Annotated in this window: 76 protein-coding genes and 1 riboswitch; of the genes, 35 read left to right on the top strand and 41 right to left on the bottom strand. The window is 46.2% G+C overall.

The window, feature by feature from the left end:
* Positions 1 to 128: 128 nt before the first annotated feature.
* The 4 genes from QUB77_RS22460 to QUB77_RS22475 all read left to right on the top strand — a co-directional run bounded on the left by QUB77_RS22460 (position 129) and on the right by QUB77_RS22475 (position 3,031).
* Positions 129 to 581 (top strand): hypothetical protein, encoded by a 453-nt coding sequence (locus QUB77_RS22460; RefSeq protein WP_333177609.1) that lies wholly within the window; start codon positions 129 to 131, stop codon positions 579 to 581.
* 168 nt (positions 582 to 749) lie between these two features.
* Positions 750 to 1,241: a KGK domain-containing protein gene (locus tag QUB77_RS22465; protein WP_333296083.1), complete on the top strand. Its 492-nt coding sequence runs from the start codon at positions 750 to 752 to the stop codon at positions 1,239 to 1,241.
* A gap of 119 nt (positions 1,242 to 1,360) precedes the next feature.
* Positions 1,361 to 1,537 (top strand): DUF4089 domain-containing protein, encoded by a 177-nt coding sequence (locus tag QUB77_RS22470; protein ID WP_015176516.1) that lies wholly within the window; start codon positions 1,361 to 1,363, stop codon positions 1,535 to 1,537.
* A 24-nt stretch (positions 1,538 to 1,561) separates the two neighbouring features.
* Positions 1,562 to 3,031, top strand: coding sequence for an AtzE family amidohydrolase (locus tag QUB77_RS22475; RefSeq protein ID WP_333177605.1), 1,470 nt, complete (start codon positions 1,562 to 1,564; stop codon positions 3,029 to 3,031).
* A gap of 2 nt (positions 3,032 to 3,033) precedes the next feature.
* Here QUB77_RS22475 and rpsU read toward each other — a convergent pair whose 3' ends face one another.
* The 4 genes from rpsU to QUB77_RS22495 form a co-directional block, all read right to left on the bottom strand.
* Positions 3,034 to 3,228, bottom strand: a complete 195-nt coding sequence (gene rpsU, locus QUB77_RS22480) for a 30S ribosomal protein S21 (RefSeq protein ID WP_006632476.1) — start codon at positions 3,226 to 3,228, stop codon at positions 3,034 to 3,036.
* A gap of 173 nt (positions 3,229 to 3,401) precedes the next feature.
* A protein-coding gene (prfB, locus tag QUB77_RS22485) for a peptide chain release factor 2 (protein WP_333177603.1) occupies positions 3,402 to 4,536 on the bottom strand; the annotation gives its coding sequence in 2 pieces (ribosomal slippage) (positions 3,402 to 4,463 and positions 4,465 to 4,536; 1,134 coding nt in all).
* A 107-nt stretch (positions 4,537 to 4,643) separates the two neighbouring features.
* On the bottom strand, positions 4,644 to 6,230 hold the full coding sequence (locus QUB77_RS22490) for a tetratricopeptide repeat protein (RefSeq protein ID WP_333177601.1): 1,587 nt from the start codon (positions 6,228 to 6,230) through the stop codon (positions 4,644 to 4,646).
* Between the two features lie 243 nt (positions 6,231 to 6,473).
* Positions 6,474 to 7,202 carry a Bax inhibitor-1 family protein gene (locus QUB77_RS22495; protein ID WP_333177599.1) on the bottom strand — a complete coding sequence of 243 codons (729 nt, stop codon included), beginning with the start codon at positions 7,200 to 7,202 and terminating at the stop codon, positions 6,474 to 6,476.
* A gap of 559 nt (positions 7,203 to 7,761) precedes the next feature.
* Between QUB77_RS22495 and QUB77_RS22500 the strand changes: the two genes are divergently transcribed.
* Positions 7,762 to 8,091, top strand: a complete 330-nt coding sequence (locus QUB77_RS22500; protein ID WP_333177596.1) for a PEP-CTERM sorting domain-containing protein — start codon at positions 7,762 to 7,764, stop codon at positions 8,089 to 8,091.
* Positions 8,092 to 8,173: 82 nt separating this feature from the next.
* Here the strand turns inward: QUB77_RS22500 and bchD are convergent, their stop codons facing one another.
* Together bchD and QUB77_RS22510 are read right to left on the bottom strand one after the other, a co-directional pair.
* On the bottom strand, positions 8,174 to 10,291 hold the full coding sequence (gene bchD / locus QUB77_RS22505) for a magnesium chelatase ATPase subunit D (protein WP_333177593.1): 2,118 nt from the start codon (positions 10,289 to 10,291) through the stop codon (positions 8,174 to 8,176).
* A 34-nt stretch (positions 10,292 to 10,325) separates the two neighbouring features.
* Positions 10,326 to 11,609 carry a HAMP domain-containing sensor histidine kinase gene (locus QUB77_RS22510; protein ID WP_333177590.1) on the bottom strand — a complete coding sequence of 428 codons (1,284 nt, stop codon included), beginning with the start codon at positions 11,607 to 11,609 and terminating at the stop codon, positions 10,326 to 10,328.
* Between the two features lie 206 nt (positions 11,610 to 11,815).
* Between QUB77_RS22510 and QUB77_RS22515 the strand changes: the two genes are divergently transcribed.
* The gene (locus QUB77_RS22515) at positions 11,816 to 13,153 is read left to right on the top strand and encodes an ArsB/NhaD family transporter (RefSeq protein ID WP_333177588.1); all 1,338 of its coding nucleotides are present in this window, start codon (positions 11,816 to 11,818) and stop codon (positions 13,151 to 13,153) included.
* A 65-nt stretch (positions 13,154 to 13,218) separates the two neighbouring features.
* On the opposite strand, the gene QUB77_RS22520 is transcribed toward QUB77_RS22515, so the two are convergent.
* Positions 13,219 to 14,415 (bottom strand): sensor histidine kinase, encoded by a 1,197-nt coding sequence (locus QUB77_RS22520; RefSeq protein ID WP_333177586.1) that lies wholly within the window; start codon positions 14,413 to 14,415, stop codon positions 13,219 to 13,221.
* A 170-nt stretch (positions 14,416 to 14,585) separates the two neighbouring features.
* Positions 14,586 to 14,798: riboswitch (cyclic di-AMP (ydaO/yuaA leader) on the top strand.
* Positions 14,799 to 14,897: 99 nt separating this feature from the next.
* On the opposite strand from QUB77_RS22520, the gene ntrB reads away from it, so the two are divergent.
* The 4 genes from ntrB to QUB77_RS22540 all read left to right on the top strand — a co-directional run bounded on the left by ntrB (position 14,898) and on the right by QUB77_RS22540 (position 19,185).
* Entirely contained in the window at positions 14,898 to 15,746 is an 849-nt protein-coding gene (gene ntrB / locus QUB77_RS22525; protein ID WP_333177582.1) for a nitrate ABC transporter permease, read from the top strand.
* A gap of 166 nt (positions 15,747 to 15,912) precedes the next feature.
* Positions 15,913 to 17,343, top strand: coding sequence for an ABC transporter substrate-binding protein (locus QUB77_RS22530; protein WP_333177579.1), 1,431 nt, complete (start codon positions 15,913 to 15,915; stop codon positions 17,341 to 17,343).
* A 170-nt stretch (positions 17,344 to 17,513) separates the two neighbouring features.
* Positions 17,514 to 18,353, top strand: coding sequence for an ABC transporter ATP-binding protein (locus QUB77_RS22535; RefSeq protein WP_333177576.1), 840 nt, complete (start codon positions 17,514 to 17,516; stop codon positions 18,351 to 18,353).
* A 46-nt stretch (positions 18,354 to 18,399) separates the two neighbouring features.
* Complete coding sequence (locus QUB77_RS22540) at positions 18,400 to 19,185, top strand: universal stress protein (protein ID WP_333296085.1); 786 nt, start codon at positions 18,400 to 18,402, stop codon at positions 19,183 to 19,185.
* A 247-nt stretch (positions 19,186 to 19,432) separates the two neighbouring features.
* Here QUB77_RS22540 and QUB77_RS22545 read toward each other — a convergent pair whose 3' ends face one another.
* Positions 19,433 to 19,651: a hypothetical protein gene (locus QUB77_RS22545; protein ID WP_333177570.1), complete on the bottom strand. Its 219-nt coding sequence runs from the start codon at positions 19,649 to 19,651 to the stop codon at positions 19,433 to 19,435.
* A gap of 214 nt (positions 19,652 to 19,865) precedes the next feature.
* Complete coding sequence (locus QUB77_RS22550; RefSeq protein WP_333177567.1) at positions 19,866 to 21,827, bottom strand: S9 family peptidase; 1,962 nt, start codon at positions 21,825 to 21,827, stop codon at positions 19,866 to 19,868.
* A gap of 78 nt (positions 21,828 to 21,905) precedes the next feature.
* On the opposite strand from QUB77_RS22550, the gene QUB77_RS22555 reads away from it, so the two are divergent.
* Entirely contained in the window at positions 21,906 to 22,829 is a 924-nt protein-coding gene (locus tag QUB77_RS22555) for a nucleoside hydrolase (RefSeq protein WP_333177564.1), read from the top strand.
* 159 nt (positions 22,830 to 22,988) lie between these two features.
* Entirely contained in the window at positions 22,989 to 24,335 is a 1,347-nt protein-coding gene (locus QUB77_RS22560) for a DUF3370 domain-containing protein (RefSeq protein WP_333177561.1), read from the top strand.
* Between the two features lie 72 nt (positions 24,336 to 24,407).
* On the opposite strand, the gene QUB77_RS22565 is transcribed toward QUB77_RS22560, so the two are convergent.
* Together QUB77_RS22565 and QUB77_RS22570 are read right to left on the bottom strand one after the other, a co-directional pair.
* Entirely contained in the window at positions 24,408 to 26,000 is a 1,593-nt protein-coding gene (locus QUB77_RS22565) for a DUF4335 domain-containing protein (RefSeq protein WP_333323523.1), read from the bottom strand.
* Between the two features lie 87 nt (positions 26,001 to 26,087).
* Complete coding sequence (locus QUB77_RS22570) at positions 26,088 to 26,693, bottom strand: DUF3038 domain-containing protein (RefSeq protein WP_333323525.1); 606 nt, start codon at positions 26,691 to 26,693, stop codon at positions 26,088 to 26,090.
* A 386-nt stretch (positions 26,694 to 27,079) separates the two neighbouring features.
* On the opposite strand from QUB77_RS22570, the gene QUB77_RS22575 reads away from it, so the two are divergent.
* On the top strand, positions 27,080 to 27,292 hold the full coding sequence (locus QUB77_RS22575; RefSeq protein ID WP_333323527.1) for a helix-turn-helix transcriptional regulator: 213 nt from the start codon (positions 27,080 to 27,082) through the stop codon (positions 27,290 to 27,292).
* Positions 27,282 to 27,833 (top strand): hypothetical protein, encoded by a 552-nt coding sequence (locus QUB77_RS22580; protein WP_333323529.1) that lies wholly within the window; start codon positions 27,282 to 27,284, stop codon positions 27,831 to 27,833. Before QUB77_RS22575 ends, QUB77_RS22580 begins: the two co-directional genes overlap by 11 nt.
* Here the strand turns inward: QUB77_RS22580 and QUB77_RS22585 are convergent.
* Entirely contained in the window at positions 27,796 to 28,737 is a 942-nt protein-coding gene (locus QUB77_RS22585; RefSeq protein ID WP_333323531.1) for a site-specific DNA-methyltransferase, read from the bottom strand. The genes QUB77_RS22580 and QUB77_RS22585 overlap by 38 nt on opposite strands.
* A gap of 201 nt (positions 28,738 to 28,938) precedes the next feature.
* Between QUB77_RS22585 and QUB77_RS22590 the strand changes: the two genes are divergently transcribed.
* The gene (locus QUB77_RS22590) at positions 28,939 to 29,226 is read left to right on the top strand and encodes a transposase (RefSeq protein WP_333323538.1); all 288 of its coding nucleotides are present in this window, start codon (positions 28,939 to 28,941) and stop codon (positions 29,224 to 29,226) included.
* A 6-nt stretch (positions 29,227 to 29,232) separates the two neighbouring features.
* Here the strand turns inward: QUB77_RS22590 and QUB77_RS22595 are convergent, their stop codons facing one another.
* From QUB77_RS22595 to QUB77_RS22605, 3 genes are all read right to left on the bottom strand, one after another.
* Positions 29,233 to 30,036, bottom strand: coding sequence for a hypothetical protein (locus tag QUB77_RS22595; protein WP_333066932.1), 804 nt, complete (start codon positions 30,034 to 30,036; stop codon positions 29,233 to 29,235).
* A 39-nt stretch (positions 30,037 to 30,075) separates the two neighbouring features.
* Positions 30,076 to 30,321, bottom strand: coding sequence for a hypothetical protein (locus QUB77_RS22600; RefSeq protein ID WP_333323533.1), 246 nt, complete (start codon positions 30,319 to 30,321; stop codon positions 30,076 to 30,078).
* 265 nt (positions 30,322 to 30,586) lie between these two features.
* Complete coding sequence (locus tag QUB77_RS22605) at positions 30,587 to 33,280, bottom strand: endonuclease MutS2 (protein WP_333323540.1); 2,694 nt, start codon at positions 33,278 to 33,280, stop codon at positions 30,587 to 30,589.
* Positions 33,281 to 33,746: 466 nt separating this feature from the next.
* On the opposite strand from QUB77_RS22605, the gene QUB77_RS22610 reads away from it, so the two are divergent.
* Positions 33,747 to 34,994, top strand: coding sequence for a response regulator (locus tag QUB77_RS22610; RefSeq protein ID WP_333177548.1), 1,248 nt, complete (start codon positions 33,747 to 33,749; stop codon positions 34,992 to 34,994).
* A 282-nt stretch (positions 34,995 to 35,276) separates the two neighbouring features.
* Here the strand turns inward: QUB77_RS22610 and thrB are convergent, their stop codons facing one another.
* The 4 genes from thrB to QUB77_RS22630 form a co-directional block, all read right to left on the bottom strand.
* Positions 35,277 to 36,209: a homoserine kinase gene (gene thrB / locus QUB77_RS22615; protein ID WP_333177546.1), complete on the bottom strand. Its 933-nt coding sequence runs from the start codon at positions 36,207 to 36,209 to the stop codon at positions 35,277 to 35,279.
* 90 nt (positions 36,210 to 36,299) lie between these two features.
* Complete coding sequence (locus tag QUB77_RS22620; RefSeq protein ID WP_333177543.1) at positions 36,300 to 36,776, bottom strand: tetratricopeptide repeat protein; 477 nt, start codon at positions 36,774 to 36,776, stop codon at positions 36,300 to 36,302.
* Between the two features lie 4 nt (positions 36,777 to 36,780).
* Positions 36,781 to 37,347, bottom strand: a complete 567-nt coding sequence (locus QUB77_RS22625) for a Uma2 family endonuclease (RefSeq protein WP_333177540.1) — start codon at positions 37,345 to 37,347, stop codon at positions 36,781 to 36,783.
* A gap of 203 nt (positions 37,348 to 37,550) precedes the next feature.
* Entirely contained in the window at positions 37,551 to 38,786 is a 1,236-nt protein-coding gene (locus tag QUB77_RS22630) for a VWA domain-containing protein (RefSeq protein ID WP_333323535.1), read from the bottom strand.
* A 72-nt stretch (positions 38,787 to 38,858) separates the two neighbouring features.
* Between QUB77_RS22630 and QUB77_RS22635 the strand changes: the two genes are divergently transcribed.
* The 3 genes from QUB77_RS22635 (at position 38,859) to QUB77_RS22645 (ending at position 41,099) form a co-directional block, all read left to right on the top strand.
* Positions 38,859 to 39,518 (top strand): ATP-dependent Clp protease proteolytic subunit, encoded by a 660-nt coding sequence (locus QUB77_RS22635; RefSeq protein WP_190741967.1) that lies wholly within the window; start codon positions 38,859 to 38,861, stop codon positions 39,516 to 39,518.
* 230 nt (positions 39,519 to 39,748) lie between these two features.
* Positions 39,749 to 40,342 carry an ATP-dependent Clp protease proteolytic subunit gene (locus QUB77_RS22640; protein WP_190657906.1) on the top strand — a complete coding sequence of 198 codons (594 nt, stop codon included), beginning with the start codon at positions 39,749 to 39,751 and terminating at the stop codon, positions 40,340 to 40,342.
* Between the two features lie 130 nt (positions 40,343 to 40,472).
* On the top strand, positions 40,473 to 41,099 hold the full coding sequence (locus tag QUB77_RS22645; RefSeq protein ID WP_333177534.1) for a J domain-containing protein: 627 nt from the start codon (positions 40,473 to 40,475) through the stop codon (positions 41,097 to 41,099).
* On the opposite strand, the gene QUB77_RS22650 is transcribed toward QUB77_RS22645, so the two are convergent.
* Complete coding sequence (locus QUB77_RS22650; RefSeq protein ID WP_333177531.1) at positions 41,093 to 42,031, bottom strand: serine/threonine-protein kinase; 939 nt, start codon at positions 42,029 to 42,031, stop codon at positions 41,093 to 41,095. The genes QUB77_RS22645 and QUB77_RS22650 overlap by 7 nt on opposite strands.
* A 525-nt stretch (positions 42,032 to 42,556) precedes the next feature.
* Positions 42,557 to 43,288, bottom strand: coding sequence for a DUF7873 family protein (locus QUB77_RS22655; RefSeq protein ID WP_190732936.1), 732 nt, complete (start codon positions 43,286 to 43,288; stop codon positions 42,557 to 42,559).
* Between the two features lie 475 nt (positions 43,289 to 43,763).
* Here QUB77_RS22655 and QUB77_RS22660 point away from each other — a divergent pair, with 475 nt between their 5' ends.
* Positions 43,764 to 44,018 carry a hypothetical protein gene (locus tag QUB77_RS22660; RefSeq protein WP_333177529.1) on the top strand — a complete coding sequence of 85 codons (255 nt, stop codon included), beginning with the start codon at positions 43,764 to 43,766 and terminating at the stop codon, positions 44,016 to 44,018.
* A gap of 3 nt (positions 44,019 to 44,021) precedes the next feature.
* On the opposite strand, the gene QUB77_RS22665 is transcribed toward QUB77_RS22660, so the two are convergent.
* Positions 44,022 to 44,915, bottom strand: coding sequence for an EI24 domain-containing protein (locus tag QUB77_RS22665; RefSeq protein WP_333177527.1), 894 nt, complete (start codon positions 44,913 to 44,915; stop codon positions 44,022 to 44,024).
* 90 nt (positions 44,916 to 45,005) lie between these two features.
* Here QUB77_RS22665 and QUB77_RS22670 point away from each other — a divergent pair, with 90 nt between their 5' ends.
* Positions 45,006 to 45,797 carry a 2-phosphosulfolactate phosphatase family protein gene (locus tag QUB77_RS22670; protein WP_333177524.1) on the top strand — a complete coding sequence of 264 codons (792 nt, stop codon included), beginning with the start codon at positions 45,006 to 45,008 and terminating at the stop codon, positions 45,795 to 45,797.
* Positions 45,798 to 45,992: 195 nt separating this feature from the next.
* Here QUB77_RS22670 and QUB77_RS22675 read toward each other — a convergent pair whose 3' ends face one another.
* The 4 genes from QUB77_RS22675 to QUB77_RS22690 form a co-directional block, all read right to left on the bottom strand.
* The gene (locus QUB77_RS22675) at positions 45,993 to 47,408 is read right to left on the bottom strand and encodes a lipid-A-disaccharide synthase-related protein (RefSeq protein WP_333177522.1); all 1,416 of its coding nucleotides are present in this window, start codon (positions 47,406 to 47,408) and stop codon (positions 45,993 to 45,995) included.
* A gap of 360 nt (positions 47,409 to 47,768) precedes the next feature.
* Positions 47,769 to 52,964 carry a PAS domain S-box protein gene (locus QUB77_RS22680; RefSeq protein WP_333177520.1) on the bottom strand — a complete coding sequence of 1,732 codons (5,196 nt, stop codon included), beginning with the start codon at positions 52,962 to 52,964 and terminating at the stop codon, positions 47,769 to 47,771.
* A 409-nt stretch (positions 52,965 to 53,373) separates the two neighbouring features.
* Entirely contained in the window at positions 53,374 to 54,666 is a 1,293-nt protein-coding gene (locus QUB77_RS22685; RefSeq protein ID WP_333177517.1) for an ATP-binding protein, read from the bottom strand.
* 184 nt (positions 54,667 to 54,850) lie between these two features.
* On the bottom strand, positions 54,851 to 57,169 hold the full coding sequence (locus tag QUB77_RS22690) for a tetratricopeptide repeat protein (RefSeq protein ID WP_333177515.1): 2,319 nt from the start codon (positions 57,167 to 57,169) through the stop codon (positions 54,851 to 54,853).
* A gap of 160 nt (positions 57,170 to 57,329) precedes the next feature.
* On the opposite strand from QUB77_RS22690, the gene QUB77_RS22695 reads away from it, so the two are divergent.
* The 3 genes from QUB77_RS22695 to QUB77_RS22705 all read left to right on the top strand — a co-directional run bounded on the left by QUB77_RS22695 (position 57,330) and on the right by QUB77_RS22705 (position 64,958).
* Positions 57,330 to 59,897, top strand: coding sequence for a glycosyltransferase (locus QUB77_RS22695; protein ID WP_333177513.1), 2,568 nt, complete (start codon positions 57,330 to 57,332; stop codon positions 59,895 to 59,897).
* 151 nt (positions 59,898 to 60,048) lie between these two features.
* On the top strand, positions 60,049 to 63,558 hold the full coding sequence (locus tag QUB77_RS22700) for a glycosyltransferase (protein WP_445251897.1): 3,510 nt from the start codon (positions 60,049 to 60,051) through the stop codon (positions 63,556 to 63,558).
* A gap of 71 nt (positions 63,559 to 63,629) precedes the next feature.
* Positions 63,630 to 64,958, top strand: coding sequence for a GH39 family glycosyl hydrolase (locus QUB77_RS22705; RefSeq protein ID WP_333177507.1), 1,329 nt, complete (start codon positions 63,630 to 63,632; stop codon positions 64,956 to 64,958).
* 117 nt (positions 64,959 to 65,075) lie between these two features.
* On the opposite strand, the gene QUB77_RS22710 is transcribed toward QUB77_RS22705, so the two are convergent.
* Positions 65,076 to 65,375: a contact-dependent growth inhibition system immunity protein gene (locus tag QUB77_RS22710; protein ID WP_333177504.1), complete on the bottom strand. Its 300-nt coding sequence runs from the start codon at positions 65,373 to 65,375 to the stop codon at positions 65,076 to 65,078.
* Positions 65,372 to 65,911, bottom strand: a complete 540-nt coding sequence (locus QUB77_RS22715; RefSeq protein WP_333177501.1) for an RNase A-like domain-containing protein — start codon at positions 65,909 to 65,911, stop codon at positions 65,372 to 65,374. Before QUB77_RS22715 ends, QUB77_RS22710 begins: the two co-directional genes overlap by 4 nt.
* A 318-nt stretch (positions 65,912 to 66,229) precedes the next feature.
* Between QUB77_RS22715 and rfbF the strand changes: the two genes are divergently transcribed.
* The 5 genes from rfbF to QUB77_RS22740 all read left to right on the top strand — a co-directional run bounded on the left by rfbF (position 66,230) and on the right by QUB77_RS22740 (position 71,097).
* Positions 66,230 to 67,006, top strand: a complete 777-nt coding sequence (rfbF, locus tag QUB77_RS22720; protein WP_333177498.1) for a glucose-1-phosphate cytidylyltransferase — start codon at positions 66,230 to 66,232, stop codon at positions 67,004 to 67,006.
* Between the two features lie 185 nt (positions 67,007 to 67,191).
* Complete coding sequence (locus QUB77_RS22725) at positions 67,192 to 68,256, top strand: acyl-CoA dehydrogenase family protein (RefSeq protein WP_333177495.1); 1,065 nt, start codon at positions 67,192 to 67,194, stop codon at positions 68,254 to 68,256.
* Positions 68,257 to 68,340: 84 nt separating this feature from the next.
* Positions 68,341 to 69,072 carry a cyclase family protein gene (locus QUB77_RS22730; RefSeq protein WP_333177494.1) on the top strand — a complete coding sequence of 244 codons (732 nt, stop codon included), beginning with the start codon at positions 68,341 to 68,343 and terminating at the stop codon, positions 69,070 to 69,072.
* A 178-nt stretch (positions 69,073 to 69,250) separates the two neighbouring features.
* Positions 69,251 to 69,997: a DUF1995 family protein gene (locus QUB77_RS22735; RefSeq protein ID WP_333177491.1), complete on the top strand. Its 747-nt coding sequence runs from the start codon at positions 69,251 to 69,253 to the stop codon at positions 69,995 to 69,997.
* A 329-nt stretch (positions 69,998 to 70,326) separates the two neighbouring features.
* Positions 70,327 to 71,097: a metallophosphoesterase family protein gene (locus QUB77_RS22740; protein ID WP_333177488.1), complete on the top strand. Its 771-nt coding sequence runs from the start codon at positions 70,327 to 70,329 to the stop codon at positions 71,095 to 71,097.
* A gap of 269 nt (positions 71,098 to 71,366) precedes the next feature.
* Here QUB77_RS22740 and QUB77_RS22745 read toward each other — a convergent pair whose 3' ends face one another.
* Positions 71,367 to 72,218: a M48 family metallopeptidase gene (locus tag QUB77_RS22745; RefSeq protein WP_333177485.1), complete on the bottom strand. Its 852-nt coding sequence runs from the start codon at positions 72,216 to 72,218 to the stop codon at positions 71,367 to 71,369.
* Positions 72,219 to 72,590: 372 nt separating this feature from the next.
* Here QUB77_RS22745 and QUB77_RS22750 point away from each other — a divergent pair, with 372 nt between their 5' ends.
* A complete protein-coding gene (locus QUB77_RS22750) occupies positions 72,591 to 73,115 on the top strand; it encodes a DUF4330 domain-containing protein (protein WP_333177483.1) in 525 nt (174 codons plus the stop codon).
* A 116-nt stretch (positions 73,116 to 73,231) separates the two neighbouring features.
* Here the strand turns inward: QUB77_RS22750 and QUB77_RS22755 are convergent, their stop codons facing one another.
* Both QUB77_RS22755 and QUB77_RS22760 read right to left on the bottom strand, forming a co-directional pair.
* Positions 73,232 to 73,636 carry an IS4 family transposase gene (locus QUB77_RS22755; RefSeq protein ID WP_333177481.1) on the bottom strand — a complete coding sequence of 135 codons (405 nt, stop codon included), beginning with the start codon at positions 73,634 to 73,636 and terminating at the stop codon, positions 73,232 to 73,234.
* Positions 73,637 to 73,685: 49 nt separating this feature from the next.
* Positions 73,686 to 74,657, bottom strand: coding sequence for a stage II sporulation protein M (locus QUB77_RS22760; protein WP_333177478.1), 972 nt, complete (start codon positions 74,655 to 74,657; stop codon positions 73,686 to 73,688).
* 80 nt (positions 74,658 to 74,737) lie between these two features.
* On the opposite strand from QUB77_RS22760, the gene QUB77_RS22765 reads away from it, so the two are divergent.
* Both QUB77_RS22765 and QUB77_RS22770 read left to right on the top strand, forming a co-directional pair.
* Positions 74,738 to 75,601 (top strand): glycerophosphoryl diester phosphodiesterase membrane domain-containing protein, encoded by an 864-nt coding sequence (locus tag QUB77_RS22765; RefSeq protein WP_333177475.1) that lies wholly within the window; start codon positions 74,738 to 74,740, stop codon positions 75,599 to 75,601.
* Positions 75,602 to 75,825: 224 nt separating this feature from the next.
* Positions 75,826 to 76,614: an RDD family protein gene (locus QUB77_RS22770; protein ID WP_333177472.1), complete on the top strand. Its 789-nt coding sequence runs from the start codon at positions 75,826 to 75,828 to the stop codon at positions 76,612 to 76,614.
* A 72-nt stretch (positions 76,615 to 76,686) separates the two neighbouring features.
* On the opposite strand, the gene QUB77_RS22775 is transcribed toward QUB77_RS22770, so the two are convergent.
* The gene (locus QUB77_RS22775) at positions 76,687 to 78,795 is read right to left on the bottom strand and encodes a GAF domain-containing protein (protein ID WP_333177469.1); all 2,109 of its coding nucleotides are present in this window, start codon (positions 78,793 to 78,795) and stop codon (positions 76,687 to 76,689) included.
* Between the two features lie 315 nt (positions 78,796 to 79,110).
* Here QUB77_RS22775 and QUB77_RS22780 point away from each other — a divergent pair, with 315 nt between their 5' ends.
* Complete coding sequence (locus QUB77_RS22780) at positions 79,111 to 80,013, top strand: pantothenate kinase (protein ID WP_333177466.1); 903 nt, start codon at positions 79,111 to 79,113, stop codon at positions 80,011 to 80,013.
* 102 nt (positions 80,014 to 80,115) lie between these two features.
* Here QUB77_RS22780 and QUB77_RS22785 read toward each other — a convergent pair whose 3' ends face one another.
* The 3 genes from QUB77_RS22785 to bcp all read right to left on the bottom strand — a co-directional run bounded on the left by QUB77_RS22785 (position 80,116) and on the right by bcp (position 82,088).
* The gene (locus QUB77_RS22785) at positions 80,116 to 80,922 is read right to left on the bottom strand and encodes an alpha/beta hydrolase (protein WP_333177464.1); all 807 of its coding nucleotides are present in this window, start codon (positions 80,920 to 80,922) and stop codon (positions 80,116 to 80,118) included.
* Positions 80,923 to 81,081: 159 nt separating this feature from the next.
* A complete protein-coding gene (locus QUB77_RS22790; RefSeq protein ID WP_333150782.1) occupies positions 81,082 to 81,537 on the bottom strand; it encodes an NUDIX hydrolase in 456 nt (151 codons plus the stop codon).
* Between the two features lie 62 nt (positions 81,538 to 81,599).
* Positions 81,600 to 82,088 (bottom strand): thioredoxin-dependent thiol peroxidase, encoded by a 489-nt coding sequence (bcp, locus tag QUB77_RS22795; RefSeq protein ID WP_333177461.1) that lies wholly within the window; start codon positions 82,086 to 82,088, stop codon positions 81,600 to 81,602.
* Positions 82,089 to 82,553: 465 nt separating this feature from the next.
* Between bcp and QUB77_RS22800 the strand changes: the two genes are divergently transcribed.
* Complete coding sequence (locus QUB77_RS22800; RefSeq protein ID WP_006632360.1) at positions 82,554 to 82,742, top strand: hypothetical protein; 189 nt, start codon at positions 82,554 to 82,556, stop codon at positions 82,740 to 82,742.
* A 100-nt stretch (positions 82,743 to 82,842) separates the two neighbouring features.
* On the opposite strand, the gene argH is transcribed toward QUB77_RS22800, so the two are convergent.
* The 6 genes from argH to QUB77_RS22830 form a co-directional block, all read right to left on the bottom strand.
* Positions 82,843 to 84,228, bottom strand: coding sequence for an argininosuccinate lyase (argH, locus tag QUB77_RS22805; RefSeq protein WP_333177458.1), 1,386 nt, complete (start codon positions 84,226 to 84,228; stop codon positions 82,843 to 82,845).
* A gap of 287 nt (positions 84,229 to 84,515) precedes the next feature.
* Positions 84,516 to 84,755, bottom strand: coding sequence for a hypothetical protein (locus QUB77_RS22810; protein WP_333177455.1), 240 nt, complete (start codon positions 84,753 to 84,755; stop codon positions 84,516 to 84,518).
* Entirely contained in the window at positions 84,745 to 86,232 is a 1,488-nt protein-coding gene (locus QUB77_RS22815; RefSeq protein WP_333177453.1) for a PP2C family protein-serine/threonine phosphatase, read from the bottom strand. Before QUB77_RS22815 ends, QUB77_RS22810 begins: the two co-directional genes overlap by 11 nt.
* Positions 86,233 to 86,809: 577 nt before the next feature.
* Positions 86,810 to 88,567 (bottom strand): signal recognition particle-docking protein FtsY, encoded by a 1,758-nt coding sequence (gene ftsY / locus QUB77_RS22820; protein WP_333177450.1) that lies wholly within the window; start codon positions 88,565 to 88,567, stop codon positions 86,810 to 86,812.
* Positions 88,568 to 88,721: 154 nt separating this feature from the next.
* Positions 88,722 to 89,354, bottom strand: a complete 633-nt coding sequence (nusB, locus tag QUB77_RS22825; RefSeq protein WP_333177448.1) for a transcription antitermination factor NusB — start codon at positions 89,352 to 89,354, stop codon at positions 88,722 to 88,724.
* Between the two features lie 407 nt (positions 89,355 to 89,761).
* The gene (locus QUB77_RS22830) at positions 89,762 to 90,487 is read right to left on the bottom strand and encodes a DUF502 domain-containing protein (RefSeq protein WP_333135998.1); all 726 of its coding nucleotides are present in this window, start codon (positions 90,485 to 90,487) and stop codon (positions 89,762 to 89,764) included.
* A gap of 1,135 nt (positions 90,488 to 91,622) precedes the next feature.
* Between QUB77_RS22830 and QUB77_RS22835 the strand changes: the two genes are divergently transcribed.
* On the top strand, positions 91,623 to 94,451 hold the full coding sequence (locus QUB77_RS22835; RefSeq protein WP_333177446.1) for a PAS domain S-box protein: 2,829 nt from the start codon (positions 91,623 to 91,625) through the stop codon (positions 94,449 to 94,451).
* Positions 94,452 to 94,635: the final 184 nt, after the last annotated feature.

Here is a 94,635-nt window from a genome sequence, read left to right on the forward strand (position 1 = left end):
ATTTTTAAAATACGAGCCATAAAACGCACCATCAACGCTACCTCTCTATTATATGCAACTTCACATAAAATTGGTATCAAGCGACAGTATCCCAAAACAGCCCCTAAAAATCTGTAGGTAATCTAGTTATGAAAATTCGTTGTATTGCTAATACGGGTGAATCTCTGCCTGAAACATATATAGATCCGCCACGCGGTTATACTAGAAAAGTTGAGTTGCCACTAACTATAGGCAAGGAATATGTTGTTTATGCTATCCGAGAATGGAAAGGCACTATTTGGTACTACATCTGCAATGATAATTACAGCTATTATCCTATCCATAATCCGGCACCGCTGTTTGAAGTGGTTGACAGTAGGGTTTCTAAGTATTGGCGGTTTGAACTTTCGCCCAATGGTTTGTTAATGATAGCGTTTGAGCAGTGGTTTACTGACCCTTATTTTTATGATAAGCTGACGGATCAGGAAGAGGCGGAGGTTGAGATTTTTGAGAAGGTTAAGGAATTGATGGATGCTGAGAATTTTGCTTTGCCTCCGCTGGATGTTGCAGTTGAGAAGTTGCGGGAAACAGTCAGTGTTTGAGTTGGGAACAAACATCGAACCGGGCTGAGTGTATGAAATCTGCTAAACAAGCAGACATAAAAAAGGTTAAGATAGTTGTATTCCTAGGGTGGACACTCCCACGGGAACATGGGTAACTCCTGCTTCTACACGTATGATATTTAAAGATACATGACAGAATCAAATTTTATGAATGATAAATTTCAACCAATAGAGCGCGATGATGATGTTTTGTTGTTCGACAACAATAATACATTTACAGTTGGCAAGTTTAAGGAGTTAATGAGTAAACAATTTCAGGAAAATTTTTTAATAAGTTATCAAAAGAGACCAGCTTATCGTGGTGATAGTCATGAAGAACGTACTGATATCAAATCAGATTTAAGCACTATTCCATTTGATTCAGGAAGTTTTATATGCAGTGAGATTCAATGGAAATGTATAAAAGCAGTAAATTGTAAACTTCTCAAAGTGGGTTCTGGAGGATGGCAGGAAGGAAAATTGAGAGTGCAGGCAAAAGTGGTAAATTCATATTATGATAATGATGATTATAAAAAATATAACAAAGCGGTTATTGATATATGTATAGAATTCAGTCCTGATCTACCAAATGAACCTATATCACCTCTCGATGATATCAGACAATCCGAGGAATACAAAAAACTGAGCAATAATAACTGACAGCCCGATCGCGATTACAATACAATAATCATCGCACTTATATGGGAAGCTTGAATTTTCAACCGCAGACGGGGACGGATGTACGCGGATGAACGCTGATGTTTTTTTGGGAGGGACTCATGGTAAATGTAGAAGAATATGTCGATCGCACTGCTGAATTGATAAACTTACCCTTAGACCCCGAACATCGGCCCGGTGTTGTGGTAAACTTCGAGAGGATAGCTGCGATCGCCCGACTCGTTACTGAGTTTCCTTTACCCCCAGAAGTAGAAGTCGCGCCGGTGTTTGAACCTTAGATTTTTAACCGCAGATGAGGGCCGATGAACGCAGATGAACGCAGATGTTTTTTAGAGAAGGCTGATGCGGTTGCTACGGCAGCGGCGGTTAAATCGGGTAAGGTTACGGCTACAGTGGCGGTAAATGCTGCTTTGGAACGGATTGCTGTTAAGGATAAAGCTTTTAATTGCTTTACTGCAATCACTGCATCAAGCGCACTCGCAGCAGCCAAAAAAATAGATAATTCCATCGCAAATAACGAAAATCCAGGCCCTTTAGCAGGCGTTCCCTTCGCTGTCAAAAACCTGTTCGACATCGGCGGAATTACCACCCTAGCAGGGTCAAAAATCAACGCTGACAATCCTCCGGCTACCCAGGACGCGGCTGTGGTCGCTAGACTAAAACAAGCTGGGGCTGTCCTCGTAGGTACTCTCAACATGGACGAGTACGCCTACGGTTTCGTCACCGAAAACAGTCACTACGGGCCAACGCACAATCCCCGCGATACTACGCGCATCGCCGGCGGTTCCAGCGGCGGTTCCGCAGCAGCAGTCGCCGCCGGTTTTGTACCCTTCACTCTCGGTTCTGATACTAACGGTTCCATCCGCGTACCGGCTGCTTTGTGCGGTGTCTTTGGGTTTAAGCCTACTTACGGCCGTTTGTCGAGGGCTGGCGCTTATTTATTTTCGAGTAGTTTGGATTGTGTGGGGCCGTTTGGCCGATCGATCAGAGATATGGCGCTGCTGTACGATGTCCTGCAAGGCCCTGATTCTCGTGACCCAGTTTGCACTCAACGCCCGCCAGAACTTTGTTCGCCGCAGTTAAATCAAGGTATCGAAGGATTGCGAATTGCTGTTGCTGACGGCTATTTCGCCACAGGGGCCACACCGGAAGCAATGGATGCTGTAGAAATAGTTGCTAAGGTCTTGACAAATGTCTTGGATTGTGGTAATGACACAGAAAAAACAACAAACCCCCCAAAAATAGGGGGGCTTGCAACTGTCAGCATACCGGAATCCGATCGCGCCCGGGCTGCGGCATTTATCATTACCGCTTGCGAGGGGGGAAACTTGCATTTGGACAATTTGCGATCGCGCCCTCAAGACTTCGATCCTGCCACGCGCGATCGCTTTTTAGCGGGAACCCTGATCCCTGCGACTTGGTACTTGCAAGCCCAGAGATTCAGACAGTGGTACCGCGATCGAATTCGCGAAATATTCCAACACGCAGACATCATCCTCGCCCCCGCAACCCCGATAGCTGCCCCTGAAATTGGCGTCGAGAAAATGGTAATAGCCGGACAAGAAATCTTAGTGCGTCCCAATCTCGGACTGTTCACCCAACCCCTATCATTTATTGGGTTGCCCGTTCTTTGCGTGCCCGTACAGCGGCCCGGCGCTTTGCCCTTGGGGGTACAAATTATTGGTGCTCCCTACAGCGAAGCGGTGATTCTCCGAGTCGCTGCGGTACTTGAATCCCAAGGCCTTGTATCTGCCGAATCAATTGACCCCTAATTCTAGGGTTTGTTGTTGCGGTGAAAGCGTCTCTTAGTCCTTCTGGCAATAGCTTTGCGCTTCTGCTTTTCCAAGGGGGTTTCAAAGTGGCGGTGTTTTCTCATGTCGGGGAAAATACCCGCTTTGGAAACTTGCCGCTTAAACCGTCGCAGGGCTGACTCAATCCCTTCATTTTCGCCTATTACAACTTGGGTCATTATTTCTCCTTAGTGTTTGTCAGATCAAGTTTTATCATATCAAGGTTTTTGGCCGCGCGACCTGTTGAAAGTCGGGCGATCGGCCAAAACCCCAAAATTATACCAAATCCGCTGCCATCACTGCTCTTGATTCTTTAGTTTGCACAGCCCGACTTTGTATGTCAAGGAGCGAATTAGATTCGCGCGGTTGAATCAGTTTGGGCTATCAACTGATTTTCCTGCCGCAGGTAAGCTTGAATAAACGGGTCTAATTCGCCGTTCATTACATCTGCGATGGCGGTTGTTTCCACCCCAGTACGCAAATCCTTCACCATTTGGTATGGGTGAAAAACATAATTGCGAATTTGGTTGCCCCAAGCCGCCTCCACCATATCGCCGCGAATCTCGGCAATTTCCGAAGCCCGCTGTTCCTTAGCAATCACCAACAGCCTAGCCTTGAGTAATGCCAAAGCTTTTTCCTTGTTTTGCAACTGACTGCGTTCTTCAGTGCAACGGACGGCCAAACCGGTAGGAAGGTGAACGATGCGGACTGCGGTTTCTACCTTGTTAACATTTTGCCCGCCCTTGCCACCAGCGCGGGAAGTAGTGACTTCCAAATCTTTTTCGGGAATGTCCAACTGTACGGATCGATCGAGAATTGGCATCACTTCAACGCCTGCAAAACTGGTTTGACGCTTATCGTTAGCGTTAAAAGGCGAAATTCTGACCAAACGGTGAGTGCCTTTTTCTGATCGCATATAACCGTAAGCGTAGCGGCCGACAATTTCCAAAGAAGCCGATTTAACACCTGCTTCCTCTCCCTCGGAAATTTCCATTAAATGTACTTTGTAACCTTGACTTTCCCCCCAGCGGGTGTACATCCGCAGCAGCATTTCGGCCCAATCTTGAGCATCTGTGCCGCCGGCCCCGGCGTTAATTGTCAAAACAGCGCCGCCTTCATCGTAGGGCCCAGATAGTAATTGTTGCAGTTCCCACTGGTCGAGTTCGCGGGTTAACTGAGAAAGACTTGATGAGGCTTCTTGGAACAGGGACTCGTCGGCTTCTAACTCCAGCAGTTCTAAAATAGCTTTAGCATCTTCCAAGCTCGTTTGCCAGCCGCGATATTGGTCTAAATGAGATTTTAAGTCATTCAGTTCTTGGAGAGTTTCTTGAGCTCGATCTTGGTCGTCCCAAAATGCTGGTTGGGCGCAGATTTGCTCTAAGTCTTGAATTTTGGCTGTAAGTGCGGGGATGTCAAAGATAGTCCTGGGTTGTACCCAGTCGATCGGACAATGTTTCGATATTGTGTTTGATGTCTAGAACTTCCACTGTTACTTTTCCTAGTTGTGGGGTGTATTGTTGATTTTAGCTGAAATTTCGACATTTCAGCAATTAATCCGTGTATCCGTGTCTAAATTCGTGTCGTGCCTTCCTTCTTATATATACTGCGAACCTGTTGAATTGAAAGTTTTACCGCATTCGTGAGCGCATACGTCCAACCTTTTAGAACAGGAAAAACTTTTTGTGAGGTCTTCGCGAAACCAATCTCTGGCGATCGCATCTTTCACAGATTGAGTTCTGAGACAATTAAACCCCTTGCCGTACTTTTCAATTAAAGCCAGCATTTGCGGTCTGTAAGTGTGGTTATAAACAGCGTATTTAGTATGACTTACCCAACAACAAGGCCAGAGTTCCGCTTCAAAACTGATAAAAATGTCTTTGCTAGCTTGAGTTTGACAACTAATTTCTACATTTCGGTAGTAATTGTTTAGGCTACCAAATTTTTCTACAGCTTGGATAAATTGGTCTCCCTGGGGATTTTTATATTGTTCCAACGATGGGGGTTGCAGTTCTTCGCTGGCTGGCTTTGATGGGATAGGCTGAGTTTGAGCCGGTGCTTCTTGAGAGGTTTCGATAGCTATAGCTTGATACCAAGCATAATTTGCTTTTTCTGGCTGCCCCAACTGCGTCAACACTTTAGCTAAATTGCGATAAGCTCCGGCAAAATTGGGTTTAAGCTCGATCGCCTTTTGGTAATAAGCACTAGCTGGCTGCCACTGTTGCTGTTGAGCATAAAGACTGCCGACATTAGCATAAACTTCTGGAAAATTAGGCTGAATTTTGAGTGCCTTGGCGTAACAATCTGCTGCTGCTTGCATCTTCCCTAAACCTTGAACAGCATTGCCTAAAGTTTTCCAGGCTGCGGCAAAATTAGGTTGAATTTTTAGGGCTTGTTGGCTGGCTGCGATCGCCTCTGAGAGTTGCCCTTGTTTCAAACATTCCTCAGCTTGTCGGTGGAACTTAAGCGCGGCCTGTTCTTGGTTATGAGGGGCTGATACATTAGTTGTTGCTGGTTGGTTGGGGCGATCGCTCTTAGCGTCTACCTGAGAGTTTTCTGCCTTCTGAGGCTGTTGATTGGCTGCCTCTTTGTCATAAATTTCTTTCGCCACAAAACGAGAGGTAGCTTTCGGTACAAACTCGACAAATCCTAGTTGTTGGGCTAAATCCCGCGCTGCTTCTACTTGGTGCTGGTTGTGTTCAAATATCAAGTAATGCCATACAGCTTTTCCGCCCGCTTGGATAAAGGCATTAACCGACTGCATTATCCTGTCCCAGTTGGTATTTTGGCGGTAGATGCTGTTAGTATCAGCCAAGCCGTCGATACTAAAAGTTACGCTGTCGTTTTCTCCTGTCATCGCCTTGGCCAGGGCTTGCCACCAGTCGGGATTGCGTCCGCTACCATTAGTGTAAAGCCCGATTTGAGGAACTCCCATGCGGTGCCAATATTCGATCGCAGGAATTGTGGTATTGCTAGTCATAGCATCGCCGTAGTTGCCGCACATATACACCAACTCCAACTGAGAGCAAAACTCTTGTGGGAAAATTCTCTCAATATCCTCCATCTTTAATTCTGCCCCCGGCAAAATCGGGTTGCCGGTGCGGGGACACTGGGGACAAGCCGCATTGCACCGGGAGGTAATTTCTACGCTGACTCTCCTGATATCTTCATATTTTAAGTACATGAGTTTTCCTCCCTTAATTTGTGATTAATATTGAAATCGCGATCGACAAAATTAGATAACAAGAGCTTTGATTGACTGATTAAAAAGTAAGATTATACCTTATGCCGGTCGGCTGTGAACATAATATAAGTTTTTTGTATGAGGGACAGAGGAGACGATGACGACTATCTTGGTGGTAAATCTTAATCAAAAACCGCGGCTCGATGTCGATCGAGCCGCGGTTTTTTTAAGCTAAAGTTTCAATTAATCGCGGCCGTTGAGAGCAATCAGCAGGCGCAGAATGAAAATGAACAAGTTGATGTAGGTCAAGTACATTGACAGAGCGGCGGGCAAATACTGATCGTCGCGGTAGCTGCGGGGTAATATGTAAAAATCGACGATCGCAGCGCCGGCAAATATAAACACGCCGATGCCAGAAATGCCAATTTCCAACCAGGTTGGGGTGTAGACGCCAAATAGAGAGAGCAGAAACTGACCGCCAACCACTACCAACAAAGCAATCACACCTAAACTGATAGTTTTGGTGAGGGCCATGCCGTCTTGTTCAGAAAGGTTGGAGCCAATTTGGCGGGCGGCGATAAAGGTAATGCCACATCCGAGGGCTGCAAAAGCGATGCCGGAGATGCCGACGCCTTGGGTTCTGAGGGCTGTAAATACCAATCCGCTGAGGGTGTAGCCGGAAAGCAGGCTGTAGGTTGCCAACAGGGGCAAAGCGGTGTTTTTGTTGCCTTGTTCGGCGGCACCGCGAGCGATGAAGAAGAGAATTAATTCTACGACGATCGCGGCAATGAATGTGGGAAAGAAGATCCCAGGATAGTTGCGGATCACTCCCAGGCCCCCGTAGGTGCCGACAGCAGTTAAGACAAGTCCGCCGCCCACGAAGGGGAGAGCGTTGGAGATGACGTTGGGGCCTACTAGCGCGTGGTTTTTGGCCTCGCGCACGGCTTCGCGGAAATTGCTAGTGTTACTCACGAGGATTTACCTAATTTTGGCTGAGAATTGCTATCTATCATTTTGACAGCTTTACACTTTGTTTGCAAAACCTGAAAGAGTTTAAAGATTTGGTAAAGAACGGGGGTGAAATCACTCCAAAGCAGGGATCGATTGTTTATAATCGACAGCGTACAGGTCTGTGCCGTGTCGCTGTCTCGCACCGTTGCGCGTCGTGGCCAAGCTATAATTGAGTTTAAAGAGCCGATGCTATCTGCGACCAAGGGCTAGCTTAAAGTCGATCAAATCACAGATAGCTGAAGTCAATCAATTTTGGAGGGGGGATTTACGATTGGGGATCATAGAGTATATGCTAGAGGCAGGGGCCACAGTTGATTTTAGGTTTTTGATTTGCGACTTAGTTGAAACTAGGGACCAAAAACTTCAATAAATCTAAATAAAATATAAATATAAATAAAATCTCAAATCTCAAATCTCAAATCGGTTCCGTTAATTACTAAGGTAGCTCAGACAGAGGATACCGAGAAAATTAATGAATAGATCGAGTTCGATCGACAAACTGCTAAATAGGTAATGTCCCATGCCCACCTTTTTTGAGCGAAAATTATTGCCCCCTACAGCCGGGCTTTTATTGGCTGCCGCCGCCGTTATTTCCGGCGGTCAAGCTGCCCTTGCAGCTAATGTCCAAGCCGTTTCTACCGCTGCTTTAGGGCAGGGTTCAGAATATTGGCTGCTCGCGGATAATAGCGGTCAACTCCCCCAAGGTACAACTTCTTCAACCCCCAACCGAGGGACGGAAAACCGCGTACCTCTGCCCGTAAGAATTCCTGAGCCTTCGACGGTGGTAGGGTTGGGTTTAGTTGCGGGTTCGCTGGCGCTGAGTCGCCGGAGAGTGAGAGTTAAAAATTAGACTTTTGGCCAAAAGTCTAATTTTTGGATTTTTAACCGCAGATAAACGCGAGTAAACGCAGATAAATGTGGCTATCAGGATTTTAGCCGATCGCGTCGCGCAGAGCATTTTTAGTCATAGCTGCGATCGACTGTTCGGTAGCTTTCGGCAAGTGATAGTATTTCCCTCCAGAAGTCTTGGCCAATTCCTTCGCAAAGCCAGTCGAAATAAACTTGCTCTCGGTATCAATCACCAGCAACTGCATTCCCAACCCACGAATTTTGGCAGCAATTTCTAACAATTCCTTTTTAATATCAGGCTTTTCTCCATCTACAATCGGTTCGCCCAAAGAACGAGCCAAAGGAATATTGCCGCGTCCGTCGGTAATGGCGACAATCGCAACTTGACCGATATCTCCAGACTGCCGCGCGTTGACTCCCACCCGCACTGCTTGAGTCAAACCGTGGGCTAGGGGAGAACCGCCACCGCAGGGCAACCGTTCCAAACGCTTGCGGGCCAAAGCTATCGAGCGAGTCGGCGGTAGCAGCACTTCTGCTTGTTCTCCGCGAAAGGGAATCAGAGCAACTTGGTCGCGGCTTTGATAAGCTTCTGTGAGTAGCTGCATGACTGCACCTTTGGCCGACTGCATTCGGTTGAGGGCCATCGAACCGGAGGCATCGACGACAAATACGACTAAAGCTCCAGCTTTTCTGGCCAAGCGCTTCGCTCGAATGTCTCCCTGTTCCACAAATACACGGCGCTGAACCCCCCCTTGGCCCCCATTGTTAAGGGGGGGTTGGGGGGGGTTAGAATTCCTATCGCGGCGGGCTTTTTGGTAGGGTGCGGCGGATCTGAGGGTGGCGTCAACGGCGATGCGGCGGACGGGGCCTTTGGGCAATACTGGCTTGACGTAACGGCCTCTATCTTCCGAGAAAATGGTGCTGCGGCTGCCCGATTTGCCTTGGCGGCTGGCAGCTTGGGCGAAGAAAAGCACGCTGGGGTCGAGAATTACGCCTTCGGGGTCGAAGAGAAATTCTTCGGGAATGGTATCTTTTTCTGGTTCTTCTTCGGGTTCCGGGTTGTCTTCATCCTCTTGGTCTTCTTCGTCTTCTTGCTCGTTTTCTGGTTCGTCTTGTTCTTGTTCAGACTGCTTTTGGGGAGGCGGTGGGGGGGGAGGAGGAGGAGAGTTTTCGTCGTCTGGGGGAGTTTGGATGATGGTGGCGCGGGGTACGATGACTAATTCTACGGCGCGGCGCAGGTCTTCGGCGTTAACTTCTGTGCGTCCTTCGATGGCGGCGGCGGCTTTGGCGACGCGGACTGCGAATATTTCGGCGCGGTGTCCTTGAACGCCGCCCCGGATGGCTTCTTCTACTAGGTAGGCAATTTGTTCGCGTTTAATGCTGACATCTTTGAGCCATTCTCTGGCTAGGATGATTTGGGTTTTGAGGTTGTCGGTGTCTTCGGCGTATTGATTGAGAAATTCTTGGGGGGAGCTGGAGTAGGATAAAGCTTGTTCTACTGCATAGACTCTTTCTTCTATTTCGAGTGCTGCGTCGGCTGAAAGTACGATCGCGATGCGATCGAGCAAATGTTCTCTCAGCGGCCCTTCTTCGGGGTTGTAGGTGGCGATAAATAAAGGTTTGCAGGGGTGTTGAAAGCTGATGCCTTCGCGTTCTATTTGGTTGCGCCCTTCGGTTAATACTGTTAGCAATTGGTTGGAAATATTGTCATCGAGGAGGTTGATTTCGTCTACATAAAGTACCCCTCGATTTGCTTGAGCTAAGAGTCCGGGTTGAAATACGGTTTGGCCGAATTTTACTGATTGTTCGACATCGACTGAACCTAAGAGTCTGTCTTCTGTGACACCCAAAGGAATTTGAATGAATGGTGTGGGAATTATTTCAGTAGTTAAGGAATTAGTATCGGTGGTGTGGGCATCTTGCCCGCCATTTTCTGGTAACAAGCCTGATGCTTGTTCTGCAAGAATTTCATTAGGTTCGGCGTTGCAAAAAGAATCTTTAACAATTTCAATGGGTGGCAGTAAGGAGTGCAAGGCGCGGGCCATTACTGATTTTGCTGTACCGCGGCGGCCTGCGATCGCAACTCCTCCCAATCCGGGATCGACTGCTGCTAACAGCAGGGCTAATTTGATTGCTTCTTGCCCGACTACGGCGGTGAGGGGAAAGGCTGTGATGGAAGGGCTAAGGTTGGCTGCGGGCATAGGATTTTCGGATGTAAAAATTTGAACTTAATGTTTAGCTTACTTCTTGGAGTATTTTAACTTCTTGGGGCAGAATCACGGTAAAAGTTGAGCCTACTCCTATTTCTGATACTAACTCGATTTTGCCTTGCAGCAGCGTGACGAGCCGCGATACTATTGCTAATCCCAGGCCAGTGCTTTCGGTGGGAAAGAGCTGTTTGCCGACTTCTCCTGCTTGAAAGAAGGGGTCAAAGATGCGCTTTGTATCTTCGGGGGCAATGCCAATGCCGGTATCTGTAATTGCGATCGCCCACTTTCCTTCTCCAGCAGGGTGGCAACTTAATTCGATGCTACCAGATTCTGTATAGCGAATGGCATTGCTCAGCAGGTTGGTCAGAATTTGTTGCAGCCGCTGTGCGTCAGCGATTACTTGTCTTGGGGCGCAGTCGCTGGTAACAGTGAGCTGTAATCCTTTAGCATCAGCAATTGGCTGCATCATTTCTACTACGGTGTTAATTACTGATTGTACATTAGTTCGCTGCAGGTTAAGTTTAATTTTGCCGGCATCGGCGCGAGAAAGTTCTAGTGTGTCATTAATCATGCGAAGCAAGTGTCTGCCGTTGCGCAATACTCGCTCAATGTGTTCGATGCCGGGGAGGGTATCTTTGACTTGAGATTGCCATTTTTCTTTTCGCAGAAATAGTTCGGAATAACCAATAATTGAGTTGAGAGGAGTTTTGAGTTCGTGAGCCAAATGGTAGACGTTTTCTTGATGGACGCTGACCAGGCGAGAGAGTTCTTGATTGGTGAGTTGTAACTGAGTTTGGATTTGTTGAAGTTCCTGCAGCCTCTGAGCGACGTAGCTGTTGAAACACTGGGCAATTGCTTCGTCTAGTACGGCATCTATCAGCCTAAAAGCTCTGAATACGTCGGCGGTGGTTCCTGCTAGCAATTCTGATTCTAATTGCGAGAATATTACTTGACGCAATAAGTGGTATTCCTGGGCTACTTCTGCAGCATCGTAGCCTTGTTCTGCTCTGAGAAAGCCGTGATCTAAACTGGCTTCAATTAATAGTTTTATTTCGCTGTTTTGATATTGGGAAAGCACTGTGGCCATCGCCGCCAGCAGGTGAGGTATGTGATTTTCGATTGCTGAGTGCGGTAAGGCGTCAGCGCTTTCAATTTTCCGATCCTGACGAACTGCTTCAATCCAGTTCTGGACGATAATATCGGTTTTTTCGGCGAGCACTTGGCTGTAGTCCATAATGTCTGCGTGGGGGTTGAGTTTGGCAGAGATTGCCCATGCTTCATTGTAGTTGAGCGATCGCCCGATCGTCATACCAAACTTCTGGCGATCGCGACCCTGCCAAAAGAAGTAGTTTTGATGTAATTTTTTCCCCGTGCCGGATCTCTCTCTAGGCGTCGATCCCAGCTTATTGCTACAATCATCAGCCGTTCAACCTATTGACAGAAGAGCCATAAAGTAGTACATTGCCTCACACTAATAGTTTTTAATTTTAATTTTTAATTTTTTCAGGGGACTAAATGGAAAACGTGCAAGCTGCGATCGCTGCAACAACATTTATATGTGTAATTTTCTTAATAATTACAGAATGGATACACCTGACAGTTGCGGCATTTCTGGGAGCAGTGATTCTGGTTTTTACCCACGTGATGACATTAAACAACGCGATCGAATATATCGGTCGAAGTCACGCCACGCTGGGCTTATTTTTCGGAGTCATGGTAATGGTGAGAGCCTTTGAGCCTACCAAAGTATTTGAATACTTGGCAACTCAAATTGTGCTTTTGGCTAAAGGCAAAGGCAAAAATCTATTGCTGGGTATTGTCGCGATTACTACCCCCATTTGTGCTGTTTTGCCCAATGCCACGACAGTCATGCTGCTAGCACCATTACTTCCGCCAATGGCAGAAGAAGTGGGTGTAGATTTTGTGCCGTTACTGATTTTAATGGTATTTGTAGCTAACAGTTCGGGACTGCTGACCATCGTGGGCGATCCGGCGACATTCATTGTCGGCGATGCTATTAACATGAGCTTTGCAGATTACCTGGTAAAGTTAAGTTTGGGCGGGGCAATTGCCGTAGGAGTGATAGTAGTTATGTTGCCTTGGCTGTTCCGCGAAATTTGGAACAAAAAATTAGACGATTTGGAACATTTGCCGCACCCAAAAATCAATCACCCACGAGTCTTAGCAGTGGGCGGTGTAATTATAGCTTTTGTGCTGACATTTTTTGTAATAGGAGAGTCTCTGCCCGTCCCTATTTCACCGGCAGCGGTTGCTTTGTTGGGGGCTGCTTTGGCAATGCTTTTAGCTCACCATTCCCAAATTGATTCTGTTAATAATATTTTGCGGGATTTAGATTGGAGCACGCTGCTATTTTTTATGTCTATCTTTGTGCTGATTGGCGGTTTGGAAAAAACCGGAGTTATCGGCAGTATATCTGGCATATTAGCAGTGATTTTAGGTAAAAATATTTTTCTGGGTTCTTTAGTTTTGTTATTTTTTGTGGGTTTGATGTCGAGCGTGGTGCCAAATATTCCGTTGGTAGTGGCGATGGTGCCACTGCTAAAACAGTATGTTGTCAATATCGGGCTCGCACCGACAGAGGTGCTGGCTCCCGATTTTGCAGGGCAGTTTCCACCTGTTGTGCTGCCACTGTTTTATGCGATGATGTACGGAGCAACTTTAGGCGGAAATGGCACTTTGGTAGGAGCTTCTTCTAATATAGTGGCCGCGGGAATTTCTGAACTGCACGGGCGCCGGATTTCTTTTCAAACTTTTCTGCGTTACGGGCTGCCTGTGATGGCGGTTCAATTGGTGGCTGCGGCTCTTTATGTAACTATTCGGTTTCTGATTTGAAGAAGTAATTAGTCATTAGTTGGCAGTCAACAGTCAACAGTCAACAGTCAACAGTCAACAGTAATCTAAACTTCATCCAATTCTAAGGGGAAAATTACAGTGAAGGAGGAGCCAACTCCTACTTCAGAAACTAATTCGATTTTACCTTGCAATAGCTTGACTAATCGAGCGACAATTGCTAGCCCTAAGCCGGTACTGTCAGGAATGCCAGAGCTTAGGGAGTTGTCGGCTCGAAAATAGGGTTGAAAAATCCGCTCGCAGTCTTCGGGAGCAATGCCAATTCCTGTATCTGAGACAGTTACTGTCCAATATTTATCTGGCAAAAGTTCGCTTTTTATTGTAACAGTACCGGCTGTGGTGTAGCGAATGGCGTTGCTGGTTAAGTTTGTGATAATTTGCTGCAAGCGCAAGCAATCTGTCACCACTTGATCGTCTGAGAGATGGCACTCAACAGCTATCTCTAAACCTTTGGCTTTCGCTAAAGGCTCGATTATTTCAACAACCGTGGCGAGTACATCTGGCAGTCTGATTGGAGCTAGCTGTAACTTTATTTGTCCGGCTTCGTACCGCGAAATTTCCAGAGTATCGTTAATCAATCTCAGCAACAGTCTGCCGCTGTTGAGGACTCTATCAATATGTCCTATATTGGGAACAGAACCTTTAATTTCGGAATAATTTTGTTGCTGTCGCAAAAACAAATCTGAGTAGCCGATAATAGAGGTGAGGGGAGTTTTTAATTCGTGAGCTAAGTGAGATAAATTTTCTTGATTTGCGCGAACTAAGCGAGTCAGTTCTTGATTTGTAAGTTGCAATTGGTTTTGCAAATCCTTTAGTTCTTGGAATCTTTCCTGGGTAAAGGTTTGGAAACATTTAGCAATTACTTCGTCGAGGGCCGTGTCAATTAAGCGGTAAGCTCGGTTCACTTCAGCGGCTGAGCCTTTTAGCAATTCTGGCTCTAAAGCCTCGAAAATTACCCTCCGCAGCAAGCGGTATTCCCGCGCAATTTCTTCGGCGTCGTAGCCTTGTTTTGCCCTGAGAGTTCCGTGTTCTAAACTTTTTTCTACGAGTGTGTGAATGTCGCTCTCTTGAGATTGAGAAAGCATGGTTACGATCGCTTGCAGTACCATTGGAACGCTGTCGCGCACGCCATTGTAGGTGAGTTCTTTAGCGCTTTCGAGTTGGTCGTCGGAGCGTACAGCTTCGATCCAGTTTTGTATAATTGTGTCGATTCGATCTTGCAGCGCGAGGCTAAAGTCTCTCATGGCTCAAGTAGAGAAATAAGTGGGCGATCGCATTTTATCTCTCTAGGTGAGTTTAATAATTAACTTTTTGAATTTTCTCTCAACTTTTGATCTTCGCCGATCGCCAATAGCTACTCCTAAAGACCTATTGACAAACTTAAATGCTGGTGCTACCTTATGTTAAATTGGCTTAAAAAGTCAAGCCTAATCCAGCACTGCGCGATCAAACCAAGCGTGTGGCTGGAGCGGAGGAACCAATTTTCGGGGCGAATCTCTACAGAATTAAAAATCAAAGTTAAAAATTGCCAAATTTGAGTGTAATTTTTGATTTTGAAATCTAAGGAGAAGGACATCTCTCAGTCCTAGCCCGTCAGCTAACTTCGCAGGCATTGAGAAGAGACTGAAAAGCCAACTTTCTGAACAAGATAGTTTGGCTTCGTCAGTGTCTCAGGTTGGTATTGTTCAAGATTCTTGTACCTGCCCTGACTCTGAAGGAGATTGAAATGTTCATACAGCTTAATTTATCTGCGCTCGCAGTTGCAGGAGTTGCAACGTGGAAGCGTGTAAAACCCGTTGTCATCCGAGATGCTGTTTTGTTACCTGCTGCGGGTTTTTTGGGAATTCTTGGTGTGTGGTGGATTGTTGCCAGCTTCAACAGCGATTTGATTCCCACTCCCTATCAGGCGTTAATCGCTAATTTAGATTACATATTCCATCCATTTTATCAGCGCGGGCCTGGAGATTTAGGCATTGGCTGGCTGCTGCTAGCGAGTTTGCGACGGGTGTTGGTGGGATTTTTCCTGGGTGCAGCAGTTGCGATTCCCGTGGGATTTACGATCGGGATGTCGAAACCGGCAATGATGGCGCTCAATCCGCTGATTCAAATCTTCAAACCGGTGTCGCCGCTAGCTTGGCTGCCGATAGCTTTATCGATTTTTAATTTAGCAGAGCCCTCGGCAATTTTTGTCATATTCATCACGTCTTTGTGGCCGACAATTATCAACACAGCTTTGGGAGTTTCTAGCGTTTCCCAGGATTATCTGGATGTGGCGCAAGTGTTGGAAATGCCGCGCTGGAGGCGGATTACCAAGATAATTTGGCCGGCGAGTTTGCCATACATTTTTACAGGTTTGCGGATTAGTTTAGGGATTGCTTGGCTGGTGATTGTGGCGGTGGAAATGCTGACAGGCGGTGTGGGAATTGGCTTTTTTGTCTGGGATGAGTGGAGCCGTTTGAATCTGAGCTCAGTATTTTTAGCGGTGTTTGTAATTGGCATAACTGGATTGTTGCTCGACGCAGCAGTTGACAAAATTCAGGAATTAGTAACGCATCGATCGATCAAGAGTCATTAATCATCAGTCATCAGTCATCAGTCATCCTCATCTCTTGACATGATCGGCGTTTATCTGTGTTTATCTGCCTTAAATCTGCGGTTGCTCTATCGAGGGAAGATTTATGCAATTTCTCGTCTATTAGTCATTGCCAATCTAAAATCTAAAATCTAAAATCTAAAATGGTATGAGTGACAAGTTTTCCAATGAATGGAAGCGCCGAGAGTTTTTGCAAGGAATGGGCTCGGTGGCGGCGGGAATGGCTTTATCGGGTTGTGGAATTAGCGCGGATCGATCGGCAAAAGGACTCACAGAAGAAGCCTCAGCCGTAAAGCCGGTTGTCGATTCCCGAACCTTAGAAAAACCAAATTTAACCGTAGGATACGTGCCGGTTAACGATTGTGCACCATTTGCGATCGCATGGAAAAAAGGCTTTTTCCGCAAATACGGTTTAAACGTCCAACTCAACCGCGAAGCAAGCTGGGCAACCTCCCGCGACGGCGTAATCTTCGGCCGCCTCGACGCCTCCCCAGTCGTATCCGGCGCCGTCACAAACGCCCGAATTGGCGCCGAAGGAGCGCGCCACGCACCCCTGTGCGCGGCAATGACAATTCACCGCCACGGCAACGCCATGACGATGAACAAAGCTATGTGGGATTCCGGTTTACGCCCGTGGCACGAATACAACGGCAATTTAGAAGAATTTGGCAAACAATTTCGAGCCTTTTTTGACAGTCAGCCAGCGGAAAAAAGGGTTTGGGCAGTGGTTCTAAGTTCTGCAATTTACGAATACTTTGTCCGCTACATATCGGCGGCTGCCGGTGTCGATCCGTTCAAAGAATTTCGGGTAATTATTGTGCCGCCGCCGCAGATGGTAACTAATATCAGGATTGGCGCGATGCAGGCTTACATGGTGGCCGAACCTTGGAATACGCGGGCAATTCAAGGCAATTTGGGAGTGGGTTTTACCTTCGTGCAAGGGAAGGAAGTTTGGCTGGGACATCCCGATCGCCTTTTGGGAGTAATGCAATCATTCATTGATGAAAATCCGAAGACTTATTACTCGCTGGTTAAGGCAATGGTGGAAGCTTGTCAGTATTGCAGCAAGCCGGAAAATCGCAGTGAAATATCGGCGCTGCTGACTGAGCGATCGTTTACGGGGGCGAGACCGAAAAAAGGGGCGATCGACAAATTTACGCGACCGGCCATAGTTGGCGACTACAACTATGGAGGGTTTGACGAAAAAGAGCGCACCATACAATCCGAAGATGCAACTATTTTCTATGACATTCCTAAGAATTTGCCTCAAATACCCGGAAATCATTCAACATTTATGTGGCAGTCTCAGAGTATTTGGTTGATGACTCAAGCCGCTCGCTGGGGACAGATTAAAGAAGTGCCAAAAAATGCTGAGGAATTAGCTAGAAAAGCTTGGAGAACCGACCTTTACCGCAAGATTGTTGCCGAAATGGGAATCGATTGTCCCCCGGAAGATTACCAAGTGGAACCTGCGGAACTTTTCATTGATAAAAAGGCATTCGATCCTAGCGATCCGGTGGGTTATTTGAATAGTTTTGAAATTCGAGCCAACCGCCCTAAGTCTTTTTTTCAGTCTTAATTTCTACAGTCCTGGGCGCAGAAGCTAAGGGAGCATCCCAAGTAGGGTGCGCAGTGCGCACCGGTGCGCACTGCGCACCCTACATATAGAGGTTATGCGTCCAGCACCTTACCGCTTGCGCAACCGCAAGAAAATCAAATTAACACTTTACTAAGTTTTAGGAGAATACCGTGACTCAATACTTTTCTACTTCAACTCAAACCAACGACCGAGTTAACAGCCAATCTCACTTTCTGGAAATAGAGAATTTGTTCAAGTCTTACAAAAATGGTGACGGTACAGAATTTAGCGTCTTGGAAAATATCAATTTAAGTATTGGAGAAAACGAATTTATTTCGGTAATCGGTCACTCTGGCTGTGGCAAATCAACGCTGCTAAAAATAGTGGCTGGTTTGGAAAGACAGAGCGGGGGAATGGTGACACTGGAAGGAAAAGAAATTCGCAAACCAGGAGCCGATCGCATGATGGTATTCCAGCACTACGGATTGCTGCCTTGGCTGACGGTGCGGGAAAATATTCGGCTGGCAGTTGATGAAGTTTTGCAAAGTCTTAGCCGTGCCGAGAAGATTAGTCTTGTCAACGAACACCTCGCAATGGTAAACTTAACATCGGCAGCCGATAAATATCCAGACGAAATTTCAGGGGGCATGAAACAGCGGGTTGGGATTGCGCGAGCTTTGGCGATTCGACCGAAAATGTTATTAATGGACGAACCGTTTGGAGCGCTGGATGCTCTGACCCGCGGCAAGTTGCAGAAACAGGTGCTGGATATCTGGGAAAATCACAGACAAGCTGCAATGATGATTACTCACGATGTGGATGAAGCTATCTATATGTCCGATCGCATTGTGCTGATGACAAACGGCCCGGCTGCGACGATAGGAGAAATTTTGTCAGTGCCGTTTGCGCGCCCGCGCGATCGCCACGAGTTGCGGGAATCCCAGGAGTATTACGAACTCCGCAACTATGCTTTGAATTTTCTCGATCGCTACTTTACCCAAGACGAATAACGCCCGACGGACAGACCAAACAATTCACTTAAGAGAGGTCAAGCCTGTGAAGCTCAAAACAATGTTAGCGCGTTTTGAAAGTGCCTTGGGATACCAAAATTTAGCAGAAGAAATGGTGTTGCTGCCGGAGCCAAAAGTACCGATTTCTAAGAAATCCCAATCTCCAAAACAGGCAAAAACAATCAATTTTATTGTCGGTTACAACAGTTCTCCCCAAAGTCAAATAGCTCTGGATATTACCCTTTGGATGGCGCATCAAACTCGTTTCGTAACAACTAAAGAAGTCACGGTTCAAGTAGTCTACGTGATCGACGAATCGTCAAAAAGTTACCGCGAAGATACTTGCCAAGTTGCTGTAGCAAATGCCTTGGCTGCACAGCAGGAAGTATCTGATTTAGAGGAAACATTCGCCCTTAATTGTGCAGCACCTGCGCTCGCTTTACCAACCGAAATCCCATCAATCTCCCAGCACAAAAATTGGATAGAGCCTCATTATTTACAAGCAATTTATGGTCAAAATAATGAGTACGAGGTAGCAGATAAATTGCTGTGGCAAGCGCGCTGTTTGGCCCAGGAGTGGCGCGGTTTATTCAAAGCTCATTTACGCATCGGGCGGGTTGCTACAGAACTGAGAAATGTGGTTGAATTAGAATCAGCAAATTTACTGTTTTTGGGCTGTGGTTCTGGCAACCATCGGCTGGTGAGGGAACTAGGCAATAATTTTCCGTGCTGCGTACTCGGGATTCCTTCGGCACTCAGCTATCAGATGGATTTTCAGCCTGAAGAAAGTTTGAGCAAGTTACAGTTGGCGACAACGATACCTGCACGTTAAACTTGTTCAGCACTTACGCAAAACTTCTATATGTAAGGTGCGCACTGCGCACCCTACCGCTATAGTAAGGTGCGCACTGCGCACCCTACGGCTATAATTCGCGCCCCAAACCTTTTTTTTGCCTTAGTCCTATCTCGATGAAAAATTAAAAATAGTTTCCTCGATAGAAGTCCCAATTCCGAGACAATTGGGACTTTTTTTGATTATTGAGATGTTTAAAATTACTTTTAAGGAAAAATGTCGTCACTTACCTGATCATAGACAGTTCGTTGACTAATTTTATCCTTCCCCGGCACACAGAGCGCAACAGCCGATCGATCGAGCGTTTGTCTTCCTCCGTCAAATTTTCGTCAAAAATAGCAGCCATCAAACCGTACCTATCGGCTAGGGTAATGTAGCCATTGTGATTCACTTCGGCAAACAGCTCGCCCAAAGCAGATGGAATCAGGTGGACAGGAGTTTGCATAGCGATTAAGTCTGAATTCGACGATTGCGCGATCGAGTGTTCCTGCAACAACAAAAGGCGATCGCACTATAAAAATTTATAGCTGTATTGCCTTTAAAGATGTGATAGTAAACAGCAAAATTTGTGAAGGAAATCACATTGAAAATTGGCCAATTATGATAAAGCTTGCAGGTGCGTTTTAGGGAAGACCGAGCAACTGCAAACTTAATGTTTTCTAAAGATTGAAAATCACCACTTCCTCCACAGGTTCAGCTAACTCAAACTTAAACACCCGCGAATAGAAATAGAATTCGCCGTCAAGAGTTCTTTTGATATTTTCAGCGCGGCGAAAACCGTGCTGTTCCCCTTCGTAAGCGACATAAGCAACCGGCAAACCTTTAGCTTTCAATATCTCTACCATCATTTCTGCTTGATTGGGCGGAACCACTTTATCTTCTAATCCTTGAAAAAAGATAACCGGACAAGATAAACGTTCGGCGGAATGAATCGGGGAACGAGCTACATACAAATCTTTTCTTTCAGGATAAGGCCCAATTAATCCATCCAGATAGCGCGCTTCAAATTTGTGAGTCTCGGTTGTCAAAGCTTCTAAATCGCTAACTCCATAATAGCTTGCACCGGCCTTAAACACATCGCGGAAAGTAAGAGCACACAGAGTAGTGTACCCCCCTGCACTGCCTCCGGCGATCGCCATTCTTTCGCCATCCACTAAACCTTTTTGAGCTAAATATTTAGCACCGTTAGCGCAGTCATCAACATCGACAATTCCCCAACTATCTTGCAGTCTTTTTCTGTATTCTCTGCCGTAACCAGTGCTGCCGCCGTAATTAACATCGAGCACGGCAAAACCGCGACTCGTCCAATATTGAATTTTCAAATTCATGCTGCTAGAAGTAGCAGCAGTGGGGCCGCCGTGACTTTTGACAACAAGCGGCGGTTTTTCACCCGCAGGCGCTGCGAAATCTTGATTTTTCGGAGGATAGAAGAAACCGAAAGCAGTCAAATTGTTTTCCGTGGGGAATTCAATTGGTTCCGGTACAGAAAGATAACCCGGATTGATACTTAAATCGCTCGATTGGCGCAAGATTGACCGTTGACTTGTTGCTAAATTTAGTTGTACAATAGCAGTAGATTCAGTCGGCGAACCTGCCAGAAAAACCACCGTTTCTCCCCGCGCTTTGACCGACGAAATATCAGTGTAAGGCGTCTCAATAGTTGTCAACTGCTTAGTCGTTAAATCGAGACTCGCTAAATACCACTGGCCTTGCTGAGTGTAGGTGCAAATAATTTTGCTTTCCGAGACAACGGCATAAGTAGACATTCCAAAAACCCACTGAGGAAGTCCGAATTCAGCCGCCATTTCGCACAAGCTGGTTTCTATCTCTGCTTCCCCCCTTACCAAGGAGGGATTGAGGGGGGTTCGAGATTGCCAGCGGTAGAAATTCCACCAGTTAGACTTGTCAGAAACAAAATACAAAACTCCATCGGGCGACCATTCCGGTTGAAAAATCGACTCATCAACCCCGCCAGCAACTAAGTATTTTTCCCCTAAAGAACCGTCAGCCTTAATTTCTGCTACCCACAATTCTGTGCCATCCCACGGCATATTTGGATGGTTCCAACAAATCCAGGAAAGTAGAGAACCGTCAGGACTCAAACGAGGGGAAGCATAGAAATCATTGCCCTGAGTTAAGATTTGAATATCTTCGCCGCGATCTAAATTAATGCTAACAATAGTATTGACAGGTTCCCCTTCACCTGCATGGTCTTCGCGCACGCAAATCAGGCGATTTCTTTGCTTGTCAACTATCGCATCTGTATAGCGACAATTAGCAGCAGGAGTCAGAGGTTCTGGGTAAGAATTTAATGTTTGAACGTAAATACGTTGGTCGGCAAAATGAGAAAAATAGACAACACCGCCAGCAACTGCAAAAGCAGCGCCGCCGTATTCGTTAACGCGAGTGCGAACATTAAAAGGATGCGGTGTTACGTCGTTGATTGTACCGTCAGGAGTGCGCCGCACGAGGACGCTTCTCCCAGCTTCCGAAGGTCTTCCCTCAAGCCAATAAATATCATCGCCGTCAATAGCAATTTGTCCGAGTCCGACTGTTCCAGAAACAATTAAATCTGCAGAAATAGGTGATTTCCAAGAGCCGTAAGGTGATACTGTATTCATATAGTTGAGGCAGTTGTGTTTTACGCACAAAAAAATTAATATTTGTAGTTTACAGTAATTCAGTCACCGGGAAGCAAAATGTCCAAAAAACTCGTACTAATGGATCACGATGGTGCAGTTGACGACTATCTCTCTGTCGTGTTGCTGATGACAATGGAGGAAGTCGAAACTCTGGGAGTAATTGTAACTCCTGCGGACTGCTACATTCAACCGGCGGTGAGTGCAACGCGCAAAATCCTTGATTTGATGGGGCGTTCAGAAGTTCCGGTGGCGGCGAGTACGGTGCGGGGGCTCAACCCATTTCCGGTGTTATTTCGGCGAGATTCCTTTGCAGTCGATCGACTTCCCATTCTAAATGAAAAAGGAACCATTGACACGCCGTTAATATCAGAACCAGGACAAAACTTTATGGTGCGAGTTTTGCAAGATGCAGCCGCACCAGTCACATTAATGGTAACGGGACCGTTAACAACAGTAGCACAAGCTTTAGATATCGCGCCAGAAATTGAAAGCAAAATTCAAGAAATTGTCTGGATGGGAGGCGCGCTAAATGTTATCGGCAATGTTAGCAAAGATATGGAACCCGGACAAGATATGTCGGCGGAATGGAATGCTTACTGGGACCCGATAGCAATCGATAGAATTTGGCAAACCAAAATTCCCGTTGTCATGTGTCCTTTAGATATCACGAATAATGTACCGCTGACAGTAGAATTTTCCAATCTCTTAGCAAGACAGCGCAAATATCCAATTTCCGACTTAGCAGGACAGTGTTATGCCCTAGCAATATCTCAAGATTACTATTTTTGGGACATTTTGGCAACTGCTTATTTAGCACATCCAGAATTTTACCAACTGCGAGAATGGGAAACAGAAATTATTACCGAAGGCATCAGTCAAGGACGCACAAAAGTTAAAATAGGAGGGCGAAAAATTCAAGCAATGGATCAAGTAGACACAGCCAAATTTTACTATTACATATTACAACAGTGGGCGAGGTAAAAATCACCATATCTGCTAGGGACAAGCGAGCAAAATCTCCGTACAAAACCCGCCATGACACGAAGATTTACCTTCTCTTCTCTTCCCTCTCTTCCTCTGCGCCCTCTGCGCCCTCTGCGGTTAAAAAAATCTCATCTCCAAAATGCAAAACATCAAAAAATGCTGCCAATTCTATCAATTATCCCCTTAGCCCAAACCCCTCCCGAACCTCAAGAAATAGTTCAAATCCAAGAAGTGCGACCTCTCCCCGGACAATTAGACAACATACCAGTATTTAACAGCAACAGTCCCGAATTAGTGCTGCAAGAAGGAATTTTGCTTTCGACATTTCCCCCGGATGATAAAAGATTTCCGGCGGCACATTTAAACTTTCCGTTTCAAGGACGTTTCGACATATTTGCCCACCACATAGCCCGCGCACCTTCCCCGGAAGATTTGCGAACATTGTATCAAGGAGTAATTGTTTATAATCCGGGCAATAAACCTGTAACATTAGATATATTGCAAGCTGCGAGTTATCTCAGTCAACCCGATGCACCTTTTATTGAATTGCCGCCGCAAGTCGATAATTCAAACAGTAATATTTACGCCGGGCCGGGAAGCCGCGCTGTGAATGATATTCTCAGAGGAAGGAGACAGTCTGATTTTCCTGGGCAGTTAATTATTCCCCCTGGAAAAAGCCAGCTTTTGATGAATCATCCGATACCGGTGCGAGAATTGAAACCGCCGCTTAATGGTCGATCGACCTTGATGCGGTTACGCAGCGATGGTATAGTCTATGTTGCCAGTCTGGCGATGTTTGCCCGACTTGAGGCAGAGGGAAACGAGCGATCGCCCAACTTAGCAGAATGGCAAAACTTATTAGACAATGGTAATATAGCCGGGCCGCGCGATCGAGTTCCCACACCGCCCGAAATCACCGAAGGTCAAATAATTTACGGCCGAGTTGCCGGTGTAGCATTAGGTTCACAATGGCGAGCACTTCTCTCAGACAACCCCGCCACCTCAAACCTAGCAATTCCCCAACCCCGAACAGCCTTTTCCTATCCATTAAGCAGCCTCCCGCGCGGAATGCTGGGAACAAATCAAGTGCAAAGTGCGAGAATGCTAGTCCGCTACCCAGATACAGCATACCGCGCCCACGGCAATTACGGAATTCAATACAGTCTCAGCTTGCCGCTGTACAATTCTACCAGCAAAAATCAAACTGTAACTGTCGCAATTCAAACTCCAATTAAGACAGACAAATTAACTTCAGGAGGACTTAATTTTTTAGAACCTCCGGCACCTCAAACTTTTTTTAGGGGGACGGTTCGAGTGCGCTATACTGATGACAATAAAATGCCTCAAACTCGCTACGTGCATTTAGTCCAGCGGCGGGGACAGCAGGGGGAACCTTTGGTAAAACTAGAGATGAAATCGGGAGAAAAGCGACTTGTACAAGTAGATTTTATTTATCCGCCCGATGCGTCGCCTCCGCAAGTTTTGACAGTGAAAACAAATTAAATTTGATTTGAACTTGTTTAAGATTAGCAATTAACCGGGATTTCCCCATCTCGACAATGTGTTTGAGAGCGTTTAATCGCTCTCTTCCAAAAAGGTTTGTACTCGACCGTTTGGTCGCAAAACAACTCGAATTTTCGGGTTTTTGCCATTAGAAACAGCAGAAACAAACGGCTCGCCAGCTAAGGGCATATTAGCTTTCTCGATATAATCTGCTGCTGCTTTTCCCATCGGCACAATACTTTCAACTGACCCATTTTCATCGATCAGCACGCTGTATTCCAAAGTTTGCTCCATTCCTTCTGGAGGCTTCCAGCGTTCCTCAAAGTAAGTTCTAGCTTCGGAAACTTGAGGAATTGTATCAAATAAAGTGCGGTTTTTTTTGCTCGCCGCCACCTGGTTGTTGTCGTCGGACTCCGCAGTTGGTTGAGCGTCCTCAAGGGGTGGGAGTTCGGTACTGGCTGGGGGGACAATCGGCTCGATGGGGCTGGGGAAGGTTTGCGGCGGGGGAACAGGAAATCGGGAAGCCGACAGGGAGGGCGGCAGGGGGGGAGGTACGGCGGGAGCTAGTCTCGGCGGTAGGGGGGGCAGCACGTAGGGTACTGGTGCGGGTGCTTGGGGGGCGGAAATGGGCGGTTCTTCGGGGGCGGGAATAGTGATTGTTTGCCCTTGAGGGAAAGCTGGGGCGCTCTGTGGGGCGCTGGGTGCGCTGCCGTTGGGGGGAAATAGCAGGGGTGGCTGCTGGATGGGGCTGGGTCTGTTGCTGGGGGAAGCTGGGGTGAGGGCGATGGGAGGTAAGCTGGGGCTGGGGGAGGCGGCGGTGTTGATGGGCGGGGGCGGCAGGGGCGGTAAACCGGGTGTGGCTGCGGGTTTTGGTGCTGGGGGTGTCGGTAGGGCGGGAACTGGACTGGGGGAGACGCCGGCAGCTAACTGAGGGTTTCCTGGATCGGTGCTCAATGGTGGATTGGCGGGGGCTGTGGCGGTTTGCGGGGAGGTGGCGGCTCGATCGAGCATTTTGATAATTCCTGTCGTCAGGCCCGCGCTGGCGACCAGCATTGCTGCCACCTTGAGCCAGGGTGAGGACAACGGCCGTCGGGACTCGCGGTTGAGGTTGGGAAGCGCCATCACTTCGGCGGCGCAGTCATCGAGTGCTGTGGCCAAGTCAAACAGTTGCAGGGTGCTCAAGGGAACTACTGGCCCGGATTCTACGGCGCTCAAAGAGCCTAAAAACAAGTTGTGAGCGAGCAAGCCGCGGGGTTCTAAGCGGGGGGGAACCGGAAGGTAGGAGGTTGGGAGAGAGTAGGGGTTTGAGGTTGCTAGTTCGGAAGTGTTGAGGGGTCGATCGAATATGACGGCGTTACGCGCTGCTTCGGGCGAGTCTGAACCCGCAGGAATACGGCCTGTTTGAGAGTTAAGGTTGCTTTCCCAATCGCGGGATTCGCCCAGCAAGTTTTGGACGTAGTTGCTAACAGCTTCGTGGAGGGTTTCGAGTTGAATTCGATCGCCCCTGAGAGTAACGTGTTGGGTATCTGGCAGCCTGGGGTCGTCGAGTCGCAGCTCGAAACTTAAAGATTTAAACACCGGTTGGCCCGCCCAGCGAGATAGAGGCGAACTTTTGGCTGTAATTTCCAGCGTGCAAGTGGGGGGCGTGTACCGTTTGAGAACCATAGCAAAAAGTCTGTTGACTGTTGACCGTTGACTGTTGACTGTTGACTGTTGACTGTTGACTGTTGACCGTTGACTGTTGACCGTTGTTTAATTCTTAGCGCGGTCTAGAAGAGCCAGCCACAGGCGGCGGTGGCCGCCGGGACTGCTGTAAAACAGCAAGTCGATCAGGAGTTTGAGAGCCAAATCAGTCAACTCTCGGGCCGATAAATTTTCTGCATCTTCCATGCGCGAGCCATAAGTGTTGCTGAACCTGTCAATATAATCTCCCAGCAAAGCGATGGTGTGAGGTTCGCGGTTTTGCTCAGCCATTTGTTCGAGCAAAGCAACAGCGCGGCGGATTAAAGCTTGGTGCTGTTTTGCCAAATGACAGCTTATCAAAACGAGCGATCGAGCTTCCTCCACATCGAGTTTTTTGCGCCCTCCGTGGCCTTTCCGCAGCGGGTTAGATTGGCGCAGCCGCCACAAAGCTACCCGATCGGCTACCATTGGCTCTAAATTCAGTTCGGCTGCTACCTGGAGCATCGCCTCTGAGCCAATTTCTGCCAGTGCTTCTAAGGCTAACAGCACTAAATCCAGTTGGGCTTTAATGTTGTCCAACTGGGTAGGTTCTGGTGCTTTTTGGGTCAATTCTTCCCAGTTGGGAGATGGGCCCGTTTCGTTTGTGGGAGCGGAGGGCTTTACGGTCGAGCGCATGGCTTCAGCACGGGAAATTTAAGACAGGTTGAGGCAGGATATCAAACAGTATGCAGTGATTAAAGCTTTGCTGCCTGTGGGCAACAGCACATCTGTTAATTTGTCTCCATAGCTCGTTGCTTTGATTCCGGCAATCCTAACTGCTGGACGGATTTGCGGGTGAAAAGTTGCGGTTTCAAGTTCGATCGATCGCAATCCGCAAAACCCATAGATTTTTACTTCTAACCATCCTACGCCACAGAGTGACCGAAATCAAATCAGTGCTTTAGAAACTATTGGGGCTTATATCAATGCAAACATCCTAGCGCTATCGAATGCTACTTATAGTCTGTCGCTACTTATAGTCTGTCAGATTATAGTTGTCATTGCTTCATCTGGCGCCATCTATGGATATTACCGAGCAATTTGGTAAAAAAGTTAGACATTTCAGAAAGCTCAGAAATCTTTCCCAAGATCAGCTTGCAGAACTATCTGAATTACATCGCACCTATATTGGTTCAGTTGAACGAGGTGAAAGGAATATAACGCTAGTTAATGCCAGCAAAATAGCCAAGGCATTATCCGTTAGTCTAGCTGATCTGGTAACTGATGATGACTGAAAGAAGACTAGAGCAAATTTTAGCAAGATACCAAAACTCATTTACCGAAAAAATTTATGCAGAAGAGAATGAAGAACACGATGTTTTAATGGATGTGTTTGGTCTTTCTCCAATAATAAAAAAAGAAAATAGGCAATATTGGGGACGTGAGTTAGGTATGTGTTGGCAATTGTTAGTTACTGAAACTTGTAAAACATATTGCAGTAGTTTTCAGCCAGCATTTAAAGTTGGAAGCGATGAGCCGTGCGATCTGATTGTTGATGGGTACGCAATAGATACAAAATATCGTATTGGCTCAGGAGACTCTGGAACACTGAAAAAGTTCAAATCTTATGGCCCACTACTTCGTACTTATAATTACGAACCCGTATTCTTAATTCTTAGACCAGATAATTTGCCCGCAGCTATTACAGCGTGCCAAGTAGGGACTTGGAAAGTTTACACTGGGGACGCTTCCTTTGAGTTCATAAAAACAATAAGCGGGTTTGATTTAAAGTCATTTCTTATTGAAAAAGTGGGAGAATTCCCTGTATACCGCTGAAACTATCAAGGCGCTTGTTGATAATCTCTATGTAGTCAGGTACTATTTCAATACCAACATACCTAATGCCAAATTCTTTCGCCGCCAGCAATGTAGTTCCCGATCCTGCGAAAGGATCGATTAGAATAGAATTTTCCAAACGCGGTACAAATATTTCGACCAACTTTCTCATTAGAGCGATTGGTTTAACTGTGCAATGGACGTTAAACTCCTCGGTTTTCTCACGCTGTATACCTTCTAAAATATTGGACTGAAAACCACCGAACTGATCTCTAGTATAAAATAGACCAGTACCATACTCCTGTAGAGTTTCCAAGTAATTATTGACCAGTGGTTTTTGAAGTACGCAGATTGCTTCCCATTCGTTCCTCAGACAACTGTGCCAACCATCCCATTTTTCAGGATTTTCATATCCTTTCTTCTCTAACTGTTGTTTGATATTGACACCTTTAGGGATACCGCTGGATCTTTTATAAACAAGAATATCTCTCGCATAGAAACCAGCAGTTTCAAGTGCAACTTGTACGTGAGCAACAGTCCGCGTGCTGTTGAAAACTAAAACTGTCGCACCCGGTTTGCAGATCCGAAAAAGCTGCTCGCCCCACTCAAAGCACCACTTTTCATAATCCAGAGTGTTGTTGCGATTCCTTTGATACCATTTTTCGTTTCTGACTCCACCTGCTAAACCACTGCCATAGGGAATGTTTTTAACAAGGGTTTTATTTCCCTTGCCATTGACTCTTTCCATACGCCTTTGAATTTCTGAGTCATCCCATTTATGACCAATAAATTCATAATTATAAGGTGGGTCAGTGATACACGCTGAAATATAATTTTCTGGCAATGTCTTCATCACTTCACGACAGTCGCCAACCAAAACTTCATTTGAGGGAGTTTTTTTCATTAGTCAGGCAGTTACTAAAGTGGTAAATCAACTCTTAATTATGCCACATTTGCAGTATAGTACCCATTCCAGTTGCATCAGTACGATGATGCGGTCTATCTCCTAGGCCTCTTTGTCACCCCTCCAGTATTTTTGGATGAAACTGGTATTCTACGCTCGTTTGAGTAGAACTTATGCCCGCTCCCAGCACGGGACAATAGTATACAAAAAAAAGCATTCTATCGGGGAGCCAAAGTCACAGCAATTGGCGCAATTAGTATGAATAAAGTGTTGGCATTGATGACGATGAATGATTCAATGGATGGACAGGCATTTGCTATATTTATTCAGCATTTTTTATGTCCTCAATTATGGGAAGGAGCGGTAGTAGTAATGGATAATTTACCCGCCCATAAATTAGCATTAATCAAAGGGGGAACTTCCGCTGAGATCCTCAGCGGTTGTGCTGCCTTTTTAACTGCTGCTGACATCCTTGAATCTTCCTTTTAGTGGAGATTATCGAACAGCTTGAAGTGTTCTTTTCCCTCCCGGAATATCGCTGTTAACAACATAAAAATCTTGCGGATAAATCCAGTGGGTGCCCAGGGGACCGTGAATTTGAATGCCGGTCATAACGGCATAGGTAAAAATAGATCGATCCAGGGTCTCTAAAAGATGTTCGACATCCTCAGAAATAATTCGAGATGCCAATTTTGTAATTTCTATTAAATCGGGTTTATCTCCATAGGTAATGGTTGAAAGAATTTTTTGCCGAATAATTGTTTGTTCAATATCCTGCATATCCATTTCTAGCTTTAGGTGCCCCGCTGCCAACTCTTCAACAATCGCTTCTAATGCTCCACAGGCATGGGAAGCTTTTTGAATACCATCTCGATAAACCATGCCAATATCGCCATGTCTAGAAATAGCGATGTGGGGCATGGCATAAAAGGTAAAACGACGAATTCCATCAACTATAGGGGTATGGTCGGTCGCAGAAGCTAACCCTGTTTTGCCCATCATCACAAATCCAGCTAAGCTGCAACAATTAAAGGTTTTCCCCCAGTATCGAATTACTTCGGCGAATAGGGGTTCGGCGATTTCATCCCGACAAATTGCTATCATTCCCATCGTATTTTCATCACAAAAACCGTAGGTACTCAAGCTTTGGAACGTCTTTCTCATGTACTTGCTCATGGGTAATGCCCCTGGAAAGTGAGTAGTGAGCATTTGATGAAAAGCTGGAAACACATTAGGATCATAACCATTTAGTGTTTGGGGGATAGTTTCGCTAAGCTGATTGATAGGATTCTGGGTCATCTTTTCGCTGCTCTTAATTAACTGGTGATATCCTTCACTTTAAACTGTTAACGGTTGCACCAATTCCTTGACAGGTGCTTCACGGTCATCTGGCTGCTGCACCCGAATCAGCCACCCTTCGGCTTGGGAGTAGTTATCTTTTTCCACTTGTTTAATAGCTTGTTTGAAGTTAAACTGTACGCCCCAAACATCGCTCGTGAAGCGCTTTTCTTGCTTCATTTTGTCGAAGAACCCGACGGCTTCGGGGTGAGATAAACCACCTTCGGTTTTAGCAATAGAGAGCATTACGTCATTAGTCAGGCAGTTACTAAAGTGGTAAATCAACTCTTAATTATGCCACATTTGCAGTATAATCCATTCCGGTTGCATCAGTATGATATGTTCGTTGCGACTTGTGTTGCTGCATACAACTATATATAGCAATCCTAAATGACTCGTAAATTTTTAACCCCACCCCAACCCTCCCCTTACTAAGGGGAGGGAGTAAGAAATTTACAAATGATTTAGGATTGCTATAATTATGAGTCAACCGGAAATGCGTAAATTTTGATTATTTCAAATAAACCACTGTCACACCTGCACCTCCTTCTTTTTGACTGGCGAGCTCAAAGCGGGAAACCTGCGGGTGATTCGCGAGGAACTCGTGAACGCCGCGCCGCAACTGTCCCGTACCTTTGCCGTGAATTATCCACAGGACTCCGTATTCCACGGCTTTGGAAAGAGCTCTGTCTATTTCGATTTCTGCATCTGAGACTCTCGCACCCCGTAGGTCGATCGAATTATTAGCAGTGCGGATGGCAATTTCGGGATTGGGTTTTGCAGGTTCCGACGCTGCTTGCTTAGCTTTAGCCGTAGCGAGTGCTTGTGCTTGGGCGGCCGCCTTGGCTAATTGAGCTTTAGTTTCGGGTTTTTGACCGTCGAGGGATTCAATTTCTCCGAGTTTGACAGTCATTTTCATAATCCCGAACCGAACGCTCAACTCTTCGTTAGCATCGGGACCGCTGAGGACTTCGGCGGTTTGGCCCAAGCTGGGAATGCGGATGCGATCGCCCACTTTCGGCATAAAACTCGGTTTGGGTTTAGCCGGTTGTTGGCGAGAGGGCAGGTGTTTTTGGGAAATTTGATTTAAGGTTTCTGTCGCTTGTTGGGCATTTTGAGCCGTCTGGTTGCCCGACTGCAAGCGACGAATGATTTGAGCAATTTCTGATTTTGCCGACCCTATCGCCTCATTTACTGCCACTTCCTGAGCTATTTTTAGTTCTCGCTCCCGCTCTTGCAAAGCGGCTGCTTTTTGAGAAACTTCTCTGTGCAGTTTTTCGGTTTGGTGTAGCAGTTGAGTTGCTTCTCTGGCCTTGGTTTCCTGTTTCCGGCGCTGTGCTTCGAGTCCAGCAATCACTTGATTAACATCTTGAGACGCTCCCCCCACATAGGTTTGAGCTTCTTCGACTATGGATGCTAGCAAACCGAGTCTTTGGGCAATGGTGAGGGCGTTGGAACGTCCGGGAATTCCCCACAGCAAGCGATAGGTTGGCTGCATGGAATTGTCGTCAAATTCTACTGAGGCATTTTCAAAGCGGGAGTCTTGATATTTGAGGGCTTTGAGTTCGCCAAAGTGGGTAGTTGCAACTGTTAATAGGGAATGTTGGGCGAGGTATTGCAACAGGGCGATCGCCAATGCACTGCCTTCTGAGGGGTCTGTTCCCGCTCCTACTTCGTCTAACAAAACTAAAGATTTGGGAATTGGTAATTGGGATTTGGTAATTGGGATTTGGGCTTGGGGAATTTGTAATTTAGGTTTGAGAATTGGGAGAGCAGAAACAGTGCTCTGTGTATCTGTGGCTTCTTGGTCTTGCTGTTGGGAATTAGTAATTGGAAGGTTTGAATTTTTTTCCCCTTCCGCCTGCGATTTATTGTGTAAAACTTCTAAAATGCGGCTGATGCGGCGGATATGGCCGGAGAAAGTAGACAAACTTTGCTGCAAAGATTGTTCGTCACCAATATCGGCCAAAATATTGTCGAACCAAGGCAATTCTACGGGTTCGCGGGCTGCCACAAACATTCCGGCTTTCGCCATTAAAGCTGCCAATCCCAAGGTTTTGAGGGTGACAGTTTTGCCGCCTGTGTTTGGGCCTGTGATGGCGACGACGCGGATGTGCGGCGCGATCGTTAAATCGACCGGCACGACTGGAAAGCCTTGCTCGTGCTGTTGCTGCCAAACTAATAAAGGATGGCGCAACTGGCGCAGGGTAATTTGCGATCGCAGGTTGCGAATTAATAATTGACTGTTTTCTGAGTTTTCCTCATCTTCTTTTTCCTCATCTTCTTTTTCGGGATTTTTTGGTGCTAATTCTGGCTCTCCCAATTCGATAAATTTCGGCGGATTTGCTTGCAACCAAAAACTATAACGCGCTTTAGCGGCCGCTAAATCTAAAGTTGTAACTACAACCACCAATCTGTCTAAATCGGGTTTTACTGCTGCGACTTGCTCCGTGAGGGCGCGGCGGACTGCTTCTTCTTCGGCTTGTTCTTGCCTGAGCAACTGCCGCATTTGGTTGTTAAGATTGACTGTGCTGTGGGGTTCTACGTACAGTGTCGCGCCACTGGCCGAGGAGTCGTGAACGATGCCCGGTATGGCATCTTTTTGGGGAGCTTTGACGGGAATGACAAAGCGTCCGCTTCTTTGGGTAATTAGCTGTTCTTGTACGGCGTTGGATTGGCGCTGCAAAATCCCCTGCAATATTTGATAAATGCGATCGCGCAACTGTCGCATTTGAACTCTAATTCCTGCTAATTTAGGAGTGGCTCTGTCTGCTACTTGAGCGCGATCGTCTATACAGCGATGGATTTCTTGCTCTAGTTCGGGATAAGTCCGCAATTGGGCTGCCAGTTCTTTGAGCGTCGGCACATCTGCCTGAGAGTCAATTATCCGGCGCAATTGCCTTGCTCCGGCGAGGGTAGTAGCAATGGCCAGCAATTCTTCGCCGCTGAGCAAACCTTGCAGTTCGGCTCGCTGCAGCGAAGTGCCGATGTCTTGGATTCCCTCAAAACTCAAAGCACCGCCAGCGCGGCTCTCTAACTGATAAGCTTCCTGAGTTTGAGCTAGGAGTTCTGCTGTTTGAGCTTGAGTGGCCGGGATTTCGATGTCGAGGGCGGCGGCAACGCCGAGTTTGGTGGCCGCGAAGGTAGCCAAGTGCTGACACAGGCGCGGCCATTCTAATAGTTCTAGTGTTTCGGCTTGAATCAAAGTTGAGGTGGTGTTGGTAATTGGCATTCTCAGGCGCTGACCGAGAAGGTGAATTTAACGATACTATTAATTGATTTTAAAGTTTTTTATTGTTTCCTGGCGCAATTTGAGAAACTATCTGCGATCGCCCTCAGCAGTCTTTCGGCAGAAAGCTCTGATGTAACATTAATTACGAAGGAGAAAATTTGCATTTTTGCATTGCCCGTCTAAAATTATACCTTCTAGTGATACCAGTCCCCAAAAAATATGCAACTGTAGGCAAGCTCCCAACTATTATTATACAGTAAGTCATTCCCAATTTTTTTCTCTAAAACATAAAATCTAAAATGGTATGGGCTATTTGGGGTTTTGAGGGATCGGGCATCGGCTGTTTTTAGATGGAATTGAACTATTTTGGAATTTTAAATCTGTCAGCGCAATTCTGGCGGTTGTATCCTAAAAAGTAATTTGTGGAGTTGGTAGAAGTATGGCAAAGATTCTGGCGATCATCGGGGATACTGTGACTTTTCAAGTTGTCCAAGAGTTACTCAGCCAAGAGGGACATCAGGTGAGAGTCGTTCCCGACGATAAGGAGGGTTTAGAATTGGCGAGGGAATTGTCCCCCGATGCGATAATTTGCGACGGGACTTCGCCTCAAATCAACTTTTTGGAGGTGTGCCGGCTGGTGAAAGCCGATGGAGAATTGGCGACAGCCTATTTTATTCTGCTGACTACACCGGAGCAATTTGATGAAGTTCAAGAATCGGATGCCCCCTTTGACGATTTTCTGTTTAAACCGATTGTTAAGCAGGAATTATTGGCGCGGGTGCGCGCTTCTAAGAAAGCGCATGAGTTGAGGGCGCGGTTGGAGTTTACCCAGCAAGAATTGCAACTGTCGCGCGAGCGAATTCTGCAAAGTGAAAAAATGTCTAGTTTGGGCGAATTGGTGTCTGGGATAGCCCACGAAATTAATAACCCAATTACTTTTATTTACAGCAATCTAACTCACGTCCAAAGCTACGCTACCGATTTAATTGAACTGCTGCGATTGTATCAAAAGGAGCTAGTCAATCCCGGATCGGAAATTCTGCAAAAACAACAAGATATGGATGTAGAATTCGTACTCGACGATTTATTAAAAATTGTGAGTTCCATGCGTACCGGGAGCGATCGCATCCGCCAAATAATCTTGTCGCTACAGGATTTTTCCCGCAGCGATCGATCGGGCTGGCAGTTATTCGATGTTTCCGACGGTTTAGAAAATACTCTGTTGTTGTTACAGCACCGCTTGCCGGCTCGCGAGGGAAGGCGAGACATCAAGGTGATGAAACAATTCGGCAATTTGCCACAAATTGAGTGTTATGCAGGTCTGCTCAATCAAGCTTTTCTGAATATCATCAATCACGCGATCGATGCTTTGGAAGAGTCGGCTCAAGAGTTAGAGGAGTTGGAATCCATCAAATTTAAGCCTGTGATTTTGATTACCACTCAGGTGGTCGATTCTCAGCGAATTTCGATTGAGATTGCTGATAACGACATCGCACATAGCAAAGATACCACAGCCGAAATTTCCGATCCATTTTTGGGAGCAAAACCTGCGGAACCACCCATATCATCGGGACTTGCTCTCAGCTATCGGATAATTGTAGAGCAGCACAAAGGAGAGTTCAAGTGTTTTTCCGAACCGGGGAAAGGCACTAAAATTCAGATAGAGATTCCGCTGCGTCACACTTGATTAACAGTATTTATCGTTGGTGGGGCGGGTTTTTAAATTTGTTGGTTTTAGCCGGAAATTGTTGTGAATCCGCCCCTACAATGACTGGATTTTTTGATAGGTAAAATTTTGTAGAGGGAATGGCAGAAGTTATCGAAAAGAGACTTGAGTTGATATTCAAGAGATTTGAAGGAGAGAGGAAAAGAATAGAAATATGAATAATTCCATCGAGAGGGGCAACCACGGGAGATTGCCCCTACAAAACACGGTTATGTAGATGTTGTGTGTCTAGCAGTGGAATAACTAAAGGGAGACTTGCGCGCCTTTAGTATCGAGCCCGATCGCCCTTACATCTGCCTTTACCCCAAATTCCCCCCAAGCAGCCGCCATTTCCCTCACAACGGCATCAGCATTAGTAGCATCCGTTAAAGCCAAAAGCGTTGGCCCGGCACCGCTAATTACCATTCCACAAGCCCCTGCATTCACGGCGGCTTGTTGCAGCGCTTCATATCCCTGAATCAGAGATTGCCGGTAAGGCTGGTGAATTTTGTCTTGGAGGGCGCAGCGCAGCCAGTTTTCATTCCCAGTTTCCAAAGCCCGCACTAGCAAACCGAGGTGTGCAGCATTAAAAATCGCATCAGCCTTACTGTAATCTGCGGGCAAAACTCGGCGGGCTTCGGCTGTAGACAGTTCAAAATCGGGGATGGCTACCACGGGCACAATATTTGGATGCCAGGGAATGTCGCAAATCTCCCAGGAAGCGCCCGCTGTTTGGGTAGCAGCGAGGCGACACCCTCCGAGTAAAGCGGGGACAACGTTGTCGGGATGTCCTTCAAGTTCGATCGCCAATTGCATCACTTCCACTTGACTCAAAGGCGCACCGGCTAACTCATTTGCACCGACTAACCCACCGACAATAGCTGTGGCGGAACTTCCCAAGCCTCTAGCCAGCGGAACTTGCATATCTATATGTATCGCTACAGGGGGCGGCGATTGGTTGAGGCGATCGTATAACTTGAGAAAAGCTTGATAAGCGAGATTGCTGTCATCTGTCTTGACTTTGGCGGCTTCTTGGCCCGTAACAGTAATTTTTAGTTTCTCGGTTGCTGAGGGTTCGAGTCGGGAGAATTGGAAGCGGTTGTAGAGGCTTAAAGCGGCGCCGATGCAGTCGAATCCGGGGCCCAGGTTGGCGGTAGTGGCGGGTACGGTGACGGTGACGGTGGAAGTTTCGGGCATTTTTTGAATGGTGGATTTGGAATGTTTAACCGCAGATGAATGCGGATGAACGCCGATCGCAGGATATTATACTACGTTTTCAAAAGCCATTTATTCTTGCAGCATTTCAAGATGCTTGATGGCATCTTGATAATCGTTGGTATTGCCGTCTTTTTGATAGAGCTCTGCTGCTTTATGATAATCGGCGATCGCCCCCGGTTTGTCTTCTAAGAACTCGCGGACTCTGGCGCGGTTGTAGTAGGCGTCGCCATAGTTGGGGTTAATTTCAATTGCGCGATCGAAATCTGCTTTAGCTGCTTGATAGTCTTTGAGATTGCGGCCGTGGATGATGCCGCGTTTGTTGTAGGCTTTGGCGTAGTTGGGGTTGAGGCGAATAGCTTCGGTGTAATCGGCCATCGCCCCTTGAATGTCTCCCGCTTCGGATTTGGCTAAAGCGCTATTAAATAAGTCTTCAGCAGGATTTTGAACGATGAGTATTGGCGCTGACTCTGCTGTAATGGCAGGGGATATGCCACCCAAAACGGTAACAAATCCCCAAAGGGCGATCGTCCGGTAAAAGTGTTTCATAAATCTAAGCAAAAATTCGAGCGACAGAGCAACTAAAACCAGGTAACAAAGGCGAGGTCAATTCATCAGCGCTCAACAGCGTAGCAATGAGCCTTAAACTTGCTTGTTCCCTGCGATAAACTTCTATTTGCTGCAACCGCCAATTCACAATCCAGTATTCCTGTACTCCTCGTACCGAATAGAGTCGGAGTTTCAAATCTCTATCCCGTCTTTCATTGTCTGCACCGAGGGACAATACTTCAACAACTAACTCAGGTGCGGCAGTTAAATGACCGGCTTCGTCTAGCAAGATAGCCAAGCGTTCATTGCTGGCCCAAACTACATCAGGAATAACGTTATCGGCATCTGTGAAAATAAGACCAGGATTGATTGCAGCTCGTCCTAAACCGGCAGACATCGACCAAGTATCGAGCACAGAAAAAACTCTGCCACAAGTCTGTTGATGACCCCAATGCGGTGCTCTAGTCACAAATAACTCTCCATCAATAATTTCATAACGATCGCCGTTATCGGGCAATAGTTCTAAATCGGCGGTAGTCCAGCGTACTTTATCAGATATTGTCTGGTTCATACAAGCACTGTTGATAGGTGATACAAACATTCTAAACGATCGACCATCTAAAGCATCCACAAATTTTAACCGGTGAGTGAAACTAACACAAAAACAAAACCCGCGCTGGCGGGTTTCTATATTCTTAGTCCGCGAAGGCGGACTTTGTTTGTGTAGTCGCGATTTCCAATCGCCGGATTTCCTTAGAATTACAAACCATGAGATTACTTCAAAATAGTTTTAGAAGCAATCCGAGTTTTCTTGCGATCGGCTTCACTCAATTGTTCACCAGATTGCAAACGAGTAGCAGAGGTTTGTAGCACAGTTGCGGCACTTTTATCGCCCATTTGCAGAGCAGTTTTAGCAGCCGTTTGCAGCATCGTTGCTGCGCCGGCGCGATCGCCCTGTTGTAATCTAGTTTCGGCTAATTGAGTTTGGCGGTATTTAGCCAAAGCTAAAATGTGCTGCTGTACCATCGGGTTGAGTGCTGGCTGATAAACTTTCAGGACATTAGCGGAAAGTGCAACAGGATCGGAAAGCAAACCTTGACCGACACTCGGATCGTCGTAGCGAATTTGCAATTGCCCGATCGCCTGTGTACCTTCGGGCAACTGTCCAATATAAATATTAGCCAAAACTACTCGCTCTATATCCTTCATTAAATCTCCCAAGCGCACCATAAAACGATCGCCCTCTTGCTGTACCGGTAATTCGATCGTATCCGGGGAAACTTGGGCGATCGGTTTGAGTTCGGCTAACCGCACTTTTGGCATCAGTGAAAATAGCAAATAAGCATTAGTCAAGCCTACACCTTGGATGTGGCTAAACAGTTTACCAAACTCGTCAACCGCATCTTCGGGACGCTGAATGTGTGCCAGAGCACCGCCACCAGCGTCAGCAATCTTTTCCAAAATATCCTGGTTCCAGTTATCGCCAAATCCCAGAGAATTTAAAGTCATGTTGTAGTCGGCAGCCAATTTAGCCAACTTTAAACAGCGGCTGTCGTCGCCGTGTTCGTTTTCGCCGTCAGTCAGCAGAAATGCCTGAGATATAGCTTCTTTTTTGCCTTTGCCCAACTCTTCAATACCTAACTTAATGCCCTCATCAATTGCTGTGCCACCGGCCGAGCGCAATTGCTCAATTTGCCGTTTAATACTGCTGGGATCTCCTACAATTTGATTGGGGACGAGGACTTTGGCTTTATGGTCGAAAGCCACCGCGCAAAAGCGATCCCCAGGCTTCAACCTGTCTAGCAACCGTCCGGCGGCTTGTTTGACGGTTTCCAAGGGGCGTCCGCCCATCGAACCGCTGTGGTCGAGAATCAGGCACAGGTTTAAGGGTACGCTGGAGTCGATCGAGCTTGCCGTCGCAGACACCGAAATCGCTAGCTGGCGCTGGGTCGAGGGCGCGGTAGCCTCAAGGTTAGGGTCGTTTAAAACAGGGAGCAAACTAACTTTCATGCGGGATACCTAAAGATTGCGTTAGTATTTCTTTAAGAATAGCTCCATCAGTTCAGGCAACATTTCGGTTATATGAACACACCAATTAAAGCTGTGCAATCGCCATACTACGGGGAAGGGAACTCTCGGACGCCACCTCCCGATTTGCCATCCCTGTTGCTGAAGGAGCGGATCGTTTATCTGGGGATGCCTCTGGTGCCTGCGGTAACAGAACTAATTATCGCTGAACTGTTGTTCTTGCAGTACGAAGACCCGGATAAGCCGATCAAAATCTACATCAACTCGACCGGCACTTCTGGTTACAGTGGCGAACCCGTCGGCTTTGAAACAGAAGCCTTCGCTATCTGCGACACGATCAGATACATTAAGCCGCCCGTGCACACTATTTGCCTCGGTTCGGCAATGGGGATGTCTGCGATGCTTTTAGCGGCTGGTACAAAAGGCTTTCGGGCGAGTTTGCCACACGCTTCTATTGTGTTGCACCAACCCAAGGCTTACACGCGGGGTCAAGCAAGCGACATTCAAATTCGGGCTAAGGAAGTGCTGGCAAATAAAGCGACGATGCTTGAGATTTTTGCAAGCTGTACAGGCCAACCGATCGAAAAGATTACTAAAGATATGGATCGGTTGCTGTACCTGACGCCTCATGAAGCTAAAGAATACGGTTTGATCGATCGCGTTCTTGAAAGTTCGGAAGAATTGCCGAAGCCGCTGCCGGCTGGAGTCATCTAACTGGGAATGGGGAATGGGGAATGGGGAATGGGGAATGGGTAATGTGGGATGAGTAAGAATTAAGGGTTAATGGCTAATAGTTTCTACCCTGATTAGTTATTCAATAGTCTTTTTCTGACTAACAATGCCCAATTCCCGATGCCCGATGCCCAATTCCCGATGCCCAATGCCCTGTTTGCCCGATGCCCAATTCCCGATCACCAATTACCAAATAAACGGAGTTCCGAATTATGCCTATAGGTGTGCCAAAAGTTCCCTACAAAATGCCGGGTGGTTATGATACTCAGTGGATTAATATCTACGATCGCCTCTACCGGGAGCGAATTATTTTCTTGGGCAGGGACGTTGACGATGAAATTGCCAATCAAATCATCGCTGTGATGCTCTATCTCGATTCGGAAGATTCAGGTAAGGATATTATTTTGTACATCAATTCCCCAGGCGGAATGGTGTCGGCAGGCATGGCTATTTTTGATACCATGCAGCACATTAAATCGGACGTGGTGACGATTTGTGTGGGCTTGGCTGCTTCGATGGGTTCTTTCCTGTTAGCTGCCGGTGCGAAGGGGAAACGGTTAGCTTTGCCTCACTCGCGAATCATGATTCACCAGCCTTCTGGGGGCACGCGGGGACAAGCAACGGATATTCAGATTGAGGCGAAAGAGATTCTGCGGCTGCGCCACGAACTCAATAATATCTATGCTAAGAATACTGGCAAGCCGATCGAGAAAATCGAGAAGGACATGGATCGCGACTATTTCATGTCCGCTGAGGAAGCCAAGGAATACGGCTTGATTGACAGAGTGATCGAAGATCGTCCCTAAGTTATTTTTGTGCGATGGTAGTGCGGGCAACTCTCCCACTACAAGCTAGTTCGCAGTAAATTATGGCAGAATCTTTACATTTAAGGATTCTGCCATATTTAATGGTATTATAAACGCTCATTCATGCTAAATGGATATTGCAGATTATTACCGACAGTTAGGACTGAGGTCTGGCGCGAGTTTATCGCAAGTTAAGGCCTCTTATCGGCAGTTAGCCAGACAGTATCACCCCGATGTGAATCCGGGAAACGAACAGGCTAAGAATAAGTTTATTGCTATTACTGAGGCTTATAAGTTCCTGGTGAAGGTTGCCCCCCCCGATGTTGCGGATTCGAAAGTTGCCAATTCAACTGTGTCGCCTACTTGGACATCGCCGGATCTGGGGGTGAAAGCTCAACCGCAGGCAGTTAAGGTGACTCGAAAAGAGGCTGCGGTTCAATCTAATGCGGATCTGTCGGCGGTGGAACAAAAGTTAAAGCAAGATGCTTATTTTGAATTGCAGCAGTTGCTGAAATATCAGAGGTTCCCACGGGCGATCGCCTTGATTGAGGGTTTGGCCCAGCGGGTTCCCGAAGATTTGGAGGTGCGTCAGTGGCAGGCGATCGCCTATCAGCGCTGGGGACGGCATTTGATCGGAGAAAAGCAGGTTGATAAGGCGAGAATTTATTTGAAAAAGGCTGTGAAAACTGACCCCCACAATCGCGCTTTGTGGGCGGAAGTTGAGCGGGATTTTCGCAGGTTGGAAGAGATTTATTGAAGCGATGTTGCGTCCCCCTTTTGCAGGGGGTCTGCGTCGTGAATGTTTAATTTTTCTAATTTTTCTAAAATAACTTGGGTATTTTCAGGTCGGTTTTCCGGTAGCGGTTCGATCAATTCGTCGATCGAGTCTAGCAGTAACTGGTCAATATCTACAGCCTGGTTCCTCCAATTAATTTTACCAGTTTTTTCATTAACGGGAAAGTCGATCGGCTCTATGCCTGTTAATAAATGTACAAAAGTACGCCCTAGGGCAAAAAAGTCCGATCGCACGCCTGCTTTACCTACAATTTGTTCCGGTGCGGCGTATCCAGCAGAACCTATGGGTGCGCTATCTATCTCTGCTTCAGTGGCGGCGCCGAAGTCAATTAATCTCAATTTTCCATTGGCTTCAACCATCAGGTTGGATGGCTTAATATCCCGATGCACTACATGATGTTTGTGGATTTCCTGCAAAATATGGGTCATTTGTTGCAGCCAATCAAGAGCCAGGTTTTGAGAAACGTACTGTTTTTTAGTTAAGAATTCTGCCAAGTTTTCTCCGGTAATTTTTTCCATCACCAAACAAGACAATTTTTGGAAGTTATGGGGGAGTTTAATTGGGAAATAACCGTCAGGTTCGACTTGGGGAACTGAGCCATTTCCAGCCAGCCAAATCAAAACTCGCGCTTCTTGCTTGAACAAGCGAACTAAATCGGGATTGTGGGTGTGTTTCAAGACTTTTAAAATTTTGACAGTTCCCCATTCGTTTTCCCCGGTTCCCAAATCTTCGACTTCAAAGATGTCTGTGGGGCGTGCGGGATTGGGCGATCGCACTGGTTTAAGGATACGATAGCGATCGCCAATTAACAAATCCGTGCCACAAGCCTGACAATTTTGAGCAGCAGCAGGATTTTCGCGTTGTTCGCATTGAGGATTGATGCAGTAAATCATACCCTTTTAGATTTTAGATTTTAGATTTTAGATTGGAAATGACTGACGCTGTATCGGTTTAGAGCTTGCTTTTGCATTCTTTTTTGGGAAGTCGTATCACTTTGATTGATAAATTACCATAAAACCCAGTAGTTCTGACCTTACTACTGGGTTTCTATTTACCGCCCATTTGCGCACGCTATCACATTTAAGTCAAGGATTTAAGATTAATAGCATCGCGCTCTACCGATTGAGCTACCCCCCTGCGTTTGGTAGAGGGGGCTGGATATGAGCCAGCAACCTCGATGATGTGATTTTCCTGACATTCGTTTTAGCGATCGGCGGTGAATGCTGAGTTTAGAGTAATAGCTTGCTGTTGAATTTGTACGCAATGCTGCCTCTGCCAATTGGGCTACCCCCCTATTTTGGGTAGAAGGGACAGGAGTCGAACCTGTACTTTCACATTTGTACGGTTTAAGTTGAAGTTTTAGATTGAACTTGTACTCTGTTTATATCTTAAACCATAACTATCAAAAAAGCAAGCAATTAGCGGAAAATAAACTGAAAAATTCGCTCTCCCACTCTCTGTTCCTCAACTTCAGAATTGTTAGCTTCTTCGCGGGCGAACATAACAGCTTGCTGCAAGATTTCCACCCTTTGCAGCAACTCATTGATCCGCCGTGCTGGCAAAGCTCCCGAAAACTTGACAGTCCGCCAATAGCCGATCGTAATATCTTCGTAATAAACATCGACTTGAGCCGGATGGTGTTCGGTAGCTTCAGCTTTAACGTGATTGCGCGGAGTTTTAAAAGTCTTGAGAGTTTGCACCGGTTCGGTGGCCCAACAGTCTGCCGAAGCATCGAAGTTCCAAGTCTCGGAAGCATCTAAGACAGGAAGTTTTTTGATAAATGCTTGCAAATCTGCTAACTGCTTTTCAATGAATAGCAAATAGCTGACGGGAACTTGGCTCAAAAGCACGTTTCCGTCTACAGTTACGTCGGCGCGGGCGCTACAATTTGTCCAATCTTTGGTTGCGGTTACGTCGAAGAGTTTGGTCAAAACTTCAGTCGTTTTGCGGATAATCTCTTCGGCTTTGACTTCAACTTTTTTGGACTCTGGCGGCAGTTGTTCGCCTTCTTCGTCTTTGGGACGGTAAGTGCGGGAGATTCCAGAAAGCACAGCGGGCTTCTGGAGAGCTTTTTGAGCTTCCGCCAGTTCTTGAACCGAGCGACTTTTGATGCCTTTTTCGATCGCAATAATCTGATTTAAGCGTGCCATTGTTCGATTTTATTGACGCTGAACTCATATCAAGCCGGGTTAATACTGATAATCAAATGTTTTGTCCTGTGGCTTTTGGGGCTTTGAGAACCCTTCGTCCTCAGTACAAACCTCACGATCGTTCTTTAACCAGACTTGCTCACCGTGTAGTATTACATACTTCAAAACAAATTACAAGCTTTCTTTTCTAGGCGCGGTTCCAAGAGATCTCCCAGCTACCGTACTCAGCAATTTACCTATCAAAAAATCGGCAAAATCTCTAGCGGCGCTGCCAAAGTGTAGCAAATATAACTCTTTGTCAGCGCTCCAACTACCTCTAGAGATAGATGCGGGAATCCCTCTCAGGGCGCGTTGTCATATCGGGAAATATTTCTTAACATATAGATAACAAAGGGAATCCGAGGAGACACCAAAAATCCTTAAGCCCTTGGGGTGCCCCGGTTAATCAGACTTTTCGCAAACAAGGGCTAAATCAATGAACAAGCCGCAAAACTCCGAAGTTTCAGCATTTTTGCCCATGCTCCAAAAAGGCATTTGGCTGTTTGGGATTCTCTCTTGGATCTTCGGGCTGACAGATAGAACTATTGCACTATTATCTGACGGATATTTGTCGGCGATCGATATTGTCCAGCTATTTACAGCATCCTTTTTCTTCATTAGCTGGCTGTTGTTAAGCCCGTTTTTGGGTCTTAACTCCCAGAGTCAGCCGAAGGAAGAAGCATCTCCCTAGTTTTTAATTGGTAATGTTAGTTTCTCGATCGCTATGAGTTTCTTCTGGGGCAAAGCGGGCCGGCCAAATGCGATCGCAAAAAAACAACGTTCCCGCCGTTACGCACAGCGGAATCGCCAACAGATTCAGCAGCGGAATGCTCACCAAACCCAAACAAACCAGACCAAAACTCCCGCTGGCCGGCAAACTCGCCCAAATTATCTCTAACTTCTCCTGAAAAGGTCGCCTGCGCCTCTCCAAAGGTGCATCTAAAAAGTCCAAACAGACAATAGTCGCGCCCAAAGCTACGCCACCCAAACTGCTAAGAATAGAGCCGACGCCAGGAATAAAATTTAGCAGTAGCAGCGGTATACCGACGCTCAACAAAATTTGTAGTTTTCGCAGTTCAAAGGCGATCGCCCTTTGAATATCCCCAAAACTACTCGCCAAATTCATTGGTTCTTCTGCGGGCAATTGACCGTTCCGCAGCAGTTCCAATTGTTCGGAAAGTTTGCCGTACCAGGGCGAACCTAAAATCACGCCAAACTGCACTAACAAAAATCCAATTATCAGCAAAAGTCCTGACACTAGGAGTACGCGCAGCAGCCAGCCGAAAGCAACTGTTAACACGCCGAGAAAGCTCAGCCAAGCTGGAAAACTCGCAATTAGAGCATTAAATCGGACGGACAAATCGGCAACTAAAACATCTATTCCTGCCAAACTGGGAAATAGCAAGCTTAAATAAAGACCAATACCAATTATAAAATTTAGCACCACGGGAACTAATACATAAGTCCACAGCTTTCGAGTTTGCAAAATCAGCGTGAAAGCTCGCAAAGGATAGGTGAAACCTGCCAGGAGTCCAATTGGTGCGGTAATGGCGGCGTGGGCGGGGTTTGAATTTAGCTGTTTTGACATATTTTCTGCTTTTGAGGACTTGACTCTATTTTCTATTATCCACTTTCCCTTATTATTAATGATGAGGATTTATTGCAGGTAGCCCCAAAAGTGAAGCTTTTTATTTACCATACCCCGGAACTTACGCCAGCCGACAAAATGCCGGCTTGCGCGATCGCAGTTGATGTGCTGCGGGCGACTACGACAATGGCAACGGCCCTGAATAATGGGGCGGAAGCTGTCCAAGTTTTCAGCGACTTAGATAAGCTAATGGCCGAGAGCGAAAAATGGCCCGCAGATAAGCGGATTCGCGCCGGAGAGCGAGGCGGCGGCAAAGTTGACGGATTTGATATGGGGAATTCCCCCTTCGACTGCACGCCAGAAAAGGTGACTGGGAAGCGAATTTTTATCAGCACAACTAACGGTACTCGGGCTCTGCAGCGAGTGCAAGCTGCTGCAACTGTGTTAACGGCGGCTTTGATTAACCGCAAATCTGTGGTGCAGTTTTTGTTAAATAAACAGCCGGAAACTATTTGGATTGTGGGTTCTGGTTGGGAAGGAAGTTATTCGTTGGAAGATACGGTTTGTGCTGGTGCGATCGCCCAAAGTCTGCTAGCAGAAAGCGGTATTCCTGCGAGCGATTTTGCTGGTAATGATGAAGTATTTGGGGCTATTGCTCTTTATCTCCACTGGCAAGATAGGTTGCACGAATTGTTGGAAAGAGCCAGCCACGGTCAGCGCCTCCTCGGTTTAGGGGTTATTGAAGATTTAAAATATTGCGCGCAAACGGATACTTTAGATGTGCTGCCCGTGCAGCGAGAACCGGGAGTTTTGGTTAAGTCGGATTTTAAAATTCCTCAAGCTAATTTCTGGGATCAATCTTCGGAAAAAACGGCGACTTGAAATTTTCTGCAAGGGCAGTATTGGTAAGGTGCGCAGTGCGCACCCTACGGAAATTAGTAGTTAGCGAACAAGATTTTTTTAAAGCAGTAAGGTGCGCAGTGCGCACCCTACGGAAATTAGTAGTTAGCGAACAAGATTTTTTTAAAAGAAAGTAGTATTAAAGATACTGGGCAGGAACACCAAATTGTTTTGTTCCTAGTCTATTGCAGGCAATGGAGAATTGCTTGATTCACCGCCGAACCGCTGCATTAAACACTCGGCAATTCTGGCTGCTGCACCGGGTTCTCCCATGCGCCGCCAGCCATTTTCAGCGATTAGCTGTAACCTGTCGGGGTCGCGGAGCAAAGACTGCACGGCGCCGGCAACTTCGGCGGGATGTTTGACTAAAATTAATGACGGGCCTAACAGGCGACTTTGAGCTTCTGCAAAGGCGGGAGTAAATTGCGGGCCGTTTCCGGGAATGGCGATCGCGGGTTTTCCTAAACCTACAAATTGTTCTGTAGCCGTTCCTGCCATTGCTATTGCTAAATCGGCTTCGTACAAACAATCGTTAAAACTTTGCTGAGTCAAAATCATCGTGGCGTTTCTCTGCACAAATGTCAAGGGCAATAGCAAATTAGGAGATTCTTTCCGAATTTCTCGATCGCTAGAAACAGGAGGTCGCAAAATACTTCCTTCTCGCCGCTGCGTTCTAATTTCGCCGTCTTGTCGCCAGCCGAAAAATTCTAAACTAGGTCGCAAAGCTTCTAAGTTTAACTCAGGAGAAATGGCGCCGAAAAATAACAATTTGCGATCGGCAAACAGCGACAAAATTCCGCCTACAGCTTCTATTATTAGCAGCCAATTAGCATAGGCTTCCGGCGCTCTAGAACCGGGGAGTAAGGTGATGACGAGCGATCGCTCCATTTCCCGAAACTCTGCGTCAGGGCCGTAAAAACCTGCTGGATTTTCCGGTTCGAGTCCGTCCATCATGGGGTTTCCGAGATTGTAAGCGGGAATTCCCAGCTTTTGTAAAGTCTCGGCGGTTAGCGCGTCCCTGGCAAAAACGGCTCGACAGCGCGCTCTACTCATCAACCAGCGCTCCCAAGGCAAATAAACTGATCGCGACCAACCCCACCAACCAAAGGCCCTGGATTTGCGAACCAGAGGCCCGTCCTCGTCGCGCAAATAATACTCGGACTTGGCAGTACCGACAAAGGCATAGGGCGCGCCGCCGAGCCAAGCAAACAGCAGCGGTACAATATCCCCGCAGGCTAAAATAACGCCGTCTTGATTCCCAGACTGTTGTTGCGATCGCACCCAAGCGCGGATGGCTTTAAACTGAGCGATGGTCAACTGAAGCAGGCCGCCTTTGACATCGCGCAAAAATTCCCTCCCGTCCATGTAAATAAAGCCGCCCGAAGGCATCCGCTGCACCGGGCCGATGATGCGGGCGTTTTCTAGTTGAGCGAAAGCTTGCCCTTCGCCCACTAGCGGAAACACGGCTAATTCTGGCGGATGCGGGTGCTGTTGCAGTTCCTGCAAGATGCGAAGGGCGATCGCGTCTTCTCCGTGGCCGTTACTGAGGCAAAGTAATTTCAATCCCAACTCTCTCAAAAACTCTATTGTCAAAAAATAGCCTGCAAACCCTGGGACTTCAGTCTAGGGATGGAAAGCAACTTTCCACTTTAGTTTACCAGAAAATTGTTGTTTGAAATAGTACAAAACACGGTAATAGCGAACCCGATCCGGCGCCGATCAAAATGTCTGCTGTACCCAAAAATATCTGGCATTTAACAGCAGTTTATCGGACTCTGGGAGGGCAACTTCTGAAGCTAGAAAACAAATTGTTTAATGTTGGGAGTTACGACCGCCTGCACTGACAATTCCCCGATCGACAATTGCCAGATATTCGGCTAAATAACGCTGCGGTAACTTGCTGCACATCTAAATTATCTGTATGCAGTCAAGCTCTCAATCATGAGAGTCATACTATTTTCCCTCGATATATTGCTTTAAAGTATTGCGAATTTGTTTGAGCTGAAATCCTTTAGCAAGTTGGCGCAGCTTCGAGACAAACGGCCTTAAATTAGGTTCTAAACTCTCCAGCTTAGCACTCTCCTCAAAAATTTCTTCAATGTCGCCCATAGCTGCGAGTTTCAAAAGTTTTGCTACTGACTCAGAAGCCGCAGGTAACAGAGAAGAATAAGCAGGAAAATCAGAGGCGGGTAGCAAACTGGGAGTTTTGCGCTTTTTGTTTTCCGAGGATTCCCCATAAATCCATTCTAGTCCCAAACGCACGCGCAACTGTTCCAAAAAGTGATTGGCTTCGATCGGTTTGGGAACAAAAGCATCGTACCCTGCGAGGATGCTATCTTGCTGCGCAGCCTCGAAAACGCTCGCTGACATAGCGATTAACACAACATCTTTTACTTCCGGCAACTGCCGCAGTTTTCGTGCAGTTTCTAAGCCATCCATTACAGGCATCCGCAAGTCCATTAAAATCACATCCGCTTGAAATTCAACTGTTTTGCAGAGGCATTCTTGCCCGTTTTTCGCTTCTGCAACCTCAAATCCCAAACGCCGCAGCAGCCTGCACAACAAATCGCGATTCTGTTGATTGTCATCCACGATTAGCACTTTCCGCTTGTTGCCGATAAAACCGACCAGCCAGCGTTTTTCTTGTAAAGGAGACACCTCCAAGTACCGTTTAGCTGCGGGCAATTCTAAATCTACCCAAAAAGTGCTGCCTTTTCCCAAAGTGCTGTGGACGCGAATTTCGGTACCCATTAGTTTCGCTAATTTCTGGCTAATTGAGAGACCGAGACCTGTACCTTCAACAAACGTATTGCCTCCTACTTGATGGAAAGGCAAAAATATTTCTTCTAACTTGCTTCGCTCTATTCCAGTGCCGGTATCTTCGACTTGAAAGCGGATTTTTAAAGCGTGTTGGGCTGCGATCGGATTGTGGGCGAAGCGCATATAATTTTCTTTCAGTTCCGAACTCAAAGTCGAGAACTCATAATTTTCTCCTTGCCCTCGACTCCAGGCTCCTGTGCCGACATAGCCGACTTTGAAAGTCACACCGCCGCTGTTAGTAAATTTAACGGCATTGCTGAGTAAATTTATGAGAATTTGGCGCAGTCTTTTTGGATCGACACGAACGCAGCTAGGGAGGGGAGAGACTTGTTCGTAATGGAATAAAATTTCTTTTTGGGAGGCACGCATCTGAAACAGATCAGCAATGTTTTTCGTGAAATTTATAAAATTTAACTCTTCTGGGTAGAGTTCCATTTTTCTAGCTTCAATTTTGGAAAGATCTAAAACATCGTCGATTAACATCAGCAGGTGTTGACCGCACTGTTGAATATTGCTGAGACTTTCTTGGTGATCTGAGTTTAAGTCTTTGTCGGTTTTGAGGATTTGAGCGTAACCTAAAACGCCGTTTAAAGGTGTGCGTAGTTCGTGGCTCATGTTGGCAAGAAATTCGCTTTTGGCGCGGTTGGCGCTTTCTGCGGCTAATGCAGCTTGTTGGAGGGCAGATTCTGCAAGTTTGCGATCGGCAATTTCCGTTTGGGCTTGTTGAAATAGCGTCGATTGCTGGATCGCGATCGCCAATTGCACGCACAATTGCCGGAGGGATTCTATTTCTGAGGAATCCCAGGGGCGGGGGCCGCTGCAATCCTGGGCGATTAGCAGTCCCCAAAGCTGATTTTCTGCGGTCTGTTCAGTCGGCGAAATAGTTTCTGGTGCTTTTAAAATCGGCACTATTAAGTTAGCTTTTACTTCAAGTCCTTCGAGAAATTTCATGTGACATTGCGTCAGATTTTCCCGGTAAATATCTTCCATAGCTCTAATACCGCCTTGCTGATAAACCTCAACAAATCTCTCTTTAAAACAGCCGTCAATATTGTTAAAATTTAGCAGAGAAATTCTATTGGTTGCCACTGATTCGACAACTACAATACCGCTCCAGTCGGGATTAAAGCGGTAAATAATTGTGCGGTCTGTTTGCAAAAAGTGCCGCACTTCTTCGACAGCAGTGCTGAGGACTTCTTCTAAATTGAGGGAAGAGCGAATGCGATCGAGCATGGCAACTACTAGCCGTTCTCGCCTTAATTGCTGCTGCAGGGCCATCTCCGCTTGTTTCCGTTCGGTGATGTCGGTAATTACTCCCACTAACCCGATTAAATGACCAGTTTCATCTTTAATGCCGTCGGCGCGAAATAAAGTTGTTACCAGTTCGTTGTTTTTAGTGTTGATTTTGAGTTCGCCTTGCCAAGATTTGCCTTTACGGATCGTTTTAAACATTTCTAGCAGCACTTTAGTTTGGGGGTAAATTGCTGTTAATCCGCCTGCTGTGTTTAGTTCTTCTGCTGTGTAGCCGTACTGTTGAACAAAGGCTTGATTGTGGTAGAGCGATCGCCCTGTCAAGTCAGCAATGCCGATCGCATCGCTGGTGCTTTCCACCGCTTGAGTAACTCGCAGCAAATCTAATTCTGCTTGTTTGCGATCGCTAATATCAGTAATAGTGCCGATATAGCCTTTAATTTCCTGCTTGTCTCCGATTTCTGCAATTGCCTGACCGATCACCCAAATTACCCGACCGTCTGGACGCTGAAAGCGGTATTCTGATTTAAAAGGAATTTTCTCAATAATTGCTAGATGCCATTCATTTTTGACCCGCTCGACATCATCGGGATGTATGGCATTCATCCAGCCAATTTCGGCTGCTAATTCTGCGTTTAGTCCCGTAATTTCGCTCCACCGTTTATTCACATAAAGGCAATTTCCCAAGGTGTCGGTATGAAATATGCAAACTGGCGATGCTTCTGCTAAAGTTTGGTAGCGGCGCTGGCTCGATCGCAGGGCGGATTCTACCTGTTTTCTATTAGTTATATCGCGGACTATAGAAATGATTTCGCCACCGACAAGCATTGTCAGCGACAATTCTTGAGGGAACTTAGTACCGTCCCGGCGCTGACCGATCGCTTCTATATTGCAGTACCCTTTTTGCAGAAGCATCGGCATTATTTGTAATTCAAAAAATATATTTTCTGCTTTGCTGTAGAGCATTTTCCATTTCTTTCCATACAGTTCCCTAGGGCTAGCCAAGCCGTACATCTTGAGATAAGCGTCGTTGGAATAAATACATTCTTTATTATTATTAAAAATGGCGATACCGTCATAAGCAGCGGCCATTGCTACTGCTTGTCGCTGGAGTTGGGACTCTGCTTGTTTACGAGAGGTAATATCGTGGCCGACTGAGTAGATTAAACCTTCTTCGCTAAATGGCGATGCCGTCCACAGGAAGTATTTGTAAGAACCGTCTTTGCAGATGTAGCGGTTTTCAAATGAGATACTGGACGTACCAGCGATTAGTTTTGCTCCTTCGGCTGCGGTGGCTTTTCGATCGTCTGGATGAACAAATTCGATCATTGGCTTGGCAAAAAATTCACTAATACTATAGCCTAAAGCTGTTGACCAAGCTGGGTTTAAACGTTTAAAATGACCGTCAAAACCTACAATACAAAGCAAGTCTAAGGAGATGGTAAAAAAACGATCGCGCTCTGTTTGTGCCTGCTTTAATTCAGTGATATCCATCACTAAACCATCCCAGAGAATATCGCCTTCGCTGCCAGATTTGCTCTCATTAGTGAGCCTTTCTGGTCTCGCCGCTCCTTGCAGCCACTTCACTTTTCCAGATGGTAAAGTCTGCCGCCACTGCTGCTGCCAAGGTTCCAGCGTTGTGGCTGAAATTGCGATCGATGTTTTTAAATCTAAGAGATCGTCTGGGTGAATTCCCTTGGAAATCAGTTCCCCATTTTGCTCTATTGCTTCTGCCTCTAATTCGTAGAGTTGGCGGCTGCCTGAAGAGATGTAGGGGAAAGACAATTTTCCCGTTGCTGACATTCGTAATTGATAAATTATTCCCGGCAGGTTAGCTACCAATTTTTGAAAGCGAGCTTCGCTTTGTTCCAGGGCTTTTTGTTGCTGTCTGTATTCGGTAAAATCTCTAATTGTACCCACTATTACTTTACTGCCGTCTGCTATTTGGAAGACGCTTTTTTTGGTAGAAATTATGTGTTCTCTCCCGGCAGAGTCTGTGAATTTTTCTTCGGTTTCCAAGCATACACCCGTTGTCAATACTTCTTCATCTTTTGTCCAAAAAACAGCAGCTTCTGATTGGGGGAAAAAGTCATAATCGGATTTGCCCATCAGTTCTTGTCGCGATTTGCCGACCAACTGACAAAAAGCATCATTTAATATCATCCAGCGGTGTTGCTCGTCTTTGACAAAAATTGGGTCTGGCGTAGCATTTATGGTGTGGTTTAAAAATTCTTCTGACGCTTTCAGTTTGGCTTCGTAGCGGTAGCGATCGCTCACGTCCAACACTACTTCGATTATCCGGTCGATAGACCCGTCCAGGCGACGGATGCAGCGCCGGGAAACTCGCGTGTGAACTATTTCGCCGTTTTTTCTGAGCCACCTTTTGTCTAAGATATAACCGTCGAGCCTACCTGCTAACATCTGAGAAAAATTTTCACAATTAGCCTCCAAATCTTCTGGATGAGTCAACTCTATCCAATTCTTTTGCACGAGTTCGTAGCGCTCATAGCCCAGCAAATTGCACAGGGCATCGTTAACTTCTATCCAGTGGCAATTTAGAGGAATTTCGCTGTCAATAATTGGAGCGATGATGGCAATGCCGATCAGGGAATTTTCCACCACCGAGCGATATTTTTCTTCACTTTTTCGTAAAGCATCTTGACTGTTCTGGCGTTCTATGGCGTAACGGAGCGATCGAATTAACAGTTCGCTGTCGATTTTTCTTTTTACCAAATAATCCTGTACGCCGACCGAAATCAACCGCAGGGCAAGTTCTTCGTCGTTTTGGGCGGTCAGAACTACGATCGGCACATTTACCCCGTACTCTTGTACCCGAGCCACCGTCTCGATTCCCAGACTATCTGGCAGTGAAAGGTCTAATAAAATTATGTCAAAAGTTTCTTGATTCAATCGCTGCTGCGCTTCGCTGAGACGCTCTACTTTCGTCAGCACTATACGCTGCGCGCCGCCAATTTCTGACAGCAAATCTTCAATCAGCTCAGCTTCATGAGGGTTGTCTTCTACTAACAGAACTTTAAAGCAGATAGGAGGCAAAGCTAAGTTAAAAACTGCTTTCATAATATTTATCGATCAAGTAAATATTAAACTAACTTGAATTTTACCTTTTATTTTCATGGCAGTCATTCAATTGCACGTACACATACATCGACCGTCAGATTGGGGAGGGTAAGCAAGCGCTACAAAATTTTGTTTAATTATTAAAATTCTATCACGCACCAACTAGACTGTCAACGGCAAATAATTTTTCTTCTAACTTGCCATTTATCTCACTTAAAAAAAGAATGCAACTCTAGCCCATCTCCACACCCCGATACTCACAGTCATTCCCAATTTTTCAATGCTTTCATCTACACTATTAAATAGTATTAACTTCTAGATTGTACCTTCTAAGTTAGGAGTTAAAATATATAAAACAATTAACTTTCCCACTTTATATCTTATATTTTTTGCCGAAAGTAGCTCTCGATTAAGCGAGAGTAAAGTAAAAAGTTGAACCTTGCTCCTGTTCCGATTCCACCCAGATACATCCGCCGTGAAGTTCCACAATTTTTTGACAAATTGCTAAACCAATACCTGTCCCAGAATATTCTCTTTGAGTATGCAAGCGCTGGAAAATTTGAAAGATACGTTTTTGATGCTGGGGAGCAATCCCAATTCCATTATCGGAGACAGAAATTAACCAGTTTTTCTCCTGTTTGCAAGCGGTAATATGAACCACAGGCGGTGCATCGTGGCGATATTTAATCGCATTGCTGACTAAATTTTGAAATAGCTGTACGAGTTGAGAAATATCCCCCATTACCGTGGGTAATTCGCTGTAGGTGACAACGGCTTTAGTCTCGCGGATCGCACCTTGCAGGTTCGCGAGTGCTTGCTCGACTGCATGATTGCAATCTGTCAGTTGAAAAGGCTTCCGACTCCTGCCAACGCGCGAATATTCGAGTAAATCGTCAATTAAAGTTTGCATTCTGGTGCAGCCCTGAACGATATTGCCGATAAACTTACTACCTTGGCTGTCGAGTTGGTCTTTGTAGCGTTTTTCTAAAAGTTGAGCGTAACTGGCAATGGTTGCTAAAGGCGCTTGCAAGTCATGAGAAGCCACATAAGCAAATTGTTCTAGTTCTGCATTTGAACGCGCCAATTCTTGGTTAGATTTTAATAGAGCAGATTCGGCGCGCTGGCGGTGGGATATCTCTTGTTGAAGTACCAAATTTTGCTCTTGCAGAGCTTTTTCAACAGCGCGGCGGGTGCTGATTTCTTGTTGCAAAATTTGGTTTTTTTCCTGAAGAGTTTTTTCGACTGCTAAGCGACTCGTGATTTCTTCTTGCAGCAGCAGATTTTGTTCTTTTAGCTGCTTTTGTAAATTCCGCAGGCTGAGGTGACTTTCGATGCGGGCGAGCACTTCTTCAAACTGAAATGGCTTGCTGATATAATCAACAGCTCCCACAGCAAATGCGTTTACTTTGTCAAATACTTCATCTTTAGCGCTGATAAAAATTACCGGAATTTCGCGAGTTTTTGCTTCGAGTTTCAAGTGCTGACAGACTTCGTAGCCGTTCATTTCCGGCATCATTATGTCGAGCAAAATCAAATCTGGTGGATTAGAATTGCAGGCTCTCAGAGCCATTTTTCCGTTAATCACGCAGCGGGGGGTGTATCCCCTCTGAGTCAACATCGTAGACAACAGACGCAGGTTTTCTGGTGTATCGTCTACTACTAAAATGTTTCCTAACGGCGTCCCTGGTTGGTGATTGTTCATTAATTATTTCCCAGTTCCTCTTTTCTTCACAAAAAATGTTTACAGCTATTTTATTTAGGAGTTACGGAAAACACCCGGTTTCTAGTAGGAATATTGCGGAAAGAAAACGAGGAATCCGCTCATAAACCGGGTGTTTAGCCGTTTGTGAACAAGCAAATTCCTGTTATTATTGGTTTACCAATCCTCAAATCCCCAGCAGCAGAGTCAAAGCATTATTGTCCCAAGTCAATCCTTTGTCTAAAACGTTAAATCCCGCGACTTTGCACATAGCTTCTAAAGCAGTAGCTGTAGGTAGCCACCACCAGGGCGCAAAGTCGTTGATGTCAAAAACTGCTTGTTCAGTTATCCCTATAAGTGGGTTGTTGTTGAGGTATTGCTGCCAGTATGCTGTTAAAATAGCTCGTTCTGCGTCGTCCAAAGCGGGAATAAACATTACTCCCGAAGCGGGGATTTCATAGCGTCCCAACTCATTTTCTATCACTTCTTGAGTAATAGCTGAAGTGAAAACTAAATGCTCGCGAGTTATCTGACGCAAGGCAACTAAAATCTGCAACGGATGCGGGTGATGGTACAACACTCCTGCACAGTGAACTACATCGTAAGGCTCGCCAATGTCGGCAAGCTGAATCTGAGTGATATCTTGATTGATACAGTGATAATTAGCAATATTTAAACTTGTCATGCGATCGTGAAAATCTTGCCACCAGTGCATGGATGCCGGCATGGCATCAATCATTGTCAGAGAAACTGCACCGTATTTGCTAGCTACAGATACTTTTTCGCTGACAGCGCCCCACAAGCCGCCGACTTCTGCAAAAGTCTTGCCTTTGGCGACTCGGGCAATGTAACGATCGCGAATATCCTTAGCTTCTAACTCTAATAATAGAGTAGATTCCCCTGTTTGACGCTGTTTTTCTAAAATCTCCTCTAATTTTTGGGATATTTCTGGATCTTTTGGTCTAATTTCTAATGCCATCAAGTACAACATTATGGCTTCGTTACGCCGATCGCTCTCAGCAAACATTTGGGCGATTTGGCAGTAAAATTCAGGAGCGTGCTGCGGCTGCATTTGGTGGTGATAGTAGCTAGTTGCTATATCTGAATCTACCGGAGTTCTTTTAATGAGAGCCTTACCTAACTTTATGTAAATTTGCGGTAGAGACGGCTCGATTTGAAGCGCACAAAGGTAGGCGGAAACAGCATCGTTCCATTGGTGACTTTCACTCAACGCATCGCCTAAATTGTAATAAGACCAAGAAATATTGGGGTTAAGTTCAATAGCACGTTGGTAAGCGGTAGCTGCGGCTTTCCACTGTTGAGTTTTTAACAGCACTTCTCCTAAATTGTGGTAAGTCCAAGAAAATTCTGGATTGAGTGCGATCGCCCGCCGATAAGCGAGTGTTGCTGCTTCCAACTTGTGAAGTTTAACTAAAGTCAAAGCTAAGTTATAATGAGACCAAAATAAATCTGCATTTAGGGCGATCGCCCGTTCGTATGCAGCCTCAGCTTCTGACCATCTTTCTAGTTTAAAAAGAGCATCTCCTAACTGGTGAAAAGCTGCGAAAAAATTCGGGTCTACTTCAGTAGCGCGCTGGTAAGCTGCGGCGGATTCAGACCATAGTTCTAATCGATCGCAAGCTGCACCGATGCTGTAGTAAGACCAAGAATAATCCGGGTTGATTTCAACAGCCGTGCGGTAGGTGATCGCAGCTTCTTGCCATTTTTCTAAATTGAGCAGCACGCTGCCTAAGTTGTAGTATGACAAAAAAGAATTGGGATTTAAATCAATACTTTTTCGGTAGGCAGCCTCCGCTTCGCGCCAGAGTTCCTTAGCTTGTAAAATATTGCCTAATTTGTAATGAAAATCCGAAATATCCGGCTGGAGTTTAATAGCTTTGCGATAGTTAACAATAGCTTCGTCCCACTGTTTCAAGTCGCTAGCAGCTTCTGCTATTTTGCAATAAGCTTCGCAACAACTAGGGTTTAAAAAAATGGTGCGGTGGTAACAAACTAGCGCTTTTTCTGGTTTATTTTGGAGCAGCAAAGTATTACCTAAATCGAGATATTCTTCTGCTATTTCTATCGGTTCCACGATCAGTGCTTGATACCAACAGTCTGCAGCTTCCTCAGCTTGACCGACTTGGGTAAATATCCGGCTCAAATTGCGGTAAAATCCTGCCAAGTTTGGTTGCAGCGAGATGGCTTTTTGGTAACAGGCGATCGCCTCTTGCCACTGTTCCAAAGTAGCGCAGAGAGTGCCGAGGTTAGCAAAAGCTTCGGCAAAGTCGGGTTGCAGGGCGATCGCAACTTTATACCAATACCTTGCGTCTTCTAGTTTACCCTGAGCTTGCAGCGCTTTCCCCAAGGTCTTGCAAGTCTCTGCTGAATTGGGTTCAGATGCCAAAACTTGTTGGCAAAGTGCGATCGCCCGATCGAAGTTGCCTGTAGCTAAATAAAGTTCTGCCTGTTGCTGAAAATTAACCTGCGCTGTTTCCGAATTCATTTTTTCTTTTCCTTTTGAGTAATCATTCCATCTAAGATTATATGCTACAATTTGCCCACCTTCAAGTTTCTGTAAGTAGAGCTAGCGAGCTGAGAATAGTGCTGAAGATCCGCGACATTAATATAAACTAGATAATCATAGGTTAACAGCGAGCTAAATAATGTCAACAGTCAATCCAACACCCCTAATCAGCGTAATTATACCTGTATATAATGGCGATCGCTACATCGTGCAAGCGGTAGAAAGCGCCCTAGGTCAAACTTTTACTAATTTGGAGATTATAGTGGTAGACGATGGTTCGACAGATAGCACGCAGCAAGTATTGCAGCCTTATTTTGACAGAATTCGCTACATATATCAGGAAAATCAAGGAGCAGCAATAGCTCGGAATCGTGCTTGCCAGCTAGCCAAAGGCGAGTTTTTAGCTTTTCTAGATGCTGATGACTATTTCCTACCCTCCAAGCTAGAGAAACAGGTAGCTTGCTTTGACGCTGACCCCACATTAGATATGGTGCAAACAGGTTGGCTCATGGTCGATGAAACCGGGCGAGAGATTTCTGCGGTAAAGCCTTGGCAGCAAGCGCCCCAATTAGATTTAGAAAGCTTTATTCTCTATAAATGTGTGCGCCCAAGTGCCATGCTACTGCGGCGTAAGTGGTGGGAATACTTGGGCGGTTTCGAGGCGGGGCTTCCGCCGACGGAAGATTTAGACTTTGCCTTGCGTTTAGGTTTAAAGGGGTGCAAAGCTATTTGGTTAGAAGAAATACTTACCTGTTATCGCCAGCACGATACCAATCTCATGTCAAGCGGTTTTCCGCTAATGAAGAATACAGAAATTCTGATGGAAAAATTCTTTGCTAGACTTGATGTGCCTCAGTCAATCCGCCAGTTAAAAAACCAGGAACGCTATCAATGCTTGGTGTGGATGGCATGGCGGATGTATCGCGGCGGTCATCTAGCAGAGATGGCCCCGTGTTTGGAAAAGTCATTGCAATATACCCCTTTTTCGCCCACGGAAACAGTCTTGAATTGGCTGGAAACTTTTCAGAGCCTTTCTGAAGAATACGGTGACAATTTTGACGGTTATTCCCTGAGTCAGTTAGGGGAATGGCAAGATATAATTTTGATGGTTATGACTAATCCGCCCCAATCCCAACAGAGTTCTATTTCCACACCTTCAAAACCACCTGAAGCGAAGCTATCCCCTAGGGAAACGCACATTTTACTCTACAACGCCGACGATCCGGGCGTGGGAGGATTAGCGCAGTACAACCATGCTATTCTCTGTCAGTTAGCCTTGTTGGGCTATCGAGTCACTTGCGTGCAAACCAAACATTCTAGCCCCTTGGTTGAGCGAGAACGAGAGTTAGGTATAGAACACTTGTGGCTCGATTTTAGCAGCCATAGAGATTTAGCACGGGTATTAAGAAATACTGAGGATGGACAAGAGATTTTTTCTACTAATAAACCCGATCTGATTATTTTTAGCGATGGCTGGCCCTATTCCAATTTTGCAGTTAAACAGGTAGTTATTCAGATGGGAATACCATACATGATGTTAATCGGGTTAGTCATGCCAGATCACGCAAATTTTGCCTACGGGGATGTAGTGCCTTATCGAGAGGGAGTGCTGTATCAGTGCCTGCAAGCTAGAGCCGTGATTGTTTTGGCTTACGAACATTTGAATTTATTGTGCCAACATTTCAATTTGCCAAAAGAGCGAGGACAAGTGATTTACTTGGGGCGCTCTCCTGAATATTTTGCACCTCCTAATCCTTCGGCTCGCCAACGCCTGCGGCAAGAGTTAGAAATTCCTGAAGATGCGATTGTCTGTTTCACATCTGCTCGATTGGCACCCGTTAAAGGGCATCGATATCAGCTCGAAGCAATCAAACAGTTGAAGCAGTCTCCGGTGTGGTCTAAACTTTATTTTGTCTGGGCGGGAAATGGCGAGGGAAGTTATAGGGATCTAGAAAAAGAATTGAGGGAAGCTGTTAGAGAGTTAGGAGTGAGCGATCGCGTGAAGTTGATCGGACACCGCTGGGATATCCTAGATTGGCTGGATGCTAGCGACATATTCATTTTGACATCTCTCGGCGATGCAGCACCTTCTTTTGCAGTCATGGAAGCGATGGCTAAAGGATTGCCCGTAGTTGCTTCGGCAGCGGGCGGGATTCCAGAAGGACTCGGCGATACTGGGAAGTTGTTGCCCGATCCGAATACCGATCCCGAAGGCACAGCGAGGGAATTGGCGGAAACTTTAGAATCTTGGGCGCTGAATCCAGAATTGCGCCACCAAATTGGTCAAGCTTGCAAGCAGCGGGCCGAGAAAATGTTCAAAGAGGAGCGGATGCTCGCAGAGTCTGTTGAGGCGATCGAAAAAGCTTTACTTTCCGATCGCGAAAAAGATCAATTTGTTACTCAAAAACAGGTGCAGGAGTGGATGGCTAAGGTAGAAAGCCGGGTGCGCTACAGCTTTTTAGTGTGGAAGGCGTGGCACGCTTACTGTCAAGAAGATCTCATCGGGATGCAGAAGTGGCTTCAAGAATCTTTGCAGTGTACGCCTTTTTTGAGTACAGAAACGCTGTTAAACTGGATAGAATTTTTTGGTAATTTTTCGTCAGCTAAAGGGCATTATTTAGATACATATTCTCTAACTAAATCAGCAGAATGGCAACAATTGGTCGAGGGCGTCCAGGGTATTGATTCTGTATTTTATGCACGCTAAAATAGCCGAGTAAAATTTAAAATTGGGATGGCTACCAGCAGTAAAATAGCATTTTTATTCTGCCTTCTGCCTTGTGCCGGATCTCCGTTACATCCGTGGAGCGAACCCGTTGCCGAACTTGCTTCTTCCTTCCTTATCACCGATAAAACTCATGTCAATGGCAAATCCGACACCGCGAGTAAGTGTAATTATTCCAGCATATAATGGCGATCGCTACATCGCGCAAGCGGTAGAAAGCGTCATCAGCCAAACCTATAAAAACTGGGAAATTATCGTCGTAGACGACGGCTCAACCGACGACACTCGCCAAGCATTGCAGCCTTATGTTGAAAAAATTCGCTATGTTTATCAGGAAAACCAAGGAGTAGCTGCCGCCCGCAACCGAGGAATTCAGGAATCCCGAGGTGAATTAATTGCTTTTTTAGATCAAGATGACTTTTTCTTGTCCCATAAGTTAGCTGGACAAGTTGCGTTATTTGACGCTCAGCCCTCACTAGGAATTGTCAATAGCGGCTGGCGTTTAGTGAACGAGCAAGGAGAGACAATTTCTGATATCAAATGTTGGGAAGATTGCCCAACATTAAACTTAAAAACATGGATAGTACAGATGCCCGTACTTCCTAGCGCCATGATGTTTTCGCGAAAGTGGTTAAAAAATGTAGGGGGATTTAACTCAGAGTTTGATTCCGTAGATGATGCCGATTTAGTATTGCGTTTAGTATTGTTAGGCTGCGAATCTGCTTGGCTACCCCAGGTGACCGTATGTTATCGCCAGCATGACAAAAATGTGTCAATTAAAAAATCGCTCGCACAAGCAAATCTGTTTATTAAATTAAAACAAAACTTATTCAATAAACCCGATTTGCCACAGCACATCCGAGACTTAGAAAATCCTGCTTTGTACGAAGCACTGACATGGATGGCATGGCACTTGTACTATACCGGCTATCCGGCGTCAGCGGTTGAGTATTACCAAAAATCTTTCGCTTATACTCCTTACTCTGCTAAAAAAACCGTAGGAGATTGGATAAATCGTCTGGGTTGTTGCTGTAAAGCTTACGGATTTCCCCGCAATATGCAATCTTTAAGAAACTTACCCGAATGGAAAAAATTAATGTCTAGCATTCTCCCTCAAAAAACAGTGCGAGTCAGCGTAATTATCCCGGCCTATAACTGCGAGTCCTACATTGCTAAAGCCGTCGAAAGTGCGATAGATCAAACTTACCAAGACTTGGAAATTATTGTGGTAGACGACGGGTCTACCGACAACACTCGCCAAGTTTTAGAGCCTTACCTCGATTTAATTCAGTATGTTTATCAAGAAAATCAAGGAGCTGCGATAGCTCGCAATAGCGCTTGCAAGTTAGCCAAAGGGGAATTCTTAGCTTTTTTAGATGCTGACGACTTCTTCCTACCAGAAAAACTCGCAAAACAAGTAGCTTGCTTTGACGCTGACCCCACATTAGCTCTGGTGCAGACAGGTTGGCTGATAGTTGACAAAAAGGACGAAGGCATCTATGGAGTAAAGCCTTGGGAAGAAGCACCCCAATTAGATTTACAAAGCTTAGTGTTGTACAAATCAGTGCGTTCCAGCGCTCTGATGCTGCGCCGTGAGTGGTGGGAACGCTTGGGAGGTTTTGATCCTCGCTTTTCGCTAACTGAAGATTTAGATTTTGTCTTACGTTTAGCTTTAAAAGGCTGCAATCTAGTTTGGTTAAAAGAGATATTAACCTGCTATCGCCACCACGACAGTAATCTCATGTCCAGCGGCTCCAAAGTAATGAAAAATATGGAAATTGTGATGGAGCAATTTTTCGCGCGGCTAGACTTACCTCAGTACATCCGCGACTTGAAACGCGAGGAACGTTACAGGTGTTTAGTATGGCTAGCGTGGCGGATGTACCGTGAGGGATATTTGGCAGAGATGGTCGAGTGTTTGGAGAAATCTCTTTATTACACTCCTTTTACAGGTACGGAAACAGTATTTAAATGGTTAGAAACTTTTAGGACTGTTTCGCAAGAATACGGTATAGACTTTGATACTTATGCCTTAACAAATTTAAAAGAATGGCAAGATATCATAGTGGTTGCTGCTAACAGTACTCCTCAATTTCAACAACCTACACATATTTCGATTAGCCAACCGCGAAAAGCCCGCCTACTACTGTACGCAGAAGACCACGGAGTGGGAGGTTTAGCTCAGTTCAACCACTCGCTGATGTGTAAATTAGTAGCCGAAGGATACCAAGTTATTAGCGTTCAAACTAAAGCTTCTCACCCTTTAATTGCCGAACAAAAACAGTTAGGTATAGAACATATTTGGCTGGATTTTGACACGATAAAAGAGTTTTTGCAAGTTGCTTACAATTTAGGCCATGCTGAAAAAATTTACGCGCAGGCTCAACCGGATTTAATTATATTTAGCGACGGCTCGCCGATGGCAAATTTTGCGGCCAAACAAGTTGCTCTTAAGCAGAATATACCGTACATAGTTACTCTCGGTTATATGGGTCGCAATTATGAAACTTTCGATCGGGGCGATCAAATTCCTTATTTTGAGGCTGTCTCCTATCAGTACGATTTAGCCAAAGCAGTAGTAGCAGTGTGCCAGGAAAATTTAAATTTATTCAAAAGAATTTTTAAAGTGCCTCTAAAACGAGGCAAAGTTATTTATTATGGGAGACCGAACAGTTATTTTGAACCGCCGAATCTTTCAACTCGCCAACGCCTGCGTCAAGAACAAGGAATCCCCGAAAATGCTGTCGTTTGTTTTACGGCGGCGAGATTGAGTCCCATTAAAGGATATCAGTATCAATTGCAGGCGATCGCCCAATTGAAAAATTGTCCAATTTGGCCCCAAATTTACTTTGTTTGGGCCGGGCCTGGGTCTACTGTTCATGACAATCTGGAACCTGAATTAAGAGCAACTGTGAGCAAATTGGGAGTAGAAGAACAGGTTAAATTCTTAGGACAGCGCTGGGATATTGCCGATTGGCTCGACGCCAGCGACATCTTTATTTTATCTTCCCAAGCAGAAGGAATGCCGCTAGCCATTATGGAAGCAATGGCGAAAGGATTGCCCGTAATTGCCACAGCCGTCAGCGGGATTCCTGAAGAATTGGGAGATACGGGAAAGTTGCTCCCCGATCCTACAATCGACCCAGAAGGAACAGTAAAGGAGTTAGTAGAAACGGTGGAAATATGGGCAGAAAATCCCGAATCGCGCAGACTTGCAGGACAAGCGTGCAAAGCGCGAGCCCAAGAATTATTCAAAGAAGAACGGATGCTTCGGGAATATGGAGAAATAATTGAACAGGCCTTGGTAAGTGACGGTGAGAGCGACAGTTTCTCTATTAGTCCGAAACTCAAAAAGCAGCTACAGCAAGTGGATAGCCTGCTGAAATACTATTATTTAGTGTTGAAAGCTGGGGATGCTTACTATAACGGAGATATGTCCGAGATGGTGAATAATTTGCAATCTGCTTGGGCTTGCACACCTTATTTGACCACAGAAACTATCTTTGATTGGGTGAAAAATTTTGGTATTTTCGCTGCGGAAAAAGGAGTTAATTTCGATGCCAACGAGCTGATCCACTCCCGGTCGTGGCAACAAGTGATAGAATCAATAGAGGGTGTTGAAGTGTTTTCATATGTTCGTTAAAACTGAGCTCTTGCAGCATTCTAAGGAACGGGAAAGATGCCCATTCCACGAAACATCAACCACAGAAAAATATGCAATTTACATTCAAATTCCCACGTATTAATAAACTGCTGCCAATTGGTTTAGCTATTGTCACTGTTCTGTTAATAGCCTATTTGGGACAGCCAAGAGCGATCGCCCAACTGCGATCGAACGTTACAGTAGATTTTGGACAGCCAGCCACCCGTACAATTTCCATGAGTGGCATCCTGCACGGAATCGACACCGCAAAACCGCCGGATAGCTTGATCAAACCCTTGCAGCCCAAACTTTGGCGGGCGGGGAGACTCGATATTTACGATCGAGTAATCGCCAGTGGAGCCGAGTTTCAGTTACTCGTTAGCGACTTGTGGGGCTACGGTACCAACCCCAATGGCTGGCCCTATCAAAACTACCCCGCGTGGGAAGCATTCATCCGACAGTTAGCCCAGCAAAATAAAGGCAAGAAAATTATTTGGGATGTATGGAATGAACCCGATTTAAAAAATCCGTTTTGGAATGGAAGCAGAGAACAATTCTTTGAAACCTACAAAAGAGCTTACAAAATTTTGCGAGAAGAATTGGGACCGTCAGCAATAATTGGCGGGCCGAGCATTACAAACTACAACAAAGGATATATAACCGCTTTTTTGAATTACTGCAAAGCGAACAAACTGGAAGTAAATTTCCTCGCTTGGCACGAACTCAACGATACCATGATCTTATTTGTTGACGACCATGTAATTGATGCTAAACGTAATTTTCAGCAAAGTCCATCTTACAAGGAACTGAAATTGCAAAAAATTTACGTCAACGAAATTGTCGGGAACTTAGCGCAGTACCAGCCGGGGGAAATCTTAGGTTATTTGTATAACTTAGAGTATGCAAAAGCTGACGGTGCTTGCAGAGCTTGTTGGGATACTCAAGGGCCAAATAAAGTTAGCAATTGCTTCAACAATACGCTGAGTGGGATGGTGACGCCTAATACTTTTGAGCCAAGAGCCGCTTGGTGGACTTACAAAGCTTATGCTGACGGAGTTAATTCGCGGGTGCGGAGTTGGTCAAATAACAATCGCCTTGTCGCTTTAGCCAGCAAGTCAAATCCTGAAGGTAAAGCACAGATACTTTTAGGTTATTTTGACCCCAATTTTTCCTCAGCAACAACGGTAACATTAACCCTCGGCAATTTGGAGCAGCTAGGTATTCAAAGAGGTCAGAAAATTACTCTAAAATTAGAAAAAATTCCCAACAATCAAGAAGGAGCCGTGCCACAGCTTGTCACAGTTAAAGAAGAAAGTTTGTCGGTGGGTAGTGGCAGCTTGGCTTATGTTATCCCTAATTTCAACGTCCACGAAGGTTACTTATTGACGGTTAGCAAGTGAGCTAGCTATCCTATTAAATTGTGAACAAATTGTAGGGACACGGCAGTGGCTTGTCCTTACAAATATATAGCCGTATCCTTACAAATATATAGCCGCGTCCTTACAAATATATAGATTTTAGCTGGGATTTTTTAAAGATTTTTGCACCGATTCCAACCACTCTCGGAGTGTTTGATTTTCGGATTGTGGGTCGTAGTAACACCCTAATTCATCGAGGATGAATGCTTCTAAATCGGCTGGGGCGATCGGCATTTCTAGCAGTTGGCTAAGCTCTTGTGATGCAGCTTCAACACTTTCGGGCGGTTCGCTGCTGCGGTAGTTGTTCACTACATCGCTGGGAGTGTCAGCTTCTAATGGCCAGTCTTGGTGAAAGTAGGAACTGAAAAATTGGGTTAAATGAGGAAATTGATTGATCATTGGGGATAGGCTGTGAGAATAAAGTATCCGGGAGGTAATTGGGCGCTGCGCTGGAGGACTATTCTCAGGCGAGATGTTGAAGTTGCTTTGGATGCGCGGCGACGCAGAGTAATGCCAATGATTCTGTTGGCATTGTAGTCGATCGTATAACGATTGCCTCGACTTTTGACCCAGGAGTCGATCGCACTTTGATTTCTGTTCATTGCTTCTGCAATAGCCGCTTCAGCGACGGAACGATCAGTAAAGGAAGATGCGGCAGAAATTCTCGTTTCGCTGGCGAGTCGCTGTGCTAGTTGTGCTTCTGTTTTGCCAACGTGTCTCTCTAAAGTGTGTCCTCCTGCTGATTCGTGAAAGTCTAATCCGCCGCCCGGTATGTTGGGTACAAAAGCTACGGTCGTTTGTGGTATGGTTGAGCCTTCCGGTGCAACAACTGTCGCGTAAACACCAGGTATAGCCGATGGGAATAATATAATTATTGAGGCGATCGCACAGAGGATACCTAAAAACTTTTTTAGGCGATCGAGTCTATTTTTCATTGCTGTTGAATCTCTTTCTTATATTTAGTATAGGTATTTGCTGTTCTTTTGTCTATTTTTTAATCGACTCTTAGTAAGTTACAAATTGCGCTGTATTCAAATATACTATCCGCAGTACCCCCCCTACTGTTAGTTAGAAATTGCGCGCAGCATTCAAATACACGGCGCGGTCGCGCGAACCCTAGAATTATTTATAAGAGTTCGTGATTTCTGCGGTTTACAAAGCTTCACTCACTATGAGAAAATGTTAATAATTCTTTGAAAAAATCACTGATGATTGATGATAAATTAATTTATCATCTTTAAAAATGTGACAAAATGCAAGTAGTTATCCTAGCTGGCGGTCTCGGTACTCGTCTCAGAGAAGAAACAGAATTTCGTCCCAAACCCTTAGTTGAGGTGGGGGGGCATCCAATTATTTGGCACATCATGAAGATCTATGCACACTACGGTTTCCAAAACTTTATTGTGTGCTTGGGCTATCGGGGCAACATGATTAAAGAATATTTCCTTAATTATGAAGCCATGAACAATGACTTTACTATCTGTCTGGGACGCAAAAATTGCATTACTTATCACGAGGAACATCGCGAGCAAGATTTTAATGTTACCCTAGCTGAGACTGGCGCGGCAAGCATGACAGGAGGGCGAGTAAAACGGATCGAAAAATATATCGATCGCGATAATTTCATGGTGACATACGGCGATGGGGTAGCTGATGTCGATATTGACGCCTTGATGGATTTTCACAAGTCTCACGGGAAGCTGGCAACAGTCACTACATTTCGTCCGATTTCTCGCTTTGGAATTTTGGATGTAGACAGCGATAGCCGCGTAGTACAGTTTTCGGAAAAACCTCAAGTTGACGGCTGGATCAGTATTGGATATATGATATTCAACCGCCGGGTGTTTGAGTATTTGGGGGGAGATGATTGTATTTTAGAACAAGAGCCGATGCAGCGTTTGGCCGCAGACGGACAATTGATGGCTTACCGTCATGAGGGCTTCTTCTTTGCGATGGATACTTTTCGAGAATACAAGTATTTAAACGAACTTTGGGATGAAGGCAAGGCTCCTTGGAAAGTGTGGAAATGAGTTAGTTGTTGCATTCTCAACAAGCCTTTTTTTAATGGGCAAGATGCCCGTTCCATAAGAAAGTTACTCTTTGTGGAACAAGCATCTTGCCTCTTCTTGAGAAGGCTGCACCATGTTAGAAAATAAGTAGCGACACGGCACTGCCGTCTGCCGTCCCTACCTCTGCTATAAAATAATTATAAAAAATGAATTTTCAAGATATTCTTAGCAGCACAGAAACTTACCTCCAAAAATGTGTAGTACCTCACGCAGAAAGTATCGACAGTGACTCGGAAGCCCTGAAAACAGCAGTTGCTGGATTGGAAGATCGATCGCTCTTAGCGTTGCGAGTTCCCCAAAAATGGGGCGGCGCTGAAATTGCACCGGAGATTTTTTACCAATATCAGGAATTGACGGCTCGATATTCCGGCGCTTTGTCTTTCCTGCAAACTCAGCACCACAGCGCAACTGCAATGCTTGCTAACAGCGACCAGGAAATGCTAAAAAGCAGATACTTGCCCGCGATCGCCCAAAAAGAGTTACGCTTGGGTATTGGGTTTTCGCATTTAAGGCGATCGGGCAATCGGGCCGTCACCGCAACTCCCACAAAAGCGGGCTATTTACTGTCAGGAAAAGTTCCTTGGGTAACAGGTTTTGCATTGTTTCAGAAGTTTATTGTAGCTGCGGTACTTCCTGACAATCGCGCAGTTTTCGGTTTAGTGCCTTTTGCCAATATTGAAGGCGAATCGGGTAAAATAGCGTTCAGCGAAATCATGCAGTTAATTGCCATGAACTCGACTAATACTGTGACAGCCACTCTCGATAATTGGTTGCTGCATGAATCGGAAATAATTTCAGTTAAACCTGTCGGCTGGATTTCGGAAAACGACAGCAAAAATATACTGAATTTTGTTCCGGGTACTTTTGGCTGTATTCGAGCGGGATTGGATGTAATTGCTGCAGCGGCGGCTGCTAAGAATTCACCTTTGATAACGACAGCTTACCAAAAACTAGAGCAAAAGCTCGATCGGCTAAAACACAATTTCCCACAATCTCAACATAGCTCGAAAGCTGAACAATTAGCGCTGCGAGCTCAAGCCATTGATTTAGCGGTGCGTTGCGGGCACGCGGCGGTTGCAGTTTCTAGCGGTGCTGCTAACGGTGTCCTACACCCCGCCGGGAGAGTTTATCGAGAAGCTTTGGTGTATACTGTTTCCGGGCAAACAAAGGATGTGATGGAAGCAACGCTCGATCGACTAATCGAATTTTAGATTTTATATTTAAAATTTTATATTGACTTTGCAAAAGGTCAAAAACTCAATTTTGTTTAATAAATAATAGATCTATTTAACCTGATGACAAACAACTTTAAGTCAAATAACTTAAAAACGATCGCATATAGCACAATTGTAGACTTAACCCATGCAATTCACCCAAATATTCCCATCTGGCCCGGAGATCCAGCGATAGAATTTGAAACTGTCTCTCAAATAGAACAACACGGCTATTTCCTGCGAAAATTCTCACTCGGAGAACACAGCGGCACTCACATCAACGCACCCAACAGCTTTGATGCAGGAGGGGCGAGTATTGATAATTATCCCCCGCAGTCGCTAGTTTCCCCCGCAATTACGATCGACATCCGAGAGCAAAGTCTTGCCAATCCCGACTACACTTTAACAATTGATGATATATTGACTTGGGAACGGCAGCACAAACTTATAGAACCCGGAAATCTAGTTTTATTGTATACTGGCTGGCAAGAAAAATGGGAGAATCCGGGAGCATTTTTTAACCGAGACGATCGCGGAATTTGCCACTTTCCCGGATTTGGTAAAGCAGCCACTCAATTTTTGCTAGAAGAACGCTCGATAGTCGGAATTGGCACCGACACCCACGGAGTCGATACCGGGCAAGATGAAAGTTTTGCGGTTAATAAATTGGTATTGGAAAAGCAGCGAATAGTGCTGGAAAATCTGGCAAATCTCGACTTGTTACCTGCGGCTAACATCACTTTAGTTATCGGAATATTGCGCCTTTTGGGAGGTTCCGGTTCGCCCGTATCGGTGTTAGCTTTTGTGGCTTAGTGCGGTCAAAGTTACATCTTGTACCATTCTCAAGAACAGGCTTTCCGGCCTGTTCCACAAAGAGTGAATTTTATTGTGGAACAGGCTTTCCGGCCTGTTCCACAATAGGTAATTGAGAATGGTGCAATATCTCAGGTAAAATTAGATTGAGAGAAGTCGAGTAAAAACAATAAGATTAATGACAGAACTGCCCAAGGATCTCAACGAGGCGATCGCCCAATCCCGCATTGCCACCGCCGCTGCCCTCTCGGACGGCAAAAATCTACTTCAAGTCGAATTAGTATTTCCAGAAATCGCCCTGCAAGCACAGTCTATCACCTTACAATTCCTCCCAGAATTTGAGGAAATCTACCCCGGAGTAAAAGTCTTTTTTCCCGACACCGGTGCGGCAGCCCTCGCGCGCCGTGACTGGGGAGAAACACCCTTTAAAGTCACTGATTTGGGTAGCAGTCGCACCCCTGTTGAAGATAAAATAGCACCGGAAGATCAACTTTTCCTTTTGATCAATCCAGCAGCCGTAGAAGTTGCCCAAGTAGAAAAAATTTACATAGCTGCGGCCGGTCGCCCAGTAATTCTACTCAACCCGCGCCTGGAAGATGTTGCCACTATAGGTATAGGCTATGCGGGCCGCCAATTGCGCGATCGATTCCTCAGCAAAATTGAATCCTGCTACTATATCAGACCCCTAGACACTGCTGCTTTATTCCGCTGCTACCCTCAACCGTGGCAAGTGTGGCTGGAAACAAACGACGAATACGAACTAATTTCTGAAACCGCCCAAAAACCAGTCGGAGACGATTTAGAGCGGATTTTAGCCGCTTCTGTCCCAAGCGCCGATCCTGACTCCACCACACCTGCAAAACCTCTAAAAAAGAAAGGTTTTTTGGCAGAACTCCAGACATTCCTCAAAGCTTTGACTCAGTGACAATCGTTAAGGCTCGATCGTATTTTAGGGTGTGTTAGCTAGGATTATTTTCGACTTAATCCGTCGGCTAATCGCTGATGCACCCTAAAGCGTGAAATAATTCAAAGCTTTGCCTCAGTAACAGCAGTTGCAGAACCACAATGAACAGCTTGCCTGTGTTTCTATCAGTAGCTACGCAAACAGGTAGTCGCGAGCTTTACAGAATCTTTATACAAAGCAGTATAATGGGTGACACCCCTCCACCGTAAAAGAGGAGAGGCAAATAGCAGCAAAATCAGATGCTATAAGCTAGAGATGGGGCTTTTGAGTCAGGGAAGCGGATAAACACAATGGAGCACCGGCGCATTGTTATCGGGGACGTACACGGGCATTACGACGGGTTAATGACCCTGCTAGAGGCACTTGCCCCCAGCTCGAACGATCGCGTCTATTTTTTGGGAGACTTAATCGATCGCGGCCCCAAAAGTGCTCAGGTATTAGATTTTGTACAGCAAAGCCCCTACCAAACTCTGTTGGGCAACCACGAACAACTGATGCTGGAGGCTTTGTCGGGGACGCCGATGGATATGCGATCGTGGCAATCTTGGCTCTACAGTGGCGGCGATGCGACAGTAGCGAGCTACAGAGATACAGGGATGATGCCGTACAAACACTTAGAGTGGCTGCGATCGCTCCCCACGCACCTGGACTTAGGGGACATCTGGCTGGTTCACGCCGGCGTTGACCCCCATCTGTCGCTCGATGAACAGTCGATCGAACAACTTTGTTGGATTCGCAGGGAATTTCACACCATGTCGAAACCCTATTTTCCCAATAAATTAATTATCACCGGTCACACGATCACCTTTACCTTTCATGGGGTCAGACCGGGCGAATTAGTCAGGGGCGAAGGGTGGTTGGACATTGACACGGGTGCTTATCATCCCAAAAGCGGCTGGCTGACAGGATTTGACCTCAGCTACCGCAGAGTTTATCAAGTAAATGTATTTAACAATCAAGTCCGAATTTTGCCGTTTGACGAAGTTGTCAGGCAATTGAAGCCGCAGCCGATTGCACCCCCCAAACCTGCGATCGATTCTGTTGTTCAACAGCAGTGTTAAATCAAGTTTTCCTTGTAGGGTATGTCAGCTTAAGTCCGATCTCTTAAATCGAAATTAAATTGCTGCTGACATACCTTAGTAACTGGATTTATTTTTTAAGGAACCGCGAAGACGCGAAGATCGCGAAGTAAGAAAAGAGAAGGGAAGAGAAGAGAAAATACTTCTTGCAAAAGTCCTTTTAAGCAAAGTTTCGGACGGGCTCTCCGGCCCGTCCCAGCTATTTCTGCCAGAGGTCTAAAACAAGAGAGTGCCTGACTGATTTACGTTTGCTACGAACCTAGAAGTCTGCGGATTTCTAGCCTGTAATCCTCATTATTCAAACCTTCACCGCTAGCAAGATCCGGATCTATAGCCTGTGAAATAGCAGCAATACGATCGCCAGTTGCCGGGTGAGTGCTCAAAATGCTAGGAGGAGAAGGCTTGTTGAGCAACTTTTTCATAAAATCAACCATCCCAGATTGAGCGTAGCCTGCTCGCCCCATAGTTTGCAATCCCAACTGATCGGCTTCATACTCAGCTTGGCGACTGTGGGGGCGCCGCAAAGCCAATTCCACCCCAATCTGAACCGCCTGAGATCGATCGAGCCCAGTCGCCGAAGCTACACCTGAAGCTATAGCCATTTGACGCATTTGTTTAAGGGCGTGGCGAGCATTAATGTGAGCGATTTCGTGGGCGATCACACTGGCCAATTCTGCCTCATTGTCCGCCGCTGCCATCAAGCCTTTATTCACATAAACAAAACCGCCCATAGTTGCAAAAGCATTAATCGTGTCGTCGTCAATCACTTGAAAAGTATAAGGAATATTCGGGCGAGTGCTTTCTTGAGCGAGTCGTTGACCGATGCGGTTGATATATTCTGTAGTGTCCCTATCGCGGTCAATCTTAAACTCGCTGTTGGTTAACTGCTGATTAATTTGTTTGCCAATAGCCACCTCTTGGCGATCGGACATATTCGATAATTGAATAACTTGAATGCCTCGAAAAATCAGTTCAGGCAAAGAAAATGCTTGAGTCGGTTCCGGGGAAACCACCCAGATACCTGCAGCCACAATCAGGGACAGAAACAGATAAATCCCCCGGCCGCAAGTACGCCGGCAAGTCAACCAAAAACTTTTTAACATGAGTGATACGTGCCAGAAGTTAGATAAAATTGTAGGAAAAACTCGAAAAGTCACTAAATAGGCAGACGTAATTTGAGGCTGCTTAGTTGCTATTCTAGCTTTTTGTCAATTTTGAACGGCGCCACCAGCTTTTGGGGGCTCCAGCCAAGGCTAACCAACCGCCGTTAACTGGCTTCTGGGTTAAGTGCCCAAGTCATGCGGATTTTGGGCGATCGTTGTGGTAATATCTTTTAGCTTCAGGACTTACGCATCAATAAAGTATGTCATTGCCAGCGGTAGCTCAGCAATAGCAGCATCTGTTTTTCATCGATGTCTGTGTAAGTCCTGAGCTTGTAAACATACTCCTGTCGCTATCAGTATAATAGGCGATTTATGAAAATTTTGGATTCTCAAGGCCGGCTGTTCGGCAAACTCAGCATCCTAGACGTAGGTGCCGCTCTAATCGTACTGCTAGTTGCAGTCGGAATCTTCTTCTTTCCCGGCACTTCTGGGGGTTCCGTCGCCCAAGTCGGCACCAGTGTCAAACCTGTAGAAATTGATGCAATTGCGATCGGTCTCAAAGGAACAAACGTTCAAGATTTGTTCAAAGCAGGTGATAAAATCAATGTGGTGATCCGCAATCAACCCTCCGGTCAGATTACCATCAAATCGGCCAAAACTCTCACCCGAACCCTAGCAGTTCCTCAGCCCAACGGCACTCTGAAAGCTCTCCCCGATCCCAGAGAAGAAGAAGCCTTCAGCAAAAATATGATGTTTACCTTAGAGGGCAAAGGTCAACTTACTGAAAATGGCCCGGTTTTAGGTAATACGAAAGTCAAAATTGGCACTACGCTAGAGCTTGAAGGCAACAAGTACATTTTCAACGCCAGCGTTATCGACGTGCGAGTCAAAGAATAATTAGTAGTCAGTTGTCAGTTGACAGTTGACAGTTGTCAGTGGTTATTGGTGTCTAATTCAGACTAAAATTCATGATAAATCTCGCTTCTAGCAGAGTCTAGATCCCCCTAGCCCCCCTATGCCTTACTCACATCTTTCTTAACAAAATCAGGCTTGACATTCGGGGGGGAACGGGTAGAAACTAATTGCCAGGTAGCAGCGATATCATGCAAGCGTTGTAAGCCTCGCCAGAGAGTCTTAACTCCCGGTTCACCATCTCCTGTTCTACCCAAAAATCCACCAAGTTTCGCAATCCAACTCAGGCAATCACTGAAAGTTGGGGGTGATTGAGTCGGGATAGGAGTCGAATGAATCGTACAGTAAAGTGCTTGCCATTCATGGGTTTCCAGAATAGTGTCAACCCCAGTATCAGGATGATGACGAGATTCGTAAATCATCCACAATAAGCGCCATGCCACAATTGTGTAAGTAGGCAGAGCCCGCTCGATACGCTCAGCAGTTTTCAGTTGTAACGGTTCCAAACCGCATCCACTGTTGAGGACATATTGAGAGATACAAAGGTTGTCAGGCTTAATTTGACACCAATGTAGCCGATCGCCTTTTACTGCAATACATCACCAACAGCGCAAACAACCCGATCCCAGCCAAATACTTCAACGGATCGGGAATTGCCGGATTTGGCGAGAAAAAACCCTCGATCGTACCAGCAATTACCAGCATCGGCACAATCCCAAATACCAATTGTGCAGCTTGAGTACCGTAAAACTTCATGGCATCAGCACGGCGATATTTGCCAGGAAAAAAGATGGCGCGGGCGATGATTAAACCAGCGCCGCCAGCTAAAAAAATCGCAGGCAATTCCAGGGAACCGTGAGGAAATACAAAGGCCCAAAAAGGGTAAGCTAAATTGTGCTGAGCTACTAAACTGGCGATCGCGCCGATGCTCACTCCATTAAATGCCATAATATAAACAGTGTAAAGACCGAAAACAATCCCTCCCCCAACAGCCGCAAAACATACGGATAGATTGTTAGTCATAATACCGCTAGAAGCTAAAGGTTCGATTCCCACAATTGAACCCATCCACAATTTCCCGTCATCGCGTACCGTTTTAATCAAATGTCCAGGAACTACTAGGGACAAAAACGCCGGATCTTGCCAAGCAAACCACCAAGCAATCAACGCCATTACTAAAAAAATACCCGTCGCAGTCGCCGTATAACCAAACGTCTGCTGTACCGTAGCCGGAAAACCCCAGCGGCAAAACTCCACTATAGCTTCCCAATCTTGGCGGCGCGAACCTTGGTAAATTTGGGTGTAGCCACGAGAAGTTAACCTTTGCAAATCTTGTAACAAAATATTACCGACTTCATTTGTCCTCGCCCTAGCCAAATCCGCCGAAACAGAACGGTACAAACTCGCTAATTCCGTGATTTCAGACGCAGCTAGGGACTTTAGCCCCTTTTTTTCTACTTGCTGTAAAAGAGTGTCCAACCGTTTCCAGTTGGGTTCCCGCCGCGCGATCCAACGTTTAATATTCATAAAGTTTTCACTAAGTTCTATTAGATATAGCTTAAGATAGTTGTAAATTTTCCGCCTCAAACCACTACACCCATCCAGTCATGCCTAAAAAAAATCTTAGTTCTTCTGGACAAACAGGCCCCTTGAGCGTCGGTAACGTTGTTAGTGCTAGTTTGCGGATTTACCGCGACCATTTTAAGTCATATTTTGGTTTGGCTTTCACAGCTTATCTGTGGTTGTTAGTTCCGATTTATGGTTGGGCTAAATATTCTGCGATCGCAGCGCTCATTTCTCGTCTGGCTTTCGCTGAAGTTAGGGAAAATCCTGAGACTGTCAGTGATGCTAACAGTGAGGTGAATCCTCGGATGTGGCGTTTTTTGTGGGCGGGTGTATTGACATCTCTGATTTACATTGGGGTTTACTTGGGATGTGCGATCGCGCTGTTAGTTGTGGGAGTGGGGGCTGCTACTATCTTTGGGCAAAATGGCACAATTATTGGAGGTTTGCTGGTAGCCGTTGGGGTCATTGCTTTCTTAATTATATATATCCGAATTCTCTCTCGCTTGCTGATTGTTGAGGTGCCGCTAGCGATCGAGAACAATCAGAGTGCTAGTTCAGCAATCAGTCGCAGTTGGGAGTTAACTAAGGGGTCGGTCGGACGCATTCAGTGGATAGTTGTCGTGGCCTTTTTGGTCTCTCTCCCGGTTTACATTGTATCAAATGTACTTACCGCAATCGTTCAAGTTGTTTTACTTAGAGTTTTCGGGCCAGAATCCAGTCTATACTTCTTAGTTTATTGGATTTTGATTGTGGGACTGAGCTTTGGCTTTGGCGCGTTGGTAACTCCTTTTTGGCAAGGTATTAAAGCTATTATCTACTACGACCTCCGCAGTCGCAAAGAAGGTTTGGGTTTGCAAATGCGCGATAAAAAAGGCAATTCAAACAAGCCAAATACCAAAAAATGAATGCCCCGATACCAGATTTATTTAATAAATTTGGTATCTCAATAAATTCAATTTTTCTGAATAAAAAAACCAAACTTGACTGAGGTTATTATATATTGAAAAATAACCCCACCTAATTAAACGTAAGCTCTGCCTTCTGCCTTCTGCCTTCTTCCTTCTTCCTTCTATCCTTTACATCCCGTACATTGCTCGTTGCCGAACCTTCTTCCTTATTCCTTCGATTTATGCCACTTTTTAATCGCTTCACTCTGCACACTCCAGAAAGTGTTGAACTCGAATTTACCTTAGCGGGAATTGGCAACCGAGCATACGCATTGCTGATCGACTATATCATTTTGGGTTTGATCATAGTAGTGTTTCTATTAGGTGTACTGATATTTAATTCACTGTTGCTTGAGACGATCGCAAAGTTGCTAGGAAGTACCAATCGCTTAGAGCTCTGGTTAATAGCAGTTCAGGCATTAATTGGTTTTTTCATTTATGTAGGTTACTTTGTATTTTTTGAAACGGTGTGGTCGGGTCAAACACCAGGCAAGCGTCGTGTCAAAATCCGAGTAATTAGGGATGACGGTCGTCCAGTCAGGCTTCAGCAATCAACACTGCGGGCTTTGTTGCGGCCTTTTGACGACTTATTTTTTATAGGCGTATTTTTTATAGTGTTCAGCCAGCGGGAAAAACGTTTGGGAGATTTGGTAGCAGGCACCCTGGTAATTCAAGAAGAACAACCTCTGACAACTCCTGCATTGAAAGTATCAACATCAGCTCAATCCCTGGCGAAAAAATTGCTGATCGATACCGATATCTCCCGCTTGCTGCCAGAAGATTTTGCTGTAGTTCGAGAGTATTTGCAGCGGCGCGAAGCTATGATACCTAATGCCAGAAATGAATTAAGCAAACAACTGGCTACTCAGGTTAAAGAAATTATTGGTTTGGGAAAACTGCCGACAAAAGTTGATGCTAATCTCTTTTTAGAGGCTGTATATCATGCCTATCAGCAGCAAGTTGACAATTAATATCCAGTCCGGTTAATTACTTATCAATCCACGGGCAGGGGGAATTAGTCATTAATCTGACTAAAGCAGAAATTATCCACTTACCCTCCTCTGATTTGTCAGGGGCAACTCTACAATAAACTCACTTCCTTCGCCAACCTGACTGACGCAGCTCAGCTTGCCGCCGTGAGCTTGAACAATTACCTGATAGCACACTGAAAGTCCTAAACCAGTGCCTTTTCCCACAGGTTTAGTAGTAAAAAATGGGTCAAAAATCTTGTCTTGAATTTCTGCAGGAATGCCAGTTCCCGTGTCGCGGACAGAGATTGTTACCCAGTCCGGCTCGCTTTGCCAACTGCGAATGGTTAATTCCCCCGGTTGGCTCGTTGACTGGAGCGCATCTAAAGCATTGTCAATCAAATTATAAAATACTTGGTTAATTTGACTGGCATGACATTGAACAGGCGGCAAATTGCCGTATTGCTTTTCTATTTTGATATGGGTTTTTAGCTTATTTTGCAGCATCAAGAAACTGCTTTCTAAACCTTCATTCAAATCTACTGGTTTTAATTCAGCGTGGTCTAAACGAGAAAAATTTCGCAGCGTCATCACGATCGAGCGAATCCTCCCGCTGCCTTCTCGCATTGAATTGAGCAGTTTACCAAAATCTTCTCGAATGTAATCGAGTTCTAGTTCTTCATTGATTCTGACAATTGCTTCCGCTGCTTCCGGGCAGGCATTTCCGACCCGTTCTAGAGCTTGGTTCAAGGCTTTAAAATATTCTTGAGCATGAAACAAGTTAGCGTGGATGAAATTGTTGGCGTTGTTAATTTCATGAGCAATTCCCGCTACCATTTGCCCCAAACCTGACATTTTTTCGCTTTGAATCAATTGCTGCTGTGCCGATCGCAATTCTTCTAACGCAGCCTGCAATTGCTGGGTTTGAGCTTGAGATTTTACCGCAGCATCTTGGACTTGGCTGTAAAGTTCTGCTTGCTGAATGGCGATCGCCATTTGGTTGGCTATCTGGGATAGCAACTCCATTTCTTGTCGCTGCCAATTGCGGGTATCCCCGCACTCGTGAGCAATCAGCAAACCCCACAGCCTACCGGGAAATTGAGGATTATAGCTTCCGGCTGTGTCGGGGGTATTTTCTTCAGTTCTTGATGTAACAATCGGCACAATCAGATTAGCTTTTACCTGCAAACGGTCTAAGAAATCGACATGGCAAGGCTCTAAACCAGCATTAAAAATATCATTAATGGCTTTGACTCGCCCTTGCTGGTAAAGATCGGCGTAATCTCCCCGGAAACACTTATCAGCCCCCATATCTCCTAAAATTGAAGGCCAAGGAATGACCATATCTTCAACAACAACTTTTCCTTGCCAGTTGTCTTGAAACTGATAGATGATTACGCGATCGCACTGCAACATTTGGCGGACTTCCCTCACCGCTGTTTCCAGGATAGTTCCCAGATCCAGGGTACTGCGAATTTGGTTGCCGATCAGCCGTAGCAGCGATTCTCGTTCGGCTTGGCGCCTGGTTTTGCTATAGAGTTTGGCTTGATTGATCGCGATCGCCAATTGCGATCCTACCCCTTCTAAAAGCTGCCTTTCCCAATCAGTCCATTCCCGTTCGCGATCGCACTGATGCAAGCCAATTATGCCATTCACTTCACCTTGATAGCGAGTAGCTACTGCCAGCATTGACTTAATCTCCAAAGCTTCGGCAATTTTTCGGGTTTGTGGGTTCAATCCCGGAAAATCGAGAAACTTCGTCACTGCTAGGGACTCTTGCTGAGACACGACGGCAGCCAAATGCGGGTTGTCACTCATCGGTACTTTCATTCCCAGTTGAATCGGATAGTCCCCCGCGTTGTACTCTCCGCGCGTGACTAAAGTTTTTTCTGTATTTGATTCTTTGACTAAAATGCTCACGCGACTGCACTGTAATGCTTGCCCCAGCAATCTGCAGGCCGATGTCAAAATTTCTTCTATGTCAAGTGTACTGCGAATTTCGTTATTAATTTGGTTCAGCAAGTTTGATAACTGAACTTGCTGCTGCATCTGCACGATTAGGGCTTTTTGTTGGTCTACTTCCTGCAGCGAAAGACTTTCTTCCTGCCTCCAGTTTTCCGATTCAGGCAACCGCGAAGTTACTCTCGGCCAGGGGTTTTCGTGTTCTTGTATTTTCAAAGACATATTTACTCAGCAGTTGTACAGTATTTTGATTGAGTCTGGTTTTATAAACCTATGCTTACCCCGCCAACAGCCCCATCGCAGCTACCAGGACTTTTGGAGTATCTTAATACATTATAAAGGATGCAGCCTGAGCAAAGCAATTATTTGCTTTACAAATATTTATATTTAGCAAGTATGCCCTCTGTCGCCCACAATACTAATTGGCGCGTGGCATGGAACTTGGTCAGATGTCAAATAGAGTTAACCGCCCGGTTAAGCGAACAAAATTCATCTAAAATCTATCTTTAGTTCAATGTTTGCGCGCGATCGATCAACATGGAAAACTCAATAACCGACAATTTTCGTTCGCCAGCAACCAGCGACAACATTAGTTCTGGATGCAAAGGTAAAGACCAAATTAAAATAGCTTTAGCGATCGGCAATTCCCGGCTGCACTGGGGATTATTTGTGGGCAAAACCCTGGAGAAAACATGGGATACAGACCATATCAATGCTGATGCTGTTTCCCACCTCTGGGAGGGGGAAAAAGCAGAATATTTGGTGCAAATAGTAATGAGGTCGATCGAGGAAATATATTCTCAAAATCTCCTTTCTCTTCCTGCGACTACCGCTTTTTCTAATCCTCACACACTTTCTTTAGTGCCGCTGCCTCTAATTTTGGCCTCAGTAGTTACCCAGCAAACAGCAATTTGGCAGAGTTATCCTGAGGTCCGAATTATTACTTTAGACCAGTTGCCGATCGGGGGACTCTATCCTACCCTGGGAATTGACAGAGCTTTGGCTGTACTGGGCGCTGGTAACCAATTGGGTTGGCCAGTTTTACTTATAGATGCTGGTACAGCTTTAACATTTACTGGGGCTGATGTCAATAGGTATTTAGTTGGGGGCGCAATCTTACCAGGTTTGGGTTTGCAGTTATTGTCGCTAGGTAAAAAAACTGCTGCATTACCTTTAATCACTTTACCACAAAATCTGCCGCACCGCTGGGCGAAAGACACTGCTGGGGCAATTCAAAGCGGAGTTGTGTATACGACGGTAGCAGGAGTCAGGGATTTTATTGAAGATTGGCGGTGTTTGTTTCCTGATAGCAAAATTGCGGTCACGGGGGGCGATCGCACTCTGCTTTTAAAATACCTCACAGCAGCCTTTCCTGATACAGCCGCAGGCTTAATTGACGCACCAGAGGCTATTTTTTGGGGAATGAGTCATGAGTTATGAGTCATAACTTATGAGTCATTGTTAAGGGGGAGGGATAATGGGGAATTCTTCTTCCCTCTTCCCTATTCCCTCTTCCCTGTTTCTTCCTTACCAATTCCCAATTCACTTAGCAAATTCCCGAATATATTTAGCAACAACCTCCGGGACTTCCTGCGGCAAATTGCTTTCCGCTGGACTGACAACTTGCTGTTCGGCATTAGGAGCCATAGCAGCATAGGATTGACACAGAGACGAAGCTGCGGGCGTATCTTCAGAACCGTGCAACAGCAAAACAGGCGCTTTCAGCAAAGGCAAATTCTCATCAACTAACTCCGCTGCAATTTCAGCCCGCCGCCGCCGGAACAGCAACTGCACCGCAACAGGGGACTGCATCAACTGCTGTCTGAACTTTAGCAGTCCGTCAATCTTGTTTTGACTACCCAGCAACTTACCAATAGGATAGATCGATCGCAGCAACCAAAAAGCGAAGGGTGGTTGACCCATTAGCCAGCTAGCCGTCTGCCACCGCCCCCGCCTGTTGCCAACCTTGACGCCTTCTGGGGCCAACAAAACCAAACCCTGAACTCGATCGGGATATTTGATAGCGTAGCTGGTGGCCACCCAGCCGCCCAGAGAATGAGCGATTAAATAAACCTGTCGCACCTTCAAAGTATCGAGGTATTGGGCGAGACATTCCACTTCCAGGTCGATCGAATAATGAAGATTCGGGCGTTCCGAGTCGCCAAACCCCAGCAAATCCGGTGCGAAGCAGTGGTAGTAGGGACTCAAATGTTCGATCGTCCTCAGCCACTGACTGCTGTCGTGCCAAGAACCGTGCAAAAATACTAAATTCGGGCCTTGACCGACTTCGTGCCAAAAGATTTGCCCTACAGAGAGTTTGACCCGAGAATTGCGTAGCGGTGAGTACATCCGGTTAAATATTTAGTAATAAAAAGATGATTAATTTAATGTTCAGAGATTGTGAATATAAAGTAGGAAAACATTTAAAATTAATTCCCCAGTCATCACAGACAATTTTTGACGGCGAGGTAATTTCCGACTTTTCTGAAATTTCGATGCCCCGCCGATTTACGCCAAAGTTGTCAGGCCTTGAAAATAGTCCTGTAAGTGTTGGTCGTTATCGTGGCTGAGTGCGCCCTCCGGCAGGGATGCGGGGAAAAAAGCCTCAACCTCGCTGACTTCAAGCGTATCCTGAACTTGCATCTTTCCCTCTACCTCTGCTGCCACCACGATACAAATCGAGTGCAGGCGAGGATCTCGATCTGCAGCCGAATAAACACCCACCAAGCGACGGATTTTGACTAAATCGAGTCCTGTTTCCTCCGCTAATTCCCGGCGCACTGTCGTCGGAATATCCTCTCCCCAATCCACCATACCTCCCGGCAGTGCCCAGCGACCGTTGTCGCGGCGGCGAATTAACACAATTCGCCCGTCAGGCAATACGGGAATCACCGCAGTACCAGTGACGGGATGTCGAAAAATCAGTCCCAGGACAGTTTGTACAATTTGCCACAATCGACGCATAAACTCAAAAGCTTGTTTAGGAGATAATAACTTCAGGCCTCCTAGCTTGCAGCTCCGGAGTCTTAATTTTTAATTTTTGATTCACGCCAGAGTTCTGGCAAGTCTGCTAGGAGCTCCGCTGCGTGAGTTTCTGGTTTGATTTTCCGATAAACCTTTTCAATCCTACCATCTGGGTCGATCGCGAAGGTCGATCGAGTAATTCCCATAAATTCTTTTCCCATAAACTTTTTGAGTCCGTAACAGCCGTAGGCGGTAGCAACTTCGGCGTTTAAGTCGCACAGCAGGGGAAAAGGCAGTTGATATTTAGCTGCAAACTTGGCGTGGGCCCCGGCCCCGTCTGTACTGACACCGACGACTGAAATATTGCGCGACTGGTAGTCTAAGTAAATATCGCGAAAGCCGCAAGCTTCTTTAGTACAGCCAGGGGTATTGTCCCTAGGGTAAAAATAAAGTACAACTCGCCGCCCTCGAAAATCTGCAAGGCTGACGACATTGCCTTGCGCGTCGGGCAGGCTGAAGACAGGAGCTATGTCACCGGGATTAATAGTCATTTGTCGTAATTTGTCAAGAGTTTATAGAAATCTTCTGGCAGAGCGAAAACATTGCGTCCCATCAGACCCAGATTCCCAGCGACTTGAATCCCGATGTTCTTTTTTCAGGGTCTTGTACCGGGTGTGCTATGATCGTCATCGGTCTAAAATTGAGTATAACTAGCCAACGTAAAAACTTAACTGGATTAGTTGAGTACGTAGTCACACCTAACGGTGTTGCGGTTTAGGAAAGCTAAATTTGAAGAAAACCTAACTACATAAAGAGAACTGATCGAGTACGGTATGGCATACCGGAATTTACGCTTGGGGAGAAGACACCTATATTTTGGCGGGAGAAATCCTGTTACAAGCAAGTGACTTCGCTGAACCAAGAATCTCAGTCACCAAGAGTGCACAGAGTGTCAAACTTAAGAATCCCCGTGCGTGAAAGCCCGGGGACTGTCAATGTTTATTAGTGAGGTCAGAATGGCTAAGCGCCGCAATCTCAAGAAAGAAAAGGCACAACGAAATCAAGCATACGCTCGCAAGTTTCGCAAGCGGAGAAATCAAGATATGTTCTCCAACAAGAGAAGACGATTTGACGGCGGCAACGGCGGTGGCATGGGCGCCATGAGCGGCGGCAGAGACAAAGACATGGCTGCTGCTGAAGATTAATTGAGCCAGGCTATCTGCCGAACTTAGAACCAGAGTGGAAAACACGATCGTTCTTTCGTAGAGATAGCCAGCCGGAATTTGTCCAATAATTCAACGATGTTTAGGCGAGTCGATCGCGCGCAGCGATAAGTGATTTTCTCACTTGTTCAAACCCGGTACCCCCGTAACTATTGCGAGCCGCCACCACTTGCTGAGGTGCGATCGCGCTGTAAATGTCTGTCTCAAAGGCTGGGTGCAAGTCTTTCCACTCCTCAAGTGTCAAATCTTTGAGGAGTTTGCCCCCCGAAAGGCAAGTTTTGACGACTTTGCCGACAAGGTTGTAAGCTTCCCGGAAGGGAACGCCTTTGGCGGCCAAGTAGTCGGCTACGTCTGTAGCGTTAGAAAAGTCTTCCGTAACAGCAGCAGCGAGGCGTGAGCCATTAAACTCGATTCCTTCGCGCAACAAAATGGTCATTGCTTCCAAGCAACCCTGTACCGTTCTTACGGTATCAAACAAAGCCTCTTTATCTTCTTGTAAATCTTTGTTGTAGGCCAAAGGAAGTCCCTTCACTACTACCAACAAGGCTTGCAAGTTACCGAACACCCGCCCCGCTTTGCCCCGCACCAACTCCGGCACGTCGGGATTTTTTTTCTGGGGCATGATGCTAGAACCCGTAGCGCAGCTATCTTTGAGCGTAATAAATCCAAATTCGTGAGAAGACCACAAAATCATTTCTTCTGACAAGCGGCTCAGGTGTACCATAATCAAGCTGGCTGCAGCGAGAAATTCGATCGCAAAATCTCGATCGCTCACTCCATCTAAGCTATTAGCATAAACCTTGTCAAACTGCAATAGTTCTGCCGTATAATGTCGGTCAATTGGGAAAGTCGTCCCTGCCAGCGCGCCACAACCCAAAGGCGAAACATTCACCCGCTTGCAGATATCGCCGAGACGTTCCCAATCGCGATCGGTCATTTCAAAATAAGCTAACAGGTAATGAGCCAAACTGATGGGCTGAGCGCGCTGTAAGTGCGTATAACCAGGGATTAAAGTTTCCACGTTACGATCGGCAAGATCGAGCAAAACCCCTTGAAATTCCCGCAATTGCTCGCGAATTTCGGCGATGCGATCGCGCAAATACAAGCGAGTATCAGTGCCGGCTTGATCGTTGCGCGATCGGGCCGTGTGCAGCTTTTTGCCCGCATCCCCCACGATCTCCGTCAGCCGCTTCTCTACAGCGAAGTGAACGTCTTCTGCATCAACTCCCGGAACAAAAAGTCCTTGGCGGTATTCGCGGCGGATCTGTTCCAAACCATTGACTAACTGTTCGCCTTCTGCTGCGGAAATAATCCCCGTTTTGGCCAGCATTTTAGCGTGAGCGACAGAACCCGTCAAGTCATACTCAATCAATTCAATATCGAAGCCAATACTAGCATTGAATCGGGCGATCGCCGGGTGCAGCGCCGATTCAAATCTTTGACTCCAAGTTTTTTGTTGTGTTGTCATTGCTCAAGCTAAAACTAGATTGTATCTCTCTTGCAGAAGTCTATAAAACCGGTTTGTAGCAAAGACTTTAGTCTTTCCTCCGGTTTGTAGTCAGCACTTTAGTCCTCCATTCCCCATTCGGCAAGAAAAAACTCAAGTCCTGACTACCAACTTTTTATACATCTTTTAACCAAAAAAAACTGAAGTCTGGACTACAAAATTGTGAAACTTTTGCTGCCTCAGAAAACAGTGAAGTTGGGCCTACGAACCTTTTAAATCTGTTACCGATACCTTCTTAGACAAGAACTCTAACGAAAAATCCCTTTCAAGAACCAGCCAACAAAAATACCTATAAAAAAAGCTCCTATTTGACCAGTCGAAACAAAATTCTGCCAAGCTTTCTGGAAATTCGTAAAAATTTCGTAACTTTGACCCAAAACCACCGTCGAACTCAAATGAGATTTCAAAACTACCACGTGAGCGACCTCGTTCCAATTAATCGAACTGGTTAATCCAGCAATAATTTCCGGCATTAAATTAACTATCATGGTGATTTTCTCCTGCTAAAGGTGTTACCCTCAGTACAACCAGTGTCATGTCATCTTCGTTACGATTGCCGATGCCGATAAACTGGTGTACCCGATCGAACAAATAATCCAAAATTTCTTCAGACTGCTGATAATTTTGACAGGCCCACTGAAAAGCCGAGGTCAAGTTATCCTCATCAAACCGATCGCCCCTTTGATTAGCAGCATCGGTAAATCCGTCTGTGTAATAAATAATAGTATCTCCTGGCTGCAATTGCACTTGAGCTTCTTGGTAATGCGAATCAGCATCCAGGCCAATTAACATACCCTCCAAAGTATCGAGCTGAAGAATCGTATTAGTTGCAGCTTGCCACAGCAAAGGCGGGTGGTGAGCAGCATTGCTGTAAGACAAAACGCGAGTTTTCGGGTCATACTCCGAATAAAACAGAGTCACAAAACGGTGGGAATTTTCCAAATCCGCGTGCATAACCCGGTTTAAATGTTGCAAAATTCTCGACGGCGAGTGGCGGTTCAAAACCTCCGCCCGCAGCATACCCCGTGTCATCGTCATCAACAGGCCAGCCGGTACTCCCTTGCCCATCACATCGCCAATCACAATGCTCCAGCGGCCCTTGTCGATTTTGGACTTGAGATTTTTAATCAGGGATGGGGGGTTTTCCCCCTCATTCTCCTTGCCGATCGGGTCATAGTCAGCGGGAATAAAATCATAATAATCTCCGCCGACTCTGCTAGCAGTTTGGCAGCGGGCGGCCACGTCAACACCGGGAATTTTCGGACAACTGCGGGGCTGCAGCCGCAATTGAATTTCCGCCCCGATTTCTAACTCTCTATCTAAGCGGTCTTTTTCCGCCAACTTAACAGTAAGTTCGTCTTTGCAAATAGCCACAGCAGTTTGATCCGCCACCAACCGAACTAATTTCTGTCTGCTGGGAGTCCAGAGATATTGTGGGTCACTGCTAAAAACATAAAGCCGCCCCCGTTCCAAATTGTTGACTAAAATTGGCGCCCCAAACAAATGAACATCCGGGCCCAAATAACGACCGACTTGCAGGTCTAGACTAGAAGTTTGCCCAGAGGTTTCCGAAAACGATGCAGCAGTAGCGCCCGCACCTGCTGTAGCTTGCCTGGTGGCTATTTCCAGCGCTTTTCGCATATCTTGGCACTGCCGTCCTTCCTGACAATGCAACTGCTGGAACCTGACTTGACCGTTGGGTTTGAACAGCACTAAAGCTCCCCCATCGGCGTCGGTAACGCGAGTCGCAACCAAAGGCACCAACTCCAAAAATTGGTTGAGATTGTTAAAACTTCGCAGGGCAAATCCCAGCGAACCCAACATATCTTGAACGTTGTGCTGATATCGGTGCAAACGCGCCACCAGTTCTTTGAGGGCAAATACTGGCGTCGCGTCGGTGGAATTGCGACCCGAAGGGCGGTCCGCAGGTTGAGGTGAGGAGCGAGGCAAAGGCACAGCAGTCATTTTAAATTTGTGATTTTCGATCTTAGACGGAGGAGGAATGATTGAGGACTTACGGGCCACTTGAACAGAAACCCGTTTTTTTTTCGAGCAAGTAGTTTGGTTTGAGCGAGTAAGTTGGGCACTAGGGCATTGGTATCAACTTAAGTCTAAAGTTCTTAAGAAATATCGTTTATAGCTGAGTCTAGATACCCCCTCAATCCACGCTGCTTGCTCTACTTGGGGCGGCCCAAGACCGCAGTGGCTCCCCTTAAGAAGAAGGGGGACTTTGACCATTTCCTGTCCCACCCGACTATCAAGGGGGCGCCAGGGGGATCTGGAAGAATGTGCAATCAGACAGCCGACTGATACTAAATTTGAGCTGAATTTGATACGCTTGCTTTTGCTCGCGGTTTGAGCCCAACCAAGTAATAACAGAACGAAGGTATTGTTTCTAGATATTTATTTTTCACTTGATCGCTCGTGGCGATCGGCGCAAGTCCTGCGATGCTAGTTTGAGGTTAATAATTTGAGATTTTGAAGATCTGTGTCCGCCTCCCAAAGATGGGGGCGGCTGGCAAATGCCTCATCAATCTAAAATCTAAAATCTAAAATCGAGTAGGGCTTCCACAAATTCGTAACTAGAAAACGGACGCAAGTCTTCGATGCTTTCCCCGACTCCAATAAAGCGGATTGGCAGACCGAGCTGCTGCACTACTGCTAGGGCAACACCACCTTTAGCAGAACCGTCGAGTTTTGTCAATACTACTCCGCTTAATTTGGCCGATTCTGCGAACACTTCTGCCTGTCGCAAACCATTTTGACCCAGTGTGGCATCCAAGACCAGTAGAGATTCTACGGTAGCGCCTGGGGCTTTCTTATCTACAATGCGACGGATTTTACTTAATTCGTCCATCAGATTTTTTTTGTTTTGCAGGCGGCCTGCGGTGTCTACGATCAGCAGTTCTGTGCCTCGGGCGCTGGCAGCCGCGATCGCATCAAACACGACAGCAGCCGGATCGGTATTTTTCCCTGGGTTGGCAATAATTTCAACGCCGCTGCGGGAACCCCAAACTTTCACCTGTTCGACGGCGGCGGCGCGGAAAGTGTCGGCGGCAGCAATCAGGGTTTTGTAGCCGGATTTTTGGGCAATATGGGCAAGTTTGCCGATCGTCGTAGTTTTGCCCGCACCGTTGACTCCTACAATCAACCAGATGTTAAAAGTGTCTTTTTCTGGGGCAAATGTCAGGCTGTAGGCGGGATTACCGGCGGCGGTTTCGGCACAGGGAGCGTCCAGAATGTCGCGCAGGATGGTTTTCAGGTAGGCTAGAGCCTGTTCTGGCGGCAGCACTTCTTGTTTGAGTCTTTCTTGGAGGCGATTGATAATGATGTCGGTGGCTGCGACTCCGACATCGGCTTGTAGCAGCAAAGTCTCAATTTCCGCTACCGCGTCTTGATTGAGCGGGCCTTGACCGACGATCGCCTTTAGTCGATTAATTAAGCTGCGGCGCGTTCTTTCTAAGCCTTTCCGCAGTTTTTGCAGCCAAGTGATTTCTTCGACGGATACTTGGTCTGGGCGGCGGCCTTGACTGGCTAAAATTTCTGAAGACCACAGGAAGCCTTCGTCAAAGGCGAAACCGGGAATTTCTTCGATAATTGCCGCTCTCTCGGCGGCGGCTGCAATTACTTCTGGTTCTTCAAGGGCTGTTTCTTTGAGGCGTTCGATGCGCTCCATCCGATCGGCCTGAGCTCTGGCCCAAAACGGCAGGGCTTCGGCTGCTTCGCCATCGGATGCGAGTGATTGGGTTTCTACAACCTCTGTTGCAGGTTCGGCAATTTCTATATTTTCTGCTGTAACTTCTAATTGTTGAGCAATAGGTGCAATGTCGATCGCCCCGGCTGTGGGTTGCAGAGTTTCTGCAATTTCTCCTGGCACTGCTGCATCGAGTTCCGAAACCTCGGTTGCTTCAACTGTTGCTGGTGCTGCAACTTCTGGAACTTCTGCAACAGTTGGTGCTGTGGGTGCTGGTTCAAGTTCGATCGGCTCGGTTGCTTCAATAGTCGCCGGTTCTGCAACTTCTGCAACTGCTGCGCTTTCTGCTGCGGCTGCTGGAACATCGGGCGCTGCTGTCTCAGAAACTTCTGTTTCGGGTTTTTGCTGTTTTTGAATATTTTTGTAAGCAGCTTTTGCCCAATTGAGATAATCTTCGGCTACAGCAGGAGAGCCTTGCTCTGTTGCATCTGTTTGAGGCTCAACCGATGGGGATTTTGCCGACTCATCTTGTGGCTGTTCGGGGGTTGCCTCTGTTTCTGAAGATTTGCTTTCGCTGTACTGGCGACGAAACCAATTAAATACCATAGGAAATTGGGAATATAGTTATTAGTCCTTAGTTTAGAGCGGATTGCGAATTGCGGATTGTGGATTGCTAATGACTCTGGGTAAGGTTCGCGCCCCGGCGTGCACCCTCCGGGTAAGGTACTCACCAAGCACCCGGAGGACTGAGGACTAAGGACTAGGGACTAACAACTTCTGCATTGATTTTATCGACTACTCGGCGGAGGACTCCGTTGATGAAGCGATGTCCTTCGTCGCCGCTGTAGCGTTTTGCGAGTTGGACGGCTTCGTTGACGCTGACTTGTTCGGGTAAGCCGAGATATAGCATTTCGGCGATCGCGATTCTCATGATATCTCGATCGATCCGGGGCAACCGTTCTATTTGCCAGTCTACAAGGGCTTCCGAGAGCAATTCATCAATTTGAACACGGTTGGCGCTGACTTTCGTCAGGATTTGCAAAGCATAGGTGCGGACATCTTGCTGGTTGGCTAGCTGGATCAGTTCTGGAAACTCCATTGCTGAACCGAGACGGTTGATTGCGGTTTGGGTGAGTTCGACTGCTTCCCGCACCATTGTTCTAGCACTTTGTATATCGGCGGCGCGGATTTCGCTGGCAAGCAGTTTGTCGCTACTCCGCTGCACTTCGGATGCTGCTGCTTCTAGGGATTCTTGAACTTCTGCTGTCAGGGTACGGATGGCGGCGAGGAGAACATCTTGCAGTTTCTTGGCTTCTAAGAGTTCTGGATTCGTTGGCAGTTGGCTGATCCCGAGGAGTGCGAGTTCGCGTGCTGTTTCGCGGGCTTTTTTCATAGTTTTTAGATAGGAATTGAGAATTTAGGAAGTTTTTCGATCGCGCGCGGACTTGAACTTTAGCAGAAAACTCGACTAAAAGCGGTACAAGACCAGCCATCTGACTCGCCAGCGGCGGGTAGTTTACAGATACTTCGCTGTCAAACCCAAGATTTATGCTCGAAACCGGGTTTCTGAGTATAGACTTTCTCAGTTTGGGTTGGTTTTGTCGAAATATTATCTGCTATGGGGAAAGTTTACACGGCCTTACCAGAAAGAATTGGTTTAAAGCCCCAAGCATGAGCGGGAGAAATTAAAAGAAGACTATTCATTACTCCAATCCTCGGACTTCCAGGTAGAGGTAGCTATAAAGCGGTCAACTGTCAACTGTCAACTGTCAACTGAAGGACCACTAAAGATGTCTTGGTTCACTCTTCTTCGACTGGAACAGCCTGGTATCTTGATTCGGATACCAAGGGTTCGAGTGTTTTGCCCTTGATTTTTTCGGGGGTTACGGGAACTGAGTTGCTGGGGTTGACGATGCCGCCAGAGATGATGACTTTAAAGGCATCTTCGATCGACATTGACAAATTGACTAAATCTGCCTCCGGCACTATAGCGTACCATCCGGTAGTGGGGTTCGGAGTGGTGGGGATGAAAATGCCGATCGGGGTTTCACCGGAAAGGTGAGGTGGGATGTCGTTACTCTCGATCGTACCGGTCACAAATGCTAAAGTCCAGATTCCCCGCCGGGGATATTCCACTAACACCACGCGGCGAAATTTGTCGTTTGAGTTGAGGAGGGTTCCCAGCAGTTGTTTGAGGGTTTTGTAAACCGAACCCGCTAGGGGAATTGCCTGCAACACCCGTTCGCCAAAGTCTAGCAGCCACTTGCCGAAAATGTTGCGGGCCATTAAACCGATGACTAAGATGCTCAGCAGGGGTACAGCCAGCCCTACTAAAAGATTTAGCAGATTCACCAAAATTGGGTGGAGTCCGTCAAAAGGGTTGATCTGCTTGGGAATTTTGGTGAGAAAATTGATGACCCAACTGGCGACGGTAATTGTCAGCCAGATGGTGGTAGCTAAGGGGATCACTACCAATAGTCCTGCGATCAGGTCGTTTTTTAAGTCTTGTTTGATGCGTTGGAGCACGGCGGGTCAAATCTCCTCGTAACTGGTTGCCAATAACCTGAATAAAGCTGAGACTAAAGCAACTGCACGGGCTTTACTGGAAGTCACCATAGACGATGGTTTTCAATTCTGCTAAACCCTACCCTTTCTGAGGGGGAAGAGTTAGGGATCGCCGGTGCTGTACCTTTATTTTAAAGAATTATTGCAAGTTGGCGCTTAGTTTTAATATATGCGGGCTGTGCAGCAGCTCACCGTATTGTATATTTTAAGACACTTTGGGTTGCTTCAATCAATAAGCCGATCGGTCATAGGCAGCCAGGGAGTGCAAGTGTAGGGAGTCGAGAGAAAATTTTCTGTGATTTGTATAGGAATTTAATTGGTCGATCGAGCTTTCTCAGATTTTCGGCTGGGTGGCACTTCGTTGTACGGAATTCAGGGGAATCTATGCAGGTTGAGTGCAGTGTCTCTGGAAAAATCTCTCTAGGGATAGATGCAGTGTGACCAGCTATTACTACAATATAGGTGATTTTTGATGGGCGACAACGATAAACAAGGCAACCGTTGCCTACCATCCAACACTTGCATATTAGGCAAATCCGGCAAAAAGTAAAGCAGACAGACGAGCAACTTTGACTTTTTTTGACAGATATATCTATATTCAGGAAATAAGGGCAGAATTCAAGCGAATTCGAGTTTCAAAGGAGCGGCAAAGCAATATATAATTAACTCGGACATCACTACAAAAAAAATAATCTGCCAAACGAGGTAGCAGTAGTTAGTAGCAAGCGAGATAAATTACTACATAGATAGTTGTTTCTAGCCAGAAGAGCGAAACTATTTGTTCAACAGGGTCTACCTAAACTGCTGCATTGAAGCAAGACTCCAGCGATGCCGATTCCTTGGAAGCCGACGAAAGTTAAGGAAAAACAAGCGTACTAGCCGATAACGTCAGAGCGGGGATTCACCTAGCTGCAAGCAGCAATAGACTTGATTAGAAGCTAGGATTGAGATACGAATGCTCAACTCATGAAACCAATTGATTTTTACATTTTTTTATGCCATTAAAAACGCAAGACTTGTTTGGGCTTCACTTAACCAGCCGCAGCGCGATCAAATTTTGTGTCCGCTAATTAATATTTAAGTAAAAGGAATTTTTGTGAAAACGCTCAGTATCCTCTTAGTAGAAGACAGTCCCCTAGATGCCGAACTGATTGAGGCATATCTAATGGATGGCGGGCTCCAATTTTCTCTGGTGTGTGTGGAAACTCGAGAAGACTTTGCCACGGCGCTGGAAAAACAACGTTTTGACATTATTTTGGCAGATTATATGCTGCCTTGTTTTAACGGGATAGCTGCACTGGAAATCGCCCACACTACTTGTCCGGGAGTGCCCTTTATTTTTGTTTCGGCTACTTTGGGCGAGGAAGTGGCGATCGAAACTTTGAAAAGCGGCGCTACTGATTATGTTCTCAAACGCCGTTTGATACGCCTGGTGCCGTCGATTGAGCGGGCCCTGCGGGAAGTTCAAGAACGAAATGAGCGCAAGCAAGCTGAAGCACAGAAGCAGGAGAGCGAAGCGAGATTTCGGATTATGGCAGATACCGCGCCGGTGATGATTTGGATGTCGGACACTGACCAACTTGGCGATTACTTTAACAAAGTTTGGCTGGAGTTTACCGGTAGAACTTTGGCGCAAGAAATGGGCACGGGTTGGATGGAAAACTTGCACCCCGATGACTTACCTGAATGTCTGGATATTTACCAAAAAGCCTTCCAAGCTGGCAGCGAGTATCGGATTGAATGTCGCATGAGACGCTATGACGGTGAATACCGCTGGGTTTTGGGTACAGGCGTACCTCGGTACAGACCCGATCGCACTTTTGCTGGTTACATCGGTTCTTACATCGATATTAGCGATCGAAAACAGGCAGAACAAGAACGCGCTGCCGCTTTGTGCCGCGAACAAGCAGCGAGGTTGCAAGCAGAAGAAACTGCTAAAGCGCTGCAATTGGCAAACGATCAAATTACTAACATTCTCGAAAGCATTACCGATGCTTTTATCGCTATTGATTTAAATTGGAACTATACCTATGTCAACCACCAAGCTATTGAGCTGTTAGGCAGACCAAAAGCAGAACTGATTGGTAAAAAAATTTGGGATATATTTCCCGGTGCTGTCGATTTACCTTTTTACAAAATGGCTACCAAAGCATTAGCAGAAAAGGTAACAATCGAGTATGAAGAATTCGTACCGTTATGGAATAAGTGGTTGAAGATGCGTTTTTATCCTTCCGATTCGGGTGTGTCGGGTTACATCCAAGACGTTACCGATCGCAAGCAAACAGAAGCTGCACTCCAAGCTAGCGAAGAAAAGCTGAGAATGTTAGCCGAAGCTAACTTGATAGGAATTATCTTCGGGGATGTGAACGGCGCTATCGTCGAGGCCAACGATGAATTTTTGCGGATAGTTGGTTACACGCGGGAACAGTTGCAGCGCGGGGAATTAAACTGGATTGACCTCACGCCCCCGGAGTACCAGTCTCTCGACAAGAAGGGGATTGCAGAGGCACAAGCAACGGGGGCTTGCACTCCCTACGAAAAGGAATTCTGGAGGAGAGACGGCAGCCGCATTCCGGTGTTGATCGGATATGTTTTGCTGGCCCAAAAGCGTCAAGAATCTGTGGCTTTTATTCTCGACTTGACGGTGGGCAAGCGGTTGGAAAGAGAACTGCACGATCGAGCCCAGGAATTGGCGCGGGCGAACCGGATTAAAGACGAGTTTCTAGGAACTTTGTCCCACGAATTGCGGACACCGCTGAATGCGATGCTGGGATGGGCGCAACTGCTGCGAAACCGTAAGTTTGACGAAAAAACGACTGTTCGGGCTCTGGAAACGATCGACCGCAATACACGATCGCTGGCAACTCTGATCGAGGATTTGCTGGACGTGTCGCAGATTATTACCGGGAAACTGTCGCTGAATTTGCGGTGGGTGGATGTGATTTCGACTGTTGAGGCTGCGATCGATACTCTCGCGCCCGCGATTGCCGCCAAAAATATTGAAATTGTGACGGATTTCGACCCAACTACCGGGCGGATTTTTGCCGATTCGGGCCGGTTGCAGCAGGTAGCCTGGAATTTGCTGTCGAATGCGATTAAGTTTACTCCCGATGGCGGACAGGTGAAGGTGACGGTGCGAAAGATGCAGGGGACTTTGGCCCCTGATGAATCGGCTTGCTGTAAAAAATTGTCGCCCGCTAGTGTGGAAATTGAGGTCAGCGACACGGGACAAGGGATTTCACAAGAGTTTTTGCCACACGTTTTCGAACGGTTCAGCCAAGCGGACAGCTCTACAAGGCGATCGTACAACGGATTGGGTTTGGGTTTGGCCCTAGTGCGACATTTTGTGGAAATGCACGGGGGGACGGTGCAAGCCGAATCAGCCGGGAAGGGAAAAGGCTCGAGGTTTTTAGTGAAATTGCCAATTCAACAGCTTCATTGCGACGCTGGATTGTCTGTTGCTGGACTTGGGGAGTTGGCGATTCCTCCAAGCAAGGCGCGAGCCCCTGTAAAGGAGTCTTTTGTCAACAGCAATCTTTCTGGAGTGCGGGTATTGGTGGTCGATATCGACGCGGATTCCCTGGATTTTGCCTGTACCGTGCTCGAAGATTGCGGGGCCCTGGTGGAGACGGCTAGCTCTGGAATGGCTGCCCTGGAGGCGATTGAAAGGCTGAATCCAGATGTGTTGGCGATCGATATTGGAATACAGGCCCTTGATGGAGAGGCTCTGCTGCAACAAGTGCGATCGCGGATGGTGGACAGGGAAATTCCGGCGTTGGCGTTCACGGCGGTTGGTAGGGCAGAGGAACGGATACGGGCACTGCAACAAGGTTTTCAAATTTACGTTCCCAAGCCGATCGAGCCTGCTGAGTTGGTGGCGGTGGTGGCAAGTTTGGCGGCGCGATCGAACGATTTTAGATTTTAGATTTTAGATTTTAGATTGACTCCGCGAGGACGGATTTCCTAACTACAAACCAATTTTCTTGGATTCGAGCGATCGAAGAATTCGGGTAAAAAACGTTTTTTTTAGTATTATAGTCATTTCAAATAAATGTGAGACAAATGCAAGATGATGTAAAATGAAGAAAAATGGTTAACTCGGAGCTGAA

This window comes from Microcoleus sp. AT9b-C3 (assembly GCF_036705485.1).
Lineage (GTDB): Bacteria > Cyanobacteriota > Cyanobacteriia > Cyanobacteriales > Microcoleaceae > Microcoleus.

Coding starts and splice junctions, on each gene's coding strand:
- QUB77_RS22515 (WP_333177588.1), top strand. CDS start 11,816: ATGGAAAACGTGCAAGCTGCGATCGCTGCAACAACATTTATATGTGTA.
- QUB77_RS22715 (WP_333177501.1), bottom strand. CDS start 65,911: ATGAAAAATAGACTCGATCGCCTAAAAAAGTTTTTAGGTATCCTCTGT.
- QUB77_RS22470 (WP_015176516.1), top strand. CDS start 1,361: ATGGTAAATGTAGAAGAATATGTCGATCGCACTGCTGAATTGATAAAC.
- QUB77_RS22790 (WP_333150782.1), bottom strand. CDS start 81,537: ATGCGTCGATTGTGGCAAATTGTACAAACTGTCCTGGGACTGATTTTT.
- QUB77_RS22665 (WP_333177527.1), bottom strand. CDS start 44,915: ATGTCAAAACAGCTAAATTCAAACCCCGCCCACGCCGCCATTACCGCA.
- bchD (WP_333177593.1), bottom strand. CDS start 10,291: ATGCCCGCAGCCAACCTTAGCCCTTCCATCACAGCCTTTCCCCTCACC.
- QUB77_RS22460 (WP_333177609.1), top strand. CDS start 129: ATGAAAATTCGTTGTATTGCTAATACGGGTGAATCTCTGCCTGAAACA.
- QUB77_RS22680 (WP_333177520.1), bottom strand. CDS start 52,964: ATGAAAGCAGTTTTTAACTTAGCTTTGCCTCCTATCTGCTTTAAAGTT.
- QUB77_RS22620 (WP_333177543.1), bottom strand. CDS start 36,776: ATGAAACACTTTTACCGGACGATCGCCCTTTGGGGATTTGTTACCGTT.
- QUB77_RS22500 (WP_333177596.1), top strand. CDS start 7,762: ATGCCCACCTTTTTTGAGCGAAAATTATTGCCCCCTACAGCCGGGCTT.
- QUB77_RS22770 (WP_333177472.1), top strand. CDS start 75,826: ATGCCACTTTTTAATCGCTTCACTCTGCACACTCCAGAAAGTGTTGAA.
- QUB77_RS22760 (WP_333177478.1), bottom strand. CDS start 74,657: ATGAATATTAAACGTTGGATCGCGCGGCGGGAACCCAACTGGAAACGG.
- thrB (WP_333177546.1), bottom strand. CDS start 36,209: ATGCCCGAAACTTCCACCGTCACCGTCACCGTACCCGCCACTACCGCC.
- QUB77_RS22570 (WP_333323525.1), bottom strand. CDS start 26,693: ATGCGCTCGACCGTAAAGCCCTCCGCTCCCACAAACGAAACGGGCCCA.
- bcp (WP_333177461.1), bottom strand. CDS start 82,088: ATGACTATTAATCCCGGTGACATAGCTCCTGTCTTCAGCCTGCCCGAC.
- QUB77_RS22810 (WP_333177455.1), bottom strand. CDS start 84,755: ATGATAGTTAATTTAATGCCGGAAATTATTGCTGGATTAACCAGTTCG.
- QUB77_RS22555 (WP_333177564.1), top strand. CDS start 21,906: ATGTCCAAAAAACTCGTACTAATGGATCACGATGGTGCAGTTGACGAC.
- QUB77_RS22730 (WP_333177494.1), top strand. CDS start 68,341: ATGACAAACAACTTTAAGTCAAATAACTTAAAAACGATCGCATATAGC.
- QUB77_RS22575 (WP_333323527.1), top strand. CDS start 27,080: ATGGATATTACCGAGCAATTTGGTAAAAAAGTTAGACATTTCAGAAAG.
- QUB77_RS22695 (WP_333177513.1), top strand. CDS start 57,330: ATGTCAACAGTCAATCCAACACCCCTAATCAGCGTAATTATACCTGTA.
- QUB77_RS22650 (WP_333177531.1), bottom strand. CDS start 42,031: ATGATTTACTGCATCAATCCTCAATGCGAACAACGCGAAAATCCTGCT.
- QUB77_RS22775 (WP_333177469.1), bottom strand. CDS start 78,795: ATGTCTTTGAAAATACAAGAACACGAAAACCCCTGGCCGAGAGTAACT.
- QUB77_RS22600 (WP_333323533.1), bottom strand. CDS start 30,321: ATGCTCTCTATTGCTAAAACCGAAGGTGGTTTATCTCACCCCGAAGCC.
- QUB77_RS22745 (WP_333177485.1), bottom strand. CDS start 72,218: ATGTTAAAAAGTTTTTGGTTGACTTGCCGGCGTACTTGCGGCCGGGGG.
- QUB77_RS22685 (WP_333177517.1), bottom strand. CDS start 54,666: ATGAACAATCACCAACCAGGGACGCCGTTAGGAAACATTTTAGTAGTA.
- QUB77_RS22625 (WP_333177540.1), bottom strand. CDS start 37,347: ATGAACCAGACAATATCTGATAAAGTACGCTGGACTACCGCCGATTTA.
- QUB77_RS22785 (WP_333177464.1), bottom strand. CDS start 80,922: ATGTACTCACCGCTACGCAATTCTCGGGTCAAACTCTCTGTAGGGCAA.
- QUB77_RS22635 (WP_190741967.1), top strand. CDS start 38,859: ATGAACACACCAATTAAAGCTGTGCAATCGCCATACTACGGGGAAGGG.
- QUB77_RS22510 (WP_333177590.1), bottom strand. CDS start 11,609: ATGACGATCGGGCGATCGCTCAACTACAATGAAGCATGGGCAATCTCT.
- QUB77_RS22520 (WP_333177586.1), bottom strand. CDS start 14,415: ATGAGAGACTTTAGCCTCGCGCTGCAAGATCGAATCGACACAATTATA.
- QUB77_RS22490 (WP_333177601.1), bottom strand. CDS start 6,230: ATGTACTTAAAATATGAAGATATCAGGAGAGTCAGCGTAGAAATTACC.
- QUB77_RS22465 (WP_333296083.1), top strand. CDS start 750: ATGAATGATAAATTTCAACCAATAGAGCGCGATGATGATGTTTTGTTG.
- QUB77_RS22640 (WP_190657906.1), top strand. CDS start 39,749: ATGCCTATAGGTGTGCCAAAAGTTCCCTACAAAATGCCGGGTGGTTAT.
- QUB77_RS22725 (WP_333177495.1), top strand. CDS start 67,192: ATGAATTTTCAAGATATTCTTAGCAGCACAGAAACTTACCTCCAAAAA.
- rpsU (WP_006632476.1), bottom strand. CDS start 3,228: ATGACCCAAGTTGTAATAGGCGAAAATGAAGGGATTGAGTCAGCCCTG.
- QUB77_RS22690 (WP_333177515.1), bottom strand. CDS start 57,169: ATGAATTCGGAAACAGCGCAGGTTAATTTTCAGCAACAGGCAGAACTT.
- QUB77_RS22705 (WP_333177507.1), top strand. CDS start 63,630: ATGCAATTTACATTCAAATTCCCACGTATTAATAAACTGCTGCCAATT.
- QUB77_RS22595 (WP_333066932.1), bottom strand. CDS start 30,036: ATGACCCAGAATCCTATCAATCAGCTTAGCGAAACTATCCCCCAAACA.
- rfbF (WP_333177498.1), top strand. CDS start 66,230: ATGCAAGTAGTTATCCTAGCTGGCGGTCTCGGTACTCGTCTCAGAGAA.
- QUB77_RS22560 (WP_333177561.1), top strand. CDS start 22,989: ATGCTGCCAATTCTATCAATTATCCCCTTAGCCCAAACCCCTCCCGAA.
- QUB77_RS22580 (WP_333323529.1), top strand. CDS start 27,282: ATGATGACTGAAAGAAGACTAGAGCAAATTTTAGCAAGATACCAAAAC.
- ftsY (WP_333177450.1), bottom strand. CDS start 88,567: ATGGTATTTAATTGGTTTCGTCGCCAGTACAGCGAAAGCAAATCTTCA.
- QUB77_RS22660 (WP_333177529.1), top strand. CDS start 43,764: ATGAACAAGCCGCAAAACTCCGAAGTTTCAGCATTTTTGCCCATGCTC.
- QUB77_RS22740 (WP_333177488.1), top strand. CDS start 70,327: ATGGAGCACCGGCGCATTGTTATCGGGGACGTACACGGGCATTACGAC.
- QUB77_RS22545 (WP_333177570.1), bottom strand. CDS start 19,651: ATGCAAACTCCTGTCCACCTGATTCCATCTGCTTTGGGCGAGCTGTTT.
- QUB77_RS22645 (WP_333177534.1), top strand. CDS start 40,473: ATGGATATTGCAGATTATTACCGACAGTTAGGACTGAGGTCTGGCGCG.
- QUB77_RS22765 (WP_333177475.1), top strand. CDS start 74,738: ATGCCTAAAAAAAATCTTAGTTCTTCTGGACAAACAGGCCCCTTGAGC.
- QUB77_RS22610 (WP_333177548.1), top strand. CDS start 33,747: ATGGCAAAGATTCTGGCGATCATCGGGGATACTGTGACTTTTCAAGTT.
- QUB77_RS22800 (WP_006632360.1), top strand. CDS start 82,554: ATGGCTAAGCGCCGCAATCTCAAGAAAGAAAAGGCACAACGAAATCAA.
- QUB77_RS22585 (WP_333323531.1), bottom strand. CDS start 28,737: ATGAAAAAAACTCCCTCAAATGAAGTTTTGGTTGGCGACTGTCGTGAA.
- QUB77_RS22530 (WP_333177579.1), top strand. CDS start 15,913: ATGAGTGACAAGTTTTCCAATGAATGGAAGCGCCGAGAGTTTTTGCAA.
- QUB77_RS22565 (WP_333323523.1), bottom strand. CDS start 26,000: ATGGTTCTCAAACGGTACACGCCCCCCACTTGCACGCTGGAAATTACA.
- QUB77_RS22700 (WP_445251897.1), top strand. CDS start 60,049: ATGTCAATGGCAAATCCGACACCGCGAGTAAGTGTAATTATTCCAGCA.
- QUB77_RS22630 (WP_333323535.1), bottom strand. CDS start 38,786: ATGAAAGTTAGTTTGCTCCCTGTTTTAAACGACCCTAACCTTGAGGCT.
- QUB77_RS22550 (WP_333177567.1), bottom strand. CDS start 21,827: ATGAATACAGTATCACCTTACGGCTCTTGGAAATCACCTATTTCTGCA.
- ntrB (WP_333177582.1), top strand. CDS start 14,898: ATGTTCATACAGCTTAATTTATCTGCGCTCGCAGTTGCAGGAGTTGCA.
- argH (WP_333177458.1), bottom strand. CDS start 84,228: ATGACAACACAACAAAAAACTTGGAGTCAAAGATTTGAATCGGCGCTG.
- QUB77_RS22475 (WP_333177605.1), top strand. CDS start 1,562: ATGAACGCAGATGAACGCAGATGTTTTTTAGAGAAGGCTGATGCGGTT.
- QUB77_RS22710 (WP_333177504.1), bottom strand. CDS start 65,375: ATGATCAATCAATTTCCTCATTTAACCCAATTTTTCAGTTCCTACTTT.
- QUB77_RS22655 (WP_190732936.1), bottom strand. CDS start 43,288: ATGGCACGCTTAAATCAGATTATTGCGATCGAAAAAGGCATCAAAAGT.
- QUB77_RS22780 (WP_333177466.1), top strand. CDS start 79,111: ATGGAAAACTCAATAACCGACAATTTTCGTTCGCCAGCAACCAGCGAC.
- QUB77_RS22735 (WP_333177491.1), top strand. CDS start 69,251: ATGACAGAACTGCCCAAGGATCTCAACGAGGCGATCGCCCAATCCCGC.
- QUB77_RS22750 (WP_333177483.1), top strand. CDS start 72,591: ATGAAAATTTTGGATTCTCAAGGCCGGCTGTTCGGCAAACTCAGCATC.
- nusB (WP_333177448.1), bottom strand. CDS start 89,354: ATGAAAAAAGCCCGCGAAACAGCACGCGAACTCGCACTCCTCGGGATC.
- QUB77_RS22815 (WP_333177453.1), bottom strand. CDS start 86,232: ATGACTGCTGTGCCTTTGCCTCGCTCCTCACCTCAACCTGCGGACCGC.